52 protein-coding genes and 1 pseudogene (1 of these 53 cut by a window edge) are annotated in these 86,939 nt (G+C 70.5%); 41 read left to right on the forward strand and 12 right to left on the reverse strand.

Annotated elements, in window-relative coordinates; all coding sequences use genetic code 11:
* The 3 genes in view from secY to map are tightly spaced (at most 29 nt apart) and all read left to right on the forward strand, a layout consistent with a single transcriptional unit that may run on beyond the window.
* Nucleotides 1–242, forward strand: partial view of a preprotein translocase subunit SecY gene (gene secY, locus ACWDMM_RS19115; protein ID WP_195045194.1) — the end only. 1,081 nt of this gene lie to the left of the window's left edge; 242 of the gene's 1,323 nt are visible here — the last part of the coding sequence; the start codon falls outside the window, past its left edge; it ends in the stop codon at nucleotides 240–242.
* Entirely contained in the window at nucleotides 239–784 is a 546-nt protein-coding gene (locus ACWDMM_RS19120; protein WP_067807905.1) for an adenylate kinase, read from the forward strand. The genes secY and ACWDMM_RS19120 overlap by 4 nt, the downstream gene beginning before the upstream one ends.
* A 29-nt stretch (nucleotides 785–813) precedes the next feature.
* Nucleotides 814–1,611 (forward strand): type I methionyl aminopeptidase, encoded by a 798-nt coding sequence (map, locus tag ACWDMM_RS19125; protein ID WP_195080385.1) that lies wholly within the window; start codon nucleotides 814–816, stop codon nucleotides 1,609–1,611.
* Nucleotides 1,612–2,046: 435 nt separating this feature from the next.
* Here the strand turns inward: map and ACWDMM_RS19130 are convergent, their stop codons facing one another.
* The 4 genes from ACWDMM_RS19130 to ACWDMM_RS19145 all read right to left on the reverse strand — a co-directional run bounded on the left by ACWDMM_RS19130 (nucleotide 2,047) and on the right by ACWDMM_RS19145 (nucleotide 5,638).
* Nucleotides 2,047–2,844, reverse strand: coding sequence for a class I SAM-dependent methyltransferase (locus ACWDMM_RS19130; protein WP_357106643.1), 798 nt, complete (start codon nucleotides 2,842–2,844; stop codon nucleotides 2,047–2,049).
* A 38-nt stretch (nucleotides 2,845–2,882) separates the two neighbouring features.
* Entirely contained in the window at nucleotides 2,883–3,314 is a 432-nt protein-coding gene (locus tag ACWDMM_RS19135) for a DUF4254 domain-containing protein (protein ID WP_195080387.1), read from the reverse strand.
* Nucleotides 3,311–3,769 carry a DNA-directed RNA polymerase subunit beta gene (locus ACWDMM_RS19140; RefSeq protein ID WP_357106639.1) on the reverse strand — a complete coding sequence of 153 codons (459 nt, stop codon included), beginning with the start codon at nucleotides 3,767–3,769 and terminating at the stop codon, nucleotides 3,311–3,313. Before ACWDMM_RS19140 ends, ACWDMM_RS19135 begins: the two co-directional genes overlap by 4 nt.
* 345 nt (nucleotides 3,770–4,114) lie before the next feature.
* Nucleotides 4,115–5,638, reverse strand: coding sequence for a hypothetical protein (locus ACWDMM_RS19145; RefSeq protein ID WP_323124515.1), 1,524 nt, complete (start codon nucleotides 5,636–5,638; stop codon nucleotides 4,115–4,117).
* A 166-nt stretch (nucleotides 5,639–5,804) separates the two neighbouring features.
* Between ACWDMM_RS19145 and dtd the strand changes: the two genes are divergently transcribed.
* The 19 genes from dtd to ACWDMM_RS19240 all read left to right on the forward strand — a co-directional run bounded on the left by dtd (nucleotide 5,805) and on the right by ACWDMM_RS19240 (nucleotide 53,762).
* Nucleotides 5,805–6,248, forward strand: a complete 444-nt coding sequence (gene dtd, locus ACWDMM_RS19150) for a D-aminoacyl-tRNA deacylase (protein ID WP_195080389.1) — start codon at nucleotides 5,805–5,807, stop codon at nucleotides 6,246–6,248.
* A gap of 181 nt (nucleotides 6,249–6,429) precedes the next feature.
* Nucleotides 6,430–6,753, forward strand: a complete 324-nt coding sequence (locus tag ACWDMM_RS19155) for a hypothetical protein (RefSeq protein ID WP_195080390.1) — start codon at nucleotides 6,430–6,432, stop codon at nucleotides 6,751–6,753.
* 19 nt (nucleotides 6,754–6,772) lie between these two features.
* Nucleotides 6,773–7,267 (forward strand): YbaB/EbfC family nucleoid-associated protein, encoded by a 495-nt coding sequence (locus ACWDMM_RS19160; protein ID WP_195080391.1) that lies wholly within the window; start codon nucleotides 6,773–6,775, stop codon nucleotides 7,265–7,267.
* A 37-nt stretch (nucleotides 7,268–7,304) separates the two neighbouring features.
* Complete coding sequence (locus ACWDMM_RS19165; RefSeq protein ID WP_449938662.1) at nucleotides 7,305–42,275, forward strand: WXG100-like domain-containing protein; 34,971 nt, start codon at nucleotides 7,305–7,307, stop codon at nucleotides 42,273–42,275.
* A gap of 48 nt (nucleotides 42,276–42,323) precedes the next feature.
* Entirely contained in the window at nucleotides 42,324–42,608 is a 285-nt protein-coding gene (locus tag ACWDMM_RS19170; RefSeq protein WP_195080393.1) for a hypothetical protein, read from the forward strand.
* Between the two features lie 29 nt (nucleotides 42,609–42,637).
* Complete coding sequence (locus ACWDMM_RS19175) at nucleotides 42,638–43,129, forward strand: DUF6301 family protein (RefSeq protein WP_357106628.1); 492 nt, start codon at nucleotides 42,638–42,640, stop codon at nucleotides 43,127–43,129.
* Nucleotides 43,126–43,569, forward strand: a complete 444-nt coding sequence (locus ACWDMM_RS19180; RefSeq protein ID WP_195080395.1) for a TY-Chap domain-containing protein — start codon at nucleotides 43,126–43,128, stop codon at nucleotides 43,567–43,569. The genes ACWDMM_RS19175 and ACWDMM_RS19180 overlap by 4 nt, the downstream gene beginning before the upstream one ends.
* 99 nt (nucleotides 43,570–43,668) lie before the next feature.
* Nucleotides 43,669–45,216: a hypothetical protein gene (locus ACWDMM_RS19185; RefSeq protein ID WP_449938665.1), complete on the forward strand. Its 1,548-nt coding sequence runs from the start codon at nucleotides 43,669–43,671 to the stop codon at nucleotides 45,214–45,216.
* A gap of 464 nt (nucleotides 45,217–45,680) precedes the next feature.
* On the forward strand, nucleotides 45,681–47,546 hold the full coding sequence (locus ACWDMM_RS19190; protein WP_449938667.1) for a hypothetical protein: 1,866 nt from the start codon (nucleotides 45,681–45,683) through the stop codon (nucleotides 47,544–47,546).
* A complete protein-coding gene (locus ACWDMM_RS19195) occupies nucleotides 47,543–48,316 on the forward strand; it encodes an ESX secretion-associated protein EspG (RefSeq protein WP_449938669.1) in 774 nt (257 codons plus the stop codon). Before ACWDMM_RS19190 ends, ACWDMM_RS19195 begins: the two co-directional genes overlap by 4 nt.
* A 42-nt stretch (nucleotides 48,317–48,358) precedes the next feature.
* Nucleotides 48,359–48,709, forward strand: a complete 351-nt coding sequence (locus ACWDMM_RS19200) for a hypothetical protein (protein ID WP_357106616.1) — start codon at nucleotides 48,359–48,361, stop codon at nucleotides 48,707–48,709.
* A 38-nt stretch (nucleotides 48,710–48,747) separates the two neighbouring features.
* Nucleotides 48,748–49,035, forward strand: a complete 288-nt coding sequence (locus ACWDMM_RS19205; protein ID WP_357106613.1) for a YbaB/EbfC family nucleoid-associated protein — start codon at nucleotides 48,748–48,750, stop codon at nucleotides 49,033–49,035.
* 99 nt (nucleotides 49,036–49,134) lie between these two features.
* Nucleotides 49,135–49,452 (forward strand): type VII secretion target, encoded by a 318-nt coding sequence (locus ACWDMM_RS19210; protein WP_195080400.1) that lies wholly within the window; start codon nucleotides 49,135–49,137, stop codon nucleotides 49,450–49,452.
* Entirely contained in the window at nucleotides 49,449–50,822 is a 1,374-nt protein-coding gene (locus tag ACWDMM_RS19215; RefSeq protein WP_449938672.1) for a hypothetical protein, read from the forward strand. Before ACWDMM_RS19210 ends, ACWDMM_RS19215 begins: the two co-directional genes overlap by 4 nt.
* Nucleotides 50,823–50,854: 32 nt before the next feature.
* Entirely contained in the window at nucleotides 50,855–51,196 is a 342-nt protein-coding gene (locus ACWDMM_RS19220; RefSeq protein ID WP_449938674.1) for a PE family protein, read from the forward strand.
* A gap of 34 nt (nucleotides 51,197–51,230) precedes the next feature.
* Complete coding sequence (locus tag ACWDMM_RS19225; RefSeq protein ID WP_195080402.1) at nucleotides 51,231–52,217, forward strand: PPE domain-containing protein; 987 nt, start codon at nucleotides 51,231–51,233, stop codon at nucleotides 52,215–52,217.
* Nucleotides 52,214–53,005: an ESX secretion-associated protein EspG gene (locus tag ACWDMM_RS19230; protein WP_357106603.1), complete on the forward strand. Its 792-nt coding sequence runs from the start codon at nucleotides 52,214–52,216 to the stop codon at nucleotides 53,003–53,005. The genes ACWDMM_RS19225 and ACWDMM_RS19230 overlap by 4 nt, the downstream gene beginning before the upstream one ends.
* Nucleotides 53,006–53,100: 95 nt before the next feature.
* The gene (locus ACWDMM_RS19235; RefSeq protein WP_195080404.1) at nucleotides 53,101–53,409 is read left to right on the forward strand and encodes a WXG100 family type VII secretion target; all 309 of its coding nucleotides are present in this window, start codon (nucleotides 53,101–53,103) and stop codon (nucleotides 53,407–53,409) included.
* Nucleotides 53,410–53,468: 59 nt separating this feature from the next.
* On the forward strand, nucleotides 53,469–53,762 hold the full coding sequence (locus ACWDMM_RS19240) for a WXG100 family type VII secretion target (protein WP_195080405.1): 294 nt from the start codon (nucleotides 53,469–53,471) through the stop codon (nucleotides 53,760–53,762).
* Between the two features lie 65 nt (nucleotides 53,763–53,827).
* On the opposite strand, the gene eccE is transcribed toward ACWDMM_RS19240, so the two are convergent.
* A complete protein-coding gene (gene eccE, locus ACWDMM_RS19245; protein ID WP_449938679.1) occupies nucleotides 53,828–55,612 on the reverse strand; it encodes a type VII secretion protein EccE in 1,785 nt (594 codons plus the stop codon).
* Nucleotides 55,613–55,742: 130 nt separating this feature from the next.
* Here eccE and eccB point away from each other — a divergent pair, with 130 nt between their 5' ends.
* Nucleotides 55,743–57,251 (forward strand): type VII secretion protein EccB, encoded by a 1,509-nt coding sequence (eccB, locus tag ACWDMM_RS19250; RefSeq protein WP_449938682.1) that lies wholly within the window; start codon nucleotides 55,743–55,745, stop codon nucleotides 57,249–57,251.
* Between the two features lie 36 nt (nucleotides 57,252–57,287).
* Here eccB and eccA read toward each other — a convergent pair whose 3' ends face one another.
* Entirely contained in the window at nucleotides 57,288–59,120 is a 1,833-nt protein-coding gene (gene eccA / locus ACWDMM_RS19255; RefSeq protein ID WP_195080624.1) for a type VII secretion AAA-ATPase EccA, read from the reverse strand.
* A 287-nt stretch (nucleotides 59,121–59,407) separates the two neighbouring features.
* Between eccA and eccD the strand changes: the two genes are divergently transcribed.
* The 3 genes from eccD to eccCa are packed head-to-tail and all read left to right on the forward strand — an operon-like array spanning nucleotide 59,408 to nucleotide 66,375.
* Complete coding sequence (gene eccD, locus ACWDMM_RS19260) at nucleotides 59,408–60,838, forward strand: type VII secretion integral membrane protein EccD (protein ID WP_357296715.1); 1,431 nt, start codon at nucleotides 59,408–59,410, stop codon at nucleotides 60,836–60,838.
* Nucleotides 60,835–62,250 (forward strand): type VII secretion-associated serine protease mycosin, encoded by a 1,416-nt coding sequence (mycP, locus tag ACWDMM_RS19265; protein ID WP_449938686.1) that lies wholly within the window; start codon nucleotides 60,835–60,837, stop codon nucleotides 62,248–62,250. Before eccD ends, mycP begins: the two co-directional genes overlap by 4 nt.
* A 45-nt stretch (nucleotides 62,251–62,295) precedes the next feature.
* A complete protein-coding gene (eccCa, locus tag ACWDMM_RS19270) occupies nucleotides 62,296–66,375 on the forward strand; it encodes a type VII secretion protein EccCa (protein WP_357207651.1) in 4,080 nt (1,359 codons plus the stop codon).
* Between the two features lie 125 nt (nucleotides 66,376–66,500).
* Here the strand turns inward: eccCa and ACWDMM_RS19275 are convergent, their stop codons facing one another.
* The gene (locus ACWDMM_RS19275; RefSeq protein WP_195080409.1) at nucleotides 66,501–67,106 is read right to left on the reverse strand and encodes a GNAT family N-acetyltransferase; all 606 of its coding nucleotides are present in this window, start codon (nucleotides 67,104–67,106) and stop codon (nucleotides 66,501–66,503) included.
* Between the two features lie 3 nt (nucleotides 67,107–67,109).
* Complete coding sequence (locus ACWDMM_RS19280) at nucleotides 67,110–67,913, reverse strand: GntR family transcriptional regulator (protein WP_067803838.1); 804 nt, start codon at nucleotides 67,911–67,913, stop codon at nucleotides 67,110–67,112.
* 358 nt (nucleotides 67,914–68,271) lie between these two features.
* Between ACWDMM_RS19280 and ACWDMM_RS19285 the strand changes: the two genes are divergently transcribed.
* Complete coding sequence (locus ACWDMM_RS19285; RefSeq protein ID WP_323124508.1) at nucleotides 68,272–68,583, forward strand: DUF4254 domain-containing protein; 312 nt, start codon at nucleotides 68,272–68,274, stop codon at nucleotides 68,581–68,583.
* Between the two features lie 49 nt (nucleotides 68,584–68,632).
* Here ACWDMM_RS19285 and ACWDMM_RS19290 read toward each other — a convergent pair whose 3' ends face one another.
* A complete protein-coding gene (locus ACWDMM_RS19290) occupies nucleotides 68,633–70,402 on the reverse strand; it encodes a nucleotide-binding protein (protein ID WP_449938714.1) in 1,770 nt (589 codons plus the stop codon).
* Nucleotides 70,403–73,342: 2,940 nt separating this feature from the next.
* On the opposite strand from ACWDMM_RS19290, the gene infA reads away from it, so the two are divergent.
* The 8 genes from infA to truA all read left to right on the forward strand — a co-directional run bounded on the left by infA (nucleotide 73,343) and on the right by truA (nucleotide 78,250).
* Entirely contained in the window at nucleotides 73,343–73,564 is a 222-nt protein-coding gene (gene infA / locus ACWDMM_RS19295) for a translation initiation factor IF-1 (RefSeq protein WP_003418601.1), read from the forward strand.
* Nucleotides 73,565–73,713: 149 nt separating this feature from the next.
* Nucleotides 73,714–73,827 (forward strand): 50S ribosomal protein L36, encoded by a 114-nt coding sequence (rpmJ, locus tag ACWDMM_RS19300; RefSeq protein WP_011207363.1) that lies wholly within the window; start codon nucleotides 73,714–73,716, stop codon nucleotides 73,825–73,827.
* Nucleotides 73,828–74,076: 249 nt separating this feature from the next.
* Complete coding sequence (rpsM, locus tag ACWDMM_RS19305) at nucleotides 74,077–74,448, forward strand: 30S ribosomal protein S13 (protein WP_039795645.1); 372 nt, start codon at nucleotides 74,077–74,079, stop codon at nucleotides 74,446–74,448.
* 9 nt (nucleotides 74,449–74,457) lie between these two features.
* Nucleotides 74,458–74,871: a 30S ribosomal protein S11 gene (gene rpsK, locus ACWDMM_RS19310; protein ID WP_195080412.1), complete on the forward strand. Its 414-nt coding sequence runs from the start codon at nucleotides 74,458–74,460 to the stop codon at nucleotides 74,869–74,871.
* A 20-nt stretch (nucleotides 74,872–74,891) separates the two neighbouring features.
* Nucleotides 74,892–75,497 carry a 30S ribosomal protein S4 gene (gene rpsD / locus ACWDMM_RS19315; protein ID WP_067803832.1) on the forward strand — a complete coding sequence of 202 codons (606 nt, stop codon included), beginning with the start codon at nucleotides 74,892–74,894 and terminating at the stop codon, nucleotides 75,495–75,497.
* 141 nt (nucleotides 75,498–75,638) lie between these two features.
* On the forward strand, nucleotides 75,639–76,697 hold the full coding sequence (locus ACWDMM_RS19320; RefSeq protein ID WP_039796155.1) for a DNA-directed RNA polymerase subunit alpha: 1,059 nt from the start codon (nucleotides 75,639–75,641) through the stop codon (nucleotides 76,695–76,697).
* Nucleotides 76,698–76,749: 52 nt separating this feature from the next.
* Entirely contained in the window at nucleotides 76,750–77,268 is a 519-nt protein-coding gene (gene rplQ, locus ACWDMM_RS19325) for a 50S ribosomal protein L17 (protein ID WP_195080413.1), read from the forward strand.
* A gap of 139 nt (nucleotides 77,269–77,407) precedes the next feature.
* Nucleotides 77,408–78,250 (forward strand): tRNA pseudouridine(38-40) synthase TruA, encoded by an 843-nt coding sequence (gene truA / locus ACWDMM_RS19330; RefSeq protein WP_449938717.1) that lies wholly within the window; start codon nucleotides 77,408–77,410, stop codon nucleotides 78,248–78,250.
* A gap of 134 nt (nucleotides 78,251–78,384) precedes the next feature.
* Here the strand turns inward: truA and ACWDMM_RS19335 are convergent.
* Nucleotides 78,385–78,816: pseudogene (locus ACWDMM_RS19335) on the reverse strand (Hsp20/alpha crystallin family protein); the annotation flags it as partial.
* A 163-nt stretch (nucleotides 78,817–78,979) separates the two neighbouring features.
* Between ACWDMM_RS19335 and ACWDMM_RS19340 the strand changes: the two are divergent.
* The 5 genes from ACWDMM_RS19340 (at nucleotide 78,980) to ACWDMM_RS19360 (ending at nucleotide 84,464) form a co-directional block, all read left to right on the forward strand.
* On the forward strand, nucleotides 78,980–79,813 hold the full coding sequence (locus tag ACWDMM_RS19340; protein ID WP_195080414.1) for an LLM class F420-dependent oxidoreductase: 834 nt from the start codon (nucleotides 78,980–78,982) through the stop codon (nucleotides 79,811–79,813).
* Between the two features lie 168 nt (nucleotides 79,814–79,981).
* A complete protein-coding gene (locus ACWDMM_RS19345; protein ID WP_449938694.1) occupies nucleotides 79,982–81,376 on the forward strand; it encodes an MFS transporter in 1,395 nt (464 codons plus the stop codon).
* A gap of 46 nt (nucleotides 81,377–81,422) precedes the next feature.
* A complete protein-coding gene (locus ACWDMM_RS19350; RefSeq protein WP_195080416.1) occupies nucleotides 81,423–82,082 on the forward strand; it encodes a response regulator transcription factor in 660 nt (219 codons plus the stop codon).
* 28 nt (nucleotides 82,083–82,110) lie between these two features.
* A complete protein-coding gene (locus tag ACWDMM_RS19355; protein ID WP_449938697.1) occupies nucleotides 82,111–83,532 on the forward strand; it encodes a sensor histidine kinase in 1,422 nt (473 codons plus the stop codon).
* Nucleotides 83,532–84,464 carry a TAXI family TRAP transporter solute-binding subunit gene (locus tag ACWDMM_RS19360; protein ID WP_449938700.1) on the forward strand — a complete coding sequence of 311 codons (933 nt, stop codon included), beginning with the start codon at nucleotides 83,532–83,534 and terminating at the stop codon, nucleotides 84,462–84,464. The genes ACWDMM_RS19355 and ACWDMM_RS19360 overlap by 1 nt, the downstream gene beginning before the upstream one ends.
* Before the next feature lie 4 nt (nucleotides 84,465–84,468).
* Here the strand turns inward: ACWDMM_RS19360 and ACWDMM_RS19365 are convergent, their stop codons facing one another.
* On the reverse strand, nucleotides 84,469–84,792 hold the full coding sequence (locus ACWDMM_RS19365; RefSeq protein ID WP_195080419.1) for a metal-sensitive transcriptional regulator: 324 nt from the start codon (nucleotides 84,790–84,792) through the stop codon (nucleotides 84,469–84,471).
* A gap of 189 nt (nucleotides 84,793–84,981) precedes the next feature.
* Between ACWDMM_RS19365 and ACWDMM_RS19370 the strand changes: the two genes are divergently transcribed.
* Nucleotides 84,982–85,791 (forward strand): S-methyl-5'-thioadenosine phosphorylase, encoded by an 810-nt coding sequence (locus tag ACWDMM_RS19370; RefSeq protein WP_195080420.1) that lies wholly within the window; start codon nucleotides 84,982–84,984, stop codon nucleotides 85,789–85,791.
* A gap of 170 nt (nucleotides 85,792–85,961) precedes the next feature.
* On the opposite strand, the gene ACWDMM_RS19375 is transcribed toward ACWDMM_RS19370, so the two are convergent.
* On the reverse strand, nucleotides 85,962–86,804 hold the full coding sequence (locus ACWDMM_RS19375) for an NAD(P)H-binding protein (protein WP_449938704.1): 843 nt from the start codon (nucleotides 86,802–86,804) through the stop codon (nucleotides 85,962–85,964).
* Nucleotides 86,805–86,939 lie beyond the last annotated feature (135 nt).

Raw genomic sequence — 86,939 nt, forward strand, 5'->3', positions numbered from 1 at the left:
GCAAGCCGACCGCCGACTACCTCAACTTCGTCCTGAGCCGCATCACCCTGCCCGGCTCGATCTATCTCGGTCTGGTGGCGGTGCTGCCGAACCTGTTCCTCGACATCGGCGCCTCCGGCGGTACGCAGAACCTTCCGTTCGGCGGTACCGCGGTGCTGATCATGGTGAGCGTCGGTTTGGACACCGTGAAGCAGATCGAGAGCCAGCTGATGAATCGAAATTACGAAGGGTTCCTCAAGTGAGAGTTGTACTGCTCGGTCCGCCGGGCGCCGGTAAAGGCACCCAGGCCGTCCTGCTGTCGGAGAAGCTGGGCGTTCCGCACATCTCCACCGGGGACCTGTTCCGCGCGAACATCAGCCAGCAGACCCCGCTCGGCCGCGAGGCGCAGAAGTACCTCGACGCGGGCGACCTGGTGCCGAGCGACGTGACCAATCGCATGGTGGAGGCGCGGGTCAACGAGCCCGACGCCGTCAACGGCTTCGTCCTGGACGGATACCCGCGCACGGTCGATCAGGCCGACGCGCTGGAGAAGATCCTCAAGGACATGAACACCAAGCTCGACGCGGTGCTGCGGTTCGTCGTGCCCGAGGACACCGTGGTGGAGCGGATGCTCGCGCGCGGCCGCGCCGACGACAACGAGAGCGTGATCCGCAACCGGCTGCGGGTGTACCGCGAGGAGACCGAGCCGCTGCTCGATCACTACGACGGCCTGGTCGTCTCGGTGGACGGCGTCGGCGAGGTCGACGACGTCAACGCGCGGGCGCTGCGCGCGCTGGGTCACTGAGCCGGTCGACGATGGAGCGCTGAGGCCGGATGGTCTTCAACCGCAAGAAGAAGGTCGTGCCGTTCCGGACGGCAGGCGAACTGGATGCCATGGCGGCGGCAGGCGCGATCGTCGGCCGCGCCTTGGTGGCCGTGCGCGCCGCTGCCAAGCCCGGGGTGTCCACCCTGGAACTGGACGAGGTCGCCGAGCAGGTGATCCGGGATGCAGGCGCGGTGCCCTCCTTCAAGGGCTACCACGGCTTTCCCGCGTCCATCTGCGCATCGGTGAACGACCGTGTTGTCCACGGGATTCCCACGGCCGAGGAAATCCTCGCCGAGGGCGACCTGGTCTCCATCGACTGTGGCGCGATTCTCGACGGTTGGCACGGTGATTCGGCCTGGACCTTCGGCGTCGGCACGATCATCGAGGCCGATCGGTTGCTCAGTGCGGCGACCAAGTCGTCGATGGAGGCCGGCATCGCGGCGATGCTGCCCGACAACCGGCTGACCGACGTCTCCCACGCCATCGAGCTCGGTACCCGGGCGGCGGAGAAGGAGCACGGGCGCGCCTACGGCATCGTCGACGGCTACGGCGGGCATGCCATCGGGCGCGAGATGCACCTCGATCCCTTCCTCGCCAACGAGGGGGAGCCGGGTAAGGGCCCGAGGCTGGTGGTGGGCTCGGTGCTGGCGATCGAGCCGATGCTCACGCTCGGCACCACCCAGACGAAGGTGCTCGACGACGACTGGACCGTGGTCACCGTGGACGGCAGTCGTGCGGCACATTGGGAGCACACGGTCGCCGTCACGGAGGACGGACCCCGGATCCTGACACTGCGTCCGGAGTAGCGGGCGGGCCGTCGGACGGTTCGGTTCGGTCACACTGCGCGGCGAGGAAACGAGCCGCACCGACGCCAGGATGCCCTGGTCGATCTCGCCGCGTCTCCGCGTGCCGACACCATGCGCCGACACGCCCCGGGCGATACCCAGCGTGCGCTGGATCGGTGACGTCGTTCCTTGCGCCCGCGTCCTTCGTGTCGAGCCGAAGCGGTGGGCCCGGTCGGTGCCCGTGCGGGGTGGAACGGTTACTTCTCCTTGGGTTTCGGGACTGTTCTGAACGATGCCGTCAGCGTATGGCCGCGCAGGCGGGGTTGACGTGAGTAGGCCGCTACTCGAATCGACTTGGCGCACTCCGCAGTTCGCTGCGATTCCGCCTGCATCGAGGGCTTCGTTGCAGGGTGGGCGGCGCTCTGGCCTGGCTATTTCGTATGCGTAAGTAGCCGTTCAGTGGGCGGGACGCAGGATTGTCCGCAGTGCCAAGGTGACGATGGGCAGATCGAACTCGCCCTCCGCCGTCTCCGGCCTCTCGCGCAGATAGGCCATGATCCGACCGAGCACCTCGGCCCGCTCTTCGGGCGAGATGACCAGTGTGTGCGATTGCGTGCCGATGGTCGCGGTCAAAGACTCGGCGGTGCGCCGATACCGGTGCGGGAAGCTCGAACGCTCGAACTCGTGATCCCGGAACAACGGATGCGCGGGTAGAACCACTCGGCCGCCCGGCGGCTGTGCGGTGGACGCGCTGGATCCGGCCACTGCTTTCAGCCCGGCGACCCAGTCCACGGAGCTGTCGTCGGTGTTCCACAGGGCGGCGAAAACGCCGCCGGGCCGCAGGACTCTGCGCAACTCCGGATAGGCCCGGTCCAAGTCGAACCAGTGGACCGCCTGTCCGGCGACTATCGCGTCCACGGAATCGTCCGGGAGCGGAATGTCTTCGGCCGTACCGGCGTGGGCGGTGACGTGCGGGAAGCGCCGGTGCAACTCACCGCGCATGTGCTCGTCCGGCTCGACGGCGATCACGGTGGCGCCTGCTTCGAGCAGGCCCTCGGTCAGCTTGCCGGTTCCTGCGCCGAGGTCGAGGACGGTCGGCGGCTGCCGGTGGGCGACGGCGGCCAGCGCCCAGCGGATGGCCGCGGCCGGATAATCGGGTCGGTGTTCGGCGTACGCGGCGGCGTGCGCGCCGAACGAACTCGCTCTCCTGGCGTGCAAGGCGAGCTTCTCGTCGTGGTCGTCCGGACTCCCCATCCGTTTGACTCTACGGATGGGGAGCCGCGCGCGGGAACCTAAGACGCGCCGGGCAGCCTGCGCACGCCCGCGCAGACCTCGGCGGCCAGGTCGTCGTAGCCGACGGCCAGTTCGGCCAAACGCTGCCAGGCGTCCCACAGATCCCATTCCGAAGCGCTGGCCAGCGCCGCGTAGGCGTTCGCGGTGAACTGGGCCAGGCGATCGATCACCGCGCCGACGGTCTCGGTGTGCACGTGCGCCGCGCCGTGGGCGGGGGGCAGTTGCACGGTGATCCACCGGTCGATGTCGCGAATCAGGCTCGCGCGCAACGCGTCTATCTCGTCGAGCGCATCGTGTGCCGCGCTCAACCTGCGTTCGTGCAACGTGGTGAGTTCGTGCGCACAACGCAGCAGCGGGTTGCTCTCCTGCATTTCGCCTCGGCAGGCTTGCAGCACTTGATGTTTCGCCGGAAGAACCGCGCCGGTGGTCATCGCCTGACCGTTCTGGTGCAGGACCGCACGGCATCGACGATGGATGAGCCCGCGGGACGGAAACCGTTCTCCGGAGGAACGATCCAGTGCCGGTAGTCGGCGTCGGCCGCCGCGGGGGACGGCAGGGCGATCTCGCCGCCGCTCGGCACGATCGAGACGTTCAGGCGGAACAGCTCGGCGAACAGGCGGACGTCGTCGGGTAAGTCGGGCCGGGTGAGGAACGTCCATCGTTTGGACCGGACGTGAGAGATGATCGGGCCCAACGCTATTCGGCGATGGACGAGATCGTCGCGCACATTCTGCCCCAACGCGGCGGGCATCGTGATCGCGCCGACGAATCCGGCGCGCAGGACGATTCGGCCTATCTCCGGATGAACTCCGGCGGGCAGGTCGCAGGTGTGTCGATAGTAGGCGCATCGGGCGGTCGGGGTGTCCGCCAACGCCAGTTGGTCCATAGGGCCCTCGGGTAGCTTCGTGTGACTTTTTCCAAGCCGCCCGGACGGCGCTGCGGCATCGGTGCTGCGATCCGGTACATCGTGCGGGCGTTGTTTCAGTAGAGCACTCCATGGAGCGGATCAAACATTCCGTTCAATTAGTTCTCGAGAAATTCGTTTGCCTGCTGGTTACCCGTGAGTGCGGTAACCAGCAGGACGCGCGGCGCGACGGCGCGTTCAACTCGGAGTACGGTTTCCTGGTCAAATGACCTGTGGCGATGCGGGGCTGGCGCGCCGGGTATTTTGTTCACCGCCCCCCGCTGACGGATGTGCTACCTTGCCGCAAATCGGTGCGGCGACAGCGGATCAGGGTGTGGTGCGGAAGAACAGCACGCGGTCGCCGTGCTCGGACAACGGCGTGTCGGCAGTGATCTGGCGCAGGCCGCAATCCGGCAGGTAGGTGAGGTTGGCGAAGGCCTTCGTGTTGCCGAAGGCCGCGCGCAGTTTGCTCTCCGTCGCCCGATCGGGGTTGTACAGGGCCAGCGTCTCGAAATCCAGTGGTGCGAGCGGTTTGTCGAGGGGAGCCTGGCCGGCCGGACGGCCGAGCGCGGCGTACTGGGTGGCCGCGCCGCGCTCGTACCAGCACAACTCGTAGGCCACGTCCTCGGTGACCGTGATCGCCGCGACGGGCCAGTCCTGGGACAGGCGCAGTGCCAGCGGATGTTTCGCCACCGGGGTGAGTTCCCAGTTCAGGCTCATGACCGTCACCCAGCCACCGTAGGGCTGGTCGATCAGCACGATGTCGTCGCCGAGGGTGGTGGAGGTGTTCAGCTTCGGCTCACGGATCTTCCACTTCGACTCGGGGGTACCGAGATAGCTGTCCCGGTCGAGGGGATAGGCGTCGTCGACCGCGTAGGCCGCGATGATCGCTGCGCGCACCTGGGCGATGGCGTCCCGCTCCGGCAGGTAGACGCTGAGCGCGCCGAAGGTGGAACCGATCTGCACCGGCGTCGACGGCTGGTCCTGCTCGGTGCCCGGCGCGAGCGGGCGCAGGCCCACCAAGGCGAGCTTCCAGTTGATCTCCTCGACGGTCGAGAGGTCGCCGGAGGATTTGAACATGATCTGCTGCTGGGTGAGCCGTCCGGCTCCCTCCAGGGTGCGGCAACCCAATTCGACCAGGGCCCGGTGCGACTTGGGGGTGAGGTCCAGGTCCTGGATGCCGCAGGCGCGCAGCCGGATCGACATGCTGGTGGAGGTGAACGCGGCGTACCGCTCCCGGTACATCGCGATGGCCTGCTTGCGCGACCGGCCGACCATGAGCGTGCGCAGCAGCGTGCTCAAACTGGCCAGGTACTTGCCGGACAGCTCCGGGTTCGCTGCGGCCAAGGCGGCGCGGATGCGGGCCGCCTCCTCGGTCGCGGCCACGGCGGCGTCCTGGTCCAGCCTGCCCAGCCAGACACCGCACTTGGACAGGCCGTCGGCGCACGGGCCCGCGACCTCGGGATGCTCGCGCGCCACCTGCCGGTAGACGTCGCAGGCGCGCCGGATCGTCGTGGTGGCCAGTTCCCTGCGGCCGCTGTGCCGCGCCGCCTGTTCGAAGGAGCGCAGCGCGTCGTTCAACTCCCCGGCGAGGCGGGCGGTGAGCACTTGCCCCCTGGACAGCAGGCGCAGGCGGATCGCCACCGCCTCTTCGGCGGGCGCCAGCGCTTCGCGCGTGCGGTCGCGCGTCGAGCCGTTGTTCTTGGTGGCGATCAGCCCCTTGGCGAGTTCGCCGAGCGAGGTGGCCAAGCGCAATTCGGATTCGACCGTCCGGTCGAGGGCCGCATACCGATCCGCCGCGATCTGACGCTCCATCGCGTCCAGATCCATCGCGCTCCTCGTTTCCAGCATGATCCTCCGCCAACGCGCGGCAACCGCGCAACACAATCTTCTGCGCACCGAGTTTGTCACGGTTGCCGCCCGCGCGCACCTGTATCCCGCCAGGCAGACCGGGTTGTCCGGCGTGCGGTGACCCAGGCGGCCGTCACCGCATCGGCGGAAGGCATGATCGACGGTTGTGCGAGCCCTTCTACAGCGCGTGAGTTCGGCCCGGGTAACCGTCGACGAGCAGGTCGTCGGCCGGATCGACCCGGCTGCCGACGGCCTCCCGCACGGCCTGGTCGCCCTGGTCGGCGTCACGCACTCCGACACCGAGGCGACCGCGCGGGGATTGGCCGACAAGGTGTGGCGGCTGCGCATCCTCGACGGGGAGCGCTCGGCGGCGGATCTGGGCGCGCCGATTCTGGTGGTCAGCCAGTTCACGCTGTACGCGGACACCAAGAAGGGCAGGCGTCCGTCCTGGTCGGCGGCCGCGCCCGGCGCTGTCGCCGAACCCCTCGTCGAGCACTTCGCGCAGGCATTGCGCGAACTCGGCGCAACCGTGGCGACCGGGCGGTTCGGCGCGCACATGCGCATCGAGCTGGTGAACGACGGTCCGGTCACCGTGCTGCTGGAGCTGTGAGTCGCCGTCCTGCCCCGAAAATCGGGGGCGAGCACATCTGACGGGCTCGCACCTGCTGGACCTGGGTGCGGAGCCTACCCGCAAACATCGAGGAATTTGCCGTTCATATTGGCGTCACTGGGGATTAGTCATCCGGTGTTACCGTGGGTGGGAAGGACTCGAGGGTGGAGGAGCGGACGCGATGGCGGACAATGTCGAATTCGACGAGCATCTGTTCCGCAAGGCGGCCCAGAAGACGGGGCACGTCGAGGACCGGATCAACGGCATCATCGACAGATTGAGCGCGTCGATCGCCGCGCGCGGAAACTGCTGGGGCAACGATACTATCGGCCGCAACTTCGCCAACGGCCCCGACGGCTCCGGCGGTTACACCACGACCAGGGACAACCTGATCAAGGGCGCCCGCAACGTGGCCGGCACCTTCCAGAACTTCAGCGAAGGACAGACGAAGACCGCAAATCTGCTGCGCGACATGGAGCACGGCAACCGCGACGGTATCCGCTGATCCCGGGGTGCACCGACCGATGACGAACGAGCAAGCCAAAGCGGAGCTGGCCGACATCCTCGACGGCGTCCAGGAACAGATGCGGATCATCGCGCGGTTGCAGCAGGAGCGCGCGGAATTGACCGGCCGCGCCACGGTGCGCGGCAAGCGGGTGACGGTCGTCGTGAATGCCGACAACACGGTCATCGACACCCAGTTCGGGCCGAATATCGAAGATCTCAGCCACGCCGAGATCGCCAAGGCCGTCACCGAGGCCGCGCAGCAGGCCAGTGCCGATGTGGCCCGGAAGACGCGAGAGCTGATGGCTCCCTTGGATACTCATCGTGCGCGCATGCCGAAGCTGTCCGACCTGGTGGAGGGCATGCCCGACCTGCGCGCGCCGGAACCCGTCCCGGCCCCGACGACGCCGCCGAACGCGCGGGAGCGCAGGGAGTTCTCCGACGGCAGCGGCATGCGCTTCACCGAGACCGTAGAGCGCGATCGTGGTGGATCGGTCACCGATTCCAGCTGGTGAGCTCGGTGGCCGCACCGGGCCGTCGAGGTAGCCGCCCATGGCCATCGAGCTGCCCGCCGCGCTGAAATACCTCGAGCCGATCGTCGGCATGGAGTGGCCCGAGGGCAACGAAGACCAGATGTGGGGCCTGGGTGGGGACTGGCGGACCGCCGCCGAGGAGTTGCGTTCGGTCATCCCCGACATCGTGGCGGCCAAAAGCGCGTCGACGACCGCATATCCCTCCGGCGACGGCTACGAGGAGATGGTCAAGGCCTTCGACAGCTTCCTGACGTTCAGCGGCGGCAACCCGCAGGACGACCAGACGCTGTCGAAACTGGCCGATTACTTCAAGGAAATCGGCGACTCCGCATACGACGTCGGTACCGAGATCGAGTACGGCAAGCTGATGTACTGGTCGTCGCTGGCGTTGCTGGCGGCGGAACTGGCGGCGTCGTTCGCGTCCGGTCCCTTCAAGCCCGCGGTGGATGCGGCGGCGATCGCGGCCACCCGGATCGCGGTCCGCATCATCGGCCAGCGGTTGGTGCAGGCGGTGATCCAGCGGGTGGGGCGGATCGTGGCCAACCGGTTCGTGAGTTTCGTGCTCCGGCACGTCGCGATCGACACGATCCTCGGTACCATGCAGGAACTCGGGGTGCAGGCCTATCAGGTCGGGCAGGGGCACCGCAAGAACATCAATGTCGAGCAGGTCGTCGTCACCGCTGTGAGTTCCGCGGTCGGCGGCGCCGCGGCGGGACCGCTCGGCGAGAAGCTCGGTCACGCGCTGACTCGGCGGTTCGGTCCGGACTTCAATCCGTTCCTGCACGGCGCGATCACCGGGACCACGGCGGGTTTGGCCGGCGCGGGTGCGGGCTTCCTCGGTGCGACCGCCACGCAGTTCGGCTTCGACGTGGCGACGGACGGGTTGGACAAGGCGCTGCAGAACCTGGGGAACACCCCGGTCGACTGGCGCATGTTCACCGCGGGCGCGTCCAACGGTGCGATGACCAGTGCAGCGAAGGTCGGTTCCGCGCATATGTGGAACAAGGTGATGCCGACCACGATGAGCCGTCCCGATCTGGGGACTCGGCTGAACAATCTCTTCGCCGACGTGGGCGGGCCGCGGGTGGGCTACCGGCCCGATGGCGCGGCCACGCCCGGCGCGGGGGACGGCAGTCTGGCTCCCGGCGCGTCGAATACCTCCGGGGCGAACGGTGCTCCGCGCGCCGGGATGCCCGCGGCCGGGAACGGCAATGTCGCCGGGGGTACGGATACTGCGCGCGTCACCGGCGCGTCCGGGGACCGGGGATCGGGCGCGGCATCCGATGGGGCGGGGGCGAATGGCAACGAGGCTGGGCGGAATGGTGAGGCCGGCGCTACGGCACAGAACGGGGAGCGGGGGTCGTCGGGGGAGCGGAGTGGGTCGGGTGAGCAGTCTTCGTCGGGGGAGCGCACGTCGTCGGGTGAGCAGGCTGTGTCCGGTGAGCGGAGTGTGTCGGGTGAGCAGTCTGCGTCGGATGAACATTCCGCGCCGGGGGAGCGCACGTCGTCCGGTGAGCAGTCTGCGTCGGGTGAGCGAAGTGCGGCGGGCGAGCAGACCACGCCGGGAGAACGGTCCACGTCCGGCGAGCGGTCGGCGTCCGACACCGGCGCAGGGCTCGCCGACGAAGGACGGCAGGACCGCGGCGCGGAAGCAGGCCGGTCGGAAGAGCCGAATATTGCTGCGGCGCAGCATGATAGGGCTGGCGACCCAAGTGTCACGCAGCGCGGCGCGGTCGACGGCGGGCAGAATCCGGAGACGCGGTCGGTCTCGGATACTTCGCCGACGGGCATGACACCCGTCACGGGCGTTCCGCTCACCGGCCCGGCGGCGACGCCGCACACCGGGCCTAGTATCGCCGGCGCGCCGCCGTCCAGCGGTGTCGCGCAGGGCGCCACGCCTGCGTCGCCTGCTTCGCCGGGAGCGAGCGACGCGCGGCCTGCGCCGTCCGCCGATTCCCGCACCCCGGCCGCCACGTCCGAGAACAGGGCGGTGGCCGACCGGGGCCGGGCCGGTGTAGCCGATCGCGCAGCGGGTTCCGGCCGCGACGAGGCCGGAGTACGAGCGGGCAAGACCGACTCGGAAGCGCCGCGAGCCGAATCCAGGCGGGAGGCCGGTGCGACCCGCCAGGTCGGGGAGACCCGCCAGGACGGCGAGGCGCGCCCGGCGGGCGAGGCGCGCCGAGCAGGTGCGGACCGGCCGGAGGGCCGCGATACCACGGAATCCGAGGACGGCAGGCGCGACGCCGCGCAGCCGGTCGTGCTGCCGCTCGCCGGTGACGTGGGTGAGGCCAGGCCGGTGCGCCGCGCGGACACGGATGGCCCGGCTCGTCGCCCGGGCGGGGATACCGATGGCCCGGCTCGTCGCCGGGGTGCGGACACCGATGGGCCGGATCGCCGGGATACGGACGAAACCACGCGCGACGATCCCGAATCCGATGCGCAGGCAGATCATCCGAAGAATCGCGGGGAGTGCGCCCGGCTCTCCTTGGCCGAGCTGCGGGAGGCCACCGGGAGCGACACCATCCGGCCGCCGGACGAGCCGGTCGGCGAGCGCGGCATGTCCCTGCGCGAAATCGAGCAGGCCGCGGGCGGCCGTCTGTGGGACTACCCGGACGGCGGGCCGGACGAGTCCCGTCACCAGGGCATCGCCGACGAATTGCTGCGGATGGCCGCGGGGATGGATCCGCGCGATGTCGCCGAAGGCCGTGGACCGCGCGCCCTCGTGGTGGACGAATACGCCGGCCCGGTCGACGAGCACGGGGTCGGCGCCCACGCCTACACCTTGACCGTGCGGATGCATCCGGACACCGGCGAGTTCCGTATCGAGGTGTCCGATCCGGGAGCGGACAGCCGCAAGGGATTCCCGCCCGACGTGCCCGCGGACCTGCGCTCGGTGTCGGCGATCCTGTTCGACGGCCAAGGAAAGGCGGTGTCGCCGAGCGGATCCGACCCGCGCGTGCGACCGGCCGACGAGCGTCCGATCTATGGTCCCGACGGCGAGATCGCCGGTCGGCGCGGCGACGAGACGCCCGAGCAGTTCCGCGCACGGCTACGGGCCGAGATGGCGGACATGCACGCCAGGCGGGCCGCCGAGCAGGCGCGACAGCTGCGCGACCTGGTGGACCGCGTCGATCCGGCGGATCTGCCCGAAGGGGTGACAAAACGACAGCTGCGGATCAAGGCTTCGCAGGCGGAATGGCATGCCCGCGAGTTCCGCAAGAACGCCGACACCTGGTGGCGAGTGGCCGGAGGACGCCCGGCGGACGAAGCCCCGATACCGCCGCGTTCGCCGTCGGATCCGGCTCCGAACTCGACGCGCTCCCGCGACGACGCGAATCCACTCGATCCGGCCACGGACCCGGCGCGTTCGCGCGACGACGCCAGTTCGCTTGACCCGGCGCGGTCTCGCAACGACCCGGATCTTCCTGGTCCGGAGCGCGTTCCGCTCGGCGACCGTGAGCCGAGCGCTGTGGACGAAGTGAATCGGCCGCGTGACGCCGACAATGCGGAAACCCGTGGCCGGAAGGTCCCGCCGCTGGGCGACAGTGAGCGGAGCGCGGCGGATGAAGGGAATCGGCCGCGTGACACCGACGGCGCGTCAGAACCGGGCGACCGGAGGGGCGCGCTGCTGGACGGTGCCGATACGGTCCCGGCGCGGTCACGCAGCGATTCGGATACCACTGAACCGGAACGTGTTCCGCTGGGCGACCGTGTCTCGAGCGCGGCGGATGAAGGGAATCGGCCCTCGGATTCGGCGACTCGGCCGCGTGACACCGACGGCGCGCAGGAACCGGATGACCGGAAGGTCACGCCGCTGCACGACGGCGACGACGCGCGGCCCGCACGCGACCGCCTCCCGGCCCTCGACGAGACGCCCGACTTCCTAGGGGAATCCGATGACGCCGAGCACCGCTCGGAACACGGTGACGACGATGTCCCCACCGGCATGTTCCGCGACGCCGACGGGCTGTTGCACAAGTTCGGTGATCGGCCGGACTCCTACCGAGATCGGGACGGCACGTGGCATCACCAGGACGACGACCCTGGCACCTACCGCGACGACAGCTTCCGGTTGCGCGACGAACTGAACAATGAATACGTCACCGACCATCTGACGAGCAGGCCCTACCGGTTCCTGGCCGATCCCGGCGACAAGCAGCCCTACACCGTGGTCGACGAAGCGATCGCGGCCCAGATCGCGAAGACGGTCACCGAGCGGGCTGCGCTGGAGACGCGGCGCAACACGGCCAATGACGCGGTCAAGCGGCGCATGGCGGAATTCGAGATCAAGAAGATCAGCGATCTGGCCGAGGATAAGCTCGCCGCGCGCGTGGAGAAACTCGAGATCGAGATCTTGGAGTCCGACCTCTCCGACGAGCAGAAGCGGGCGAAACTCGATCGTCTCGGCGAGTTGGAGCGCAACGCCGCGGAGTTCAACCGGCTGGGCCCGCTGCTGGTGAACGCGTCGAAGACGCTCGGTGAACTGGGCGGCAGAGCGTTCGCGCTCGACGGAGACAAGTATCCGGGCGCGGTGCTGCTGTCGCCGTTCGAGGGTGCGATCGATGGCGCCGATACCGTCGACATAGCTGTGCTGGTCCCCGGTGTCGACGGTGGGCCCCCGAAGCTGGTGGTGATCGAGGCCAAGGGTGTCCACCGGCACCTCGGCGGCTCCAAAGCGGTTGAAGCGCAACAGGGTTCGCCGGAGTATCTGCGCCGCACGGCCGCGATCGACAAGAACCTGCGGCGGATTCTGACCGAAACGCCCGAGGAGATGGCGGCGCGCGGCGTCGATCCGGACAGCCCCGGTGGGCGGGCGCTATCGCGGGCGCGTGACCAACTGCTGGAAGCGCACCGGAACGGGACGCTGGCGGTCGAATACCACCTGGTGCACGCCACCAAGGACGGCGTCGTCACCTCGCGCGAGTTCAACCTCCATCGCGACGGCGTGCTGGTGCGGATCGACGTCATCGGCGGTATCGAATCGCCCGCGCTGGTGGGTGGACCGGACCGGCCGCCGTACGCGGACACTCCTGCTCGCGATGCCGACACCCCGGCGCGGGACGCCGACGATTCGTCACCTCCGCCCCCGGACAGTGACGCGGCGGCCACCCGCGATGCGGAACTGCTCGGCGTTCCGGGCGAGGACGAATGGTCGCACCTGAGTCCGGAGGAGGTCGGCGAGCGGCTGCGCGAGCACCTGCGCGGCGCGATGGACAATCCCGGCTTCGAAGTCTTCGGATTCGGCCTCGACGGTCTCAACCCCGAGGTGGTGCGGGAATACGCCAGGGCGATGGTCGATCTGGTCGAGCGGTTCCCGGCCGCCGACCTGCACAGCATCGGTATCGGCGGGCTGCCGCCCGAGGTGATCGGCATGGCGCAGCCCCGGCTGGACGCTTCCGGGCGCATGGTCACCGAGTCGATCGTCCTCAGTTACGACCATGCGACCGGGGCGCAGACGTTCCGGGATCGACTGCGGATCGGTGTGGACAACGGCCGGTTCTCCCCGGACGTGCTGCGCCGTCCGGTCCGGGCCGTCGTCGCGCACGAATACGGGCACGCGCTCGACCATGCCAGCCAGCAGAGCGCGCGCCATCGCGCCGAGGAATACCTCTACGAGCGTTATCTCGATGACGACACCCGCAGCCCGGAACTCGGTTTCGAAGACTGGCTGCACCAGCTCAGCGGCCACAGTTTCGACCGCGACGGCAACCTGCGGCCGGAAGAAGCGCTGCCGGAAGCGTTCGCCGATCACGTGCTCCGCGGCGACGACGACCCGGTCAGCGCCCCCGCCAGAGCGCTGCACGACCTGCTGACCCGATCGGCCGCCGAGCCGCCGGAGAACAGCGACGCGCCGCTCTCGCTCGAGGCCGACCACATCGATCTTCCGGACGACGGTTCGGAGGCGGAGACCGCCGGTGCGCAACGACCTCGCCCCGGGGGGCCTGAGCCGGGCGACCGGAAAGTCGCGCCGTTGGGCCGCGACGATCCGGCGAACCAGGAGGCGACACCTCCGCGGACGGAAGCCGCCGATGGCGGGTCGGGCAAGCCGCCCGCCGACCCGCCTGCCCGATTGCCGGACGAACCCGATGACGGCGCGCGCAACCGCCGCGAGGAATCGGCACGAGATGAGCCCTACCAGAAGCAGGTGTGGCCGCCGGCCGAGCAGGGAGACGCCAGCCCCGACCGGCCCGATGGCGATGAGCCGTCGCCCGGAGGCGCGCAGCCGGACGATCTCGCCGCGGCCACGGCATGGGCGAACCGCGAGTACGACCGGATGCTGGGCGAACGGCACCGGCTCACCCGCGAGATGGAGTTCTGGCAGGCCAAACGCGACGACCGGGCCACCAGGTCGATGGCGGTCGGCGATCCGGAGCGTGCGCTCGGCTCCCGCGAATCGCTGGCCGAGACGATGCGGCGGCTGGACGAGGCCGCCACCCGCAGGACCATCGATATCGCGCCGCTGGGCGAGGACGCGGGCGGGCAGGTCAGCGAACAGCGCTCGGCCGCCGATCGCATGCGGCGGTTGCGGGACCTGAACAAGCTGGAAGAAGCCGCCCAGCACGTCATCCGGTTGCGTGAGCGGATCGCGGTGCTGGACAGCGGTCTGCGGGAATTGGTCCGGGACGGCGCGGTCGAGGGCAGGCCGCTGCTGGCGGATGCCCTTGCGGAGCAACACCGATCGGCCGCCGAGCGCGCCCGCGAGCTGGTGCGGATCAAACCGCGCCGCGCCATGCGCGACGATCTGGCGCAGCGGCTCGGCCTCGTGGACGAGCACGGCCTGGTCGACGAGGCCGCCCTGAGTCCGGATCGGTTGGCGGACACGATCGAGCGGCTCTCGTCCGAGCATCCCGACCGGTCCGACCAGGTCGGCATGCTCGGCGAGGTGGCAGGCGAGGTCAACGACGCGCACAATCGGATCGGCCGGATCCAGGACCGGATGGCGCAGGTCGCGGGCGCCGGACGCCGGGACATCGAAGCCGCGGGCGGGCGGATGGAGACCGACCGGGTCGGGATGATCGATGGTGAGCCGCCCCGGATCGTCGTCTACGGTCCGCGGGAACCGCTGACGCCCGCGAACGGCATGACCGACCACGACCTCGCGCTCCAGCATGCCGCGCACACCTCCGAAGCCGTGGTGCGGGCGATGATGCGCCCGGATGTCACGGTGGAGTACCGCAGAATCACCTCCAACCGTGAGGGCGACTGGACGATCGATGACCTGCCCGGCCCGCAGGTACGTCACCTCGGTGGCCGCTTCGGAGCGCGGGAAGGGGCGACGCCGCGGCGCGGCTTGGACGTGGCGATGTGGCGCGCCGCCAACGGCGAGTGGCAGCAAGTCGATCCGTCCCGGCCGGATTGGCGGCAGAACCGGCGCGATGTGGCCGAGCACGATTTCAAGAGCCGTGACCTGCCGGAAGGCGTCAGCAGCTGGGCGGTGGACCAGATCCAGGCGACGGTGCACGACTGGCTCGCCGACCCGCCGCCGCCGGAACCCACGATGCGCGACCCGCACAGTCCGCCGCCGCAGGCGCCGATGAACGAAGACATGCTGCCGCACATCCCTGGTGGCGGGTCACCGATCAACCCCGGCGACATCCCCACCTACCAAATGCCGTTCTCCGGGGCGATTTCCGCCACGATGCGCGTGATCATCGAGACGGCGAAGCTGTCGGGCTTCACTTGGTTCGCCGATCGCGACAACCCGGGCAGGATCCGGCCGGGATTCAAAGGCCACCCGTGGTTCCGCGCACCGAAGTCCGAGCACCAGCCCTTCGTCCGTCCCGCCGAACCGGACGACGTCACCGACGACCGCGAGGCCCCGGAGCAGTTGCGCGATCGCGCACGGCAGCGGCGGGCGGACTGGGCGCGCGTCCAGAGTTGGACGGACGAGCAGTATCGGCGTTTCCTCGACGACGCCGATGACGTCGACCGGATCGCCGAGCGGGTGCGCGAGCAGCATCGGCGGGAGCGCGACGAGGCCGCGCAGGAGGTCATCGATGTGCTGCGCCGCCGGGTGCTGCCCCATGCCGCGATCGACCAGACCGGCGACCCGGACGCCCAGCTGACCCGGCTGCGCGGCGCCGTCGACGCGGCGAACGCGCTGCTGGACCGGCATTTCGATGGTTCGCTCGACGTCGAGCAGCGTCGGCGCGTCCTCGGCGAGGTCCTCGACCTGATGGTGCGTGGTGCGGATTCCGATGCACTGCGTGTCGCCCTGCACGACCATATGCGCACCCGCACCCCGGATCTCACCGCGGAGGATGTGCGGCAGATCAAGAAGCTGCTGATGGAAGACGAGCTGTTGATGCTCGACCCGGACAGCGGGCAGCTCGAATGGCGGCAACTGGATCGGCTGGCCCACGTCGCCGAGGCGTGGGATCGGCTCGCGAACGGCGATCCCTTGGCCGAGGACTTCCGGCTCGTCACCGACGCGCGGGCGTGGTCGGAGCTGGCGCGCAGGTTCCGCGAGGAGAGCGACTACAACGTCACCTGGCACGAGATCTACGAGGCCGTGCAGCGGCTCGAGGGTCCGCATTGGGACGATCGGCGGCCTCCGCTGTCGGATTGGCGCGCCGACATCCCGTACACGCCGCCGTTGCCCGCCCACTTGGCCGACGGGCCGCGGTCGCCGGAAGAGTCTGCGGCAAAACAACGCTCTTCGGATGGCGAGCCGATGCGCGATCCGGTGCTGGAGGGGATGCTCACGGAGCTGGAGGCGACCGTTGAGCGGATGCGCCGAATGGACGCGGAGTGGGAAGCGGCTTCCGATCAGGAGACCGACGGACCGGAGAACAGCGGCTCTCGACGTGATCCAGATGTGGATTCGGTGACGCGAGATCCCGAACTGGATCGCATGCTCGCGCGGCTCGAGGCCACGGTCGAGCGTATGCGTCAGCGGGACGCGGAGTGGAGGGCCGCCCTCGATTCGACGCCGGAGGCGGAATCGGAGCAACCGGAAGGCGCTGCGTCCCGGCATGTCTCGGACGAGCCGGTGCGGCGGGACCCGGTGCTGGAGGGAATGCTCACGGAGCTGGAGGCCACCGTCGAGCGGATGCGCCGGATGGACGCGGAGTGGGAGGCCGCGTCCGAGCGTGTGGCGGAATCGCCGGATGAGCCCGGTTCACAACGTGCGCGCGGCGAGGAGCCGCCACCGCGGGATGCCGTGCTGGACGGGATGCTCGAAAAGCTCGAGGCGACCGTCGAGCGGATGCGCCGGATGGACGCGGAGTGGGAGGCGGCGGAGGCTGCGCGGGACCGGGAGCGTAGTGCCGATGAGCCGGGGGAGGACGGCCCCGAAGCCGCGGGTGGGGTGCGGCCGAGCGGGCCTCCGTCCGAGCCGCCGTCGACGCCCGCGCGGTCGGTGGAGGAACCGAGCGCGCCGGATGAAGCGCGGCGTCCGGATGGTTCCGAGCCGGGCGGGCGGATCGATGAGCGTGCCGACGCCGGCGACTCGCTCGGTCGCGATGGCGACGTTCTCTTCGAGGGCGATCTGCCGGAGGACGGGACGCCGTTGTATCGCGGCATTCCCCGCTTGCTGCCCGACGGATCGGTGAATCCGTCCTACCAGCAGGCGGTTTCGGGACGCGCGGTGCCGCGCGGGACCGTGGACCTGTCCGCCGAAGAGCACATCTCCCAGCGGCGAGCCGCCGAGAGCGACACCACGTCGTGGACGCGCACGCGCAGTGCGGCCGAGGCGTTCACCAACGGCGACGGGGTGATCCTGGAATGGCGCACCGGGGCGCCGCCGGAGGGCGCGTCCTGGAAGTTCAAGCCGATCTTCGATCTGCCGGACCAGTTCTCCCAGGTGCTCATCCAGGGCACGCTGCCCGACGCGCGCGCGACCAGGTTCATCGCGGCCGACGCGCATCCCCAGCCCGCCGTGCGGGACATCCAGCAGCGGTTGGGCGACGGCAGACCGGATGGGGATACGGCGGCGCAGCTGCGCGACGACGAACCGCCCGGCGCACCGGCTCCGGATCCCGGCAACGACGAGAACGCCGCGCGGCCCGATGATTCCGATGCGACGCTGCTCGGTGCGCCGACCGATGACGAGTGGTCGCCGCTGAGCCCGCCGGAGGTCGGCGAGAAGCTGCGCGACGACCTGCGCCGGATGACCGACAACCCACGGTTGGAGGTGTTCGGCTTCGACCGCGACGGTCTGAGCCCGGAGGCGGTACGCGAGATCGCCCGCGCGCTGGTCGATCTGCACGCCCGCTTCCCCCAGGTCGACATCCGCCGCATCGGGATCGGCGACTTGCCGGACAAGGCGATCGCGGAGGCGCGTTCCGGCTACGCGGACGGCCGCTTCCACACCGAGTCCATCACGGTGAGCCCGAAATACGTCGCGAGCGCACGGGAGCTGCGCCGGACGATGACCGACCGGGTCGGCGACGGACTGTACGACCGGGCCGTCCTGCGGCGGCCCGCGTACTCGATCGCCGTCCACGAGTTCGGGCACGCGCTGGAATTCGCGGGAGACAACGCCGCCAGAGCCGGGGCCGAGGACCAGCTGCTCTACCACTATCTGGACAACCATCCGGCCGACCGGACGATGGATGGCTTCATGGACTGGCTGCGCGCCCACCTCAGCGGCTACAGCCTGACCGCACAGGGCATCGAATCGTCGGAGGCGCTGGCCGAAGCGCTGGTCCAAGTGGTGGCCAACGGCCGCGACAACGTGCCCGAGCCGGTGCGGATGCTGTACGACCGGTTGGTCGAGGCGGTCGAAGGCGATGCGAAGCTGCTCGGCGCGCCGTTCGACGACGAGTGGTCGCGGCTGGGTCCGGCGGAGGTCGGGCGGAAGCTGCGCGACACCGTGCGGCGGATCACCGGCGATGCCGAGTTCGAGGTGACGGGCTTCGACCGTCCCGGCCTCAACGGCGAGGTGCTGCGGGAATACGCCCGGTCGATGGTCGAGATGTTCGAGCGGTACCCGCAGGCGAGTTTGCGCCGGATCGTCGTCGGTGACCTGCCGCGCGGCGTCTTCGCCGAAACCGGGCAGCTGATCGACCGTCGCACCAGGAAGGTGCACGCGGACGATCTGCTGATCAACGCGCACTACGCCGCGAGCGCGACGGAATTCCGCGAAGCCGTCGAGCGGGGCGTCGAATCCGGGTGGCTGCATCCGTCCGCCACGCGCAGACCCGTCCACGCGATGGCGGTACACGAGTTCGGCCACATCCTCGACATCGCAGGCAGCGGCTTCGCCCGGCGCGAACTCGACGCCGCGCTGCTGAACCACTACTTGTCGAAACAGCTGGGTGAACCGACCACCGAGGGCTACCTGGCGTGGCTGAAGGACAACCTCAGCGGGTACAGCTTCGACAAGTCGGGACTGCTCGACCCGGCGGAGGCGCTGGCCGAGGCGTTCGCCGAAGTGGAGTCGCGTGGCCGTTTCCGGGTCGGCGAACCCGTGCGCGTGGCCTACGACCTGCTGCGCGAATCGGTCCACCGCGGTGGCCGCCGCGGATGGCTCGGGCGGTTCATGGACGGGCTGCGGCTGGAGCGGTTCATCTCGCGCGATGAAACGGCCGGGATCGAACGCGACGCGGTCGAAACCCATGAGCGGCACGCGGTCCGGGTGGAGGACCCGCAGGACGGCGGCGAACCCCTGCCGCCCGCCGACCTCGCCCTTCCGGCCACAACCGGTGGCGACGAGACCGGCGCGCGTGCTCTGGTTCGCCCGGACGAGGCGCAACCGGCCGGTTGGCATCATCGCCCGATAGATGTGGCCGCGGCGGAAGTACGGGAAGTGCTGGTGCGCAGCGAGATCGGCAGGCAAGCGCTCGCCCGGCTGCGCGATCTCGGCGCCGCCATCCGGTTCGAGGAACCCGGCGACGGCCCAGGGGAGCCGGACCGGTTCGACGGACGGACGATGGACGTGTTCATCGGCACCCGCGGGCGCGACCAGCTGGCCCAGGCGGCGGCGGTCGTCCGGGCGGCGGAGCTGGCCGGGGCCGTCGCCGAGGGCAGGCTCGAGGTGAGCCCGGCCCGCATCCGGGAGCTGGATCGGTCCGATCACGTCGCCGCGCGGGTGCGGGCCGAGGCCGAGGCGCTCGGCCGCCAAGCCGAATTCCACCGGGAGATGCGCGAGGCCGGTTACGACCCGTACGGCGGGCCGGTGCGCGACGTGGTCGATGCCGCGCAGCGCAGCGTGCTGGAATCGGCTTACCTGGACGCCTTCGACCGGGCCGGCGAGCCGGACGGCGCGGCGGTGGACGACCCGGCGCGCCGGGCGATCCGGGACGCGGAGGCGGCTCGGCTGACCGCGCGGCGGGACGCCGTGGCCGCGGCTGTCGACGCGGCACGCGTCCTGCGTGCGGAAGCGGCGCGCGGTCTGGCGGACGATGCGCAGCTGACCACGCGAGCCGCACTGGCCGACACGATGGAGCAGTTGCACGGCCGGACCGTCCGGGTCGATCAGGCCGGCGCCTGGCGGGACCGGTTGTCGGAGCTGGAGCGGGCGGCACTGCGGGTCATCGACCTCGAGGAGATGCTGAGCCGCGCCGGCACGGACCTGCGGCACGTGCTCGACCTCGATGCCACCGAACCGGATGCGAGCGCCGACCGCGAGCGACGGCGTGCGGCGGGCGTTGACGAGTTGCTGGCCGATCCGCGGTTCGACGCGCCGGAGGATCCGCGCGAGGGCGTGAGCGGACGGCACGAGGCCGGCGAGGAGTGGGACGCCGCGCACCGCTCGCGCGCACCCGAGGGGACGGCGGAATACGCTCCCTCCGATCTCGCGACGGCCCGCGAACTGGCGCGGCTCCAGCGGGCGGACGCGGCGGCCGGGCGGGAACTCGCACGGATCGAAGCGGATTGGGATCGCGCGTTCCGGCGGCTGAAGGACGGTTTCAACCTTCCCGACGATGAGATCCCCGCCACCCGGCAGGAAATGTTCGACCTGGTCCGGGAACGGTCCGAGCGCATCGACATCTGGAACGGCACCAGTTATGTCCTGCTGCTCGCGGATCTGACCGCGCAACACGCACGGGTGAGCGCGGATCGCGCTCGCCTGCTGGGCGAGATCACCGGCATCGTGCGGCAGGACCTGTCCCATCGCGCCGCCCTGGACGGCGACCCGCCGCCCACCGATCTCCGAGTGCGTCTCGACGAATCCGGTGACCTGCGCATCTCGCGGGACTCCGCAGACGCGCCCGCGCCGATCGATCCGCCCGGGCAGGGGACGCACCCGCGGACGATCACCGAGCACGCGGGCGCTCTCCTGGAACGGGCGCTGGCCGAACTCACCCGAAGTCCGCAGGGCAGATGGGCGGCGGTCGCGCTGGAGCGGCTCGGGGTGGACATCCGGTTCACCACCGAGTCCGAGGCGAGCATCCGGCGCATGGACAGCGGCCGGTACGAGCTGCGCCCGGACGCCGGATATCACCCGGCCACCAATTCCGTCGTGCTGGAGTCCGACGCCGGACCAGGGCGGCACGCCGCGGAATTGGTGCGCGCGGCGCGGCTGGCCGAGCAGGTGAACGAGGCCGCAGGCGAACCGCTGGCGCGGCTGACCCTTTCCCGCGACGAATACGTCGATCTGATGCTGGACCGAATGGCCGAGGCGTACGCCCTGATGTACGCGGGCAACGCCGACGAGACCGGCAGGACGGATCTCGACCGGATCGGCGTCGACGACCTGGAACGCGCCTACGCCGAGGCATACGACGACGCCATGAAGTACGCCGAGAAGACGTACTGGAAGTCCGGCGTCGTCCGGTCCTACCCGCTCTATCACCGGGCCGCGTTCCGCGCCGGTGTGCGCGCCGTGCGCGAACACCTCGACCGCCTCGGGCCGCAGGTCGGCCGGCGGGATTACGGCAGTCACTTCGCCGCCGCGTGGGACCGGGCGCACGGCATCGCACCGACCGAGCGCGCGGTCGAGGCCGGCGCACCCGCGCGCGACACCCGCGCCAGGGTCGCCGAGCGCGCCACCCACATCGTGCTGGAGATCGAAAGTCTGCGCATGCTGCGCGACCTGGGCGAATACGTTCCGGTCAGCCCGGCCGAACGCGCGTACACCGAGGCCTATGACAAGGCGTACCCCAAGGCGGAGAAAGCGCATCGCCGCAATCCCGAGGCCCCGCCGCCGGAGGAGGCCGCCTACCGAGCGGGCCGCGAGGCGGTGCGGCGCTATCTCGACCGGGTGGGGTTGGACCGGGCCGAGATCGCCCTCGATGTCGTCCGCGCCGCCGGCAACGAGGACGAGTCGCGCTGGGGTCATCCGAAGCCTCGTGAGGACGCGCAGCACTCCGACGACCCCGCGACCCGGGAGACCGGGCGCCACGATGACGCCGACCTCGCCCGGCGCGTTCTGGATCAGGAATTCGACAGTGAGCCGCGTCCGGAGCGGCTCACCGACCGCGTCGCGCGTTACCCGGCCGATTCCGAACCGGGGAGGCGGCCGCGGCTGGTGGTGGTCGCCGAACCCGGGCAGCATATCGACGCCCTGCGCGAACTGGCGGCGAGCCACCCGGAATTCGCCGACGTGCTCTGGGACCGGTCGCACTATCTCGACTACCGCGAGGCGGTGCGCGGGGCGGGCGGCCTGCCGACCATGCACCACATCACGGTGACGGCGGCGGAGGGGCCGTATCGTCATCCGACCAGGAGCGAAGCGCTCACGCAGATGCTGGCGCACTACCTGCGCTACCGGGCGGAGGGCCGGACCCGTCTCGGGTTCGAGGAGTGGCTGAAACAGCTCGGCCCGGAGGCGTTCTACACCGCCGAGGACGCCAATCGGGCTCGCGGCACCGGCCGGCAGGGTTTCCACGTGCCGGGCCGGCTGACCGAGGGCTTCCACGAGGCCGGATACCGCACCGCGGCCGCCGCCGACCCCCCGTTGACGCCCCCGCATCCGGCCGAGGTCGCGCATCGGCTCTATACCCGCAGGATCCCGCTGCCCAGCGATCCGGGGATCCCGCGCCCGTCACATCACCAACTGGAGATCTTCCAGGTCGGCTCGACGGTGCTGAGCATCCACCTGGAACCCGATGGCAACGGCGGCTGGCGGGTGCCGGCTCCGCTGTCGAACCGATCGGAATCCGATGTCCTGTCCACGCATCTGCAGGGCTTGGCCGCGCCCGATCGGAAGAAACTCCTCGCGCGGATCGTGGAAGTGCTCGGCGACGGCTCTGCCGATCTGGTGGATCGCGGCAAACCGCGCAGCAGGTTCGGCCGGTTCATCGATCGGTTCACACCGGGCAGGGCGAGCGCGCCGGAAGGTGACCAGCCGCCCACCGGCCGGGACCGGATGGCGGACGAGTCGGCGCGCGGCGCCCATCCGCCCGAGGACATCGCCGCCGACCTGCCCGATACGGAGGTGCTCGGCGCACCGGCCGCGGACGAGTGGTCGCGGCTGGGCCCGCACGAGGTCGGCGAGTTGTTGCGGGACCGGCTGCGCGAGGTCACGGGCAACCCGGAGTTCGACGTGTTCGGCTTCGACCGGCCCAGGCTCGATCCCGAGGTGGTGCGCGAATACGCCAGGGCCGTGGTCGAGATGCGCCAGCGGTTCCCGCACGCCGATCTGCGCGGGGTCGGCATCGGCGAGTTGAAGCGGGGCGAACTCGGGTGGGCCGACGGCGCGATCGATGAGGTCACCAAGAAGGTTTTCACCAGGGCGATAGTGCTCAGCCACGAGCACGCGACCAGCGCGCGGGCCTTCCGCGCGGCCGTGTACAACGCCGTCGGCAACGACCAACTGAAGCCGATGATGTTGCGGCGGCCGGTCTTCGCGGTCGCGGTGCACGAATACGGTCACGTGCTCGACCACGCCGGTGGTCTGGCCGCGCGGATGCGGGCGGAGCGTCATCTGCTCGAGCTGGCCGCCGCGGACCCGGACGGCGATTTCGGCCGGTGGCTGCGGGAACTGAGCGGATACAGCCTCGACCAGGACGGTCTGCTCGACGATCACGAGGCGGTGGCCGAAGCCTTCGCCGAAGTCGTCATGCGCGAGCACCTCGGCGATCCGGAGCCGGTGAGCAAACCCGTTCGCGCGCTGCACGATCTGTTGCTGCACCACGCCGAGCAGGGTGGGTTCGGCCGTGCCGCCGACGCGCCGTCGAACGACCGCCTGGTGCTGGACACTCACGACGACCAGGTCCGCGACCTGCTGCGGCAGACCGACTACGGCAGACAGATCCTGGCGAGCCTGGACAGCGGACCGACCCGCACCGGTTACGAAGGCTCCGCGCCGGACGGAAGGACCGGCGAGTTCCGCCGTCGCGAACTGGCCGCGATGGCGTTCACCGCGGGCAACTCGCACGTGCGCCAGGCGCTGGCCCTGGCGCACGAATCGCTGCACGCGCAACGTCATCTCCAGCGCACGACGGCGAACACGCCCGAGCGCATCCGCGCGCTGTCGCGGGAGGAATTCGTCGACGCGATGGTCGACGAGGAAGCCGCCGCCAGCGGCAGGCACTTCCGGCTCGCGGCGGAACTGCGCGCGCTCGGCTACGAGATCGCCGAACACCCGCTCGAGCAGCACTACCGGGAAGCGTTCGACCAAGAGCTGACCCGGCGGCGCTGGGACAACGCGGGGACCCGCGCCGAGGCGCACGAGCGCGGTGTCGCGGCGCTGCGCGAGCCGCTCGGCCGGACCGAGTGGAACAACGGACGCGACTACGCCGACTACTACGGAACCATCTGGGACGAGGCCAATGTCGGCCGCGACGGCGCTGCGGAGGCGGGCAGGCACCATTCGTTCTCACCGACTACCGCCGACGAACTGTGGCAGGGTGCGCTGACCCGCCAGGACGCCAGGCTGCGGGCGCAGGAGACCGCCGCGGAATTCGCCCGCCGGGCCGAGGCGGTGTTCGGAAGCCGCGACGTCTCCCGCTCGGCGATCGAGCGTGCGCTGCGGGAGGCGGAAGACGCGCTCACCCGGTCGGGACACGACGCCGAACTGCTACGCAGGCAGCACGATCTGCGCGTGCTCAGCGATCTGGCGGATCTGCGGGACCAGGCCCGGACCCGGCTCGAGGGGCAACAGCGCAGTCTCGCCGCACTGGCCGCGCGTGGGGTGCTCGGCGCGGCCGTCCGCGGCGAGCCGGGCGCCCGGGTGCTCACCGAGCACGTCGCGCATGTGCCGGGCGAGCCGGAGCGGGTGGTGATCGCGGCGGAGGCCGGTGACCATCGGCGGGTCATGCGGGAGGCCGAACGCGACCCGTTCGCGGCCGCGCTGCTCGGCCGCGACGACGTCGACCGCCGGTTCCTCGAAGTGGAGATCGACGACTTCGGCCACGTGCGCGTCCGATCCGTGGCGGAGCCGGAGCCCATCGCGCCGAGCGACCCGATCGGCGAGGTGACGCCGCGCGACCTGGCCGGGACCGCGGCGGCCGAGCGCACCGCCCGCCTGCGCGCGGAACTGGCCCGGACCGAGATCGGCAGGCAGATCGAGCGGGCGCTGACCGAGCACGAGGTGCGGATCGAGTACGAATCGGGCGCGCAGGACCGCTACTACCCGGCGCAGCGGCGCTTGGTTCTCGACCCCGGCCTGACCGACACGCAGCAGATGCTCGCGCTGGTGCGCGGCGGCACCCTCGCCGACCTGGCCCACGCGCCGGACATGCCCGACGCCGCGCGGGTCCGTTCACAGTCGTCGCGCCGCGCGTATGTCGGGACGATGCTCGATCTGGAGACCGCCGCGCGCGTCATGGAATTCGCCGCGATCGGCGAACTGCGTGCGGCGCGGCACGACATTCCCGAAACCGACCTCGAGCGGGTGTACACCGAGGCCTACGACGCGGCGCACGCGGCCGCGAGGGCAGCGGAGCCGAACGCGTGGCCCGAGGACCTTCAGGACAAAGCCAGGGAGGCCGCGTTCGAGGCGCTGCGCCCGCTGATGGACGCCCAACTCGTCGGCCCGGACCAGACCTACGCCGACTTCTACGGCGACGCCTGGGACGCCGCGCACGGCGAGCGCTCGTTCGACCAAGTCGTGGCGGAGGCGCTGGTCGCAGGTGAAATCGGCTCGACCCTACTGCGCGAGGGCGATTCGCCGCACAGCGCCAGGAGCGTCGAGCTGGTCCGGTTCGGCAACGGCACCGAACTGATCCGCAAGGTCGTCGTCAATCCGCGGCACGCTGTCGCCGAGGTGCTGACCGGGGTGCTCGGCCGGGCGCTCGACGCCCCGGTGCCCGAGTCGGTGCTGCACGAGCCGAACCTCGTCTACCAGCAGGTCATGCCGGGTGAACCGGCCGGCGACCGGCACCGCGACTTCGCCGATCCGCACGACCTCGGGTACGCCGATTCGATCCCCGGCCGCGCCCTCGGTCTGCTCGACACCATGATCCGGCCCCCCGACCGGGATCGTTTCGGCTGGCTCGCCGGGCCCGACCGGCAGCTCGCGGGCATCGACCACAGCCGCGCCTTCGAACCCGGCGCCGAGGCCCGCGCCGCGGTGAGCCCGTTCGCCGAAGGATTCCTCACCCGCGACGCCGACGGGAACGTCCGCTACCGCGACCACGGGCTGACCCGCGAGGCCGTCGACATCCTCACCGAACGGGTTGCCGCGCTGCGGCCGCAGTTCGAGCGCTACGGCCGCACCGGCTGGCACGACCTGGCCATGGAACGGCTGGCGCGGGTGCGCGAGCACGCGCGCGACATAGCCCCCGTGCCGCCGCCCGATGCCGCCGCGCCGCTCGGCGCCGACCACACCGTGGTCGGCGCATACGACAGACGCAACACCTGGCTCTACCCCGACGGCGAAGGCGGCATCCACGCCACCGTCGACGGCGACGGTGTGCTGCGCGTCCGAATCCAGCCCGCCACCAGACCGGCCGACGGCGCCGGCCTTTTCCGCAGCGCGATATCCGAACTCGGGCACTGGGTGACCGAGATCAGGGGCGAGTGGCATCGGGAAGGCGGCCCCGGCGCCGACCCGGATCTCTACCGGACGCCCGAGGAAGCGATGCGCGACACCCTGCTCGGCAGGTTGGCCGCCGAGCACGGCTTCACCGAAATTCGGGTGGTGGCAGGCGATCCCGCGCCCACAGTGCGTTTCACCGAGCCGCAGTTCGCCGACGCCGATACGCATGCCACGCCGGATGACACCGGATTCTCCGAGCGGACCGACGACAATCAGCAAGAATCGGCGGCGGACCACCAGGAGCGCCCCGCTACCGAAGACCTGTGGCAGCTGAACCGGATCGACGTCGAAACGACCGAAGTCTGGCAGCTGCTCGAACAATCCGCCGTCGGGCGCGAGGCGGCGCGACTGCTTCGCGCGGAGGGCGCGCGGGTGCGGTTCGCCGACCTCGGCGACGAGATCGGCGCCGCCGACGCCTTCGACCGCCGCACCATGGACATCCTGATCGACACCCATGACCGCGGACAGGTGGAGCTGGCGAGCGAACTCGTGCGCTTGGCCGCGCTGACCGAGGCGATCCGCGCCGGACAGGTCGAGGTCACGCCGTCGCGGATCCGGGGCACGACGCGCGAGGACTACATCGCGGCGCAGTTGCGCGCCGATGCCGCGGCGACCGGCAGGCAGGCGGAATTCCTGCGGGAGCTGGAGAACGCCGGGTACCCCGGTCGGCCGACGGCGCTGGCGCCGGTCGAGGTGAACTATCAGCGGGCGGTGCGCGGGCAGTACCTCGAGGCTTACGACGCGGCCGTGGCCAGGGCACACGAGGCCGACCCCGCGCTCTACGCCGGCGCGCTGCGCGAACTGGGCCGAGCGGCGGGCGTCGACGCGCTGCTCGCCGGCGACTTGTTCGACCCGCCGTGGTCCGCGCAGGAGAGCGCCAGCGCGCGCAGCGCGCACGGCCGGGACTGGGACGCCGCCCAGCGCCATGAGCGCTCGGCCGGTGAATACCGTCCCGGCACCGCAGCGGCCGCGCGCGACGCCCAGGAACTCGTGCGCAGGCACGCGGCCCACACCAGGGAGATCGGCCGCATCGACGCGGTGTGGGATGAGCTGGTACGCAAGCTCGGCGGCCTCGATCAGGACGTGCTCGATCGAGGCGCACCGGCGCAGGGTCGGCCGGATGTGCGCGAGCTCGCGCGCTGGCGGAGCGGACTCGGCGACGACGAGCCGGCCACGTTCGACGCACAGCTGCGGGTCCTCGGCGAACTCGCCGCCGACCGCGGGCGCGCGGTGGCGGCGCTGGACGAGGTCGCCGTCGAGCTGGCGGCGCGGGTCGGGCACGACCTGATGGACCGGCAGGTTCGCGAGGCCGGTGGCAGCTGGCTCACCGACCGCGTGGCGTGGCTGCCGGGACGGCCGCCGAAGGTGTTCGTCGCGGAGACCGGCGACCGGTTCACCCGGGTGACCGGCGAGGAGGCGCCCGGCACGTCGCTGCGCCACACCCTGGCGGTGGAGGACGTCGTCGCCGACCGGGTCTGGGTGGACGTCGACGACTCCGGCGCGGTGCGGTTGCGGCGCGAGCAGACCTCCCCGTCCGCGGTCTGGTCCGAGGCCGACGGCCACTGGATGCGTGAGCGGAACGAGGAGCGGTCCGGAGCGGAGCACGGCGTCGCGGCCGACGAACCGGCGGGGACGAACCGGCCGGCCGATCGGCTCGACCGCGTGATGCGCGAGCTGGACGGCGACAACCTGCGCGTCTACCAGAACATGCGCGGCGAGCGGGTGCGCGGCGACGGCAATTCCCTCGGCCGGTGGGCCATGAGTACCGTCGACCGGCTCGGCGTCGATATCCGGTTCACCTTCGACGACCCGCCTGCCGCTCGTGACGGCAGGCAGCTGTTGCGGTCCGGCAGCGGCTACGTTCCCTCCGCCGACAGCATTGTGCTGCACTTGAATTCCTCGACGCTCGAGCTCGCCGAAGCGTGGGTGCACGCCGCCGCCATGGCGGAGCAGACGCGAACGGGCGGCGGGCCGCTGGAGCGGCTCACGCTGTCGCGCGACGAATACGTCGGCGTCATGCTCGACCGCCAGGCCGAAGCGCACGCGAGGGCTTTCGAATTCACCCGGGTGCGCGACGAACGCGCGAAGTACCAGAGCGAGCGGGATCGTCCCGCCGACGAGCCGCGCGCCGTCGGGCACGACGACCGGCTGCGCGAGGTGTTCGACGCGGCCCGCGACAAGGCACGCAGGGTGGCCGCGCGGGCGTATCGCGGCAACTCCTCGGTGCGGCCGTCGATGCTCGACGCCGCGGCGTTCCGCGCGGCGGTGCGTGAGGTGCGCGCCGCGCTGGTCGAGCGCGGACCGCTGATCGACGGCGTCGACTACGCCACCCATTACGCCGCGGAATGGGACCGGGCCAACGGATTCACCGCAGCCGATCCGGACCACACTCCCGAACCGCACAGGGCGGACTCGCCCGAGTTGCGGCGGATGCGTACCGGTGACTTCGCCGTCGAGATCGAAACCCTCCGCGTGCTGCGGGAATCGGGTCGGTTCGTGCCCGTCGGCCCGGCCGAGACCGCCTACACCCAGGCCTACGACCGCGCCTATCGGAAGGCGTCGCACGCCGGCGACGGCGTGCCGCCCGAGCGCCGCGCGCTGGACGCCGGGCTGGCGGCGCTGCGCAAGTACGTCGACAAGGTGGGGTTGCCCGAGGCCGAGATCGTAATGGAAGTCGCCCGTTGCGCCGCGGACAACCACGGCCGCTATCAGCCGTGGCCGATGGCCGAGGTCCCGGCGCGCTCCGCGCGGGACGCCACCGCCGACTTCGACGACCTCGGCGCGGCGCGCCGCGCGATCGCCGCCCGGCTCGACCAGGAGCCCACCGGTGTCCGCCTGACCGAACGCATCGCGCTGGTCACCGACCAGTGGGGCAAGCCGAGGCTGGTCGTCGTGGCGAAACACGGCGGGCACGTCGACGCGCTGCGCGAGTTGGCCGTCCGGAACACCGCCTACGCCGACGTGCTGTGGAGCGGAACGCACAGCCTCGAATACCAGCTGGTGTCCCCGGGCGAGGAGGACGGGAGCACCCGCTGGCTGCCCGCGGGCATCGCCGAGGGGCCGTATCGGGCACCGGACCGTCACGAGACGATGGAACAGTTCCTGGCGCACTATCTGCGCTATCGCCAAGCCGGCCGGACCCGTCTCGGCTTCGAAGCGTGGCTGCGCCAGCTCGGCCCGGAGATGTTCCACACCAAGCAGGACCAGCGGTCGGCGGACGCGCACGAGGCTTACGAGGGCCGGGAGAACAAGGGCACGCTGCGGCACGACGCGCTGAAGCACTTCCGCGCCGAGCCGGAGGTCGGTGAACCCCATCCCGCGGTGGTCGCGCACCGGCTGGCCACCAGGAAGGTGCCGCTGCCCGAGCCGGGCAGCGGGCCCGAATTGTCTTGGCCGCGCACCACTTTGGAGGCGGTACGGATCGCGGACTACTCGTTCGGCGTCATCCTCGAGGCCGACGGTAACGGTGGGTGGCGCGTGCCCGCACCGACCGGCGACGGCGGCCTGCAAGACGCTCTGGCCATGCTGTTCCACGGCATGTCCGACAGCAGTGACAAGAAGCTGGCCAAGCGGATCGCCCGGCTGCTCGACGACGGCGGCTCCGATCTGATCCGGCGCGAACCCCGCGGCGCGCTGCGGCGCATGGCGGATCGGCTGTCGTTCGGGTCGCGCGACGGCCGTGACGATGCCGCGCCGGCGATCGATGCGCGCGAAACCGACCACAGTCCGCCGCAGTTCGATCCGCCGCGTCCGCCCGACCCCGATGCGGGCCGCCGCGCCGAGGCCGACCGGCGGCGGGCGGTGCTGGACCGGCTGGCCGCCGCGAACCACGAGGCGGTGCGCGAACGCGACGCCGCACGCGCTGCGGACGATCCGGAGCGGCTCGCCAGAACCGAGGAGCGCGTCGATCGGCTGGACCGGGCCATGGCGACCGCCCTGGAACGCGACGCCCTGCTGCGCGCCGACGCCAGGCCGATCACCGATCGCGTCGGCGTCCTCGTGGGCGAGCCGCCGATGGTGCTGGTGGTGAATCTCGGCGGGGCCGATCCCATTCGCGAGCTGGCCGACGTCGCCGCACGGTATCCGGAGGTAGCGGACGCGCTCGCCCACGGCGCGCGGCCCCGCGAGCTGCGGGTGGACCCGGACGGGACCATCCGGGTCGTGCCGATCACTCCGCGCGCCGACGCGACTGCCGGAGAGTCGGGGCGGACCGCGACCGGGCGGCGACCCGGTGGACAGGGCGAGCCCGGCGAACCCGAAACCGCGCATCTCGGCTCCGGTGACGCCGAAACCGAGCCCGGTCCCGGCGACCGTGCTGCTGACGCCACGAAGCTCGGTCCGAGCGCCGCCGAGGGCGATACCGCCCAGCCCTCGTCGGGCGATGGCGGTGCCGAAAAGCCGCCGGCCGCAAGACCTTCCGCGGATGATCCCGGTGACGAGCCCGGCCCGCCATCGGACTGGTACTTCCGGATGCGGATCGAGCAGGCCGACTGGGAGGCGGACACGGCCGCCGATCACGCCGCATGGTTGCGCGAGCTGGCCGACGCCGACCCGGACGATCGGTGGGCGCGACTGCGCGCCGAACAGGCGGAATGGAACGCGCGCATGGCCGCCGACCGTGCGGCGTGGCTGCGTTTGGAGCAGGCGGAGAACGAGGCATGGTCCGCCGCCCTCGAAGCGGACCGATCACGACGCGCGGCCGACGCCGATCCGGACGATTCATGGGCGGAGTTCCGCGCGCAGCAGGCGGAATGGAACGCCCGGATGGCCGAGGACCGGGCGCGGTGGTTGCGCAGGCTCTACGCGCCGATCGGAGCCGAGCCACACGCCGACGCGGGCACCCCGGACTCGGGGTCGTCGGCACGGCCCGACCCCGCGCCGCCGTCCGCTGCCACCTCGCAGGCGGGCACACCGCCGTTGAGTGCGGAGCCGCCGTCCGCCGCCACTCCGGAGGGGGGCACACCACGGTCAGGTGGGCAGCCGTCACCCGCTGCCACTCCGGGGGCGCGCCCACCACGGTTCGGCGCGGACGAATCGCCCGCCAACGGAGCCGACGCCGATCCACGCGCTCGGATGTCACCCGAGACCAGGGCGGAATACCAACGGCGCACAGAGGAACTCGAGCAGGCACGGACTCGCCGGGACGACCTGCGCGCGCGGCGCGACGAGCTGGCGGGGCGGCTGCCGATCGACGACGCCGACGACTGGGCGGCCCTGCGCCCCGGACCTGACGGCCTGGACCGCACGCTGGAGGACCTGCGCGGGCGGACCATGCCGGTCGACGAGATGCCCGAACGTCTCGCCCGGATCGATGAGCTGGAACAGATCGCACGTGATTTCGCCGACGCCGACGCGGAAACCACGCGTCTCGAAGCGGAACTCGCGGATCTCGATCTGTCCACCACCCCGGTGGACGAATACGACCGGCTGGTCCAGCAGCGCCAGACACTGACCCGCGAACGCGAGTTCTGGCGGGCCAAACGTGATGGCCGGGCCGCGCGCTGCGAATCGTGGAACGACAGCGTCGTCCTTGACGAGTCGGCGTTGCGCGGGGATCAGCTGGAGACCACCGTCCTGCGGCTGTACGAGGCCGCGAACGTCCGGACGGTCGACGACATCGGCGGCCCCGACGAAGCGCCGCACACCGACCGGCTCACGCCGGAGCCGCTGGAACTCGACCATCGCAGGCGGACGATCGAGAAGCTCGCCGCGGCCGCCGAGCTGGTCAACCGGCTCGACGAGCGGATCCGGCAGGTGGATCAGCGGCTCGACCAATTGCGCGGGGCAGGGGTCGGTGCGCAACGGTCCCGGCCGCAGGATGTGATCGACGCGCTGGAAGGACTGGCCCAGCAGCGGGCTGACGCGCTGCACGCGGTGCGGCCGCTGCGGCACGAGCGCGACGACCTCGCCGCCCGCCTGGGCCTGCTGGACCAGGACGGACGAGTCGAGCAGGCGGCCTGTGAACCGCAGCGGCTGGACCGGACCGTGGCCGACCTGCGCGCGGGGGTGCCAGACGGGCTCGCCGACGGCACGCTCTCCGACGAGGATGCCACCGCTCGCCGCCGGGACATCGACGCGCTCGAGGCCGTGGCGCGCCAGGTGAACGACGCGCACAACGAGATCGGCCGCATCCAGGACGACATGGCCAGGGTGGCGGGCGCGTACCGCGACCTCGTCGAACGCATGGGCGGCCGGATGGTGACCGACCGGGTCGGGATCATCGAGGGCGAGCGACCGCGCGTCATCGTATTCGGTCCCCGGCCCGACCCGGCCGCGCCGCGCGCCGATCACGACGCCGCTCTGACCGACGCCCTGCGTCGCAGTTCCGAAGTGGCGCAGGCGATCGTGCGTCCGGAGACCACGGTCGACTACCGGCACGTGCTCGCCGACCGCGAGGACAACGTGCGGACCCAGGACATGGATCCGCCCGAGATCGAACGGTTGAGCACCGGGTGGATCGGCGGCCGTCGCCTGGACATCACGTCCTGGCGCGACGCCGACGGCGTCTGGCACCGCGTCGACCCGACCCGTCCGGACTGGGAATTCGGGCGCGACCGCGGCGAACTGCCGAAGAAGTACTCGCCGAAGGAACTGCCGGACGGCGTGAGCGGATGGGCGATGGAGGACGTCGTCAACGACATCACCCTCCCGACCGACGACGTCCCGCCGGGCATGATCCCGGAAAGCACCCTTCCGGTGCATATGCCGCAGGCCCCTTCTCGGTACGACACCTCGGGCGTCGACGAGAACGACGTGTTCACCCAGCATTGGGGCGGCGATTCGTACAACGTCGTGCGCCTGCTGCTGATGGCGGCGCAGGTGCCGAAGCATCCGGCGGTGAAGGCGTGGATCCAGCGTCATCCGGAGATCGGCGAATGGGTGCGGGCGCGGCCGTGGCTGCGGCATGTGCCGCCGTTCGGCACGGTGTTCCGCAACTACGAATGGTTCGCCCCGCCGCAACGCAACATCCAGCCGATGCACCGGCCCTGGGACACGGCCGATCATGTGCCGCCGGGTGACCGGGTCGACATCCCCGAGGGCTTGCAGCGCGAGTGGGACCGCGACGTCGCCGCATGGCAGCGGGTCCAGGACTGGGCCGACGCGGAATACGAGCGGTTCCTGGCCGACGAGACCGATCTCGACCGCGTCGCCGACGGCATCGACCGGCACCGGCGCGCCGAGCGGGAAACCCGGGCGCGCGAGGTGGTGGACGCTGCCGCGCGGCTGGTCCGGCGGCAACCCGGCATCGATCCGCTCGGCGACGTCGACGCCCAGCTCGGGCGCATCCACGGCGACATCGACCGAATCGCAGGCGAACTCGCGGACCGGTTCGCCACCGACGACCCCGGCGCGATCCGCGACACGATGGAGGACATCCGCGAACTGCTCGCGACCGGCGGCGATCCCGACCAGATCGTGGCCGCCCTCGCCGAGCACATGCGCGACGACGTTCCCGCTTTCACACGCGCGGACCTGGCGCGCATCAAGAACCACCTGATGGTCGACGAGCACCGAGTACGCGACCACAGCGACCCGCACGGCCGGTACGTGCACACGCGGATGGATCGCCTCGCCGATGTCGCCGAAGCGTGGCATCGCCTGATGAACGGTGCTCCGCTCCCGCAGGACTTCGTGCTGCTGAACGACATGCTGGCCGAGGCTCGATTCCTGGACGACAATCCGGGCGCGAGCTGGCAGCAGGCCAACGCGCACGCCATCGCGCTGGGCTACCACTGGGATGCCGACCGCCCGCCGCTGACCGATTGGCGCGCGGACATCCCGTACGCTCCCGCTCCGCTTCCACCGAACCCGGGCTATTTGCCGCCCGCGCCGGGTGCGATGCCGTCGCGGCCCCATGATCCCGCTGGAGGTCCCGGAGGCGGCGATCGGCCCACCGGCAACGAGCTGTCGCGTCCGCGAGAAGAAGACTCGCGGGCGCCGAAGACCGACGGCGGCGCGCAGAAGCCCCCGGAAGGCCCACCCACCCCCGCACGTCCGGCCGAGCCCGACGACTCGGGCGGCGGCGAACGGGAACAGTCCGCGGCGCGCTCTCGTCAGCAGGCCGACCAGGAACACTCCCCGTCCTCCGCCGCGCGGGACGACGCGCACCGAGCCCTTGCCGAACTCGATGAACTGCACCGCCGAATCGACCAGCAGCTCGACGACCTGTTGCGCCGCGCGGGTGCGGACCTCGACCGGATCGAGCAGCGCGCGCTCGACCGCCTGGCCGAAATCGAAGCCGGGCTCGCCGAACGGTTCGATCAGCCGGCCGCTCGGCCGGACGAGGGCGTTCCGCCCGCCCACGAGGTCACCCCGCCCACGGCTCGCCCCGGCGCGGACCACCCGGCGGATGCGGCACTGAGGCGCATCCGAGCGGAATTCGACGACGCGGCCCGCCGCACCGACGAACGATTCGACGAACTGCTTCGCGACACCTTCACCCAACTCGACGGCATCGCCGCCGACCTCGACCGGCGTTTCGACGCCGCCGTAGCCCGGCTCGACCGGCTCGCCGCCGGAGACGGCGACGCGGTACACCCGGCTCCGGAGTCCCAGGCGCTGGACGAACTGCACGGACGCCTGATGGCCGAGCTGGAGGAAATCCATCGCCGCGCCCTGGACCGACTCGCCGACCTCGAACGCGAGCTGGACGCAGTCGCCACCGGCCCCGTCCGGCCGGAAACACCGCCCCTGCCCAGGGCATCCACCTCGCCGGGCCCAGACCCGAATCCGCGTGATCACCAGACCGCACGAGCGACGCCCACACCGGGCGAGCCCACCACTCGGTCCGCCGAACATGCTGCGGCGAAACGGGAGCTGGCCGACGCGCAGGCCGATCTCGCGGCCGCTCGCCGCGGCCTGCCGGTGAACGACGAAGACCTGACGCGGGCCGGCTTGGACGAAGCGCTCGAGAATCTGCGCGGGCGCACGTCGCGAGTGGAAGAGCAGGGCCCGTGGCAGGACCGGGTCGCGGAGTTGGAGCGTGCCGCGCGGCGAGTGTTCGACGCCGAAGACGAACTGGCGCGGACCGAAGTCGCCCGTGCGCAGGCCCCCCGGGTCGCCGAAGGCGCTTCGACGCTGGAAACACCCGGCCGCCGGAACGCTTCGCGTGGAAACGAAGCCGACGAACCGGCGGGGGCCGAAGTCGCCCGTGCGCAGGCCCCCCGAGTTGCCGAGACCGGTTCGATGTCGGAAGATCCGGGCGCGCTTCCGGTTTCGACGGGAGCCGAGACAGACGAGCCGGTGCGTGCCGACGCCGACCTCGAACGCGCGGGCACGCAGCTACCGGACGGGGCCGATCGCGCAGGCGCGGGCGGCGAGCCGCCATCCGGGCCGCCGACCCCGCCCGCGAACGCCGAGCCACCCGCCGACGGCCCCTCGGACAGTGCTCGTCGCATGGGCAACCCGGTCCGCGACGTGCTCGAATTCCTTCGCGAACAGCGTGATTGGCCGAACCAGCGCGACGCCGAACCGCTCACCGAGGCCGAGACCGAGCACGTTCGCCTGCTCGCCGAGGCACTCGGTCTCGACGAGAGGTTCACCGCGCTACGCGATCCGCTGGCCGCCTTGGCTGAGCTCGCCGAAATCGCCAGGGCACGCGGCTTCCTCGACGACGCCGACGCCCCGCGCATGCGTTACCCGGACGATTTCGGACCGCTGACCAGCGCGGAACGCTACGGTGACGAGCAGTTCTGGCTGGCCGAGGCACCCGAAGACGACCTGCGCGCGGTCCAGGACGATCTGCGCCGCGCGGGCCTGCCGATCGAGGAACCACGGCCACCGCAATTGCCCGCCGCTCCCACGAGCCCGGATGCCCAGCCACCCGCCGACCCGGCCCGCCCGGCTGCGGCTGACCCGGCCCGCCTGTCCGCGCAGCGGGACACGGCGGCCCGTGCACTGTCCGACGCACACGCCGAACTCGCTGATGCGCGGCGTGGCCTGCCGGTGAACGACGAGGATCTGACGCGGACCGCGTTGGACGATGCGCTCGACGGCCTGCGTGACCGCACATTGCGAGTGGACGAGCAGCAGCCGTGGCAGGACCGGATCACGCGTCTCGAGGATGCGGCGCGACGTGTGTTCGCTGCCGAGGACGAACTCGCGCGGGCCGAAGACCCGGTGCGCGAGGCTGATCATGCGGCCCGGCCTCGCCCAGAGGCCGCCGAGCGTCCGACCGCGCAGCGGGATGCGGCGGCACGGGAACTGGCGGCCGCCCGGGCCGATCTGGCGGTGGCCCGCCGCGGGTTGCCGGTCGACGACGCGGATCTGACGCCGGACGCGCTGGACGATGCGCTCGACGGTCTGCGCGGGCGCACGTTGCGGGTGGAAGAGCAGGTCCCATGGCAGGAGCGGGTCGCGGAGCTGGAGCGTGCCGCCCGCCGCGTGTTCGATGCGGAAGCGCGAGTCGCCCGGCTGGACGATGCCCTCGCGCGGCCCGCCGAGCCGCACCCGGATGCGAGTCCGGTGCGTGCCGGAGACGCGCACGCCCCCGAGTCGCCCTCCCGCGCCCCGCGCCCGGAACCGATCGATCGGACTCGTGACCGGCTCGCACGCCGATTCGGCCTCGACGAGGACGATCTGTCCCCGGAACACCTCGGCGCGACCATCGCCGACCTGCGCTACCGAAACCTGTTGCGCGCGGGCCTGGTCGAGGCGCTGGCGGCGGCCACCGAGCGGGCGCACGGCACGCACCATCCGGACCTGCGCGCGCAGGTGCGGGAGACCCGTGACGCTTGGGCACGGCGGCTCCGCATCGATCCCGCCGATCTGGATCGCGATCCGGCCGGGACAGTCGCGCAGGCCCGCGCCGCGGTGCGCCGCGACGCGCAAGCCATCGCCGACCTCGCCGACGCCGTCCGAGCCGCGCGCGGGCAGACCGGCGCCGAACCGCTCCAGCCGGGCGAGACCCGCCGGTACACCCTCGAGGTCGATGGCGAGCGGGTGCCCGCGCGGCTGGTGGCCGACGAGAACGGCGGTTGGCGGGTCGAGACGCCCGAACGTCTCGGCGCGCCCGAACCGGCGGACGCCAGTGTGCGGGCACCGCGGCAACCGGAGCGGCCGAAGTCGCGGCTGCGCCGCCTGTGGGAGGCGTTGACGGGGGGATACGTCGGCGAGAGCCCGAAATACCCCTCCGGCTCCGGCATCGACAGCGCGGGTCAGTCGTTGCTCGCCCACGAAGCGGGGCTGCCGCTCACCAAGCACTACGACCCGACTCCCGCGCCCGGCGACGAATACGAGGTGATGCAGACCAAGTTCAGTCCGGTCCGCATCCTCAAGGAAGCCGTCACCATGTGGCGGAAGCGGGAGCTCGTTCCGTTCCTGAAGCGCCTGACCTCCCGGGTGGCGAGCCCGGCCGCCGAGTACGGCATACCGGTCGCCCGCGACGGCGCGGAGTACCGGTACTGGCTGGAGGAGGCCGATCCCGAGCTGGTGCGCCGGGAACTCGGGGTGGAACTCGAGGAGCTGAAGCGACAGGCCGAGCACGCCGCCCGAGCGATCCCCGCGCCGGAGCCGCCCGACGGCGAGACGCCCGACGCCACGCCGCGCCCGTCCGAGCGACCCGGCGAGGAACTGCAGGCGAGCACCGGTGAACTCGCGGACTGGCTGCACGAACTGTCCGAGGCGACGGTCCGGCGGCACGAATTGGCCGACGCCTTGACGGCCGCGGCCGACGCGCTCGGCGTCGACCTCGGTGAGCCGACCCCGGAGAACGTCCGCCGTGCCGTCGATCTGCTGCGGTATCAGCAGGTCCGCCGGATCGGCGCGCTCACCGGTCTCGCCGAGGCGTCCCGCCGGTACAACGCCGAGCACGAGCGGATCCCCTACAGCGACGAGGTCGGCTTCTTCGACGCCAACCCGATGAACCGCTTCCTCGGTGAGGTGGTGCGCGCCTTCGGCGGCAACCCCACCCTGCTGGACTGGCAGGGCGTGAACAACGGCGGCGAGCCGAGCCGCGAGTGGGGCGACCTCTACGACACCGATCAGCCGGGGCAGGATCAGGGCCTGCGCGCGTTCTTCGAGAACGCGCTGCGCCGCGACCAGATCAAGGACGAACGCTCGGTCTGGGCGCAGCTGCTCGGCGCCGATCTGCACGCGCTGGACGCGAATCGGCTCGCGAACGCACTCGCCGAGGAGATGGACCGGATCCGCGAGCACGCCCGCGGCCTGACGACCTTCCACGCCGACGCCGAGGAGTTCTTGCGGGCCGACGCCGCGGCCGACGAGCTCACCGGCCTGATCGGTGACATGGCCGGGCGGGACTGGGTGCTCGCGCGGGGCGGTGCGCTGCTGGAGGACGGCGCCGGGCTCGGCCTGGTCCCCGGCGAGCCCGGTGGGCCGATGCGGTTGGTGGTCGTGGACGGAAGGCTGGGCCACGATCGCGTCATCGCCGACGCGCTCGCGGAGTACCCGAGGCTCGCGCAGGCCGTCAACGAAGGCATCGTCGAGGTCCACTACCTGGTCACCGACGTGCACCCGGACCGGATCGCGCTCGTCGACGGCGGTGCAACGCGGGTTCGGCACTTCAGCGGCGAGGTCGAGGGACGCGGCCTCGACGTCACCGTTGTGAACGACGGCGACGGTTGGCGCGTCGTGCCGGACGCCCCCGCCGACGCGCTTCCCGCCGCGGAAGCGTCGGAGCCGTTGTCACGGCGCGAGATCGACGCCGCCATCGGCGAACTGGCCGAGCGCCTCGGCATCGCCGAAGCGGAGCTGGACTTCCCGGACCTGCTCGCCGAACGGCTCGCGGCGCTGCGCGACGAGAACGCCATTCGCGCCGGCCAGATCGAGGCGATCATCGACTACGCGCGCACCGCATGGGACATCGACACCTACCACGAGGTCGGCGACGCCCGGCATGTGCTGGCCCACCGGCTCGGCCTGGACGCGGCGGACATGACACCGCAGCGGCTCGCCGAGGCCATGGCCGACCCGGATATCCGCAATGCCCTGCGGCAGCAGCGGGCCGAGGCGCTAATCAAATACGCGAAGCTGTTGCGTGGCATCGACCAAGCCGCGATCGATGCGGCCAACGACCGCCTGGTCCGGCGTCTGGACGCCTTGCCGGGAACGGTGCGCATCACCGGCCTCGGGCAGCTGGGCGAAGTGATCGCCAACCTGTCGCATCGGCCGAACCTGCACCCCGACCTGGTCGGCGCGCTCACCGACTATGCCGACGCTCTCGCCGCGGTCGATGTGTTCGACCCGCGTGCCCACGGCGACCAAGCGCTCGATCCCCGCGTGTCGGATGTCGAGTTCCCCGTGCACGACAAGGCCGTTCGCCACCTGCTGGAAGTCATCGGCGATGTCGTCCACCTCACCGAGGCGCCTGGTCGGCTCGGCATGCTGGACGGCGCGACCAGCATTCCGCCCGGTCCCGACCGCGGGGCCAGCCGGGACTTCGCGCGTCTGGTCGGCGTCGACCTGACCGACGCAGGCCCGGAACGGTGGGCCGAGGTCTACGAGGTCTACCGCGACGGGAAACTCGACCAGCACGAGCGGCTGACCCCCGCCCAGCTCGCCCGGGTGCAGGCCGAGCTGCGCGCCGAGGTGGTCGGGCGCGCCGACGACATCGCTGCCCTGACCGACCTCATCCAGCGCGCCGCCCGCGCCGATGCGGAACGCCAGTCCGCACAGCGTACGGCCGCGGCTCGCGAACTGGCCGCCGCCCGAGCCGCCCTCGCTGACGCTCGCCGCGGTCTTCCGGTGAACGACGAGGACCTGACGCGGGATGCGTTGGATGATGCGCTCGATGGTCTGCGTGGGCGGACGATGCGGGTGGATGAGCAAGGGCCGTGGCAGGACCGTGTCGCGGAGTTGGAGCGCGCGGCACTGCGCGTGTTCGACGCCGATTCGGAACTGGCTCGCCTGGACGCCACGCTCGATCAGGGCAACCGGGCTGCCGAGGCGCGCTCGAGCGATCCGGCGCCGCAGAGGGATGCACGAGACGAGCGGACGCGGCTTTCCGCACAGCGTGACGCGGCGGCACGGAGGTCGACGGAGGCCAGAGCCCAGCTCGCGCAGGCCCGCCGTGGACTGCCCGTGGACGACGCGGACCTGACGCCGGAGGCCATGGACGATGCGCTCGAGCGCCTGCGCTCGCGGACGATGCGAGTGGACGAGCAGCAGCAGTGGCAGCACCGGATCACCGACCTCGAGCAGGTCGCCCGCCGTGTATTCGACGCCGAAGCGGAAGTGGCCCGACTCGACGACGCCTTGGCGCGAACCATCCAGCCCGCCGAGCCGCGGACGAATTCGCCAGCAGAACCGCTTCCGGGTGCAGTCGAGAACTTTGTCCGTGCCGAGGCCGATGCGGAGCGGGCCCGCTTGTCCGCGCGGCGTGATGCGGCGGAGCGGGAGTTGGCGGACGCGCAGGCTGATCTCGCGGGTGCCCGCCGTGGATTGCCGGTGAATGACGAGGATCTGACGCGGGATGCGTTGGATGATGCGCTCGATGGTCTGCGTGGGCGCACGTTGCGGGTGGATGAGCAGGAGCCGTGGCAGGACCGGGTTGCGGAGTTGGAGCGTGCGGCCCGGCGTGTGTTCGATGCCGAGGACGAGCTCGCACGGGCGGAAGACGCTGTGCGCCAGTTCCGTTCGGAGCGATCCGCGCACCGTTCTCCCCAGGCGGGCGGGTCCGGTTCGCCGACGGTCCGCGGTGGGGGTGAGCCGTCGCGCCGGGAGCGTGACGGCGGCCAGGATTCGTCGAACGGCGGAACTCGCGTACCTCGCGACGGTGACGAGGAGCCGTCGGGCGGTGCCCGGTCGAACCGCGACGGTGGTTCGGAGCCGCCCGAGGGCCCGTCGGGCTCGGCTCCGGCGCGTCCCCGTTGGTTGCCGCCGGACTGGGCGCTGCGCTCGCATATTCCGCACCCGCCGAAGGACTACGAGTCCGAGATGCCGGGTCCGTTCCTGAACGAAGTGGAGCCGTGGCCCGTCCCGATGCCGCAGCCGCAAACGCCGACGCCGACGCAGCCGCAGCCGCACCCGGTCAAGCCCACGCCACCGGTGTCGCCGACACCACCGGTGCCCCCGCCCCCACCGTTCACGCCGATACCCCCGGTCCCGCCGATGTCCCCGGTGCCGCCGGTCCCGCCGACGCCCCCGGCCCCGCCGATGTCCCCGGTGCCGCCGGTCTCGCCGACGCCGCCGGTGCCGCCGGTCTCGCCGACGCCGCCGGTCTCGCCGACGTCCCCGGTGCCGCCGGTCTCGCCGACGTCCCCGGTGCCCCCGGTCCCGCCGTTCCAGCCGACGCTGCCGGTCCAGCCGACGCCTACGGACCGGCCGACGCCTTCGGAGCCGCCGACGCCTTCGGAACCGCCCACGCAGTCTCCGTACCCGCCCACGCCTTCGGAACCCCCTACACAATCTCCGTACCCGCCCTCGCCTCCTACCCGGCCCGGCCCGCCGACACCTGGCGAGCCGACGCCTCCGTACCCGCCGACCCCGCCCGGACCACTACCCCCATACCCGTCGGCCCCACCCTCGTACCCGTCGATGCCGACTCCGGGACCGTCGACACCCTCGTATCCGGGACCGTCCACACCGCCGTATCCGCCCACGTCACCGAGTTGGCCGGACAACACGAACGGACCGGGCCACCCCGACGGCACTGTCCCCCCTGGCATGCCCATGCCTCCGATGCCGCCCGGCATGCCGATGGGACCAGCGACGAACGGCAGACGGACCGATGGCCGCGGACCGCGGGGCAACGGGCACCGCGCCCAGGACTCCGGACGCGGTATCTTCGTCCGCCCGTTCGCGGGCTTCGGTGTGCCCGCCGAGTTCGACCCGGGCACCGGCGCGCTGCGCGCCAACCCGTCCGAGGCGGCCACGCCCAGCGGCGTCTACGGTGAGCTCGGTGGAGTCTCGGTGGTGTTCTATCGGCACGACGGCAGGCTGGCCCTGCGTGTCGGTGATCGCACGGTCGAACTCGACGGGCCCGTCGGGGTCGAATGGGGCACGGTGGGGTGGCGCACCACCCGGTTCGCGGTGTCCGTCGGCGGTGCCGTCTTCTGCGAGCTGACCTATCGCTCGCTGCCGGAGGAAATGGACATCGGTGCGCTGATCCGAGCCGTGGTCGACGACCCCGCGCGCCGCGCCGCGATCTTCGCCGGATGACCGCAAGCCGACGATGCGACAAGGTAACCATCGACGTGAGGAGCAATCATGCGGATCGACCATCCGACCGATGACGAACTGCGGGAGAATTTCGACGAGATGCTCCGCTCCGTGCTGACCGGCGGCGGCATCCGCACGGAGACCGGCCTCGACATGAAGACCGAGGACGCCCTGTGGGCGATCGCCCGAGCGTATCCCGAGGTGCCGGACGCGCTGGTCGACGCGGCCCGCTCGGCGTTCGCGGGCCAGCTCGACGGCTCCAACGCCCGCGAGCGCAAGGAGGCGCTGGCCCGCAAGATCGAGGAGATCAATCGTCGCCGGTCGGCCCGGTGAGCGCCGATGTCACGACCTAAGGTGGGCACATGACCGAGTGGCGCGCGTTGACCGACGGCGAGATCGTCGACCTGGCCACAGCCTTGCGGTCGCTCGACGATCCCCAGCCGATGGACGCGATACCGCGGCTGGCCGAGACGTTCGGCTGGAAAGTACTGACCGCTCACCCGGACCGGGCGATGCTGGACGCCGGTTTCGGGATGGCCAGCGGCAAGATCCACGGCCGGGACGGCCTGATCGTGGACATCAAACTGCGCGTCACCGATTTCGCCCCGGACGACGCGGACGGAAGGGCCCGGTCGAGAGACGCGTTCGCGGCGATGGTCGCGGCGCTCACCGGCGCGCTCGGCGAACCGACCGCCAGGGTCCCCGGCGCCACCGCCGAGGTCCGGTGGGCGGGTCCGGAAACCACGCTGGTGGTGGCGGACCTGGGCCGCTCGGTCCAGCTGTCCCGCACCGCCAATTCCTGGCTCGAACTGCACGATCAGGCCATCGAGCTGGAGGGGCAGGAGCAGAGTTGACCGGGTGGGGAGACTTCGCCGCCGGTTTGGCCGCGGAACTGGCCGCGCTGCGCGCCGGTTCCATTGTGAAGCTGGTGGAGTCCGATGCCGGACCGCGACGGCGATACGCCCAGTTCCTCCAGCTCGACGATGCGCTGTCGGCCGAACTGGTCGACGACGAGTGGCTCGACCCCGCCTTGCAAGCGGGCGCCGAGCGACGCGCGCTGATCGCCGAATCGGGTTGGCACGAACGCGATGCGAGCCACAGCAATTGGTGGATCGAGCTCGCTTGGCCGAGTCCGACGACCGAATACCGGCGGCTGGCCGACATGGTCGTCACCGGGTTGCGCGACGGGTTCGGCATCGCCGCCCCCACCGCCTTGGCCTATGCGGCGTGGAACGAACGTTCGGCGAACCGCAAGCTGGACCTGCCGCTGCTGGGCCTGCGGCAGGAACCGTGACGAGCGCCGCGTGCGAACCGGCGCCGTGCGAATGAACGACAACAGGCATCGTGGCGTGCACGCCCGCTCCGATGCGGTGGACGAGGGGATTTCCACGACGTGACCAGATCAGGCGGCCCGGCCACCGGCGACGAACGAGGTGTCGCCGAGACACCGACCGGCAGCGCGGCGCACGGGGCCGAAGCGGCAGCTCAGCAGCCAGCGCAGGAGCCCGATGTCGGCTTCACCTTGTCCGAAGCGGCGCCGGTCGAGGATGTCGCCGAGCGCGCCAAGACGCTCATGCACCAGGTCGCCCGCGAGCTCGCCGCGGGCGGCCCGGCGGGCTGGCAGCGGGTCGACGCGGTGTTCGCTCTGACGGTGGCCGCGGAGATCGCGCTGGCCGTCTACTCCGACGATCAGGAGCGCACCGCACGGGTGACTCCCGATCCCGAGGTCGTGGCGCTGGTCCGGGAGCATCGGCAGCTGGCGGCGGGGCTCGAGGACGGACCGTGGTGGCGTTTGCTCTTCACGCTGACCAGCGATGGCCGGATGGAGGTCGACTACGACTACGGCGACGAGCCGTTCCCGGACGACCAGCTGTTCCCGCCGGAGGTCTACCTCGCGGATCTGGCGGCTTTTCCACGGGATTCGCTGCCGGTCTGGCTCGGCGCCTACCTCGGACACGGTGATCGTCAGGCGCGGCCGCCGCGGGTGGCGGCGGCACAGGCGCGGGCGGACCGAGAGGCGGGCGTGCGCGCCGTCGCGTCCGAGGACGAGTTGCCGCCGTTCCCGCTCATGGCCGCCCGCTGGGCCGTGCTCGCCGCGGCGTTCGTCGCGGCCGAATCACCCTGGGGACCACGGTTGTTGCCCTCCGTGAGCTGGTTCGAGGGAGCCAAGCGAAGCGGTTGTTCGCTGTACGCGCTGCCGGGCGGGCGTGCCGTGCTCTCCGGCGGGGTGTGGAACGCCCCGGAACTGGCCGCGGCCTACAACGACGGCGTCCGGCTGCCCGACCTGTACGCGGGCGCGCCGGAATGGGTGGCGGGGCAGGTGCTGAACCACCGCTGCACCAGCGGTCTGCTGACGTTCTGCTACTGGTGGGAGAACAGCCGCTGGTACCGCGGTGAGTCACCGGCGCCGGCCCGGTTCGCCGAGGCGATGCCGGGCGTGTGGAGTTCGGAGACCGTCGTGGACATCGTCGGCGGCCTGCTCGGCGACGACGCGAACGAGCGGCGCGCGGCCGTCGGCGCGCTGGTGTCCGCGGCGGAAACCGGTGGCGTCACGCGGGACGCGCTCGCCGGTGTCTTCGACGACGAACGATTCGACGTGGACGGCGCCCTCTTCCAGCTCACCATGGCCGGGGTGACCATGACCGCGCCGGAGCCGATGTCGCGGGCGGACGCGCTCGCCCGGGTGGAGCGGTTCCTCCGGGACAGCGGCGCCGACCTCGCGAACTATCCGCTGGACGACCTGCGCGCCGACCGGATCAGCGTCGGCTGGATGGTGTACCTCCCGGTCGAGCCGGGTGAGATCGCGATCGGCCGGGCGATCTACTACGTCGCCGACGACGGTGTGCTGGAACGGTCTTCGTCCTCGGTGGCGCCGTCGGTCTACCAAGCGGAGTTCGAGCGGCGGTTCCGGGACCGGCACGGCCCGGTCGGCGCGTCCTGACCTCCGCTTTCCTGCTGTGCCGCAGCGTAATCCGGCTGGCTCGGGGCGTGGCGGGAGCCACCGGGATTCGGGGCTGTACATGCGCAGGCAACCCGACTCACCATAGAATCGTTGGTGCGTCGTAAGACAATATTCGGCTTGCCGTAAGAACCGGCTGCCAGATTGACCTGTGGCGCACAGCCGTTCGCGGCACGCCAGCGATGAGGAGGGTCGTCAGCGTATGAGTTGCCGGGCGCAGGAGCGTGATCCCGTACGCGGGGGCGAACGGGTCACCGCGCCGTGGCGCGCCCATCGTCGACGCCCACGTCGGGGAGGTATGCAGTTGTGCGGGTCGGAGTCATGGGCTCCGGGATCGGACTGCGGCATCGTATCTCGCCTGGCCGCCTGTGCTCACTCGGCGCTCTTCCCAGCGGTGACAACACCGGCGGCGAGCTTCCGAATCGGAGGGACGGAAGGAGCGTGGCATGTCTGAGCAGCCGAATCCATGGAGCGGCCTGTCGCGCGAGGCGCAGAACGGCACCTTGGAGCTGCGCCCGGGAGCGCTCGAAGCTCTGATCAACGCGGCGAACGGCGTCCGCGTCCGCATCGCGTCGGTCAAGAAGGAACTGTCGAAGATCGATTCCCTTCCGCCGTTCGCCGATCTGTTGCTCTCGGCCGAGGCGCTCGCCTCCCGCTTCTCGGAAAAGGGAAAAGAGCTGGGCAGCATTCTGGACGACCACATCACCATCCTCGATGATCTGACCGATACTTTCTTCGCAGCGGCCAGGCACTACCGGGGTACCGAGGAGGACAACCGGGTCGATTTCGCCACGCTCGAGCGCCGAGTGAGTGAACACAAAGGGATCACCGAAAATCTCTCGAAGCGTTGGGATCCGGCCGGTTTGACCACGGCGGGCGACGGCAGCGGCAACACTTACGCGCATCCGGACTGGAACGAGGTCGGCAAACGCAAGCCCGAGGAAAACCACGGATTGCCGGCCGGTCTGGCCGACCCCGGCGAGGTGAAATTCGAGCCCCGGGGTGTGCATGCGGATGACCCGGAGAACTTCACCTATTCCCAGTACCAGACGATCATTTCCTCGATCACCGGCGGCAGTCCGAGTATGCCGATCAAGGTCGCGCAAGCCGCGTCGGATTGGCGGTGGCTGGCCGGGGAATTGAAGGAAACGTTCGACATCCTCACCAATCAGATGACGACCAGCAGGGCGAGCTGGACCAGTCCGAACAACAATGGGGGCGCCGACCGGGCCCGCCAAGCGATCACCGCCTATGGCGCCGGAACCGATCAGCTGAATACGAATATGAAGCTCATCGGCGACAGCCTGGAATACGTGTCGGAATGGCTGTACACCACCGGAGTGCTGCTCCAGCAGGGTGACGACTATCCGCCCGCACGAACTACGGGGGAGACCGACGAGGCCTACCGGCAGCGGAAGGAAGAAGCCGCGGTTCGCAATTACGTGCGAGCGATGCAAGCGGCATATGTTCCCGGCGTAGAGGAGACCGACAAGGTCATCGCGGTGCTGCCGGATCCGATTCCGCCGACCACCGGCCAGGTGCCGGGACCAGGGCCTGGCCCCGGCGGTCCCGGACCGGGCGCCGCGCCGGGGCCGGGAACCAGCCCTGCGCAATTACGGGCGATGCAGAACGCCCAGCGGCAGGCCGAACAGCAGCGCAAAGCGTTGGAAGACGCACAGCGTCAGGCGCAACTGGACGCCCAGCGTCGCGCCGCTGAACAGCAGCAACAGCAACAGCGCCAGCAGCAACAGCAGCAACAGCAGGCCGCGCAGCAAGCCGCCCAGCAGGCCGCGCAGCAGGCCGCGCAGCAGCTGGCGCAACAGGCGCAGCAGGCCGCTCAGCAGATCGCGCAACAGGCGCAGCAGATCGGTCAGCAGGCGGCAAGCGCCGCGCAACAGGCGGCCCAGCAAGCCGCGCAGCAGGCCGCGCTGGCCGGCTTGCCCGGGATGCCGAATCTGTCCGACGCGACGAAGAAACTCGAGTCGGCGCTGGCGAAGGGCGCGGGCGGCCCCGGTGGTTCAGGCGGTCCCGGCGCACCGAAATCGGCGGCGAACCAGAACTTGGAGAAGGCGTCGAAGTTGTTCCCGCGGGCAGCGTCGAACGCCGTCACCGCGGCCGCCACCGGGCGCGCCGGTCTCGCGGCGGGCCAGGGCATGATGGGCGGCCCCGGCATGCCGATGGGCGGCCCCGGCGCCGCCCAGGGCGGACAGCAGAAGGAGCACAAGCGCGCCGACTATCTCGATTCCACCGAGCATCTGGAAGAGGCGCTGGGTGAGGCGCCCGTGGTAGCGAAACCTGTTGTCGAGCAATGAACGACACGTGGGAGTTCTCCGGTCTCGAATTCGCCGCGGCCTGGCACGCGGCGAAGGAGAGCCTGCCCGACCCGTTCTTCTACCTCAGCGGCACGACCTACTACGACGACGCGCGCAGGCAGAAAGACGAAGCGTGGCAGCGCATCCGAACCCGATGGGGCCGTGCGCTGGACGAGTTGATGGACGTGCTCATGGTTCCCGACATCCGGCTGGTGATCCGTGGGATCGACGGCAGGGACGCGCGGAATCCGAAGGGTAAGATCCGCATGCTCGCCAGCCGGAAGGGCGACCGGGCGTTCCTGGTGACCCAGAAACCGGGAGCGGAACGGCCGACGGGGGGATTCACCGTCGCCGAACACGACGCGCTGTCGCTCGGCCACGCCGTGGCGGCCGCGCTGCCGAAGGTCGATGCCGGGCGCGGGCGCGCCTTCGATCTCATCGAGCCCGACGGCGACGGCCTCGACCACTCCTATGGCCGATCCCTGGTGCACGACGTCGAAGACCGCGCGGCGAGCCGCAGCGAGTCCTTCGATCGCGCGCCCGCCGCCACGGTGGGCACCATCGTGGTGGAGCAGGGGCATTCGCGCTTCGGTCCGCGCGGTATCGCCCGAGTGGATCTGGCCTGGCGCGATCTGGTCGACGACGGGCGCTATGCGATCGTGCCGGGCAATCCGCCGACGGTCGTCGCGGCGGACGTGCGGCGGCTGACCGAATTGATCAACGCGCGGATCGCCGAAGTCGTCCAAACCATCAAAGACGAGCGGATGTGATCGACGTATGCGCGATGCCATTTCGACCGGAGGAGGTATCGGATGACCACGCCGGGCCCGATCGAAGAATTCCCGACGGAATTCGTGGCCACTTCGCTCACCGGCTCGATTTCCGTGCGCACCACCGAAACGGGTCTGCCGCTAGGGATCAAGGTCGACGCCGATCAACTGCGCCGCGACCCGGAAGCACTGGCGGGCGAGGTGCTGCGATTGTGCAGACAGGCGGCGAACCGCGCGGGTCTGGCGCGGCGGGCGCAATTGCGGCAACTGGGATTCACCGCGGAGATGCTGGCGCTGACCGGACTGCCCACCGAACAGCAGGTGGCGACGCAGGAGCTCATCGACGAGCAGGAGTACGACACCGAACCGCAGAGCTGGCTGCGATCGGTCTGAGCGGCAGTGGAATTCGTGAGGTCGGCATGGTCGAAACAATGGACGAGCTCATCGCTCGGGTGCGCAATCAGCTCTACCGGCTCACCGATCTCCATGACGCCGTGAACGGGATCCGGGTAGCCGAGACATCGCCCGACGGCGCGGTGACCGCGGAAGTGGACGGTAACGCCGCGTTGGTCGGACTGAGCTTTTCCGCCGCGTTGTCGAAACTTTCGCCGGAGGAGTTCGAGAAAACGGTCGTCGATACCGCGCGAGCGGCCGCGCACAAGGCTTTTGCGCAACGCGGCGCGCTTATCACCGCATTCAATGAGGAGGCCACCGGGTAGTCACCGGATGTTAACCACTATGGGATCGCGATAAGCGGTCCGCGCTGGGTAGAGTTGAATACGAAACGTCGGGGGATGTTTCGGGATTGGACGATGATCATGAGTCACATTGAAGTAGTCCCGGATGCGCTGCGTGTGTACGGAAGCGAATCGGCGGCCATGGCCGCCGGAGTGGGAGCGATCGCCGCGACCGACCAAGCCGCGACGGTCGCCGCGGTGGTCCCGGTGTTCGGCCTGATCGGCCAGGAGTTCCTCGTCTCGTACGCCTTCGCCCAGGCCAATCACCTGTCGTCGGTGGCGCAGCTCGCCGCCGTGCACGCGGGCACCGCGCTGACGGCGCATCAGGCCGCCGCCACCTACGAGGGCACGGACACCGCCTCGGGCGCGGCCATCGGAGCGATCCGCGCGCGGTCATGACCACGCCGGGAGCCGTTCCGCCGCCTGGCGCCGATCCGCTGGATCCCACGGTCCTGGAATTGCTGCGGGGCAGCGCTCTCGCGCCCATGCTCGACCTGCCGGTGAACGATGTCCTGCGCAGCATGGGATTACCGAATCTGCCGGAGCTGCCCGCCTTCGTGCACCTGCCGGAGCTGCCGCCGCTGCCGACGATCGATCTGGGCGCGCTCATGCGCCCGCTGACCGATCTCGCCTCCGCGTTCGGCACCGGTCAGCTCGCCGCGTCCGCGCCGGCGCAGGCCGGTGCTCCCGCCGCGGGGCAGGCTCCCCCGGTGGACCCGACTCAGTTGTTGCAGAACGTGTCCACCGTGATGCAGACGGTGATGCAGGTCGGTTCCTCCCTGGTGCAGACCCTGATGTCGGTATGGCAGGGCATGGCCGCGATGGAGGCCGCGAAGAAGGCCGGCGAGGCGCAGACCGACGCGGGTGAGCTGGCGGCGCAGAGCACGCAGGAGAAGGCGGTGCTCGGCAACGCGGCGGGCAGCGTCTTCACCGGCGCCGGCTTGATGGCGGCGGTGCTGGCGAAGTTCTCCACCACCATGGCCTTCGCGCCCCTGCTGGCGGCCTCGCCGGGGGGACAGGGCTTCCTGGTCGCCTCCGCGATCGAGGCGACCACCGAGGCGCTGGCGATCACGGCCAAGACGAAAGCCGAGCTGGTCGGTCACAGCGCGAGCATGACGCAGGCAGGTCAGAAGGTCCCGATCACGAACGCGCCTACGGGCGTGAAGTCGGCCGAACAGCTCACCCAGTTGATGAGCATGATCACGCCGCTGATCAGCACGGCCGGTCAGGTGGCGCAGTCGCTCGGACAGTTGGCGGCGGCCAATCCTTCGCTGCTGGCGCCGAAATCGATCAGCGCGCCCGGCGCGCACGAAGCCGAGGACGCACCCGGGGATGGCAAGGAAGGCGAGCACGCCGGTGGCGCGGGCGGTGCCGGTGGCATCGGCGGTGGCTTCCCCGGCGCGATCGCCGCGGCCGCCGCACCGCTGAACCCGTGGCCGGGGACCCGCGTGGCCGGTGGATCGCTCGGCAACATCGGCGCCGCCACCGCCGCCGGTACCGGAGCGGGAGCGTCGTCCGCCACCGTCGCGGGAACCACCGCGGCGGGGACCGGTACCGGGACGGGATATGTGCCGATGGGCGGTGCGGGCATGGCGGGCGCGGGTCTGGCCCGCGACGGCGAATCGACCACCGACGCGCTGCGCGGCCAGATGGTCACCGGCCAGCACGGCGACGAAGTGGTCGGCCGGATCGAAGGGGTCTCGCTGCCGGTGGTCGGCGCGGCCGACACGACATCGGAACCACCGCCGGACAAGGAACTCACGCTCTGACGCGAGTGCCGAGCAGTACACAGGAGGGTCTTATGAGTGACGGGCGGGGTCAGGTGTACCACAGCGTGCGTTTCGACTCGGTCACGGCGGCCAAGGCGTCATCCGGGCTGGACGCGCTGGCCGACCGGTTGGCGTCGGATCTGCGCGCCACCGAGGAGGCGCTGACCGTCGTGCCCGCTGGGGCCGACGAGGTCTCCGGCCGAGCCGCGCGGACCGCGAACGACGTCGCGTCGTCGTATCTGGCCGGCGCGCAGGCGGGCGTGCACGAACTGCGCAAGCTGGCGGCCACCTTGCGGCTGCAGTCGAACCGGTTCGACGGCATGGAATCGGCGAATACGGCGGATTTCGACACCACGGGCGGCCGGTCGGCCTGACCGTCGTCGCGCAACCGAAAGGTCCTCCGCAGCAATGATCGAACCACCGCAGCCAGGTTTCACCGGCGTGGTGTGGACCGCGCGCCCGCCCGAGCGGCTCGCGCGCGATCTCACCACCGGGCCGGGCGCCGTGCCGATGGCCGAAGCCGTCGCCGCGTGGTCGCGCCTGGCCGCGTCGTTCGGCGCCGCTGTGGCCGAGTACGAGAAGGTTCTCGCGGACGTGCGCGGAGCCTGGCAGTCGGGGCGCAGCGACGAGGTGCTGCGACAAATCTCGACGCTGCGGGACTGGCTGGTCGACGCCGCCGCCGCTGCGGCGGCCAACGCCGCGCGATTCCAGGCCCAGGTCACCGCTTACGAGATCGCCCGGTTGGCCATGCCCGATACCGCCGACCTGGAAAACCTGCAGCAGCTACAGCGGATGCTGGAGTCGATGGGCGGGATGCTCGGTGGGCCGATCCGCGCGATCGCCGCCGAGACGGATGCCGACCAGGACGCGGCGAAGGCCGTGGCCTCGCGGGTCATGCGGAACTACGAGCTGGCCACCGAGCCGCTGGCCCTGCCGTGGCAGCACCAGGAGCCGCCCGTGGTGGCGCCGGAGCAGGCGCTGGCCGCCGAACAGGCCGAGGCGGCACAGTCGGCCGCGGTGCCGCGCGGTGCCGCGCCGATCGGTGCGCTGCCGATCGGGACGGCGCCCATCCCGGCGATGCCGCGAGTGCGCACCGCCTATCAGGCGCCGGTGTACGCGCAGTCGGCCACAGCCGCCGACGTCGTTCCGCGCACGACGCAGGCCACCACGGTGAACACGGGCGGCCAACCGGCTCCGCTCGTTCCAGGGGCATTGGGGCAGGCCGGGTCCGCACCGGATGCGGCGCGATTCCCGCGCGCCAGCCTGCCGACGGAGACCAGCGATCAGATCGGTTTCGAGGGCGGCATCCAGGCCGCGCCCGCGGTGCTCGGCGGCGCCGAACCCGCGGCTGTCGCGCAGACGGAGACCAGTCCAGAGCCGGGAGGTGCGCCGTGACGTCACTGACGAACGACGCGCTGCTCGTCGTCGCCGAGCGGCTCGGTGTGCAGACCTTGCCGCTGGTGCTTTCGGTGGCGCCGCAACAGGACTCGATCGAGGAATATCGCGCCGCACGGGAGCGCGCGCTGTCCGGCCTGGTCGGCGCGGGCCTGCTCGACGCAGAAGGCGAAGTCGAATCCGGCCTGGCCGCAGCTCTGTTCGTGCTGGCGCAGCCGGATCGCGAGCTCGTCGCCCGTGTCTACGCCGAGGACGGCGCCCGTCGCTTCTGCCTGGCGCGCCGGGGCGAGCAGCACGCGCTCGCCGTGCGCTCGGGCGACAGCTTCGAGGTGCGATCCCTCTGGGCCGACGGCTCGGACGCGTCACTGGCTCGCCCACTGCTGGCCGCGCTCGGACCGTGCGAACCCGCGCAGATCACCGGATTCAGCGCACCCGCTGGCGAACTGGCCGACCGGATGGACGCGGCCGAAGGCTCCGGTGATTTCGCCGACGCGGTGTACGCCCTCGGCGTCGGTGAGCGTGACGCCGCCGTGCTCGGACTCGCCTTCGGCTCCTGCCGTGCCTACGCCGAGATCGTGGCCTACGCCCATCAGGACGGGCTGACCAGCAGGGCGCCCGGCGCGGTGGCGGTGTACGACACCGGCCGCGGCCGCATCGTCGTCGCCCCCATGGTCGCGCCGGATCAGCAGATCTGGTCGACGGTCACGACGGGCACCGACCACCGGGTGACTCAGGCGGTCGCCACATTGCTCGAAGGGCTGCCCGGGGGGAGGTGGCTGCCTCAGTAGCTGTCGAGTCGCAAGAAGACTCGGTTGCCACATTGCTCGGTGAGATCGTCCGGATCTCCGCACCAACACCACTTCTGACGGAAGGACCACACGAAATGGCTTACACAACTCTCGGCGACGGCTCGGGGAACACCTACGGTGTCGAAGAGGGCGGCATCGACAGCGTCGTCAGCCGCATGGAGGACTCGATCTCGACGCTGCGCACCTCGATCAACCAGATCGACGAGTCGGTGCAGGCCGTCGCGCGCGGCTGGCAGGGTGACGCCCACCGCGAGTTCAACACCGCCGCCGCCGAATGGCACGACGAGGTCACCGCGCTCAACGGCAAGCTCGACCGGCTCTCGCAGGCCGTGACCTCCGGCAAGAACACCATCGTCGGCTCCGACCAGGCGGGTCTGGCCTGACCGCTGGACGGTGCTGCCGTCCGGCCGGATCCCAATCTCTCAGCAGAAGGAAGACAACAATGACCATCAAGTACAACTCCCCGGCCATCACCGAGATGGTCAGTGACCTCAACCAGTACGGCTCCAACATGAAGGCGCAGATCGACGAGCTCAACGGCGCCGCGGCGTCGTTCCGGGAGAACCTGCAGGGTGAGCAGGCGGTCGCGAACTTCAACAAGGCGCACAACGACCTGACCACCGAACTGGAGGACACGCTGCAGAAGCTGGACAACCTCGGCGTCAAGGTCGAGAACGCGCTGAACCGCGCGATCGAGGCCGACGGCAAGGTCGGCGACGGTTTCGCCTCCTTCTGAGCGCGCGAAGCGCCGAACGGCGGCCGGCTGGAACGGTAAGGGTTCCAGCCGGCCGCTTCGTGCGGTCAGCGGGCCGCGAGCGACTCGCCGATGTAGTGCATCTCGTCCGGTGTGGTGACCATCAGTACGGTCGCGCTGCGCGCGGCGGTGCGCACCGTGATCCGGTTCGGCGCCTGCGGATCCTGCACCAGCGTGACGTCGGCGTCGACCGACCTGCCGGGATCGTCCGGCCGCCGCACGTGCACGATCGTCGCGCCGCCCGCGTGCGCGATCGGCGGGATACCGTCGAACACCAGCACCGTCGTGCTCGGATAGGGAGCGGCGGGCGTCGGCGGGGGAGCGGGCGGGTGGTAGCTGGCGCCCGCGGCCCGCGGAGCGATCGAGAGGACTTGCGGCGCACCGAGATTCGCCACCATGGTGTGCCATGCCTCGGGCCGGGCGGTGTGCACGATGGCATGGGCGCCCAGCGCGGTGGCGCGCAGGATCACCTGCTGAGCCAGATCCAGATTGCCGATCACTTCCAGGTGCCTGGTGCCCTCGCCGATCAGCGGCACCGCGATGCCCTGCCCGCGCTCGTCGGCGCCGATGAGCTGGCCGCAGCCCGCTGTCGGCACCGCGAACTCGGCCAGCGCGGCCAGGGTGCCGCGATAGGCGATGTCGCTGCCCCAGCGGCCCGCGTAGCCGATGGGCAGGGTGTCCAACAGGATTCGCAGCTGGTTGCCGATCAGCTCGCGCAAACCGGGCAGCGGTGGTTCCTCGGGCGGCGCGACGGTGTCGAAGCGGACGACGGCGTTGAGCACCACGGTGTCGGCGAAATCGGTGTGCCGGTCGTGGCGGCCCGTTCCCGGCCGCAGGCGCAACGTCACCGTGGTGGACAAGCTGGGCACCGCCCAGATGCCGGCCAGTCCGCGCGGGCCGATCATGTCGGCCGCGATCTGGTACTGGGTGAGGTAACGGCCTTGGTACTCCAGCGTTTTCGGTGACTCGGCGAGCTGGTCGACATCGAAGCCGTGGGTGAGTTGACGCACCGCGGCGTTCATCTCGGTGGCGGTCAGCACGGAAACGGCGATGTCGTGCGCGGCCAGCCGGTTGGCGACCCGGCGGGTGGCGATGATCGCGGTGCGCAGCGCGCCGCTGCCACCGCCGCCGCGCTTGTCCACCGCCTCGGCGTTGGCCAGCGGATCCATCCGCAGCACCAGCCAGCAGGTGCGGTGCGCGATGGCGGGCAGCGGGCCGAGGATGCGGTCGTAGAGTTGCGCGGCCACGCCGGTGCCCGCGGTGCGCGCGCCGGTGCTCACCACGTCGATGCCCGCCAGGGTCAGATCGAATTGATCGAGGCAGCGGGCGATCTCGGGCAGCGGAAGCAGTTGATCGGTGCTGAGCGAGCCACGATCCAGCAGCGTCAGCGTGTCCGGCGGCGGATCGATCCTGAGCATGGTGAGCAGCAGGTCGCCGTCCCAGCGCACCCCGTAGGCGCCGCCCTCGGCCAGCGGCACGTCGAGCGCGGGCGCCTGCGACAGGCGTTCGGCCGGGCGCAATCCCGGGCGCCTGCGTGCGATCGCGCTACCGATGCGCTCGGCCGGCGTGTGTCCACCGACCGGCAACAGACCGGCCAGCGCGACCACCGCGCCCGCGGCGATCGCGCCCCGGATCGAATCGCCGACGGCGAGAACGATCCACGCGACGGCGGCGGCCGATATCGACACTGGCACGACCACGCGCAGCGGAAAAATGCGAAACAACCAGAATTCCGGATCGCGCAGTGTGTCGTAGTCCGATCGGCGTTGATTTCTCGGCGGCGCATCCATTATTTCACTATTGGTTGCCTCGCCGTTCATCGTTTCGTTCACCGTTGTTCGTCCCCGCTTCGTTTCGTGACGGCCGCCGTCGATCGGGTCGTGATTCCATCGGTTCAGGGCCGTCGGTGAATTACGGTACCGTGTCGAAGAGAATGGTGATCGATAGCTCGATGGAGACCATGTGCCGGCACAGCTGACCACCCGCGCTCAGGTCAACGGATACCGATTCCTGTTGCGCAGGCTCGATCACGCGCTGGTCCGCCGCGACGTGCGCATGTTGCACGATCCGATGCGTTCGCAGATCCGCTCCTTGCTCGTCGGCGCGGTGCTCGGTGTGCTCGTGGTGGCGGGCGCCGCGATCCTGGCCTTCCTGCGTCCGCAGGGCGCGATCGGCGACGCCGTGATCGTCTCGGGAAAGCAGAGCGGCGCGTTGTACGTGGTGGTGCAGGGCCAGGACGGCGGCAAGACGCTGCATCCGGTGCTGAATCTGGCGTCGGCGCGGTTGATCACGGGCGCCGACGCGGAGCCGCACGCGGTGAAGGACGACAAGCTCAACGATCTGCCGCGCGGGCCGCTGCTCGGCATTCCGGGAGCGCCGAGCGCGCTGCCCGGCTCCGCGCAGGGCAGCAAGTCGGAGTGGTCGCTGTGCGAGACCATCGCGCTGTCCGAAGGCGGTAGCGCCGCCTCGTCCTCCGGCGGCACGACGACGGTGATCGCGGGCCACCCCGCGCTCGCGGACCGGATCCGGACCGCGAATCACGACGAGGCCCTGCTCGTGCGGCGCGACAACAAGACCTACCTGGTCTACGACGGCAAGCGCGCCGAGGTGGACCCGGCCAACTCGGTGATGGCCAGGGCGCTGGACCTGCGCGCCCAGCGGCCGCGTCCGGTCGGCACCGGTCTGCTCGGCGCGACGACGCAGGTGCCGGCGCTGACGCCGCCGCAGATCCCACGGGCTGGCGAGCGCGGGCCGGGCCCGCTGTCGGAGATCCCGGTGGGCGGCGTCATCTCGGTGTCCGGCGTGGGCTCCGACGGCGGTTCCGCGCTGTATGTCGTGCTCGCCGACGGTTTGCAGCCGATATCGCCGTTCACCGCGCAGGTGATCAGGTACGCCGACTCGCACGGCATGCGCGAGATCGCGACCATGCCGCCCGACGTGCTGGACCGGGTTCCGGTGGTCCGGCAATTGCCGGTCGACGACTTCCCGGTGCGCACCCCGCGAATCCTGCCCGCCGAGGACGCGCCCGTGGCCTGCGTGGCCTGGGCGAAGTCGCCGGGCGCCGCTCCAGGGCCGAGCGAGGACAACGCGGGCGACGGCCCCGGTGAGCGAGCCGCGGTCAGCCTGCTGGTCGGCACTCGCCTGCCGATCGCGGAGTCCGCGAAACCCGTCGAGGTGTCCACCTCCGACGGCGTCGGCGACCGGGTCGACGCGGCCTACATCCCCCCGGGCTCAGGGGAATTCGTGCAGGTTACCGGGATGGAGCCGGGCAGCCCGCGCCGCGACAGCCTGTTCTACGTCGCCGACACCGGCGTCCGCTACGGCATTCCGGACGCGGCCACCGCGAACGTGCTCGGACTCGGCGGCTCTGCGCGCCTCGCGCCGTGGGCGATCATCGGCCAGCTGGTCCCCGGTCCCACGCTGTCGGCGCGCGAAGCGCTGGTCAGCCACGATTCGCTGCCCACGAAATGAGCCGCGGCGGACCGGTCGCGCGGTCCGCCCTCGGACTCAGTCCGTCCAGCCGACGTTCAGCGAGGTGAGCAAGCCGGCCAAGGCCAGCTCCATGTCCGACGCCTCGATGCGGCGCAGCACCGCCTCATCGATGTCGGTCAGGTCCAGCGATTCGTCGTTGGCCAGGCGGTATTCGCGCTCCTCCTCGGCCGCCTCGATCACGTTGCGGACGAACCGTCCGTTGCCCGCGAGATCGACGCCGCGGCGCGGCTGACCGCTCTGGTCGGTGCTCTGCATCGCGTACAGGCGTTCGCAGGCCCGGACCAGCTGCTCGAGCGCTCCTTCGGACAGGTCGGAATCGCGTTTGCGGGCGATCACCTGGCCGATCTGCCCCAGCTCGTCGGGCGTGTAGGACGGGAATTGCAAGCGCTTCGAAAAACGGGAGGCCAGGCCGTCGTTGGCGGCGAGCAACCGATCGATCTCGCCGTCGTAGCCGGCGATGATCACCACGAGGCGATCACGGTCGTTCTCCATGCGCGCCAGCAGCGTGTCCACCGCTTCACGGCCGAACGCGTCGCCGCCTTGCAGGCCGGTCTGGATCAGCGTGTACGCCTCGTCGATGAACAGCACACCGTCCATCGCGGTGTCGATCAGCTTCTCGGTCTTGATCGCGGTGCCGCCCAGATTCTGGCTGACGAAGTCGACGCGCTTGGCCTCGACCACCTTGTCGGTCTTCAACAGGCCGACGCCGCAATAGATCTTCGCGACCACCCTGGCGATGGTGGTCTTACCGGTGCCGGGCGGCCCGGTGAAGGCCAGGTGCTGGCCGCGCGGCTGGCTCGCCAAGCCCTTCTCGGCCCGGATCTTCGCCAGCTGCGCCGACGACTGCAGCTTCGCCACCTGGGTTTTCACCGAGGCGAGACCGATCTGCGAGTCCAGTTCGGCACGGGCCTCGACCAGGATCTTCTTCGCCCGGTCCTGGCTCTCGGCCTGCGCCATCTGCTCCATCGACGGCGAGGACGCCGGGTCCCACTTGTCGGTCCGCGCGTCGATCACCTCGCGGCTGGTGACGGTGATCCGATAGGTGCGGTCGCGCATCGCGGCCGCGTTCGCCTCGAAATCCGGCGCCTGCGAGTACACCTTCTCGAACAGGGCTTGGGCTTCGTCCTCGTTGCCCGACTCCCGCAGGCACAAGCCGCGACAGAACATCGCGGTCGACCGGGCCGCCGGGATCGGGCCCGCCTCGGCCTGCTGCATCCGCCGGATGGCCTCGCCGAACAAGCCGAGCTGGGCACACGCGGTGCCGACCATCACGTGCGCGCCCGCCGCCAGGTACGGATCCTCCCACTCCGCCGATCCCGCCAGCACCGCCATCACATCGGGCCAGCGCTGAGTGTTGTAGTGCAGCACGCCACGGACATACGCGCAGATGCGGTCGTCGATCTCGCCCTCGGGGTTGCTCAGTTGCCCGCGGCGGAACGTGTCGAGCTCGTCGAGCACTCGCTCGGCCTCGTCGTACTCCTTGTCGGCGATCAGATGCGCCGCCCAGGCCAGCGTGATCTCGGTGTGGTTGGCCAGCGGATAGTCGATGTACAGACCGGGAAGGAACCGGCCCGCGAGTTCGCGCGGACGCAACCCGAGCCTGCGCTGCTCGCGGTAGAGCGTGCTCGCGCTGGTCTTGTACAGGTTGAACAGAACGTCCTTGGTGAGCTCGCCCGCGGCGGCGCGGCCGAGCCACGCGTCGCACATCGTGGGATCCCACTCCGTGGCGCGCTGAAAAGCCAGTTTCGCGTAGTCGAGATCACGTGCGGATTCTTGCCCCTCGATGGACAATCCGAGCGACAGGATTCCGGCATCGAATGCGCGTTGTGCTTGGCGGTTGCCGGTCATTGCTGTCGAACCCCGAAATCTTCGTTTCTCGTAGTAGAGACGTTCATCTGGATACCAGACTACCGATCGCGCGCGGCCCGGTTCGTCCGTTACATTAGGTTCAGCTGCCGGGAGGTCGCAACGCAAGAGTCGGCTATGTGTGAGTGTGCTCGACGAGTGGTGAAGTCGGGTACTCAGGACAGGTTCCAGCAAATGGTGTCGATGCGAGAATCATTGTTCCGGATGAGGGCGGGGGAAGGTTGCCGTTGATCGAGTCGGCGAGCGGCACACGTGCCACCGAACCCGTATTGAGTCGTGTTTCGGTCATCGGTGGAAACACTCAGATCGATGTCGGATTGCCTGCCACCGTGCCGATCGCCACATTCATCGGCGATCTGGTGGCGCTCATCGAATCGCGCGATCCGGAGCGTCCCGAGGCCGAGGAGGACGCGGCGCCGCTGGACGCGCGGCACTGGACGCTGGCCAGGCTCGGACGCGAGGCGATCGCGCCGAGCCGCACGCTCACCGAGGCCGAGGTCTACGACGGCGAGCTGCTGGTGCTGCGGTCGGTCGCCGCGAAGGAAGCGCCCGCGCTGTTCGACGACGTCATCGACGCGGTATCACGGTTGACGGCGGAGGAATTCCGGAGCTGGTCGGGAGTGGCCGCCCGCTGGATGGGCCTGGTCGTCTCGGCGCTCACCGTGCTGGTCACGCTGGCCGTGCTGGTGGTCTCCCGCGCGAACGGCGATCCGATCGCGCCTGCTCTCGCCCTGCTCGGTTGTGGCACAGCGGCTTTCGTCGCGGCGGGCATCGCCGCGCACCGATACTCCGACCCGGTGACCGCGACCTGGCTGTCACTGGACGGACTGCTGGTGCTGTTCGGCGGCGCCGCGCTGCTGGTCCCCGGCACGCTCGGCAGTCCCCATCTGCTGCTGGGCAGCTCGGTGCTGCTGATCGCGGCGCTGCTCGGTTACCGGATCACCGGCGCGGGCGCGACGCTGTTCTCCTGTGCCGCCGCGCTCGCCGTGATCGCGGGTGTCGCCGCGGCGATCCATCTGATCTGGCATCCGGGTCTGCCGAAGCTGTCGGCCGGTCTGCTGGTGGCGGGCATCGCGATCATCTCGGCGGTGCCGCGGCTGGCGGCCGTGCTTGCGCGGCTGCCGATTCCGCCGGTCCCCACCGCGGGCGGCGCGATCGACCCGGCCGACCACGAACCGCGACCGACCATCGAGGGCATCGGCGCCATCGGCGCCAGCGCGCTGCCCTCCGCGGCGGGACTCGGGCTGCGCGCCCGCACGGCCAACCGTTTCCAGTCCGGACTGATCGCGGCCTGCACCGCGAGCGCGGTCGTCGGCGCGTTCGGCGTGGCGGATCCGCTGGGTTCGCCGCGCTGGCAAGGGGTCACGCTGGCGGTCGTGACCGCGATCATCCTCGCGCTGCGCGGCCGCTCGTTCGCCGATCTGGTCCAGGCCGCGACGCTGATCGGCGGCGGCTGCCTGACATCGGTCGCACTGACCGCCGGATTCGCCGTCGGCGATTCGGACCACACCTTGCTCGCGGCCGGCATCCTGCTCGCGTTCGCGACCGGTGTGGTCGGGTTCGGGGTGATCGGCCCTCACATCGAGGTCACCCCGGTGACCAGGCGGATGATCGAGATCTTCGAGTACTTGCTGATCGTGTCGGTGATCCCCCTGGTGTTGTGGGTGATGAACATCTACTCGATGGCCCGGAACATATGACCGGCAGCGCATCCCGCCGCAGCGTCATGCGGATGGCCTGCGCGGCAACGGTTGTCGGTACCGCGATCGCCGGGCCGTGGCCCGCCGCCCGGGCGATCACCCCGCCCGGGATCGACCCCGGCGCACTCGGCGTCGCACAGGCTTTGAGCGTGCGGCCCGCGCCGCTGGAACCGACCGAACAGCGCGCCGTGTGCGCCGAACCCCTGCTCACCGGCGCGCCGCCCAGTGAGCCCCCGATGGCGCAGCGGGTATTGGATCTGCCGTCCGCATGGCAGTTCAGCCGCGGTGCGGGGCAGAAGGTGGCCGTCATCGATACGGGGGTCAATCCGCACCCGCGGCTGCGGTCCTTGCAACCGGGCGGCGATTTCGTCTCCGACAGCGACGGAACGGTCGACTGCGACGGCCACGGCACCCTGGTCGCCGGGATCATCGCGGCCCAGCCGAGCCCCGGCGACGCCTTCGCGGGCATCGCGCCCGACGCGGACCTGCTCACCATCCGGCAGCTGAGCTTGGCCTACGAGCCGAAAGACCGTGCGGGGCGTGGTGATCCGCCGGGCAAGATCAGCAGCGACGGTTACGGCAGCGTGCTCACGCTGGCGGCGGCGGTGGTCCGCGCCGTCGATCTCGGCGCCACCGTAATCAACATCTCCGAAGTCGCCTGCACCGCGGCCGGATCGGACACCGCGGACGCCTCGCTCGGCGCGGCGGTGAAGTACGCCTACGACCGCAATGTCGTCGTGGTCGCGGCGGCGGGCAACTTGCAACCCGACGGCGCCTGCTCGAAACAGAACGAAGGGTCGGGCTGGGGCTCGGTGGCCACGGTCGCGAGCCCGGCCTGGTTCACGCCCTATGTGCTGTCGGTGGGCTCGGTGGACTCGACCGGCCAGGTGTCGGAGCTGTCGCTGCACGGCCCATGGGTGGGCGTCGCCGCGATCGGCCGCAATATCGTTTCGCTGGACAGCAAGCCGGGCGCGACCGGGCTGGTGGACGGCGTCCAGACCACCGACGGCATCAGGGCCGTTGAAGGCACCAGCTTCGCGGCGCCCTATGTGGCCGGGCTGGCCGCGCTGGTGCGCGCACGCTTCCCCGAACTCACCGCCCAGCAGGTGATGGACCGCATCGTCCGCACGGCGCACGGACCGGGCACCGGCCGCGACGACCGGATCGGGCACGGCCTGATCGATCCGCTCGCCGCGCTGACCGCGCAACTGCCGGACAAACCCGTGAGCGCCGACGCCGACGCCGCCCGAGCCGTCGCAGCGCCGGCGCGTCCGCCCGGCCCGGACCCTCGGCCGCGCCGGATCGCCGTGCTCGGCTCCATCGTGTGCCTGGCCGGTCTGGCCATCGGTGTGGCCGTGGCGTTCCCGTTCCGCCGGACCAGGCAGGACCTGAACGCGGAATTCGATCCGTAGCGCGGGCGCAGCTCGACCGCTCGCCGCCGACCGAACGAAGGAATCATGGCTACCGAAGGCTTTGTGCGCCGCCCCCGCATCGCACCGCCCCGGGCACCCGGTGGCGAGGTGGCGCTGACCGCACCGCCGGAGATCGCGCGCGCACTGCCCGCGCCGCTGATGATGAAGCTGATGCCGATCGTCATGGTGGTCGCGGTGGTCGGCATGATCGCCATGATGGCGATGATGGGCCGCAACCTGCTGGCCAATCCGTTCATGATGATGTTCCCGATGATGATGCTCATGTCGATGGTCGGCATGATGGCCGGGTTCCGGGGCGGCGGGCCCAAACGCGCGGTGGAACTGAACGAGGAACGCAAGGACTACTTCCGCTATCTCGACCAGGTCCGCAAGGAAGTGCGCCGCACCGGCGGCAAGCAACTGGAGACGCTGCGCTGGAGTCATCCCGAACCCGCCGACCTGCCGTCCCTGATCGGGACCAGGCGGATGTGGGAGCGCAGGCCCAACGACCCCGACTTCGGGCACGTGCGCGTCGGGGTCGGCAGCCACCGGCTGGCCACCAAGTTGGCGCGCCCTGAGACGGGGCCGCTGGAGGATCTGGAACCGGTGTCCACCGTGGCACTGCGCCGATTCGTGCGAACCCATTCGGTGGTGCACCGCCTGCCGACCGCCGTGTCGTTGCGCGCGTTCCCCGCGATCAACATCGGCGGTCCGGCCGATGAGGCGCGCATGCTGGTGCGGGCGATGCTGATGGAGCTGGCGGTGTTCCACGGTCCCGACCACCTCGCCATCGCGATCGTCTGCTCCGACCCGGACGGCCCGGCCTGGTCCTGGGCGAAGTGGCTGCCGCAGCTGCAACATCCGACCCAGCGCGACGGCATGGGTTCGGCGCGCATGATGTACCACTCGCTCGGTGAGCTGGAGACGGCGCTGGCGGCCGAGCTGCTCGAGCGCGGCCGGTTCATGCGCAACCCACAGCCGACCCAGGGGCGACTGCACCTGGTGGTCGTCATCGACGACGGCTACGTGAGCGGAAGCGAACGGCTGGTCAGCGAATCGGGTCTGGACTCGGTGACGGTGCTCGACCTCACCGCGCCGGAGGGCGGGCTCGCGGCCCGGCGCGGACTGCAACTGGTCGTCGCCGACGGTGAGGTGGCCGCGCGCAGCGCCGCCGGGGTGGAGAAGTTCGCCACCGCCGACGAGGTGAGCACGGCCGAGTCCGAGTCCTTCGCCCGCGCACTGGCCAGATACCGGCTGGCGACCGCGGCCCAGATCGTCAGTCTCGGCGAGGGGACCACGGCCGATCCCGGACTCATGGCGCTGCTGAAGATTCCGGACGCGGCCCAGATCGATCCGGCGCGGGTGTGGCGTCCGCGCACCGGCCGCGAGCGGCTGCGGGTGCCGATCGGCATCACTCCCGACGGCACCCCGGTGGAGATCGACATCAAGGAGTCGGCGGAGAACGGCATGGGCCCGCACGGCCTGTGCATCGGCGCCACCGGCTCAGGAAAATCCGAATTCCTTCGCACGCTGGTGCTCTCGCTGGTCACCACGCATTCCCCGGACGCGCTGAACCTGGTGCTCGTCGACTTCAAGGGCGGCGCGACCTTCCTCGGCCTCGATTCGCTGCCGCACGTCGCCGCGGTGATCACCAACCTGGAAGAGGAACTGTCGCTGGTCGATCGCATGAAGGACGCGCTCGCCGGCGAGATGAACCGCCGCCAGGAACTGCTGCGTTCGGCGGGCAACTACGCCAACGTCACCGACTACGAGAAGGCGCGTGCCGCCGGCGTGCCGCTCGACCCGCTGCCCGCGCTGTTCATCGTGGTCGACGAGTTCTCCGAACTGCTGTCGCAGAAGCCGGATTTCGCGGAGCTGTTCGTGATGATCGGCCGCCTCGGCCGGTCGCTGCACGTGCACCTGCTGCTGGCCTCGCAGCGCCTGGAGGAGAACAAGCTGCGCGGCCTGGAATCGCACCTGTCCTACCGGATCGGCCTGCGCACGTTCTCGGCGAACGAGTCACGCGCGGTGCTCGGCATCACCGACGCCTACCACCTGCCCAGCGTGCCCGGCTCGGGATATCTGAAGAGCGACGCGTCGGATCCGTTGCGGTTCAACGCCAGTTACGTGTCCGGTCCGTACGTCGCGCCGCAGGGCACGGTGACCGGCGAGGACGGCAGCCCGGTCGCGGGCCGGCGACCCGCGTTGTTCACCGCCGCTCCGGTGGAGATGCCGGAGGCGATCGAAGCCGGCGTCGAAGCGGAGCCGGTCGCGCCGTCGAACCCGCTGCTGGAGCTGCCGCCGCCACCGTCGGCCGTCGGGGCCGCGCCCGGCGCCGACGAGGGCATCCCGGACACGTTGCTCGACGTGGTGGTCAAGCGGCTCACCGGGCACGGCCGCCCGGCCCACGAGGTGTGGTTGCCGCCCCTGGACGAATCCCCGACGGTGGACATGCTGCTGCCGGACCCCGACTGGAGGTCGCCGGTCAACCGGCACGGCCAGCTGTGGATGCCGATCGGCGTCATCGACAAGCCCTACGAGCAGCGCCGCGATGTGCTCACCATCAATCTGGCCGGCGCCCAGGGCAATGTCGCCGTCGTCGGCGGCCCGCAGTCGGGCAAATCGACGACCCTGCGCACCATCATCATGGCGACCGCCGCCACCCACACCCCCGAACAGGCGCAGTTCTACTGCCTCGACTTCGGTGGCGGAAGCATGGCCGGGTTGTCCGGCGTCCCGCACGTCGGTTCGGTGGCCGGTCGTCTCGACGGCGACCGGGTGCGCCGCACGGTCGCCGAACTCACCACGCTGATGCGTCAGCGCGAGGAGCGCTTCGCCGCGCTCGGCATCGAGTCGATGGCCGAATTCCGGCGGCGCAAGTTCGGCGACGGCCGCCGCGTCCAGGACGGCGCGGCCGGGTCCGCCGATCCGCTGGCCGACGACAAGTTCGGCGACGTGTTCCTGGTGATCGACGGCTGGGCCGCGATCCGCGAGGAGTTCGACATGCTGGAGCCGCAGATCAACGCCATCGCGGCCCAGGGTCTGTCGTTCGGCATTCACCTGATGATCGGCGCCGCGCGCTGGGCCGAGATCCGCCCGGTGGTCAAGGACCAGATCGGCACCCGCATCGAGCTGCGGCTCGGCGATCCGTCCGACTCGGAGATGGGCAGGCGCACCGCCCACCAGGTCCCGGTCGGACGTCCCGGCCGCGGTCTGACCGCCGACCAGTTGCACATGCTGATCGCCCTGCCGCGCTTGGATTCCGACTCCGACCCGGGCAGCCTGGCCGACGGTGTCGCGCAAGCGCGGGCCGGACTCGAACAGCAGTACCCGGACCGCCGCGCGCCCGAAGTGCGCATGCTGCCGCTGCGGTTCTCCAGGGACGAGTTGCTGGCCTCGGCGAAGGCGGAAGGCGTCGAGCTCGGCCCCACCAGGGTCGTCGTCGGGCTCGGCGAGTCCGAATTGCAGCCGCTGGTGCTGGACTTCGGCGTCGAACCGCACTTCATGGCATTCGCGGACGTGGAATGCGGCAAGACCACCCTGTTGCGCAACATCGTGATGGGCGTGGTGGAGCAGTCGACCACCGAGCAGGCCCGGATCATCATGGTGGATTACCGCCGGACCATGCTGGGCGTGGTGGAGGGCGACCACCTGGCCGGGTATTCCACGTCGTCGCAGACCTGCGGCCCGATGATCCAGGAGGTGGCCGGGTATCTGGCCAAACGGATTCCCGGCTCGGACATCACGCCGCAGCAACTGCGCGAACGCAGCTGGTGGAGCGGTCCGGAGATCTACATCGTGGTCGACGACTACGACATGGTCGCCGCGGGCACCGGCATGAACCCGTTCGCGCCGCTGCTGGAATTCCTGCCGCAGGCGCGCGACATCGGCATGCATTTCGTGGTCACCCGCCGCAGCGGCGGTGTGTCCCGCGCGCTGTACGACCCGATTCTGGGCACCATGAAGAACCTCTCGGTGGAGACGTTGATCATGAGCGGGTCGCGGGACGAGGGCAAACTGATCGGTGACGTGCGGCCGAGCAAGCTGCCGCCAGGACGCGGAACGCTGGTCTCGCGCAGCAGGGGAATCGAGATGGTGCACATCGCGCATCTGCCGCCGATCTGAGCGGCGCGCCGTCGCGCGGTGGACGCCTCCGTCGTGCGTGCGTGCGCGGGAGGTCGCCGGTGGTGTGCGGGGGCGCCGCGCATCGGGACGTGCCACCGCCATCGCGAGCGCCCGAGTACCGGCGCTCAGTTGTTCGGCGGCGGGCGCAAGAGCGCCGACGTGCTCACCCGCCCGGCTGCGGTCACCCGGACGGGAAGGGCGGGATCCCAGGTGTCGGCTCTCCGCTCGAACAGCGCACGCGAAGGTCCGAGCGCGAGTGGTCCCCCCGCGACACGCACCAAACGGAATCCCGCCGAACGGTAATAGGCGTGCAGGTCGGTATTGGTGGTCCACGCGTCGAGCCGGACCCAGGCGCGGCCCTGCGAGCGGGCGAGCGTTCCCGCGTGCGCGAGCATGTAATGGCCGACGCGCTGGCCCGCGAATCGCAGGTCCACGATCATGTAATGGACGATCACCGCGTCGTCGAGTTCCCATCGCGACCACAGACCGTCGTCGGCGCGGTCGTTGACCGTGATGGTCCCCGCCGGTTCCCCCGCGACCTCGGCGATCCAGGTCTCGCCCGCGTCCAGCGCGCGTCCGACGGCGCGGGCGAAGATCTCGATGGGCAGGCCGCGTCCCGCGACCGTCCACTGGTCGGAGCCGCGCGCGGTGAGCCACGCCGTGCGCTGCACGCGCAGGCGGCAGATCATGCCCAGATCGCCCCATGTCGCCTGGCGCAGCGCGATCGTCATGGATTACGCCCGGCCGGACCCGTGTGAATCGGCAAGCGTGTTCCGGATGACCGCGGTGCCTTCGGCGTCGCCGAGTTCGTAGGCGAGCCGATTGCCGGTGGCGAGCGAACGTTGCCGCGTGGCACGGGTGACGCGCTCGTGGGTGGCGCCGATCCGCAGGTGGTCGAGCAGGATGGTGCCGGTGGCGACGCCGAGCACCAAGGCTTCCTCCGCATTGGCCGGCCGCGCGACGAGCGTGTCGCGGTGCGCGGTCTCGGCATGTCCCCGGTCGGCGAGGCGGCGGGTGGTGCCCTCCGGGATGTCGTGCGGCGAGTCGATTCCGGTGGCCTCGGCCAGGTCACGGGGATAGAAACTGACCTCCCACGACCACGGCTCGTTGTCGAGATACTGGACCACCGTCCTGGCCAGCACCCACGAATCCGGCGGTACACCCAGCCAAGACGCGACCTCGGGGCTGGCGGGCTCCATCTTCGCGCTGAACTCCTTCGACGGCTCCCGGTGCGCGGCCCGCGCGATCTCCTCGAAGATGTCGTGCGGGGTCTGCGGCCGGTCGGGGCGGATGGAATCGGTAACCACGGATTCCAGAATCTCTTGGTTTCGAACGATCGTCCCGCGGGAAGTAGCTGTATAGACGAGGTTTTCGGCCACCAGCACCTGGATCGCGTTGCGGGCCGTGGTTATCGAGACCTGCATTTGATCGGCAAGTTCCGAGTGACTGGGCAGTCGATCGCCCGGTTTCCACTTGGCTGCGCGGATCTCCTCGCGGAGGAGGTCTGCGATCCGGTGATACGTCGGACCGTCCGCCATCTTGCTCCTCGGTTGGTCATGCAGGTAACGAAGTGTACTCTTCGTGACTGCCTACGGCCCGGTAACGCTTGACAGGTGCCTTCAGAGGTTTATTGTAATGAAGTCCTGATCCGGTGTTGTGCGGCGATGACGGCGAGGCAACGTGGCAGGTTCGGATTCAACGGTCGTAATGACCCTCCCCGGCACATCAAGGTGTGCCGATCCTTCGGTGCGCTCTTCGGCACCGGGATTGCTTCCCACGTCCGACCTATTGGTTCGGGCGTGTCGCGGGCACCGCGTGGTCGGTGGCCCGCTCTTGTGGTTCGCTCGTGATCTGGCAGTGCTACATGAGCGCCGCTTGGTCGGCCGCGGTGGTTCGGTGGACACCTCTGTGGCGGTGGTCCGCGAAATCGAGCGTCGCAGAATCGAATTGGTGATGGCCATCGACGACTGGGTGATGCGGAACGTGCCGCAGCATCGGCTCGGCGCCACCTTGCACACCGAAACGGTGGGCGCGGTGATCGATCGCCTCGCCGAATCGTCGGTGCGCGCGCACCACGCGTTGATGACTCTCAACGCGCACGACGAGTTGCTGCACAACGCGTGGCATCATCTCGCCGAACTCGCGGACGCCTACGACGATCTGGTGCGCGATGTCATGGCGGGCAGACGGCGTCTGCCCGAGTGGTGAGCGGCTGATCCGTTCGCCCTTTGCCCGCCGGGCCACGGCCCGGCGGGTGTCACGGGCGATAGCGACGGTGATCGGTGGCGAAATCGTCGGCGACGGTCGCGGCCAGTTCGACGTAGGCCCGCTTGGTCTGCTTGTGCAGCCGGTGCAAATCGATTTCGGCGCCCTCGGACATGTGCGCGTCGAACGGGATGATGTGCACGGCGCGGCACCGGGACAGGAAGTACTCCCGTAGCTGCTGGATACCGACATTCGGCGATCCGGCCCGCGGGGAGTTGATCACCACCACAGCGTTGCGCACCAAATGGTCGTGGCCGTGCAGGGACAGCCAGTCCAATGTCGCTGCGGCACTGCGGGCTCCGTCGATCGCGGGGGAGGAGATCAGTACCAGCGAGTGCGCCAGGTCGAGCACACCGGACATGGCCGAATGCATGAGTCCGGTGCCGCAGTCGGTGAGGATGATGTTGTAGAACCGCTGCAGGATCCGGGCGACCGCGCGGTACTCATCTTCGCTGAACGCCTCCGACGCGGCCGGATCGCGTTCGCTGGCCAGCACTTCCAGACGGCTGGTCGCCTGCGAGGTGTGCCTGCGCACATCGGAATAGCGCTGGATGGTCGAATCGAGGAGCAGGTCGCGCACGGTGGACCTGGTCTGCAGCGGCACCCGCTGCGACAGCGTGCCGAAGTCGGGATTGGCGTCCACCGCGATCACCCGATCGCCGCGGATGGAGGCGAAGGTGGAGCCGAGACCCATGGTGGTGGTGGTCTTCCCGACGCCGCCCTTGAGCGACAGCACCGCGATCCGGTAGTCGCCGCGGACGGGCTGCCTGATCCGCGCGACCAGCTCCTGCAGCCTGCGTTCCTCCGCGGACATACCGGGGTTGATCGCGCCGCCGGACACGTGGTGCACCGCCTTGCGCCATCCGGTACCCGGCGCCTTCTTGGCCCGGCGCAGTGGCACGTTGTCCAGCGAAGGCTGCTGGAAGGGTGCGCCTTGCTGCTGGAGTGGGGCGCCTTGCTGCTGGAGCGGGGCGCCTTGCTGCTGGGCGGGCGGCTGTGCATAACCCGGCGGCGTGCCCCACTGGGGGGCTGTTTGCCCGGTGATCTGGTGCGGTGGCACGGAATGCGGTGCTGCCGACGCGGATTCCGGGGCGGAGGTATTGCGCCACTGGTCGGCGGGGGCCTGTGGCGGGGTGCCCGGCGCCTGCGCACCCGCGAATTGCATTGGCGAGACTGCGGTTACGTCGCTTCCGCCATGGGGAAGCTGCTGGGTGCCCTCCGCGACGTAGGGCGTTTCGGGTCGTGGCGGGGGGACGGGCTGCTGGTCGAAGCCGGGCGCTTGTCCGACCGGCGCCTGCGAAGCCGACGGTTCGTTCGGTTCCGCGGACAGCCGGTGTCGTCCGCCACCTGCGCCGAGTCCCGCCGCCGGGCCTATCTCGGTCGCGCTGGTCCAGTTCGGTGCGTGTGCGCTGGAATCGCCTTGCGCGCGAGCGACATCGACCGAACCGGCGGCGTTCGGCCGCACGGGGGTCTCCGGCGTGCGAGCGGAAGCCGGTGGAGCGCCGGTCGCGGCGGCGCTGTGCGGAGCGGGCGGCGCGGCGAGCCCACCTTGCCCGGCATGCGGGGCGGAGGGGGCCGGTTCCGTGACGCCGTAATCCGCGGGCGGTTGGTGATCGGCGGGCGTATGAGTTTCCGGCGCCCGGTCTGCCGGTGCGGCGGTCTCCTGAAAGGTGGGCGGGAGTCCCGGACGGTCCGGCCGGCGTTGCTCCGGCGCACTGTGACCGAGCCAGGGCGGCGGGCCGTCCGCGCCGCGCGGCGGCAGGCGGTGCTCGTCCGGAGCGGCTGGGGATGAACCGGATCCGCCGGTGTGCGGCGGGTCGGGCAGCGGTGGGAGTCGGCGCGGCGCGTCGGTCGCGGACGCCTCGGTCTGCTCGGGCCGGGGTGCGGCGAGCCAAGGTGGCGGACCGTCAGGAGTCACCGCAGGGGGAACAGCCGAGACGGTCTGCGGGGCTTGCAGCGGATGCTTCGCTGTGGGTGGTGTGTGGTCGGCCTCGCTTGACGGCGTGAGGTAGCTGGTGCCCTGCCCGAACTCCGTACCTGCCGTTGTGGCTGGTGCATGAACCGCTGCCGCGCCCGCCCCGACAGGGGTGTTCTCGCTGTGCGGTTCGTCCGAACTCGCACCGCTTGATCGCACTCCAGCGCCGGGTTCCGCTCCCTGGCTCCCGGCCTCCCGGACCGGGTTCGGTCCAGCAGAAGCCGCGCTCCCACCCCCGGGCGCCGATAGCCCATCGCCGTACTGCCGTGTCTGCTTGTCGGCTGCAACCCCGGATTGCGCTCCCTGCGGCTCGCCGGAATGTTCCCCGCTCGACAGCGCGGCCGACTCCCGTGCCGAAGAATCCGCGCCGGCCGGTGCCCCGCTCGCGGTCGAGACCTCGCTTGATGGGGGTTGGGTGCCGGTTGTCGTCGGCAGGGGTGCGTTGTGCCGTGCCGTGTGGTCCGGGTCGGTCGGCGCCCCGCTGGCGGCGCTCGGTGCTTCGCTTGTGGTGGGGGCGTCACCTGTTGTGGGTTGGGTGCCGGTTGTCGTCGGCAGGGGTGCGTTGTGCCATGCCGTGTGGTCCAGGCCGGTCGGTACTCCACCTGTGGTCGCGCTACCGGTCGGCCCGGCAGTGCCCGTGGTGGGCGGTGTGCCGGTCGGTGCCGATGCCTGTGCGCTGTGCGAACCCGGCTGCTGGGTACCGGTCGGCGCAGCGGCCACGCCGGTGGTGAGCTCGGACGGGGGAGCGGGTGGGGTGGCCGTCGGCGTCTGCGGGTACCCGCGCTGCCGCGTCGGGTGATCCTGGGTGGACGGAGGCGCTGCGGAGTGCCCGCCGACGGTCGGCGGAACCGGCGCATCGCCGGTCGGGGCTTCCGGACGCGCGCCGGTCGGCCACGGCTGCTGCGGACCGTGCGGTGGGAGTTCGCCGGGAGCCGTCGGTGAGTGCCCGCTCTGCCGTGCCGCCTGGTCCGTCGGAGGCGGGGGCACGGCGGGGTATCCGCCGTGGAGCGTCTGCGCGGACATGTCGGCGGCGGTCGGAGTTTCCGGCTGTTCGCCGGTCGGCCGCGTCTGTTGCGAACCGTGCGCCGGGAGTCCGCCGGGCGGCGTCGGCGAGTGCCCGCTCTGCCATGCCGCCTGGTCCGTCGGAGACGTGGGCGCGGCAGGGTATCCGCCGTGGAGCGCCTGCGCGGACACTTCGGCGGCGGTCGGAGTTAACGGCTGTTCGCCGGTCGGCCGCGTCTGCGGACCGTGTGATGGGAGTTCGCCGGGCGGCGTCGGTGAGTGCCCGCCTGTCCAAGCCGCATGGTCCGTCGGAGACGGGGGCACGGCGGGGTCGGGTGACTGCACCGAGGTGTCGCCGCTGGTCGGAGTCGTGGTCGTCCAGGGGTTGGGCGACCCGGCACCCGGCTGAGCCGCCTCGTTGCCAGTCGGTCCGCGGCCCGCTCCCTGGCCGGGCGGAGCCGCGTTCGGCCACAGGCTCGGCGCCACGGCTGAGAGGGCGGCGTCGAGCCGAGGGTTGCCGGTGGACGGCCATCCGCCGAGTTGCGGACTGAGCGGAGGCCGGCCGCCGGCCTGTCCGGGTGCGCTCTGGCCGTGTGACGGCCGGGCGTGCTCGTCGTTCCGCGTCGCGGCGGGCCGTTCCTCGGCCGATTGCCGGGGCGGCGGTGGCGGGAGGTCGGGCCTGTCCGCCGGCTGGTCGTTCGGCACGGGCGGGTTCGCGGACCTGCTGCCCAGCGGCTGGAAGCCGGGCGACGGCCGCGACGGGTTGCGGGTGGGCAGGCTGTGCTGCGGAGTGTTGCCGCGCTCGGGCGGCGCTTGCCACGAGTTGTCCTGGGCCGGTGGGGTGCGGTCGTGGCCGGGCTGCTGCCAGGATTCCTGCGGCTGCTGCCAAGACTCCTGCGGCGGCCGGACCGGTGCGGGCTCGTCCGGGACCGGTGCGGGCGCGCGGCCCGCCTCGACGTGCCGCTGGTCCTCCTCCGCCGGGCCTTCCTGCTTGTCGCGGCGCCAGCCCTTGCGGCGCTTCTCCGGCCGCGCGGCCTCCGGGCGCTCCGCCTCGGGCGCGCGGTTCTTGAAACGGCCGCGCCTGCGGCTGGGGGTCTCTTCGATGAGGTCGTCGTGCGGAAGGTTCTGCACCGGCGCTTCGTAGCCGCTCTGGCTGACATCGCTCTCCGACAACCACGGCGGCAGCATCGGCAGGCCGTCATTGCTACGGCTCACGACTGCGCCTCGCCGCCACTCGGCGCGCCGATCCGCTCGCCGCGCTCAGCCACGACTCGCCTCGCTGCCGCTCGGCTCGGTCGCGGCCAGGGGCGCCCCGCCGGTGACTCGCTCGCTACGCTTACTCACGGCCTCGCCTCCCTGCCGCTCGCTTCGGCCGCGACCGAGAGCGCCTCCGCCGGTGGCTCGCACGCTGCGCCGGCTCACGCGTCTCCCTCGATCTGCTGGACCCAAATACCCGAACAGCGGCCAGTTTACGCGACAACCCGGCGCCGTCGTGGCACCGCGTCCGAGGCCCGCCACCAGTGGGAAGGCGGCTGCGAAACCCCAGGCGACACCGGTATACAGGGAGGCATTTTTGCTCGATCCGGAACGGGTCGGTAAGCTGGAGCGGCGGTGCACCTACGCGCCGCCTGTTTGTGTGCGAGCGGTCCGCTCCAGCGGCCCGGTCCCATTCGAGCAGAACCAGGCAAACAAACCAGGTTGAGCGTAACCGGGATCGCGGAGGACATGGCGAAGAAAGACGGGGCCATCGAGGTCGAGGGTCGAGTTGTCGAACCGCTGCCCAATGCGATGTTCCGGATCGAGCTCGAGAACGGGCACAAGGTTCTCGCGCACATCAGCGGGAAGATGCGGCAGCACTACATTCGCATCCTCCCCGAGGACCGTGTGGTCGTCGAGCTCTCGCCCTACGACCTGTCGCGCGGCCGGATCGTCTACCGCTACAAGTGATCGCGCCCGCGCGATCGGAGTCGGTTGCGAACCGGCGGTCCCGGCGTGAGCCGGGGCGGAGTCGAAGGACTCACACCAGAACTTCCCCAGTCGCCGACTGGGGAAAAACTGTGTTCACACCCCTGTGAACCACAACAGATTGGACGGACGTGAAGGTTCAGCCGAGCGTCAAGAAGATCTGCGAGAAGTGCAAGGTGATCCGCCGTCACGGCCGGGTCATGGTGATCTGCGACAACCTGCGCCACAAGCAGCGCCAGGGCTGAGCGGAGGCGAGGGCCACCTCGCACCACCCGCCCGAGGCTTGCCGACGGCGCCGCTCGACGCGACACCAGCCAAGCACCGAACCGCAGTTCGGATTGGCAAGAAGAACTCCCAGCACCAGCCGCACGCTGCGGAAATCCAGGGTTCGCCCTGGGGCGTGCGCGCCTACCACCGGTTCGGAGGCCGGTGCCCCACCAAGACGAGGGGACGGACAGGGAGCAGACCTCCGCAACGATTAAGGAAGCTGCCAGATGGCACGTCTCATGGGCGTCGACCTCCCGCGCGAGAAGCGCATGGAGATCGCACTGACCTACATTTTCGGCATTGGCCGTACCCGCTCCAAGGAGATCCTCGAGGCCACCGGCGTCAGCCCGGACCTGCGTTCGAAGGATCTCAGCGACGATGATCTGACGAAGCTGCGTGACTACATCGAGGCTTCGGAGTTCAAGGTCGAGGGTGACCTGCGCCGCGAGGTGCAGGCCGATATTCGCCGCAAGATCGAGATCGGCTGCTACCAGGGCCTGCGCCACCGTCGTGGCCTGCCCGTGCGTGGCCAGCGCACCAAGACCAACGCGCGCACCCGCAAGGGCCCGAAGCGCACCGTCGCCGGCAAGAAGAAGTAGGGATAACCGATGCCTCCGAAGAGTCGGGCCGCGGGCCCGAAGAAGAGCCAGAAGTCGCGTCGCAGGGACAAGAAGAACGTCCCGCACGGCAACGCGCACATCAAGAGCACGTTCAACAACACGATCGTGTCGATCACCGACCCGAACGGCAACGTCATCTCCTGGGCGTCGTCGGGTCACGTCGGCTTCAAGGGCTCGCGCAAGTCGACCCCGTTCGCCGCGCAGCTCGCCGCCGAGAACGCCGCCCGCAAGGCGCAGGAGCACGGCGTCAAGAAGGTCGACGTGTTCGTGAAGGGCCCTGGTTCGGGCCGCGAGACCGCGATCCGCTCGCTGCAGGCCGCAGGCCTCGAGGTGGGCACGATCTCCGATGTCACCCCGCAGCCGCACAACGGCTGCCGTCCGCCCAAGCGGCGTCGCGTCTAGCGGGAAAGGAATAACGAACAATGGCTCGTTACACAGGCCCTATCACCCGCAAGTCGCGTCGTCTGCGCGTCGACCTGGTCGGCGGCGACCAGGCGTTCGAGCGTCGCCCCTACCCGCCCGGCCAGCACGGCCGCGCGCGGATCAAGGAGAGCGAGTACCTGCTCCAGCTGCAGGAGAAGCAGAAGGCCCGCTTCACCTACGGCATCATGGAGAAGCAGTTCAGCCGGTACTACAAGGAGGCCAACCGCCTCAAGGGCAAGACCGGTGACAACCTGCTGCGTCTGCTCGAGACCCGCCTGGACAACGTGGTGTACCGCGCCGGTCTGGCCCGCACCCGTCGGCAGGCTCGCCAGCTGGTCAGCCACGGCCACTTCCTGGTGAACAACAAGAAGGTGGACGTTCCCAGCTTCCAGGTCACCCAGTACGACATCATCGATGTCAAGGAGAAGTCGCTGGGCACCCTGCCGTTCCAGGTGGCGCGCGAGACCATCGGCGACCGTCCGGTTCCGGGCTGGTTGCAGGTGCTCCCCGGCCGGCTGCGGATCCTGGTCCACCAGTTGCCCGAGCGCGCCCAGATCGATGTGCCGCTGCAGGAACAGCTGATCGTCGAGTACTACTCGAAGTAACACTCGACGAGCCGTCCTTGGCTACCTCGGACGGCAAGCGCGCATGTGCCGCTGGTGCGTGGCCGCTCCCCATGGGCGGCCACGCGCAACCCCTGAGACGAGGCGTCAAATAGCGGGCGCCCAAAAAGGAGGATGATCCTAATGCTGATTTCACAGCGTCCGACGCTGACCGAAGAGGTCGTCGCCGAGAATCGCTCGAAGTTCACCATCGAACCGCTCGAGCCTGGCTTCGGTTACACCCTCGGCAACTCGCTGCGGCGTACCCTGCTGTCCTCGATTCCGGGGGCGGCGGTCACGAGCATCCGCATCGACGGCGTCCTGCACGAGTTCACCACCGTTCCCGGCGTGAAGGAGGATGTCACCGACATCATCCTGAACCTCAAGGGCCTGGTCGTCTCGTCCGAGGAGGACGAGCCGGTCACGATGTACGTGCGCAAGCAGGGCCCCGGCACCGTCACCGCCGGTGACATCGTGCCGCCCAGCGGCGTGGTGGTGCACAACCCGGACATGCACATCGCGACCCTGAACGACAAGGGCAAGCTGGAGATCGAGCTCGTCGTCGAGCGCGGTCGCGGCTACGTCCCCGCCGTGCAGAACAAGGCGTCCGGCGCGGAAATCGGCCGGATCCCGGTGGATTCGATCTACTCGCCGGTGCTGAAGGTGACCTACAAGGTCGAGGCGACTCGCGTCGAGCAGCGCACCGACTTCGACCGGCTCATCCTGGACGTGGAGACCAAGAACTCCATCAGCGCGCGGGACGCGCTCGCCTCGGCGGGCAAGACCCTGGTCGAGCTCTTCGGCCTGGCCCGCGAGCTGAACGTCGAAGCGGAAGGCATCGAGATCGGCCCCTCGCCGGCCGAGGCGGACCACATCGCCTCGTTCGGTCTGCCGATCGAGGACCTGGACCTCACCGTCCGGTCCTACAACTGCCTCAAGCGCGAGGGTGTGCACACCGTGGGCGAGCTGGTCGCCCGCACCGAGTCGGATCTGCTGGACATTCGCAACTTCGGCCAGAAGTCCATCGACGAGGTCAAGGTCAAGCTGCACGCTCTCGGCCTCTCGCTCAAGGACAGCCCCGCGTCGTTCGACCCGTCCAGCGTGGTCGGCTACGACGCGAGCACCGGCACGTGGAGCGACAGCGGCACGTTCAGCGACACCGACGGCGGCGAGCAGGACTACGCCGAGACCGAACAGCTCTAGGCCGCCGGGGTAGGCGCCCCGGCCCGGCCCGAAGACACAGGAGAACACCACAATGCCCAAGCCCAAGAAGGGTGCCCGCTTCGGCGGGTCGGCGTCGCACCAGAAGGCGATCTTCGCCAATCTGGCCACGGCGCTCTTCGAGCACGGCCGGATCACCACCACCGAGGCCAAGGCCAAGGCCGTGCGTCCCTACGCGGAGAAGCTGATCACCAAGGCGAAGGCAGGCACCCTTGCCGACCGCCGCGAGGTGCTGAAGGTGATCCGCAACAAGGACGTCGTGCACGAGCTCTTCGCTCAGATCGGCCCGTCCTTCGAGGGGCGCGAGGGTGGCTACACCCGCATCACCAAGACGCTGCCGCGTAAGGGTGACAACGCGCCGATGGCGATCATCGAGCTGGTCCGGGAGAAGACCGTGACCAACGAGGCCGATCGCGCTCGCCGGGTGGCCGCGTCGAAGAAGGCGGAGGAGGCCCCGGCCGCCGAGGTCGTCGAGGAGGAGGCCACCGCCGAGACCGCCGAGGCCGAGGCTCCGGTCGCCGACGAGGCCGCCGAGGACAAGAAGGACGCCTGAGGCTGAGCGTCGGACTTCGCGGACGAGCCCGCCACCCGCACTGGGTCGGCGGGCTCGTTCGTTTCTACCGGAGGATCATGTGACCGTGGAGGAATCGGTGGGATCGTCGTCGGACCGGCCGCACGCGGACGCGCCGGCCGTGGCAGCGGCCGAACCGCCACGCACCCGGGTCCGGTTGGACATCGCCTACGACGGCACGGATTTCATCGGCTGGGCGCGTCAACCCGGCCTGCGCACCGTGCAGGGGGTGCTGGAGGACGCGCTGAGCAAGGTGTTCCGCGAGCCGATCCAGCTGACCGTGGCCGGTCGTACGGACGCGGGCGTGCACGCCGAGGGGCAGGTCGCGCATTTCGACACCTCCGGCGAACTGGACGGCGGAAAACTCGTGCACCGGATGGCGCGATTCCTTCCGAAGGACGTGCGAATCAAGCGGGCGCGCCCGGCCGCGCCCGAGTTCGACGCCCGGTTCTCCGCCATCCGCCGTCATTACGCCTATAGGTTGACCACCGCGCCGTACGGGGCGGAGCCGCTACTGGCCCGCAGCGTGGCCGCCTGCCGGTCCGGCGTCGACGTCGACGCCATGCGTGCGGCGTCGCGAAAGCTGCTGGGTCTGCACAACTTCGCCGCGTTCTGCCGCCGCAGAGAGGGCGCGACGACGGTGCGGGAGTTGCAGCGTTTCGACTGGGAGCGCGAGGGCGACCTGCTGATCGCCTACGTCAGCGCCGATGCGTTCTGCTGGTCGATGGTCCGCAGCCTGGTCGGCGCGGTCCTCGCCGTCGGCGAAGGGCGGCGGACGCCGGAATGGGTCGCCGACCTGTTGCGGGAGACCGAGCGCTCCAGTTCGGTCACCGTCGCTCCCGCACATGGTTTGAGTCTGATCGGCGTCGACTATCCGGCGGACGAGGATCTCGCCGCCCGCAACGCGCAGACGCGGGAGACGCGGACGGTTCCGGTCCCTGGCGGAGGTTGCTGCGGCGACTGAGGGTACGGACTACCCGCACCCTGCGCGGGTGCGGGTAGCGTGCGCGGTCACTTCGATTGCCGCGGGTACTGCTGCTGCGACTGCTGACTCTGCTCCTGTTGCGTCGGCGACATCGTCTCGGACCGGTTCGTTTGCGCCTCGATGGTCCTCGGTTCCTGCGACGCCCCGGTGATCTGGATGCGGCGCGGCTTCGCGCGCTCGGCGATCGGGATCGTCACCGACAGCACGCCGTTGTTGTAGGTCGCGCTGATGTTCTCCACGTCGACGTTCTCGCCGAGGGACATCTGGCGCATGAAGGTGCCCGCGAAACGTTCCGAGGCGATCCACTGCACGCCTTCTTCGCTAGGCACGGTGCGCTGCGCCCGCAGGGTGAGCGTGCCGTTGTCGACGCTGACGTCGATCGAGCCGGGATCGACGCCGGGCAGGTCCGCGTTCAGGACGTAGTGATCTCCCGCTTTGAACAGATCCATCGGCATGAATCGCGGTGCGCGACCGGTTCCGGCTCTCTCCCCGAGCAATTGACGGGCGACGGTGTCGATGTCATGGAATGGATCGAATCGAAGCACAGCAATCACCTCCATTTCCCCTAGTGGTGGCGCGGGCCAGGCGGCGGGCGCCGATAGCTGTGCAATAGCCACAGTAGCCCTCGGTAATCAGCAGGGCATCGACTCGACCGACCGGGCGCACGGAGCCGGAATAGCCGTCTCCGGGCGTGTGTTGGGTCGGGACATGGCATTCGACAGTCTCGGACGGTTCGGAGTGTGGCGGGCGTACAACGGGTTCAGCCCGCAAGACGCACGGGAATTGGAGCAGCTGGGGTACGGCGCGCTCTGGTTGGGGGCCTCGCCTCCCGCGGATCTGGCGACGGTCGAACCGCTGCTCGATGCGACCGAGACCATCACCGTAGCCACCAGCATCGTGAACATCTGGGCGTCGCCGGCGAAGGAAGCCGCCGACTCGTTCCATCGGATCGAGGCCCGCTTCCCCGGCCGCTTCCTGCTCGGCATCGGCGCCGGACACCCGGAGCACACCGGTGAATACCGCAAGCCGTACGACGCGCTGGTGGAGTATCTCGACGAGCTCGACGCCGCGGGAGTGCCCGTAGAACGGCGCGCGGTGGCCGCGCTCGGGCCGCGCGTGCTGAAGCTGGCCGCCGAGCGGTCGCTGGGCGCGTTGCCCTACTTCGTGCCCGCTGCGCATACCGGGAAGGCGCGCGAGATCGTCGGCCCGGACGCTCTGCTGGCGACCGAGCACAAGGTGGTGCTGACCGACGACACCCGCACCGCGCACGCCGTCGCGGATCAGACGGTCGCGTTCTACGTCGGCCTCACCAACTACGCGTCGAACCTGCGCCGATTCGGTTTCACCGACGCCGACCTCACCGTGCCGCCGAGCGAGGCGCTGTTCGATGCCGTCATCGCGCACGGCACGCCGGAGCGGATCGCCGCGCAGCTGTCCGCGCACGCCGACGCGGGCGCCGACCACGTCGCGGTGCAGATCCTCGGCGACAACTACCTGCCCGCGTTGCGCACCCTGGCCCCGCTGCTGACGGCGCGATCCTGACCACCCATGTTCTTCTCCGGCCCCCGGCGCAGCGCCGGGGGCCGGTTCGCGTTTCCGGGTGATCGTCCTAAGGGACTGTTAGGAAGCCGCGAGAGCCATTCCGCGCTCGTGTGACTGCCGACACACTGATCTGCGACGACGTGATGAGGCGTCGGAGAAGGAGATGTTGTGACTACGACACAGCCCGTCGGCGAGCGCCGGGTGGTCGCGAACGTGCTGCGCGGATCCATCGGCAACCTCGTCGAGTGGTACGACTGGTACGTCTACGCCGCGTTCAGCGTGTACTTCGCCAAGACGTTCTTCCCCAAGGACGATCCCACCGCGCAGCTTTTGTCCACCGCCGCAGTGTTCGCGGTCGGCTTCCTGATGCGCCCGATCGGCGGCTGGGCGCTGGGCCGCTACGCCGACCGGTTCGGCAGGCGCTCGGCGCTGACCTTGTCGGTGACGGTGATGGCGGCCGGTTCGCTGATGATCGCGGCGACGCCGGGCTATCAGACCATCGGTCTGGCCGCCCCGGCCCTGTTGCTGGTGGCCCGGCTGCTGCAAGGTCTGTCGGTGGGCGGTGAGTACGCCACCAGTGCGACGTATCTGTCCGAGGTGGCCTCGGCGGGCAGGCGCGGGTTCTACTCGAGCTTCCAATACGTGACGCTGGTGGCCGGCCAGCTCGTCGCGCTCGGGGTGCAGATCGTGCTGCAACAGTTCCTCGACGCCGACCAGATGAACGCCTGGGGCTGGCGGATTCCGTTCGTGATCGGCGCGGCGGGCGCCCTGATCGTGATGTGGTTGCGGCGCGGCATGGACGAGTCCGAGCAGTTCCGCGCCGAATCCGAGCAGCAAGCGGCGAAGGGCGCGCCCACCGCCGCGGCCCGATCGCGTGGCTCGTTGCGCATCCTGTTGCAGTACCCGCGCGAATGCCTGCTGGTCGTCGGCTTGACGCTGGGCGGAACGGTCGCGTTCTACACCTACACGACCTACATGCAGAAGTTCATGATCAACACCTCCGGCATCTCCAAGTCGACCGTGGCGTGGATCAACTTCATCGCGCTGCTGGTCTTCGTGGTGCTGCAACCGCTGGCGGGCGCGCTGTCGGACCGGGTGGGCCGGCGCAAGCTGCTGATCTTCTTCGGCGTGGCAGGCACCTTGCTGACCGTGCCGATCATGACGGTGCTCGCGCACACCACCGATCCGGTCGCCGCGTGGGGCCTGATGATGGCGGCGCTGGTGATCATCACCGGATACACCTCGATCAACGCGATCGTGAAGGCAGAGCTGTTCCCGACGCGAATCCGCGCGCTCGGCGTGGGGCTGCCCTATGCGCTGACCGTCGCCATCTTCGGCGGCACCGCCGAGACGATCGCGCTGGCGCTGAAGAAGGGCGGCCACGAGTCGCTGTACTTCTGGTACGTCGCGGGCTGCATCGCGGTCTCGCTGATCACCTACTACTTCATGCGGGAGACCTCGGCCTCGTCGGCGATCGACGCGGCCGAGCCCACCGCGAGCGCCGACACCGGGCCCGGCGCCGCGGCCGAGCCGGGACGGCCGATGGTCACCGTGCGTGACTGACCGACCGGCACACGCGCCGGTCCGCCCACTGTGGGAGGATCGGCGCGTGCGGCTTGCGGTGGTCGAGGACGACGACGGCGTGGGAGACGCGCTGGTCGAGGCGCTCAACGCCCGCGGTTACCGCGCCGAACGCAAGCGCCGCGGCGCGGATCTGCTGATCGCGCATCGCGACTACGACGCGGTGATCCTCGACCTCGGACTGCCCGACGGCGACGGTCTGCAGGTGCTGCGCAGGCTGCGCGAGGTGAGTTCGGTTCCGGTGCTGATCCTGACCGCGCGCAGCGACGAACGCTCGATCGTGCGCGGTCTGCGCGGCGGCGCCGACGACTATCTGGTGAAGCCACCGCGCATCGCGGAACTCGTCGCGCGGTTGGAGACGGTCACCAGGCGCGCGGCCGCGGCGGCGCGGCCGGAGCGATCGGTGGTCGTCACCGGTGACGTGCGGGTCGATCTCGGCGCGCGCGTGGTGGAGGTGGCAGGCGAGCCGGTGTCGCTGACGCAGAAGGAATTCGAACTGGTCGAGGCGCTGGTGGAACGGCCGGGGGCCGCGGTGAGCCGTCAGCAGTTGATGGATCGCATCTGGGGTGACGCCTTCGTCGCGGTCTCGCGTTCGCTGGACGTGCACATGACCGGCTTGCGGGCGAAGCTCGGCAGGCCCGGCCTGATCACCACCATCCGCGGGTACGGGTACCGGTGGGGGCAATGAGCGCGGCCCGGCGGGCCGGAGGTGCGTCGTGCGGCGTCGCTTGCTGGTCGCGCTGACGCTGTTCGCGGCCATCGCGGTGCTGGGGTTCGCGGTGCCGCTGTCGCTGACCGTCGCCACCAGCCGCACCCAGCAGTTGGTGCTCGCGCGCTCCGGGGACGCCGATCGTTTCGCCACCCTCGCCGACGACGCGGTCACCGCGGGGGACTACCGCGCGCTGGCCGACGAGGTGCAGCGCTATCACGAGCTGTACGGGGAGAACGTGCTCGTGGTCGACGCCAAGGGCGCGACGGCGGTGAACGCGGGCGCGGACGTCGATCATCCCGCCATCGAGGCGGCGGTGGCGGCCGCGCGCCGCAACCAGCGTCCGCACGCGGTGGACAAGCTGACGCCGTGGGGCGCGCCGACCATGCTGGTGGCGCGGCCGGTCGGCACCGGAGTTCAGGTGAACGGAGCCGTGGTGATCGAGGCGTCGACGGCCCGCGCCCGCGCTGACATCGGGCGGGCCTGGCTGGTGATCGTGCTCGGCGGCGCGGTCGCGATGGCAGTGTTCGTGCTGCTCGCCGTGACGATCGGCCGCTGGGTGCTGCGGCCGCTCGCGGCGCTGTCGCACGGTGTGGCCGAGTTGACCGCGACGTTGCCCAAGCCGCGCGCCGACACCGTCGCGCCGGTGTCGATCGCGGGCCGCTACGGCGGACCGCCGGAGATGCGGGCGCTGGCGGAGTCCTTCGACGCCATGGCGCTGGCCGTGGCCGATTCGGCGGACGCGCAACGTCAGCTGGTCGCCGACACCGCGCACGCGATGCGCAATCCGCTGGCCGCTCTGACCATCCGCCTCGATTCCCTGGAATCCGCGATCCCGGCCGGCGCGGCGGATACCTTCCGCAGCGCGGGCGCCGAGGTCGAGCGGCTCACCGCGCTGCTCGACGGACTGCTCAGCCTGGCTGTCGCCGAGACGCCCGCGGCCTTCGACGTCGCCCGCACCGCCGAGGACGACAACCAGTGCGACGCCGCGCAGGTGGTCGCCGACCGTTTCGACGCCTGGTACTCGGCGTTCGAGGCGGCCGGACAGCAATTGCGGACGGCGCCCGTGGCCGGGCACGCCGAGGTCGCGGTCCCGGCGGAGGTGCTCGCGCAGATTCTCGACGTGCCGCTGAGCAACGCGACGCGCTACGCGGGCGCGGGCGCGCACGTCGATCTGGTCGTCGCGACCGAGCCGGGCTGGGTCACCGTGGCCGTCCGCGATGACGGCAGCGGTGTTCCCACCGCCGAACTCGACAAGCTGACCACCCGCTTCTTCCGGGGTTCGGCTGCGCGGGCCGGTGGCTCCGGGCTCGGTTTGCCGATCGCCGCGGCGTTGGCTCAGGCACGCGGCGGCGCGCTCACCGTGGCGGCGGTGCGTCCGCACGGTCTGGCGGTCTCGGTGCGCCTGCCAGCGGCGGAGGCACTCTGATGGGCAGGCAGCCGATCGTCGGGCGCGGCATGGGCCGGCGCGGTTTCCTAGCCTTGGCCGTGGCGGCGGGTATCGCGGGTTGTGGGCCGGGCGGCGGGGGCGCCACCGTGCGACTGGCGTCCGGCGAGGTCGGCGGCTTCTATCACGCCTTCGCGGGACTGCTCGGCCTGGCCGCCGCCGATACCGCGGACGTGCGGATCGAGCGGGTGACCACCTCGGGTTCCCAGGACAACCTGGCGTTGCTGGCGCGCGGCGCGGTCGATGCCGCGCTGGCACTCGCGGATTCGGTGCGCGACAGCGCGGGCGAGGTGTTCGCGCTGGGCCGGGTGTACGAGAACTACCTGCAGTTGGTCGTGCGCGCGGACAGTCCGATCGGTTCGGTCGCGGATCTGCGCGGAACGCGGGTGAGCCTGGGCGCGCAGGGATCGGGCGCGGCGTTGACCGGCGAGCGCATACTGCGCGTCGCGGGGCTCGACCCGAGCGCCGACGTCACGATCACCCATCGTCCCTTGGCGCAGGCGGTGGCCGCCCTGACCGCGGGCGAGGCGGATGCGCTGTTGTGGGCGGGCGGCGTGCCGACGGCGCGGCTCGCGATTCCGAGCCGGATGCGCCTGGTGGACATGGGTGAACTGGCCGCGCCGATGCGGGAGCGCTTCGGGCCGGTGTACGACCGGGTCGCGATACCCGCCGACGCCTATCCGGGCGGGGTCTCGGTGCACACCATCGGGGTGGCGAACCTGCTGCTCGCCGCGGGCAGCATGTCCGAGGAGGTGGCCGCCGCCATCGTGGAACTACTCGTGTGGCATGCCGACGCGCTGGTGCCCACCGAGGCGGCGGGCACCCAGTTCCTCGACGGCCGTTCGCTGATCAGCACCGGCCCGATTCCGCTGCATCCCGGCGCGGCCGCGGTCTATCGCCGCTGGCACGGATAGGTGGTCAGGAACGGACCAAGCGGGCGATGGCGTCGGTGGCTTCCTTGATCTTGGCCTCGGCTTCGGGGCCGCCCGCGACCGCCGCGTCCACCACGCAGTGGCTGATGTGGTCCTCGAGCAGGCCCATCGCCACCGCTTGCAACGCTTTGGTCATGGCGGAGACCTGGGTGAGGATGTCGATGCAGTACTTCTCCTCCTCGACCATCCGCTGCAGACCGCGCGCCTGGCCCTCGATGCGCCGCAGCCGCTTGAGGTAGTCGTCCTTGGCGGTGATGTAGCCGTGCCCGGCGTGGTCGGCCGCCGTGTTGTCGTGGGGGGAAGCTGCCACCGATGTCTCCTCGCTGCCTGCCGGTCGCCGGAACCGGTTCAATACCCCCCTAGGGTACATCTCGCGCGGTGTCTTGTCAGATCGTGGGCGATCCGCCGCGACGGTCCGTAGTCGGCCATGCGTCGCCGGAAAGCAGGGTAACGCGGATCCCGGCGCGCGACGGCCATCGCGGGACGAGACAATTGGGGTATGAGTTCGCACCCCCGGCCCGCGCTCGCCGTCATCGGCGGCAGCGGCTTCTACGATTTCTTCGACAACGAGGCGACCATCGTCGAGGTCGAGACCCCCTATGGCGCACCGAGCGCGGGCATCGCCGTCGGAGAGGTGGAAGGGCGGCCGGTGGCGTTCCTGCCTCGCCACGGCAAGAACCACGAATTCGCGCCGCATACCTTGCCCTACCGGGCCAACCTCTGGGCGCTGCGCTCGCTGGGCGTGCGCCGGATCTTCGCGCCCTGCGCCGTCGGCAGCCTGCGCGCGGACTGGGGGCCCGGCACGGTCGCGGTGCCGGATCAGCTGGTCGACCGGACCTCCGGCCGTCCGCAAACCTACTTCGACGGCGGCGGCATCCACGTGTCCTTCGCCGACCCGTATTGCGAGGAACTGCGCGCCGCCGCCATCAAGGCCCAGTCCGACGAACTGCACATGATGCACGCAGGCACGATGGTCGTCGTCGAGGGCCCGCGCTTTTCCACCCGCGCCGAGAGCCGGTGGTTCGCCGCGCAAGGCTGGGAGCTGGTGAACATGACCGGTCACCCGGAGGCGGTGCTCGCTCGCGAACTCGAGATGTGCTACGCCGCCGTCGCGCTCGTCACGGATCTGGACGCCGGTCTGGAGGAGGGCGATGGAGTGCGAGCCGTCGACGTCTTCGCCGAGTTCAAACGCAACTTGACGCCCTTCAAAGAGCTCATCCGCCGCGCGGTGGCCGCGGTGGACGGCACCGACACCTGCGACCGGTGCCGAGTCCACGCGGGAGTGTCGCTGCCGTTCGAGCTGCCCTGAGTCCTATCCGAGGGCCGGCCACCGCAGCGGGAGCCCGCTGCGGTGAAGCCCGCCGAGCTCGCTGACGCCCGGCGTTCCCGCGCAGACCGCGGAAAGGGCGGAACGACCGCGCCGGGCACGGCCGAGTAGGCGGCGACCGACTGATCCGAACTCGGATGGCCGGATGTCGCTCAGCTCGGCCGCGGCGCGAACGCGTCGGCGTGAGCCGTCGCCCACTGCTCGAAAGTCCGCGGAGGTCGGCCGGTCACCTGCTCGACGGTCGGATAGAGCGTCGCCTCGTCCAACGTGCCCTCGACGAAAAAGCTGAGAAACGCGTCCACGTACTCCCGCGGCATGGTGGCCGCCAACTCGGCCTCGGTCTCCTGGTCGTCGAGCTCATGCGCCACCAGCGGCCGGTTCAGCACCGCGGCGAGTACCGCGACCTGCTCCGCCGGTCGCAGTGCCTGCGGGCCGGTGAGTTCGAGCACTCGCCCTTCCAGCCCGTCCCGGGTGAGCGCGGCGGCCGCGACCGCCGCGATGTCGGCGGGGTCGATCGCGCCGACCCGGACACCGGGGAATTGCACACGGACGACGTCGCCCGCGGCGAGCTGCGGCAACCAGCGCAGCGCGTTCGACATGAACGACCGCGGCCGCAGGAAAGTCCAGCTCAGCTCGGATGCGCGCACTGCGTCCTCGGACAGCGTCATGTAGCGCGAGACGGCGTTGTCCATGTCGCGCAGCGCGGCGGAGCCGCCGGAGAGCAGCGCGACCCGGCGGACCCCAGCCTTGTTCGCGAGGTTCAGCAGCCCCGGCAAGTCGTTGTAGCCGGGGAGCAGGAACATGCCGTCCACGCCGTCGAGCGCGTCGGCCAGCGTCTCCGGGCGGTTCAGATCACCGGTGACGGGCTCGGCGCCGGGTGGGAGCACCGCCTTGGCCGGATCGCGCACCAGCGCCCGCACCTGCTCGCCCGATTCGCTGAGGGTCCGTACCAGTTCCGCGCCGACGTTGCCGGTGGCGCCGGTTACCAAGATCATTTCTTCTCCGTGTTCGATTTGCCGCGACTGCGTCGCGGCGTGTTCGCGGCCCTCTGATGGCTCGCGTGTGCGCGACCGCCGCTTGCTCCTTCGTCGCCTACGCGGCGGCCGCGCACACGCGAGCCGGGCCGCGAA

It is taken from the genome of Nocardia sp. NPDC003726 (assembly GCF_053586955.1).

Coding starts and splice junctions, on each gene's coding strand:
- map (WP_195080385.1), top strand. CDS start 814: ATGGTCTTCAACCGCAAGAAGAAGGTCGTGCCGTTCCGGACGGCAGGC.
- ACWDMM_RS19130 (WP_357106643.1), bottom strand. CDS start 2,844: ATGGGGAGTCCGGACGACCACGACGAGAAGCTCGCCTTGCACGCCAGG.
- ACWDMM_RS19135 (WP_195080387.1), bottom strand. CDS start 3,314: ATGACCACCGGCGCGGTTCTTCCGGCGAAACATCAAGTGCTGCAAGCC.
- ACWDMM_RS19140 (WP_357106639.1), bottom strand. CDS start 3,769: ATGGACCAACTGGCGTTGGCGGACACCCCGACCGCCCGATGCGCCTAC.
- ACWDMM_RS19145 (WP_323124515.1), bottom strand. CDS start 5,638: ATGCTGGAAACGAGGAGCGCGATGGATCTGGACGCGATGGAGCGTCAG.
- ACWDMM_RS19155 (WP_195080390.1), top strand. CDS start 6,430: ATGGCGGACAATGTCGAATTCGACGAGCATCTGTTCCGCAAGGCGGCC.
- ACWDMM_RS19160 (WP_195080391.1), top strand. CDS start 6,773: ATGACGAACGAGCAAGCCAAAGCGGAGCTGGCCGACATCCTCGACGGC.
- ACWDMM_RS19165 (WP_449938662.1), top strand. CDS start 7,305: ATGGCCATCGAGCTGCCCGCCGCGCTGAAATACCTCGAGCCGATCGTC.
- ACWDMM_RS19170 (WP_195080393.1), top strand. CDS start 42,324: ATGCGGATCGACCATCCGACCGATGACGAACTGCGGGAGAATTTCGAC.
- ACWDMM_RS19175 (WP_357106628.1), top strand. CDS start 42,638: ATGACCGAGTGGCGCGCGTTGACCGACGGCGAGATCGTCGACCTGGCC.
- ACWDMM_RS19190 (WP_449938667.1), top strand. CDS start 45,681: ATGTCTGAGCAGCCGAATCCATGGAGCGGCCTGTCGCGCGAGGCGCAG.
- ACWDMM_RS19195 (WP_449938669.1), top strand. CDS start 47,543: ATGAACGACACGTGGGAGTTCTCCGGTCTCGAATTCGCCGCGGCCTGG.
- ACWDMM_RS19200 (WP_357106616.1), top strand. CDS start 48,359: ATGACCACGCCGGGCCCGATCGAAGAATTCCCGACGGAATTCGTGGCC.
- ACWDMM_RS19205 (WP_357106613.1), top strand. CDS start 48,748: ATGGACGAGCTCATCGCTCGGGTGCGCAATCAGCTCTACCGGCTCACC.
- ACWDMM_RS19210 (WP_195080400.1), top strand. CDS start 49,135: ATGAGTCACATTGAAGTAGTCCCGGATGCGCTGCGTGTGTACGGAAGC.
- ACWDMM_RS19215 (WP_449938672.1), top strand. CDS start 49,449: ATGACCACGCCGGGAGCCGTTCCGCCGCCTGGCGCCGATCCGCTGGAT.
- ACWDMM_RS19220 (WP_449938674.1), top strand. CDS start 50,855: ATGAGTGACGGGCGGGGTCAGGTGTACCACAGCGTGCGTTTCGACTCG.
- ACWDMM_RS19225 (WP_195080402.1), top strand. CDS start 51,231: ATGATCGAACCACCGCAGCCAGGTTTCACCGGCGTGGTGTGGACCGCG.
- ACWDMM_RS19235 (WP_195080404.1), top strand. CDS start 53,101: ATGGCTTACACAACTCTCGGCGACGGCTCGGGGAACACCTACGGTGTC.
- ACWDMM_RS19240 (WP_195080405.1), top strand. CDS start 53,469: ATGACCATCAAGTACAACTCCCCGGCCATCACCGAGATGGTCAGTGAC.
- eccA (WP_195080624.1), bottom strand. CDS start 59,120: ATGACCGGCAACCGCCAAGCACAACGCGCATTCGATGCCGGAATCCTG.
- mycP (WP_449938686.1), top strand. CDS start 60,835: ATGACCGGCAGCGCATCCCGCCGCAGCGTCATGCGGATGGCCTGCGCG.
- eccCa (WP_357207651.1), top strand. CDS start 62,296: ATGGCTACCGAAGGCTTTGTGCGCCGCCCCCGCATCGCACCGCCCCGG.
- ACWDMM_RS19275 (WP_195080409.1), bottom strand. CDS start 67,106: ATGACGATCGCGCTGCGCCAGGCGACATGGGGCGATCTGGGCATGATC.
- ACWDMM_RS19280 (WP_067803838.1), bottom strand. CDS start 67,913: ATGGCGGACGGTCCGACGTATCACCGGATCGCAGACCTCCTCCGCGAG.
- infA (WP_003418601.1), top strand. CDS start 73,343: ATGGCGAAGAAAGACGGGGCCATCGAGGTCGAGGGTCGAGTTGTCGAA.
- rpsM (WP_039795645.1), top strand. CDS start 74,077: ATGGCACGTCTCATGGGCGTCGACCTCCCGCGCGAGAAGCGCATGGAG.
- rpsK (WP_195080412.1), top strand. CDS start 74,458: ATGCCTCCGAAGAGTCGGGCCGCGGGCCCGAAGAAGAGCCAGAAGTCG.
- rpsD (WP_067803832.1), top strand. CDS start 74,892: ATGGCTCGTTACACAGGCCCTATCACCCGCAAGTCGCGTCGTCTGCGC.
- ACWDMM_RS19320 (WP_039796155.1), top strand. CDS start 75,639: ATGCTGATTTCACAGCGTCCGACGCTGACCGAAGAGGTCGTCGCCGAG.
- rplQ (WP_195080413.1), top strand. CDS start 76,750: ATGCCCAAGCCCAAGAAGGGTGCCCGCTTCGGCGGGTCGGCGTCGCAC.
- ACWDMM_RS19340 (WP_195080414.1), top strand. CDS start 78,980: ATGGCATTCGACAGTCTCGGACGGTTCGGAGTGTGGCGGGCGTACAAC.
- ACWDMM_RS19360 (WP_449938700.1), top strand. CDS start 83,532: ATGGGCAGGCAGCCGATCGTCGGGCGCGGCATGGGCCGGCGCGGTTTC.
- ACWDMM_RS19370 (WP_195080420.1), top strand. CDS start 84,982: ATGAGTTCGCACCCCCGGCCCGCGCTCGCCGTCATCGGCGGCAGCGGC.
- ACWDMM_RS19375 (WP_449938704.1), bottom strand. CDS start 86,804: ATGATCTTGGTAACCGGCGCCACCGGCAACGTCGGCGCGGAACTGGTA.